The organism is Lysinibacillus sp. FW12, assembly GCF_050817245.1.
Lineage (GTDB): Bacteria > Bacillota > Bacilli > Bacillales_A > Planococcaceae > Lysinibacillus > Lysinibacillus irui.
The window spans coordinates 3,861,934-3,977,276 of sequence record NZ_CP139094.1 but is presented as its reverse complement, the minus strand read 5'-3'; the positions used below and the strand labels follow the sequence as shown (position 1 = coordinate 3,977,276).

At 36.4% G+C, this 115,343-nt stretch carries 131 protein-coding genes and 2 pseudogenes (2 of these 133 only partly in view); 109 read left to right on the top strand and 24 right to left on the bottom strand.

All coding sequences use genetic code 11. From position 1 onward, the window contains the following. The 4 genes from SJW71_RS20565 to SJW71_RS20550 form a co-directional block, all read right to left on the bottom strand. Positions 1 to 177: the 5' portion of a DsbA family protein gene (locus SJW71_RS20565; protein ID WP_312504833.1), read on the bottom strand. The gene continues 633 nt to the left of window position 1, outside the view; 177 of the gene's 810 nt are visible here — the first part of the coding sequence; it begins with the start codon at positions 175 to 177; its stop codon lies off the left edge, out of view. Next, the gene (locus SJW71_RS20560; protein ID WP_012292959.1) at positions 170 to 577 is read right to left on the bottom strand and encodes a hemoglobin; all 408 of its coding nucleotides are present in this window, start codon (positions 575 to 577) and stop codon (positions 170 to 172) included. The genes SJW71_RS20565 and SJW71_RS20560 overlap by 8 nt, the downstream gene beginning before the upstream one ends. A 308-nt stretch (positions 578 to 885) precedes the next feature. After that, positions 886 to 1,668, bottom strand: coding sequence for a lytic transglycosylase domain-containing protein (locus SJW71_RS20555; protein ID WP_312504830.1), 783 nt, complete (start codon positions 1,666 to 1,668; stop codon positions 886 to 888). 32 nt (positions 1,669 to 1,700) lie between these two features. After that, entirely contained in the window at positions 1,701 to 2,288 is a 588-nt protein-coding gene (locus tag SJW71_RS20550) for a CYTH domain-containing protein (protein ID WP_274795699.1), read from the bottom strand. Positions 2,289 to 2,414: 126 nt separating this feature from the next. On the opposite strand from SJW71_RS20550, the gene SJW71_RS20545 reads away from it, so the two are divergent. The 6 genes from SJW71_RS20545 to SJW71_RS20520 all read left to right on the top strand — a co-directional run bounded on the left by SJW71_RS20545 (position 2,415) and on the right by SJW71_RS20520 (position 7,356). Then, positions 2,415 to 2,798, top strand: a complete 384-nt coding sequence (locus SJW71_RS20545) for a hypothetical protein (RefSeq protein ID WP_274795700.1) — start codon at positions 2,415 to 2,417, stop codon at positions 2,796 to 2,798. 54 nt (positions 2,799 to 2,852) lie between these two features. Continuing rightward, positions 2,853 to 3,524: a GTP pyrophosphokinase gene (locus SJW71_RS20540; RefSeq protein ID WP_274795701.1), complete on the top strand. Its 672-nt coding sequence runs from the start codon at positions 2,853 to 2,855 to the stop codon at positions 3,522 to 3,524. Beyond that, positions 3,521 to 4,315, top strand: a complete 795-nt coding sequence (locus SJW71_RS20535; protein ID WP_274795702.1) for an NAD kinase — start codon at positions 3,521 to 3,523, stop codon at positions 4,313 to 4,315. The genes SJW71_RS20540 and SJW71_RS20535 overlap by 4 nt, the downstream gene beginning before the upstream one ends. A 1-nt stretch (position 4,316) precedes the next feature. After that, positions 4,317 to 5,225: an RluA family pseudouridine synthase gene (locus SJW71_RS20530; protein WP_431812225.1), complete on the top strand. Its 909-nt coding sequence runs from the start codon at positions 4,317 to 4,319 to the stop codon at positions 5,223 to 5,225. A gap of 299 nt (positions 5,226 to 5,524) precedes the next feature. Continuing rightward, positions 5,525 to 6,901 carry a magnesium transporter gene (gene mgtE, locus SJW71_RS20525; protein WP_312504826.1) on the top strand — a complete coding sequence of 459 codons (1,377 nt, stop codon included), beginning with the start codon at positions 5,525 to 5,527 and terminating at the stop codon, positions 6,899 to 6,901. A 53-nt stretch (positions 6,902 to 6,954) separates the two neighbouring features. After that, a complete protein-coding gene (locus SJW71_RS20520) occupies positions 6,955 to 7,356 on the top strand; it encodes a hypothetical protein (RefSeq protein ID WP_312504825.1) in 402 nt (133 codons plus the stop codon). Between the two features lie 63 nt (positions 7,357 to 7,419). Here the strand turns inward: SJW71_RS20520 and SJW71_RS20515 are convergent, their stop codons facing one another. Beyond that, the gene (locus SJW71_RS20515) at positions 7,420 to 7,944 is read right to left on the bottom strand and encodes a CotY/CotZ family spore coat protein (RefSeq protein ID WP_008174263.1); all 525 of its coding nucleotides are present in this window, start codon (positions 7,942 to 7,944) and stop codon (positions 7,420 to 7,422) included. Positions 7,945 to 8,077: 133 nt separating this feature from the next. On the opposite strand from SJW71_RS20515, the gene SJW71_RS20510 reads away from it, so the two are divergent. The 6 genes from SJW71_RS20510 to SJW71_RS20485 all read left to right on the top strand — a co-directional run bounded on the left by SJW71_RS20510 (position 8,078) and on the right by SJW71_RS20485 (position 10,932). Beyond that, a complete protein-coding gene (locus tag SJW71_RS20510) occupies positions 8,078 to 8,482 on the top strand; it encodes a YhcN/YlaJ family sporulation lipoprotein (protein WP_274795706.1) in 405 nt (134 codons plus the stop codon). Next, positions 8,483 to 8,938: a stage V sporulation protein AC gene (gene spoVAC, locus SJW71_RS20505; protein WP_274795707.1), complete on the top strand. Its 456-nt coding sequence runs from the start codon at positions 8,483 to 8,485 to the stop codon at positions 8,936 to 8,938. Then, entirely contained in the window at positions 8,932 to 9,927 is a 996-nt protein-coding gene (locus tag SJW71_RS20500; protein WP_274795708.1) for a stage V sporulation protein AD, read from the top strand. The genes spoVAC and SJW71_RS20500 overlap by 7 nt, the downstream gene beginning before the upstream one ends. Before the next feature lie 16 nt (positions 9,928 to 9,943). Next, complete coding sequence (gene spoVAE / locus SJW71_RS20495; protein ID WP_274797271.1) at positions 9,944 to 10,303, top strand: stage V sporulation protein AE; 360 nt, start codon at positions 9,944 to 9,946, stop codon at positions 10,301 to 10,303. A gap of 65 nt (positions 10,304 to 10,368) precedes the next feature. Beyond that, on the top strand, positions 10,369 to 10,545 hold the full coding sequence (locus tag SJW71_RS20490) for a YjcZ family sporulation protein (RefSeq protein WP_274795709.1): 177 nt from the start codon (positions 10,369 to 10,371) through the stop codon (positions 10,543 to 10,545). 138 nt (positions 10,546 to 10,683) lie between these two features. Continuing rightward, on the top strand, positions 10,684 to 10,932 hold the full coding sequence (locus SJW71_RS20485; protein WP_274795710.1) for a stage VI sporulation protein F: 249 nt from the start codon (positions 10,684 to 10,686) through the stop codon (positions 10,930 to 10,932). A gap of 190 nt (positions 10,933 to 11,122) precedes the next feature. Here the strand turns inward: SJW71_RS20485 and SJW71_RS20480 are convergent, their stop codons facing one another. From SJW71_RS20480 to SJW71_RS20470, 3 genes are all read right to left on the bottom strand, one after another. Next, the gene (locus SJW71_RS20480) at positions 11,123 to 11,551 is read right to left on the bottom strand and encodes a GNAT family N-acetyltransferase (protein WP_274795711.1); all 429 of its coding nucleotides are present in this window, start codon (positions 11,549 to 11,551) and stop codon (positions 11,123 to 11,125) included. Between the two features lie 3 nt (positions 11,552 to 11,554). Continuing rightward, positions 11,555 to 12,070 carry a YjcG family protein gene (locus SJW71_RS20475; RefSeq protein ID WP_274795712.1) on the bottom strand — a complete coding sequence of 172 codons (516 nt, stop codon included), beginning with the start codon at positions 12,068 to 12,070 and terminating at the stop codon, positions 11,555 to 11,557. 83 nt (positions 12,071 to 12,153) lie between these two features. Beyond that, positions 12,154 to 12,873: an alpha/beta hydrolase gene (locus SJW71_RS20470; RefSeq protein ID WP_431811437.1), complete on the bottom strand. Its 720-nt coding sequence runs from the start codon at positions 12,871 to 12,873 to the stop codon at positions 12,154 to 12,156. A gap of 112 nt (positions 12,874 to 12,985) precedes the next feature. Between SJW71_RS20470 and SJW71_RS20465 the strand changes: the two genes are divergently transcribed. Then, positions 12,986 to 13,567 carry a phosphatidylglycerophosphatase A family protein gene (locus SJW71_RS20465; RefSeq protein WP_274795714.1) on the top strand — a complete coding sequence of 194 codons (582 nt, stop codon included), beginning with the start codon at positions 12,986 to 12,988 and terminating at the stop codon, positions 13,565 to 13,567. A 70-nt stretch (positions 13,568 to 13,637) separates the two neighbouring features. On the opposite strand, the gene SJW71_RS20460 is transcribed toward SJW71_RS20465, so the two are convergent. The 3 genes from SJW71_RS20460 to SJW71_RS20450 are packed head-to-tail and all read right to left on the bottom strand — an operon-like array spanning position 13,638 to position 18,402. After that, complete coding sequence (locus tag SJW71_RS20460; RefSeq protein WP_322611329.1) at positions 13,638 to 15,449, bottom strand: ABC transporter substrate-binding protein; 1,812 nt, start codon at positions 15,447 to 15,449, stop codon at positions 13,638 to 13,640. A gap of 12 nt (positions 15,450 to 15,461) precedes the next feature. Continuing rightward, positions 15,462 to 16,958 carry an ABC transporter permease gene (locus SJW71_RS20455; protein WP_431811436.1) on the bottom strand — a complete coding sequence of 499 codons (1,497 nt, stop codon included), beginning with the start codon at positions 16,956 to 16,958 and terminating at the stop codon, positions 15,462 to 15,464. Positions 16,959 to 16,971: 13 nt separating this feature from the next. Next, positions 16,972 to 18,402 (bottom strand): ABC transporter permease, encoded by a 1,431-nt coding sequence (locus SJW71_RS20450; protein WP_274795717.1) that lies wholly within the window; start codon positions 18,400 to 18,402, stop codon positions 16,972 to 16,974. 121 nt (positions 18,403 to 18,523) lie between these two features. Here SJW71_RS20450 and SJW71_RS20445 point away from each other — a divergent pair, with 121 nt between their 5' ends. The 13 genes and pseudogenes from SJW71_RS20445 to SJW71_RS20385 all read left to right on the top strand — a co-directional run bounded on the left by SJW71_RS20445 (position 18,524) and on the right by SJW71_RS20385 (position 33,362). Continuing rightward, positions 18,524 to 20,263 (top strand): ABC transporter ATP-binding protein, encoded by a 1,740-nt coding sequence (locus SJW71_RS20445; protein WP_431811435.1) that lies wholly within the window; start codon positions 18,524 to 18,526, stop codon positions 20,261 to 20,263. A 363-nt stretch (positions 20,264 to 20,626) separates the two neighbouring features. Then, the gene (locus SJW71_RS20440) at positions 20,627 to 21,409 is read left to right on the top strand and encodes a thermonuclease family protein (RefSeq protein WP_341385631.1); all 783 of its coding nucleotides are present in this window, start codon (positions 20,627 to 20,629) and stop codon (positions 21,407 to 21,409) included. A 571-nt stretch (positions 21,410 to 21,980) separates the two neighbouring features. After that, complete coding sequence (locus SJW71_RS20435; protein ID WP_407132912.1) at positions 21,981 to 23,132, top strand: Gfo/Idh/MocA family protein; 1,152 nt, start codon at positions 21,981 to 21,983, stop codon at positions 23,130 to 23,132. 19 nt (positions 23,133 to 23,151) lie between these two features. Then, positions 23,152 to 24,144, top strand: a complete 993-nt coding sequence (locus SJW71_RS20430; RefSeq protein WP_431811434.1) for an ABC transporter permease — start codon at positions 23,152 to 23,154, stop codon at positions 24,142 to 24,144. Between the two features lie 13 nt (positions 24,145 to 24,157). Further along, positions 24,158 to 25,036, top strand: a complete 879-nt coding sequence (locus SJW71_RS20425) for a carbohydrate ABC transporter permease (RefSeq protein ID WP_313469372.1) — start codon at positions 24,158 to 24,160, stop codon at positions 25,034 to 25,036. 19 nt (positions 25,037 to 25,055) lie between these two features. Beyond that, on the top strand, positions 25,056 to 26,669 hold the full coding sequence (locus SJW71_RS20420) for an extracellular solute-binding protein (RefSeq protein ID WP_407132914.1): 1,614 nt from the start codon (positions 25,056 to 25,058) through the stop codon (positions 26,667 to 26,669). Positions 26,670 to 26,885: 216 nt separating this feature from the next. Further along, positions 26,886 to 27,551 (top strand): annotated as a pseudogene (locus tag SJW71_RS20415) (YesL family protein). Then, complete coding sequence (gene nagA, locus SJW71_RS20410; protein ID WP_431811433.1) at positions 27,548 to 28,726, top strand: N-acetylglucosamine-6-phosphate deacetylase; 1,179 nt, start codon at positions 27,548 to 27,550, stop codon at positions 28,724 to 28,726. Before SJW71_RS20415 ends, nagA begins: the two are co-directional and overlap by 4 nt. A 69-nt stretch (positions 28,727 to 28,795) precedes the next feature. Then, entirely contained in the window at positions 28,796 to 29,527 is a 732-nt protein-coding gene (locus SJW71_RS20405; RefSeq protein ID WP_313469364.1) for a GntR family transcriptional regulator, read from the top strand. Positions 29,528 to 29,593: 66 nt separating this feature from the next. After that, complete coding sequence (locus tag SJW71_RS20400) at positions 29,594 to 30,436, top strand: class II fructose-bisphosphate aldolase (RefSeq protein ID WP_313469362.1); 843 nt, start codon at positions 29,594 to 29,596, stop codon at positions 30,434 to 30,436. Next, on the top strand, positions 30,433 to 31,362 hold the full coding sequence (gene pfkB / locus SJW71_RS20395) for a 1-phosphofructokinase (RefSeq protein ID WP_431811432.1): 930 nt from the start codon (positions 30,433 to 30,435) through the stop codon (positions 31,360 to 31,362). Before SJW71_RS20400 ends, pfkB begins: the two co-directional genes overlap by 4 nt. A 40-nt stretch (positions 31,363 to 31,402) precedes the next feature. Beyond that, positions 31,403 to 32,398 (top strand): SIS domain-containing protein, encoded by a 996-nt coding sequence (locus SJW71_RS20390; RefSeq protein WP_431811431.1) that lies wholly within the window; start codon positions 31,403 to 31,405, stop codon positions 32,396 to 32,398. A gap of 88 nt (positions 32,399 to 32,486) precedes the next feature. After that, entirely contained in the window at positions 32,487 to 33,362 is an 876-nt protein-coding gene (locus tag SJW71_RS20385; protein WP_313469356.1) for an ROK family protein, read from the top strand. A 450-nt stretch (positions 33,363 to 33,812) separates the two neighbouring features. Here SJW71_RS20385 and SJW71_RS20380 read toward each other — a convergent pair whose 3' ends face one another. Both SJW71_RS20380 and SJW71_RS20375 read right to left on the bottom strand, forming a co-directional pair. Further along, complete coding sequence (locus SJW71_RS20380; RefSeq protein WP_431811430.1) at positions 33,813 to 34,910, bottom strand: ABC transporter ATP-binding protein; 1,098 nt, start codon at positions 34,908 to 34,910, stop codon at positions 33,813 to 33,815. An 83-nt stretch (positions 34,911 to 34,993) separates the two neighbouring features. Next, positions 34,994 to 35,899: a PucR family transcriptional regulator gene (locus SJW71_RS20375; protein WP_313469351.1), complete on the bottom strand. Its 906-nt coding sequence runs from the start codon at positions 35,897 to 35,899 to the stop codon at positions 34,994 to 34,996. Positions 35,900 to 36,204: 305 nt separating this feature from the next. Here SJW71_RS20375 and SJW71_RS20370 point away from each other — a divergent pair, with 305 nt between their 5' ends. Next, entirely contained in the window at positions 36,205 to 36,384 is a 180-nt protein-coding gene (locus tag SJW71_RS20370; RefSeq protein WP_322611332.1) for a thermonuclease family protein, read from the top strand. A gap of 111 nt (positions 36,385 to 36,495) precedes the next feature. Here SJW71_RS20370 and SJW71_RS20365 read toward each other — a convergent pair whose 3' ends face one another. Further along, the gene (locus tag SJW71_RS20365; protein WP_312504814.1) at positions 36,496 to 37,371 is read right to left on the bottom strand and encodes a glycine betaine ABC transporter substrate-binding protein; all 876 of its coding nucleotides are present in this window, start codon (positions 37,369 to 37,371) and stop codon (positions 36,496 to 36,498) included. 222 nt (positions 37,372 to 37,593) lie between these two features. Between SJW71_RS20365 and SJW71_RS20360 the strand changes: the two genes are divergently transcribed. The 6 genes from SJW71_RS20360 to SJW71_RS20335 all read left to right on the top strand — a co-directional run bounded on the left by SJW71_RS20360 (position 37,594) and on the right by SJW71_RS20335 (position 44,295). Further along, positions 37,594 to 38,166, top strand: a complete 573-nt coding sequence (locus SJW71_RS20360; RefSeq protein ID WP_274795721.1) for a manganese efflux pump — start codon at positions 37,594 to 37,596, stop codon at positions 38,164 to 38,166. Between the two features lie 313 nt (positions 38,167 to 38,479). Then, positions 38,480 to 39,007 (top strand): YceI family protein, encoded by a 528-nt coding sequence (locus SJW71_RS20355; protein ID WP_274795722.1) that lies wholly within the window; start codon positions 38,480 to 38,482, stop codon positions 39,005 to 39,007. Between the two features lie 185 nt (positions 39,008 to 39,192). Then, positions 39,193 to 40,134 carry an NAD-dependent epimerase/dehydratase family protein gene (locus SJW71_RS20350; protein WP_312504810.1) on the top strand — a complete coding sequence of 314 codons (942 nt, stop codon included), beginning with the start codon at positions 39,193 to 39,195 and terminating at the stop codon, positions 40,132 to 40,134. Between the two features lie 103 nt (positions 40,135 to 40,237). Continuing rightward, on the top strand, positions 40,238 to 41,515 hold the full coding sequence (locus SJW71_RS20345) for an AAA family ATPase (RefSeq protein ID WP_312504808.1): 1,278 nt from the start codon (positions 40,238 to 40,240) through the stop codon (positions 41,513 to 41,515). Then, positions 41,512 to 42,087: an RloB family protein gene (locus tag SJW71_RS20340; RefSeq protein WP_274795725.1), complete on the top strand. Its 576-nt coding sequence runs from the start codon at positions 41,512 to 41,514 to the stop codon at positions 42,085 to 42,087. The genes SJW71_RS20345 and SJW71_RS20340 overlap by 4 nt, the downstream gene beginning before the upstream one ends. A gap of 141 nt (positions 42,088 to 42,228) precedes the next feature. After that, positions 42,229 to 44,295 carry a catalase gene (locus tag SJW71_RS20335; protein ID WP_274795726.1) on the top strand — a complete coding sequence of 689 codons (2,067 nt, stop codon included), beginning with the start codon at positions 42,229 to 42,231 and terminating at the stop codon, positions 44,293 to 44,295. 208 nt (positions 44,296 to 44,503) lie between these two features. Here SJW71_RS20335 and SJW71_RS20330 read toward each other — a convergent pair whose 3' ends face one another. After that, positions 44,504 to 44,659 carry a hypothetical protein gene (locus SJW71_RS20330; RefSeq protein WP_274795727.1) on the bottom strand — a complete coding sequence of 52 codons (156 nt, stop codon included), beginning with the start codon at positions 44,657 to 44,659 and terminating at the stop codon, positions 44,504 to 44,506. Between the two features lie 209 nt (positions 44,660 to 44,868). On the opposite strand from SJW71_RS20330, the gene SJW71_RS20325 reads away from it, so the two are divergent. From SJW71_RS20325 to SJW71_RS20295, 7 genes and pseudogenes are all read left to right on the top strand, one after another. Beyond that, complete coding sequence (locus SJW71_RS20325) at positions 44,869 to 46,257, top strand: aldehyde dehydrogenase (protein ID WP_274795728.1); 1,389 nt, start codon at positions 44,869 to 44,871, stop codon at positions 46,255 to 46,257. A 313-nt stretch (positions 46,258 to 46,570) separates the two neighbouring features. After that, complete coding sequence (locus tag SJW71_RS20320; RefSeq protein WP_274795729.1) at positions 46,571 to 48,037, top strand: UDP-N-acetylmuramoyl-L-alanyl-D-glutamate--2,6-diaminopimelate ligase; 1,467 nt, start codon at positions 46,571 to 46,573, stop codon at positions 48,035 to 48,037. 135 nt (positions 48,038 to 48,172) lie between these two features. Then, positions 48,173 to 49,750, top strand: coding sequence for a peptide chain release factor 3 (locus tag SJW71_RS20315; RefSeq protein WP_312504803.1), 1,578 nt, complete (start codon positions 48,173 to 48,175; stop codon positions 49,748 to 49,750). A gap of 188 nt (positions 49,751 to 49,938) precedes the next feature. Next, positions 49,939 to 52,992: an efflux RND transporter permease subunit gene (locus SJW71_RS20310; RefSeq protein ID WP_322611362.1), complete on the top strand. Its 3,054-nt coding sequence runs from the start codon at positions 49,939 to 49,941 to the stop codon at positions 52,990 to 52,992. Positions 52,993 to 53,010: 18 nt separating this feature from the next. Further along, positions 53,011 to 54,161 (top strand): annotated as a pseudogene (locus SJW71_RS20305) (SDR family oxidoreductase). Between the two features lie 322 nt (positions 54,162 to 54,483). Next, positions 54,484 to 55,248, top strand: a complete 765-nt coding sequence (locus tag SJW71_RS20300; RefSeq protein ID WP_274795733.1) for a TerC family protein — start codon at positions 54,484 to 54,486, stop codon at positions 55,246 to 55,248. A 290-nt stretch (positions 55,249 to 55,538) separates the two neighbouring features. Next, positions 55,539 to 56,894, top strand: a complete 1,356-nt coding sequence (locus tag SJW71_RS20295) for a TrkH family potassium uptake protein (RefSeq protein ID WP_274795735.1) — start codon at positions 55,539 to 55,541, stop codon at positions 56,892 to 56,894. A gap of 75 nt (positions 56,895 to 56,969) precedes the next feature. Here the strand turns inward: SJW71_RS20295 and SJW71_RS20290 are convergent, their stop codons facing one another. The 3 genes from SJW71_RS20290 to SJW71_RS20280 form a co-directional block, all read right to left on the bottom strand. Beyond that, a complete protein-coding gene (locus SJW71_RS20290; protein ID WP_431811429.1) occupies positions 56,970 to 58,076 on the bottom strand; it encodes a tyrosine-type recombinase/integrase in 1,107 nt (368 codons plus the stop codon). A gap of 11 nt (positions 58,077 to 58,087) precedes the next feature. Continuing rightward, a complete protein-coding gene (locus tag SJW71_RS20285; RefSeq protein ID WP_431811428.1) occupies positions 58,088 to 58,585 on the bottom strand; it encodes an ImmA/IrrE family metallo-endopeptidase in 498 nt (165 codons plus the stop codon). Between the two features lie 106 nt (positions 58,586 to 58,691). Further along, positions 58,692 to 59,093 (bottom strand): helix-turn-helix domain-containing protein, encoded by a 402-nt coding sequence (locus tag SJW71_RS20280; protein ID WP_431811427.1) that lies wholly within the window; start codon positions 59,091 to 59,093, stop codon positions 58,692 to 58,694. A 144-nt stretch (positions 59,094 to 59,237) separates the two neighbouring features. On the opposite strand from SJW71_RS20280, the gene SJW71_RS20275 reads away from it, so the two are divergent. The 58 genes from SJW71_RS20275 to SJW71_RS19990 all read left to right on the top strand — a co-directional run bounded on the left by SJW71_RS20275 (position 59,238) and on the right by SJW71_RS19990 (position 97,583). Then, positions 59,238 to 59,459 carry a helix-turn-helix domain-containing protein gene (locus SJW71_RS20275; RefSeq protein WP_431811426.1) on the top strand — a complete coding sequence of 74 codons (222 nt, stop codon included), beginning with the start codon at positions 59,238 to 59,240 and terminating at the stop codon, positions 59,457 to 59,459. Between the two features lie 17 nt (positions 59,460 to 59,476). Further along, positions 59,477 to 60,142: a Rha family transcriptional regulator gene (locus tag SJW71_RS20270; protein ID WP_431811425.1), complete on the top strand. Its 666-nt coding sequence runs from the start codon at positions 59,477 to 59,479 to the stop codon at positions 60,140 to 60,142. Between the two features lie 41 nt (positions 60,143 to 60,183). Then, the gene (locus SJW71_RS20265) at positions 60,184 to 60,453 is read left to right on the top strand and encodes a group-specific protein (protein ID WP_431811424.1); all 270 of its coding nucleotides are present in this window, start codon (positions 60,184 to 60,186) and stop codon (positions 60,451 to 60,453) included. Positions 60,454 to 60,665: 212 nt separating this feature from the next. Next, positions 60,666 to 61,151: a helix-turn-helix domain-containing protein gene (locus tag SJW71_RS20260; protein ID WP_431811423.1), complete on the top strand. Its 486-nt coding sequence runs from the start codon at positions 60,666 to 60,668 to the stop codon at positions 61,149 to 61,151. Continuing rightward, positions 61,148 to 61,393, top strand: coding sequence for a hypothetical protein (locus SJW71_RS20255; RefSeq protein ID WP_431811422.1), 246 nt, complete (start codon positions 61,148 to 61,150; stop codon positions 61,391 to 61,393). Before SJW71_RS20260 ends, SJW71_RS20255 begins: the two co-directional genes overlap by 4 nt. Beyond that, positions 61,377 to 61,511: a hypothetical protein gene (locus SJW71_RS20250; RefSeq protein WP_322606074.1), complete on the top strand. Its 135-nt coding sequence runs from the start codon at positions 61,377 to 61,379 to the stop codon at positions 61,509 to 61,511. The genes SJW71_RS20255 and SJW71_RS20250 overlap by 17 nt, the downstream gene beginning before the upstream one ends. Before the next feature lie 307 nt (positions 61,512 to 61,818). Continuing rightward, positions 61,819 to 62,049 carry a YqaI family protein gene (locus SJW71_RS20245; RefSeq protein ID WP_431811421.1) on the top strand — a complete coding sequence of 77 codons (231 nt, stop codon included), beginning with the start codon at positions 61,819 to 61,821 and terminating at the stop codon, positions 62,047 to 62,049. A gap of 64 nt (positions 62,050 to 62,113) precedes the next feature. Then, positions 62,114 to 63,043, top strand: coding sequence for a YqaJ viral recombinase family protein (locus SJW71_RS20240; protein ID WP_431811420.1), 930 nt, complete (start codon positions 62,114 to 62,116; stop codon positions 63,041 to 63,043). 1 nt (position 63,044) lies between these two features. Then, a complete protein-coding gene (locus SJW71_RS20235; protein WP_431811419.1) occupies positions 63,045 to 63,242 on the top strand; it encodes a hypothetical protein in 198 nt (65 codons plus the stop codon). After that, positions 63,242 to 64,045, top strand: a complete 804-nt coding sequence (recT, locus tag SJW71_RS20230; RefSeq protein WP_431811418.1) for a recombination protein RecT — start codon at positions 63,242 to 63,244, stop codon at positions 64,043 to 64,045. Before SJW71_RS20235 ends, recT begins: the two co-directional genes overlap by 1 nt. 347 nt (positions 64,046 to 64,392) lie before the next feature. Then, the gene (locus tag SJW71_RS20225) at positions 64,393 to 65,175 is read left to right on the top strand and encodes a DnaD domain protein (protein ID WP_431811417.1); all 783 of its coding nucleotides are present in this window, start codon (positions 64,393 to 64,395) and stop codon (positions 65,173 to 65,175) included. Then, positions 65,099 to 65,920 carry an ATP-binding protein gene (locus SJW71_RS20220; protein WP_431811416.1) on the top strand — a complete coding sequence of 274 codons (822 nt, stop codon included), beginning with the start codon at positions 65,099 to 65,101 and terminating at the stop codon, positions 65,918 to 65,920. The genes SJW71_RS20225 and SJW71_RS20220 overlap by 77 nt, the downstream gene beginning before the upstream one ends. A gap of 33 nt (positions 65,921 to 65,953) precedes the next feature. Continuing rightward, the gene (locus tag SJW71_RS20215; RefSeq protein WP_431811415.1) at positions 65,954 to 66,463 is read left to right on the top strand and encodes a hypothetical protein; all 510 of its coding nucleotides are present in this window, start codon (positions 65,954 to 65,956) and stop codon (positions 66,461 to 66,463) included. Next, positions 66,435 to 66,905: a hypothetical protein gene (locus SJW71_RS20210; protein ID WP_431811414.1), complete on the top strand. Its 471-nt coding sequence runs from the start codon at positions 66,435 to 66,437 to the stop codon at positions 66,903 to 66,905. Before SJW71_RS20215 ends, SJW71_RS20210 begins: the two co-directional genes overlap by 29 nt. Then, positions 66,898 to 67,086 carry a hypothetical protein gene (locus SJW71_RS20205; protein WP_431811413.1) on the top strand — a complete coding sequence of 63 codons (189 nt, stop codon included), beginning with the start codon at positions 66,898 to 66,900 and terminating at the stop codon, positions 67,084 to 67,086. The genes SJW71_RS20210 and SJW71_RS20205 overlap by 8 nt, the downstream gene beginning before the upstream one ends. Further along, a complete protein-coding gene (locus tag SJW71_RS20200) occupies positions 67,083 to 67,349 on the top strand; it encodes a hypothetical protein (RefSeq protein WP_431811412.1) in 267 nt (88 codons plus the stop codon). Before SJW71_RS20205 ends, SJW71_RS20200 begins: the two co-directional genes overlap by 4 nt. Then, complete coding sequence (locus tag SJW71_RS20195; RefSeq protein ID WP_431811411.1) at positions 67,346 to 67,756, top strand: YopX family protein; 411 nt, start codon at positions 67,346 to 67,348, stop codon at positions 67,754 to 67,756. Before SJW71_RS20200 ends, SJW71_RS20195 begins: the two co-directional genes overlap by 4 nt. After that, on the top strand, positions 67,753 to 68,259 hold the full coding sequence (gene ssb, locus SJW71_RS20190) for a single-stranded DNA-binding protein (RefSeq protein ID WP_431811410.1): 507 nt from the start codon (positions 67,753 to 67,755) through the stop codon (positions 68,257 to 68,259). Before SJW71_RS20195 ends, ssb begins: the two co-directional genes overlap by 4 nt. 198 nt (positions 68,260 to 68,457) lie before the next feature. Beyond that, on the top strand, positions 68,458 to 68,718 hold the full coding sequence (locus SJW71_RS20185; protein ID WP_431811409.1) for a hypothetical protein: 261 nt from the start codon (positions 68,458 to 68,460) through the stop codon (positions 68,716 to 68,718). Further along, positions 68,715 to 69,437, top strand: coding sequence for a dUTP diphosphatase (locus SJW71_RS20180; RefSeq protein ID WP_431811408.1), 723 nt, complete (start codon positions 68,715 to 68,717; stop codon positions 69,435 to 69,437). Before SJW71_RS20185 ends, SJW71_RS20180 begins: the two co-directional genes overlap by 4 nt. A 16-nt stretch (positions 69,438 to 69,453) precedes the next feature. Then, the gene (locus SJW71_RS20175) at positions 69,454 to 69,714 is read left to right on the top strand and encodes a hypothetical protein (RefSeq protein WP_431811407.1); all 261 of its coding nucleotides are present in this window, start codon (positions 69,454 to 69,456) and stop codon (positions 69,712 to 69,714) included. Positions 69,715 to 69,792: 78 nt separating this feature from the next. Continuing rightward, complete coding sequence (locus SJW71_RS20170) at positions 69,793 to 70,224, top strand: DUF1064 domain-containing protein (RefSeq protein ID WP_431811406.1); 432 nt, start codon at positions 69,793 to 69,795, stop codon at positions 70,222 to 70,224. 6 nt (positions 70,225 to 70,230) lie between these two features. Further along, on the top strand, positions 70,231 to 70,485 hold the full coding sequence (locus SJW71_RS20165; protein WP_431811405.1) for a hypothetical protein: 255 nt from the start codon (positions 70,231 to 70,233) through the stop codon (positions 70,483 to 70,485). A gap of 232 nt (positions 70,486 to 70,717) precedes the next feature. After that, positions 70,718 to 71,215 carry a sigma-70 family RNA polymerase sigma factor gene (locus SJW71_RS20160; RefSeq protein WP_431811404.1) on the top strand — a complete coding sequence of 166 codons (498 nt, stop codon included), beginning with the start codon at positions 70,718 to 70,720 and terminating at the stop codon, positions 71,213 to 71,215. Positions 71,216 to 71,717: 502 nt separating this feature from the next. Next, on the top strand, positions 71,718 to 71,921 hold the full coding sequence (locus tag SJW71_RS20155) for a DUF7681 family protein (protein ID WP_066037345.1): 204 nt from the start codon (positions 71,718 to 71,720) through the stop codon (positions 71,919 to 71,921). A 225-nt stretch (positions 71,922 to 72,146) separates the two neighbouring features. Continuing rightward, positions 72,147 to 72,875, top strand: coding sequence for a hypothetical protein (locus SJW71_RS20150; protein ID WP_431811403.1), 729 nt, complete (start codon positions 72,147 to 72,149; stop codon positions 72,873 to 72,875). Positions 72,876 to 72,920: 45 nt separating this feature from the next. Further along, entirely contained in the window at positions 72,921 to 73,790 is an 870-nt protein-coding gene (locus SJW71_RS20145; RefSeq protein WP_431811402.1) for a terminase small subunit, read from the top strand. Further along, positions 73,783 to 75,051 carry a PBSX family phage terminase large subunit gene (locus SJW71_RS20140; RefSeq protein ID WP_431811401.1) on the top strand — a complete coding sequence of 423 codons (1,269 nt, stop codon included), beginning with the start codon at positions 73,783 to 73,785 and terminating at the stop codon, positions 75,049 to 75,051. The genes SJW71_RS20145 and SJW71_RS20140 overlap by 8 nt, the downstream gene beginning before the upstream one ends. Before the next feature lie 14 nt (positions 75,052 to 75,065). Then, positions 75,066 to 76,475 (top strand): phage portal protein, encoded by a 1,410-nt coding sequence (locus SJW71_RS20135; RefSeq protein WP_431811400.1) that lies wholly within the window; start codon positions 75,066 to 75,068, stop codon positions 76,473 to 76,475. Positions 76,476 to 76,489: 14 nt separating this feature from the next. After that, positions 76,490 to 77,551: a hypothetical protein gene (locus tag SJW71_RS20130; protein ID WP_431811399.1), complete on the top strand. Its 1,062-nt coding sequence runs from the start codon at positions 76,490 to 76,492 to the stop codon at positions 77,549 to 77,551. A gap of 122 nt (positions 77,552 to 77,673) precedes the next feature. Further along, on the top strand, positions 77,674 to 78,273 hold the full coding sequence (locus SJW71_RS20125; protein ID WP_431811398.1) for a phage scaffolding protein: 600 nt from the start codon (positions 77,674 to 77,676) through the stop codon (positions 78,271 to 78,273). A gap of 13 nt (positions 78,274 to 78,286) precedes the next feature. Continuing rightward, positions 78,287 to 79,252, top strand: a complete 966-nt coding sequence (locus tag SJW71_RS20120) for a major capsid protein (protein ID WP_431811397.1) — start codon at positions 78,287 to 78,289, stop codon at positions 79,250 to 79,252. Between the two features lie 46 nt (positions 79,253 to 79,298). Beyond that, positions 79,299 to 79,430, top strand: coding sequence for a hypothetical protein (locus SJW71_RS20115; RefSeq protein ID WP_431811396.1), 132 nt, complete (start codon positions 79,299 to 79,301; stop codon positions 79,428 to 79,430). Beyond that, positions 79,411 to 79,743 carry a hypothetical protein gene (locus tag SJW71_RS20110; RefSeq protein ID WP_431811395.1) on the top strand — a complete coding sequence of 111 codons (333 nt, stop codon included), beginning with the start codon at positions 79,411 to 79,413 and terminating at the stop codon, positions 79,741 to 79,743. The genes SJW71_RS20115 and SJW71_RS20110 overlap by 20 nt, the downstream gene beginning before the upstream one ends. A gap of 1 nt (position 79,744) precedes the next feature. Continuing rightward, the gene (locus SJW71_RS20105; protein WP_431811394.1) at positions 79,745 to 80,059 is read left to right on the top strand and encodes a phage head closure protein; all 315 of its coding nucleotides are present in this window, start codon (positions 79,745 to 79,747) and stop codon (positions 80,057 to 80,059) included. Between the two features lie 2 nt (positions 80,060 to 80,061). Further along, positions 80,062 to 80,490 (top strand): HK97-gp10 family putative phage morphogenesis protein, encoded by a 429-nt coding sequence (locus tag SJW71_RS20100; RefSeq protein ID WP_431811393.1) that lies wholly within the window; start codon positions 80,062 to 80,064, stop codon positions 80,488 to 80,490. Positions 80,491 to 80,494: 4 nt separating this feature from the next. Next, the gene (locus SJW71_RS20095) at positions 80,495 to 80,914 is read left to right on the top strand and encodes a DUF3168 domain-containing protein (protein WP_431811392.1); all 420 of its coding nucleotides are present in this window, start codon (positions 80,495 to 80,497) and stop codon (positions 80,912 to 80,914) included. 11 nt (positions 80,915 to 80,925) lie between these two features. After that, positions 80,926 to 81,678, top strand: coding sequence for a phage major tail protein, TP901-1 family (locus tag SJW71_RS20090; RefSeq protein WP_431811391.1), 753 nt, complete (start codon positions 80,926 to 80,928; stop codon positions 81,676 to 81,678). 64 nt (positions 81,679 to 81,742) lie between these two features. After that, on the top strand, positions 81,743 to 82,249 hold the full coding sequence (locus SJW71_RS20085) for a tail assembly chaperone (RefSeq protein WP_431811390.1): 507 nt from the start codon (positions 81,743 to 81,745) through the stop codon (positions 82,247 to 82,249). A gap of 95 nt (positions 82,250 to 82,344) precedes the next feature. Then, complete coding sequence (locus tag SJW71_RS20080; protein ID WP_431811389.1) at positions 82,345 to 82,605, top strand: hypothetical protein; 261 nt, start codon at positions 82,345 to 82,347, stop codon at positions 82,603 to 82,605. 13 nt (positions 82,606 to 82,618) lie between these two features. Further along, positions 82,619 to 86,755, top strand: coding sequence for a hypothetical protein (locus SJW71_RS20075; RefSeq protein ID WP_431811388.1), 4,137 nt, complete (start codon positions 82,619 to 82,621; stop codon positions 86,753 to 86,755). A gap of 7 nt (positions 86,756 to 86,762) precedes the next feature. Then, positions 86,763 to 87,659, top strand: coding sequence for a phage tail domain-containing protein (locus tag SJW71_RS20070; RefSeq protein ID WP_431811387.1), 897 nt, complete (start codon positions 86,763 to 86,765; stop codon positions 87,657 to 87,659). A 15-nt stretch (positions 87,660 to 87,674) separates the two neighbouring features. Beyond that, positions 87,675 to 89,960, top strand: coding sequence for a hypothetical protein (locus SJW71_RS20065; protein WP_431811386.1), 2,286 nt, complete (start codon positions 87,675 to 87,677; stop codon positions 89,958 to 89,960). 19 nt (positions 89,961 to 89,979) lie between these two features. Then, positions 89,980 to 90,270 carry a hypothetical protein gene (locus SJW71_RS20060; RefSeq protein WP_431811385.1) on the top strand — a complete coding sequence of 97 codons (291 nt, stop codon included), beginning with the start codon at positions 89,980 to 89,982 and terminating at the stop codon, positions 90,268 to 90,270. After that, positions 90,270 to 90,434, top strand: a complete 165-nt coding sequence (locus tag SJW71_RS20055) for a hypothetical protein (protein WP_431811384.1) — start codon at positions 90,270 to 90,272, stop codon at positions 90,432 to 90,434. Before SJW71_RS20060 ends, SJW71_RS20055 begins: the two co-directional genes overlap by 1 nt. A gap of 206 nt (positions 90,435 to 90,640) precedes the next feature. After that, the gene (locus SJW71_RS20050; protein ID WP_431811383.1) at positions 90,641 to 92,521 is read left to right on the top strand and encodes a phage tail protein; all 1,881 of its coding nucleotides are present in this window, start codon (positions 90,641 to 90,643) and stop codon (positions 92,519 to 92,521) included. Positions 92,522 to 92,642: 121 nt separating this feature from the next. Further along, complete coding sequence (locus tag SJW71_RS20045) at positions 92,643 to 93,029, top strand: hypothetical protein (protein ID WP_431811382.1); 387 nt, start codon at positions 92,643 to 92,645, stop codon at positions 93,027 to 93,029. An 80-nt stretch (positions 93,030 to 93,109) separates the two neighbouring features. Beyond that, positions 93,110 to 93,340 (top strand): hypothetical protein, encoded by a 231-nt coding sequence (locus SJW71_RS20040; protein ID WP_431811381.1) that lies wholly within the window; start codon positions 93,110 to 93,112, stop codon positions 93,338 to 93,340. A gap of 138 nt (positions 93,341 to 93,478) precedes the next feature. Beyond that, complete coding sequence (locus tag SJW71_RS20035; RefSeq protein WP_066036374.1) at positions 93,479 to 93,727, top strand: hypothetical protein; 249 nt, start codon at positions 93,479 to 93,481, stop codon at positions 93,725 to 93,727. Positions 93,728 to 93,739: 12 nt separating this feature from the next. After that, complete coding sequence (locus tag SJW71_RS20030) at positions 93,740 to 94,000, top strand: phage holin (protein WP_066037376.1); 261 nt, start codon at positions 93,740 to 93,742, stop codon at positions 93,998 to 94,000. Further along, positions 94,000 to 94,725: a peptidoglycan recognition protein family protein gene (locus SJW71_RS20025; protein WP_431811380.1), complete on the top strand. Its 726-nt coding sequence runs from the start codon at positions 94,000 to 94,002 to the stop codon at positions 94,723 to 94,725. The genes SJW71_RS20030 and SJW71_RS20025 overlap by 1 nt, the downstream gene beginning before the upstream one ends. A 151-nt stretch (positions 94,726 to 94,876) precedes the next feature. Further along, positions 94,877 to 95,245, top strand: a complete 369-nt coding sequence (locus SJW71_RS20020; RefSeq protein WP_431811379.1) for a helix-turn-helix domain-containing protein — start codon at positions 94,877 to 94,879, stop codon at positions 95,243 to 95,245. Further along, the gene (locus SJW71_RS20015) at positions 95,246 to 95,767 is read left to right on the top strand and encodes an ImmA/IrrE family metallo-endopeptidase (protein WP_431811378.1); all 522 of its coding nucleotides are present in this window, start codon (positions 95,246 to 95,248) and stop codon (positions 95,765 to 95,767) included. It abuts the gene before it with no gap. 172 nt (positions 95,768 to 95,939) lie between these two features. Next, positions 95,940 to 96,107, top strand: a complete 168-nt coding sequence (locus SJW71_RS20010) for a hypothetical protein (RefSeq protein ID WP_431811377.1) — start codon at positions 95,940 to 95,942, stop codon at positions 96,105 to 96,107. Between the two features lie 175 nt (positions 96,108 to 96,282). After that, positions 96,283 to 96,564 carry a YolD-like family protein gene (locus tag SJW71_RS20005; RefSeq protein WP_431811376.1) on the top strand — a complete coding sequence of 94 codons (282 nt, stop codon included), beginning with the start codon at positions 96,283 to 96,285 and terminating at the stop codon, positions 96,562 to 96,564. A 15-nt stretch (positions 96,565 to 96,579) separates the two neighbouring features. Beyond that, positions 96,580 to 96,918 carry a YolD-like family protein gene (locus SJW71_RS20000; RefSeq protein WP_431811375.1) on the top strand — a complete coding sequence of 113 codons (339 nt, stop codon included), beginning with the start codon at positions 96,580 to 96,582 and terminating at the stop codon, positions 96,916 to 96,918. Beyond that, positions 96,911 to 97,255: an aconitate hydratase gene (locus SJW71_RS19995; protein ID WP_431811374.1), complete on the top strand. Its 345-nt coding sequence runs from the start codon at positions 96,911 to 96,913 to the stop codon at positions 97,253 to 97,255. The genes SJW71_RS20000 and SJW71_RS19995 overlap by 8 nt, the downstream gene beginning before the upstream one ends. 1 nt (position 97,256) lies before the next feature. Continuing rightward, the gene (locus SJW71_RS19990) at positions 97,257 to 97,583 is read left to right on the top strand and encodes a DUF1827 family protein (RefSeq protein WP_431811373.1); all 327 of its coding nucleotides are present in this window, start codon (positions 97,257 to 97,259) and stop codon (positions 97,581 to 97,583) included. Between the two features lie 45 nt (positions 97,584 to 97,628). Here SJW71_RS19990 and SJW71_RS19985 read toward each other — a convergent pair whose 3' ends face one another. Continuing rightward, positions 97,629 to 98,192 (bottom strand): DUF5067 domain-containing protein, encoded by a 564-nt coding sequence (locus tag SJW71_RS19985; protein ID WP_431811372.1) that lies wholly within the window; start codon positions 98,190 to 98,192, stop codon positions 97,629 to 97,631. 608 nt (positions 98,193 to 98,800) lie between these two features. Beyond that, complete coding sequence (locus SJW71_RS19980) at positions 98,801 to 100,540, bottom strand: B12-binding domain-containing radical SAM protein (RefSeq protein WP_322604709.1); 1,740 nt, start codon at positions 100,538 to 100,540, stop codon at positions 98,801 to 98,803. A 310-nt stretch (positions 100,541 to 100,850) separates the two neighbouring features. On the opposite strand from SJW71_RS19980, the gene SJW71_RS19975 reads away from it, so the two are divergent. Continuing rightward, the gene (locus tag SJW71_RS19975; protein ID WP_341385644.1) at positions 100,851 to 102,218 is read left to right on the top strand and encodes an ATP-binding protein; all 1,368 of its coding nucleotides are present in this window, start codon (positions 100,851 to 100,853) and stop codon (positions 102,216 to 102,218) included. A 121-nt stretch (positions 102,219 to 102,339) separates the two neighbouring features. Further along, positions 102,340 to 102,786 carry a MarR family winged helix-turn-helix transcriptional regulator gene (locus SJW71_RS19970; protein WP_274795738.1) on the top strand — a complete coding sequence of 149 codons (447 nt, stop codon included), beginning with the start codon at positions 102,340 to 102,342 and terminating at the stop codon, positions 102,784 to 102,786. Positions 102,787 to 102,880: 94 nt separating this feature from the next. Here SJW71_RS19970 and SJW71_RS19965 read toward each other — a convergent pair whose 3' ends face one another. From SJW71_RS19965 to SJW71_RS19955, 3 genes are all read right to left on the bottom strand, one after another. Then, positions 102,881 to 103,570 carry a hypothetical protein gene (locus tag SJW71_RS19965; protein WP_431811371.1) on the bottom strand — a complete coding sequence of 230 codons (690 nt, stop codon included), beginning with the start codon at positions 103,568 to 103,570 and terminating at the stop codon, positions 102,881 to 102,883. A gap of 61 nt (positions 103,571 to 103,631) precedes the next feature. Next, complete coding sequence (locus SJW71_RS19960) at positions 103,632 to 104,249, bottom strand: CPBP family intramembrane glutamic endopeptidase (protein ID WP_274795740.1); 618 nt, start codon at positions 104,247 to 104,249, stop codon at positions 103,632 to 103,634. 79 nt (positions 104,250 to 104,328) lie between these two features. Further along, positions 104,329 to 104,517 carry a YkvS family protein gene (locus tag SJW71_RS19955; protein WP_004224583.1) on the bottom strand — a complete coding sequence of 63 codons (189 nt, stop codon included), beginning with the start codon at positions 104,515 to 104,517 and terminating at the stop codon, positions 104,329 to 104,331. A 124-nt stretch (positions 104,518 to 104,641) separates the two neighbouring features. Here SJW71_RS19955 and SJW71_RS19950 point away from each other — a divergent pair, with 124 nt between their 5' ends. The 3 genes from SJW71_RS19950 (at position 104,642) to SJW71_RS19940 (ending at position 106,259) form a co-directional block, all read left to right on the top strand. Beyond that, a complete protein-coding gene (locus SJW71_RS19950; protein ID WP_274795741.1) occupies positions 104,642 to 104,830 on the top strand; it encodes a hypothetical protein in 189 nt (62 codons plus the stop codon). 92 nt (positions 104,831 to 104,922) lie between these two features. Further along, positions 104,923 to 105,099 carry an aspartyl-phosphate phosphatase Spo0E family protein gene (locus SJW71_RS19945; RefSeq protein WP_274795742.1) on the top strand — a complete coding sequence of 59 codons (177 nt, stop codon included), beginning with the start codon at positions 104,923 to 104,925 and terminating at the stop codon, positions 105,097 to 105,099. Between the two features lie 293 nt (positions 105,100 to 105,392). Continuing rightward, positions 105,393 to 106,259 carry an NAD(P)-dependent oxidoreductase gene (locus tag SJW71_RS19940; RefSeq protein ID WP_431811370.1) on the top strand — a complete coding sequence of 289 codons (867 nt, stop codon included), beginning with the start codon at positions 105,393 to 105,395 and terminating at the stop codon, positions 106,257 to 106,259. A 65-nt stretch (positions 106,260 to 106,324) separates the two neighbouring features. Here SJW71_RS19940 and SJW71_RS19935 read toward each other — a convergent pair whose 3' ends face one another. After that, a complete protein-coding gene (locus SJW71_RS19935; RefSeq protein ID WP_431811369.1) occupies positions 106,325 to 106,717 on the bottom strand; it encodes a DoxX family protein in 393 nt (130 codons plus the stop codon). Between the two features lie 154 nt (positions 106,718 to 106,871). On the opposite strand from SJW71_RS19935, the gene SJW71_RS19930 reads away from it, so the two are divergent. The 6 genes from SJW71_RS19930 to SJW71_RS19905 form a co-directional block, all read left to right on the top strand. Continuing rightward, the gene (locus tag SJW71_RS19930) at positions 106,872 to 107,192 is read left to right on the top strand and encodes a winged helix-turn-helix transcriptional regulator (protein WP_274795745.1); all 321 of its coding nucleotides are present in this window, start codon (positions 106,872 to 106,874) and stop codon (positions 107,190 to 107,192) included. A 756-nt stretch (positions 107,193 to 107,948) separates the two neighbouring features. After that, positions 107,949 to 109,271: an MFS transporter gene (locus SJW71_RS19925; RefSeq protein ID WP_322604706.1), complete on the top strand. Its 1,323-nt coding sequence runs from the start codon at positions 107,949 to 107,951 to the stop codon at positions 109,269 to 109,271. 65 nt (positions 109,272 to 109,336) lie between these two features. Further along, the gene (locus SJW71_RS19920; protein WP_274795747.1) at positions 109,337 to 110,239 is read left to right on the top strand and encodes a chemotaxis protein; all 903 of its coding nucleotides are present in this window, start codon (positions 109,337 to 109,339) and stop codon (positions 110,237 to 110,239) included. A gap of 163 nt (positions 110,240 to 110,402) precedes the next feature. Further along, positions 110,403 to 111,950, top strand: a complete 1,548-nt coding sequence (locus SJW71_RS19915) for a Ppx/GppA family phosphatase (protein ID WP_274795748.1) — start codon at positions 110,403 to 110,405, stop codon at positions 111,948 to 111,950. Then, positions 111,947 to 114,103, top strand: a complete 2,157-nt coding sequence (locus SJW71_RS19910) for an RNA degradosome polyphosphate kinase (protein ID WP_274795749.1) — start codon at positions 111,947 to 111,949, stop codon at positions 114,101 to 114,103. The genes SJW71_RS19915 and SJW71_RS19910 overlap by 4 nt, the downstream gene beginning before the upstream one ends. A 29-nt stretch (positions 114,104 to 114,132) precedes the next feature. Further along, positions 114,133 to 115,343, top strand: partial view of a putative bifunctional diguanylate cyclase/phosphodiesterase gene (locus SJW71_RS19905; protein WP_274795750.1) — the 5' portion only. Its footprint extends 796 nt past the window's final position; only the first 1,211 of its 2,007 coding nucleotides appear in the window; it begins with the start codon at positions 114,133 to 114,135; the stop codon falls past the right edge of the window.

Genomic DNA, 115,343 nt, shown 5'->3' with positions numbered 1-115,343 from the left:
GCTTAAAACATAGCGCCATGTAAAATAATGGTTGTATTCAAGCTGTAATTTACGAAGAGTCGCTTGCATACTGAAAGCTTCAGGGCAAAGTGGATCTACGAAAATATACAATTCAATTGGCTTATTAGCAGTAGAAATCGTTGGCGTCGGATCTTGTAGCATTTGAATATTATTCACGTAACAATTCCCCCTCATCGTCATTAGGCGTATTAACCATGTGATGAGCTGTTAATACTAAACGTTGATAATAAGTTTCACGGAACTTCCCTTCCAAACCTACCTCATCCATTGCTTCTGACATACACTCTAGCCAAGCTTGAGCGCGGTCAGGTGTAATCGGAAAATTCATGTGACGTGCACGCATCATTGGATGTCCATGTTCTTCAGTAAAAAGATTGGGTCCACCTAAATACTGTGTTTGAAATTGAATTTGCTTACGGGCTGTCTCTGTCAAATCCTTTGGAAAGATTGGAATAAGATCAGGATGCTGAGCAACTCTTTTATAGAACGCATGAATAAGTTCTTCCAGTTTTTCAGCTCCCAGCTCCTCATAAGGAACAGTGTATTTTCGACTCATAAGTTATATGCTCCTTTAATTCTTTATATCGTAAAGTATCATTTTTTCTGATCCAACAAATGTTTTTGTACCTAATGCGAAGCGTCAGGCACAGAAGACTATGAATGCTTGTTTTATCAGCGAGGCAAATTGATATACTTCGTCATCAGTAAAATGTGAATTTCTTGTGACTACCTTCATTCTATCAACGTCTTTTCGTTAACACAAACAAAGAGCTCTTTCGAATTGTTGTTCGCTAAAAAAGCACAAATTTCACCACAGAGGGTGAAATTTGTTGGAAAAGGCATAGAGAACAGGGAATATGCGGTTTACACCGTAAAGTAATTCATCACTTTTTTGACATAATTCTGTGTTTCCTTGAAAGGAGGGATACCTCCATATTTTGTAACACGTGATGCGCCAGCATTGTAGGCAGCTAATGCAAGTGTAGGATCATTATTAAATTTATCTAGCATTTGACGCAAATATTTCGCTCCAGCCATAATATTTTGTTCTGGGTCAAAAGCGTTTGTCACGCCTAAATATTGAGCAGTTGTAGGCATTAATTGCATTAAGCCTTGTGCTCCCGCATGGCTTACTACGGTTGGATTAAAATTAGATTCTTGTTTTATAACAGCTGCAATAAGCTTTGCAGGTACTTGATAAGTAGCAGCTGCTTTTTCAATAATAGCGGCATACTGATTAGCTCCTGCTAGTGAATTGGCATAAGCGGTAGAGCCTATTACATCATCCGAAACATAGGAATCAAGCTTTTTACTAGTAGAGGTGTTAGCTAATGCATGTTTGACAGATTCAGGGATAAAAACAGCATTAGAGCCTTGGTAAAGCAATGATTCCAATGGACTTGATTCGGACGTATTTGCTAGCATTGCCAGCTGATTGACGAAATCTGAATTATTAGCTGTCCCTGTTGCAAGCAAGCTAGATAATTTGGCATTGCTTGCAGTCGAGGCATCTCCTAATAACTCATTGATCATGTCAGAAAAAATAGAATTATTGTCAGTCAGGTTGTTTGGTGATGAATTTTCAGCAGCGCCAAGTGTTTGCAATGCTTGAATTTCTAGTAAAGATTTTAGTGATTGAATATCCAAGGAGTTAGTCACCTTCCGTTATATTTATACTATTATGAATTTTGTGCTTGTAGGGCCTTCATAAAGCGCGCTATTTTTTTATCTGTAGCTTGTTTTTTAATTCCGTATTGTTGTAAAAATTCGTCGAAAATTGTATTTCCTTTTATTGCATCTTTTGCTTCATATTCTACCTCATAATCGTCACACTGCAAATAGTAAGAATGGTCAAAAACGAGAAGTCCCTCTTTATAAGGAATTTCGACACGATCCGTAGTGAGAGAACCAAAAACCTGTAATTGTTCCAAAGGAATTTGATAGAAGTCCAATCTTTTAGCTACCTCTATGGCGTAAAACCCTTTACCATCTAGCATTTGCTGTGCTTGTGCTGCTGTAAGTTCATCCGTCGTTTCAAGATGAGCGTGCTCGGCATTTTTCTCTTTGAGGGTACATTCATAATAATCCCCAATTTGTCTAATACGCAGTCCACTCTGTAGTTTGCGAATAGCCTGAGTAGGTGTGTCAAAATAATGATTTGTTTGTCGATGAATAGCATTTTGACTTATGTGGAAGTCTTCTAATAACTGCTCATATTGTTGTTTTGTTAATAGATTTTTAAATTCAATTTCAATCTCTTGTGTCATTTATATTCACCTATTTATTTTTTTATTTTTCATTCGTTGTTTCGCTTGAATTAATATTTACACACTGCAACTATTTACCCTGTGTGATAAAATAAGAGGAAGAGTACAACGAAAAGGGGAACCGCAGTGCGTAAAATTTATACAATAGAAACATCGAATTTTGAACAAGATCAACTTCATTTTAGTTTAAACGACAATGAAGTAAATTTACAGTTAAAACCTGCTGGACAACTCATTGCAGATTCAGATGACTTTGCATTTATTTATTTACTTGATGCAGGTGAAGACTATCATTACTTGCGTTTTCCGCCGAGTAGTTGGGAGAATCTTGTACATATTTTACAAAAAAAGAAAAATCCAATACTACGAATAGGGAAAGAAACGATTGAACTGACAAATTTTTACGAAGAATTGGAAATGCTCGTGTATAATATTGAAGGAAATTTCAATTACGGGGCAGAATTTGTCCAAGCGGTGGAACAACACTTCAAGACAATTCTCGCTGAATAGAAAGACAAAACGAACAGACGGTGATGTTCGACCGAATGTCGGGAGGTTTTTACAATGGGACAATGGGAAATATTTTTAAGTCCTTATAAACAAGCAGTAGACGAATTAAAAGTAAAATTAAAGGGCATGCGTTCTCAATTTGGAATTGTGAATGCCAATTCTCCAATTGAATTTGTAACTGGACGTGTAAAGCCCTTAGCAAGTATATATGATAAAACGTTAGAAAAAGGATTAGCTTTTGAACCTTCTAAACAACTTGGTGATGAACTTGGCGATATTGCTGGCCTTCGTATTATGTGTCAATTCGTTGATGATATTGCAACGGTAACAGAGCTTATTCGTCAGAGGAAAGATATGCGTGTAGTAGAAGAACGTGATTATATTACACATAATAAACCAAGTGGGTATCGCTCTTATCATATGATTGTTGAATACCCGGTTGAAACGATTCAAGGGAAAAAAGTAGTATTAGCTGAAATTCAAATACGAACATTGGCCATGAATTTCTGGGCATCTATTGAGCATTCTTTAAATTATAAATATAAGGGCATGTTCCCAGAGGAAATTAAAAACCGCCTGCAAAGTGCAGCAGAGGCAGCATTTCGATTGGATGAGGAAATGTCATCAATTCGTAGTGAAATTCAAGAGGCACAGGCTTACTTTAGTGAATACAAAGAGGCATCGAATCCTAATTTACTATCGGAGAAGGAGCGTGACGCACAATGAAGTTTTCGATACAATCACGTAGAGATGCACAATCCAATGAGCTAATGGAGCTAGCTAAAACCTATTTACAGGACTTTGGCTTAACATATGATGAGGAAACACCAGAAATCGTAGTTTCTATTGGAGGAGACGGTACGCTGTTGCATGCCTTTCATCGATATTCTCATTTATTAGATCAAGTAGCCTTTGTAGGTATTCATACGGGTCATTTAGGGTTTTATGCGGATTGGAAGCCATCAGAGTTAGAAAAGTTAGTTTTGTCCATTGCTAAAAAAGACTTTAATGTTGTAGAGTATCCACTGCTAGAAGTAAAGGTAGAGCATCATAATGCTGAATCCAACACGTATCTTGCTTTAAATGAAGCAACAGTCAAATCGCCAGATGTAACACTTGTTATGGATGTCGAACTCAACGGTAATCAGTTTGAGCGTTTCCGTGGAGATGGTCTTTGTGTGTCAACTCCTTCTGGTAGTACAGCTTATAATAAAGCGCTCGGTGGGGCGATTATCCATCCTACGTTAGCGGCACTGCAGATCACAGAAATTGCGTCGATTAATAATCGTGTGTTTCGGACTGTTGGTTCACCATTAATTTTACCAGCGCATCATCATTGTGTCTTACGTCCAGTAAATGATCAGAATTTTAATATGACCGTTGATCATTTACAAATTACACAAGGTGATGTGAAGGCCATTGTATTTAATGTAGCAAATGAAAGAGTACGCTTTGCTCGTTTCCGCCCCTTCCCATTTTGGGAACGTGTGCATGAGTCCTTCGTCGCGAATGAGTAAGATGGATACAAGATTTAAACTACGCTTTATAGCTAACAAAAAGGGCCAATTATTACGAGAAGCTCTTCAGGAATGGCGTATTTCTAAGCGAGCTTTAACCGCCATTAAATTTGATGGCGGCTTGTTGACTGTGAATGGTGTTGAACGTAATGTAAGACATGTTCTTGATATTGGTGATTGTGTGGAAGTGACCTTTCCCCCTGAGGAAAGAAGTGACGGGCTTGCTATTGAAAATGGTGATTTGACCATCGTATATGAGGATGACGCAATCCTCGTCCTTGATAAACCAGCTCATCAAAGTACGATACCCTCACGAGAGCATCCAACCAATAGCATTGCAAATGTAGTTTGTGGTTATTTTCAGCAACAAGGATTAGCTTCCACTGCTCATATTGTCACAAGGTTAGACCGAGATACATCAGGCTTACTCTGTATTACCAAGCATGCACATATTCATCATTTAACGGGGCTTGCTCAACGTCATGGTCAAATTTCAAGACAATATGAAGCCATTGTGCATGGACATGTTGTACAAGATGTCCAATCAATTGTGGCCCCTATTGGACGTAAAGAAACCAGCATTATTGAGCGAGAGGTACGTCAAGATGGGCAATATGCACATACTGATGTAACGGTGTTAAAAAGGTTTTATTTTAATAATGAACCAATGACACATATAAAGCTTCGACTCCATACAGGACGTACGCATCAAATTCGTGTTCATATGTCTTATTTAGGATATCCACTTATTGGAGATGAACTTTACGGAGGAAATCGCCAATATATTGGCCGCCAAGCATTGCATTGTGTGTCTTTAGATATGGAGCATCCTTTAACAAATCAAACATTAAAGTTCTCAAGTTTGCTCACTGAAGATATGCAAAGATTGCTAAATGAATCTTCCGCTTAAATTAATGACATAAGGAGATGTTCGCACAACGGGCATCTCCTTCATTTTTGCTATAGAATTAGGATGGAGAGATTTTCTTTACATCTTTTTCATAAATAAATGACAAATATAAGGTATAGTAATATAGAAATCTTCACTTTTTTGGGGCAATATCCAATTTCAAGGAAGTTCATGAAAATACGCATTGAAAAGATATAAAAAAGGGTTTGCAGAAAGGGTATAATACCCTCTATTATATAGAAGGTAGATTTACGGCATTGCCCGTAAAATGATTGAAAGCTCGGAAGGAGGGGACAAGCATGATAGAGGAAAGAAATGAAAAGGATGATGTGCAATTTGATGAGGCACATCTACGAGAAATGCTCGAAGCACATAATATTGACGCATTCCGTGATGAGTTTTTAGAACTTCATCCATATGATCAGGCAACGTTTTACGAAAAGGTGGAACCTGATATAAGGAAGATTATCTATTCGTTCTTGTCTCCGACGGAAATGGCTGATATTTTTGAGGCAATCGATATCGAAGATGATGAGTATAAAGCATATCTTGCTGAAATGGATCCTTCATATGGTGCAGAAATGCTTTCTCATATGTATGCTGATGATGCGGCTGATGTCTTGAATGAACTGGATATGGCCCAACGCGAAAGTTATTTAGAAATGATGGATGAGGAAACGGCTGAAGAAATTAATGAGCTACTAAGCTATGATGAATATACAGCTGGTTCTATCATGACCACTGAATATGTCGCTATACCAGAAAATTCAACCGTACGTTCAGCGATGGCCATTTTACGTAAAGAGGCACCAGATGCAGAAACTGTTTATTATATTTTTGTAGTAGATGAAGAACACCGTTTGACAGGTGTTATCTCATTACGTGATTTAATCATTGCTGATGAGGATACACTTATTCGTTCCATTATGAACGAACGTGTTGTCATGGTACATGTAGGTGATGACCAAGAAGAGGTTGCACAAATTATGAAGGATTATAATTTCTTAGCAACACCGGTTATTGACGATAAAGGTGAACTTCTTGGTATTATCACAGTTGATGATATTATTGATGTTATTGATGAAGAAGCGTCGGAGGATTACTCAAAATTAGCCGGTATTTCGGATATGGATAAGTTTGATGTAACTCCATTCCAAGCAGCTAGAAAACGTCTGCCTTGGTTAGTGGTACTACTGTTTTTAGGTATGCTTACGGCCAATTTAATGGGCCAATTTGAGGATACTTTAGATAAAGTAGCTTTATTAGCTGTCTTTATTCCGCTAATTTCAGGGACTTCCGGAAATAGTGGAACACAAGCATTAGCTGTAGCGATCCGAGGTATTGCCACAGGAGACGTGGAGGAACATAGTAAATTTAAGTTACTACTTCGTGAAGCGGGTACAGGCTTAATGTCTGGTATTGTTTGTGGATTAATTGTTATTGGTATCGTTTATTTTTGGAAACATGAACTCGTTCTAGGAATGCTAGTAGGAGCAGCCCTTTGTGGATCCATTTTAGTAGCGACATTAGCAGGCTCATTTATACCGTTGTTAATGCATCGTTTGAAAATAGATCCAGCGGTAGCATCAGGGCCGTTTATTACAACTTTAAATGATATTACAAGTATTTTGATTTACTTAGGGCTAGCGACAGTTTTCTTAAGTCAAATAGGCTAAGAACCAATTTGCTTACTTCCGCATATTGTATGGAAAAAAGGGAAGTGAGTAAAGTGGATCGAGAACCACGCTTGTTTATAAAATCACCATCATATTTTTTAAATATTTCTAAGGTGTTACATGAACTTGATTTGGATGAAAGTACATCTGTATATGTAAAGGATCACATTTTCGAAGAGGAAACAGTTGAAGAAAAAGAAGATGTAGTAGAAGATGTACAAATTGATCCGTATTTACTGAAACAACTCCAATTTTTAGAAAAGCCATTTCGTCAGAGAGCCTACCAGCCATTATTAGTTTGTTTAAAGGATGGTAGAAAATTAACTGGTACTGCTTCAGATGTACAGAGTGATTCTTTAATGCTGACGTCATTAGAATTAAAATCACAGGAAATCATTTATTTTGAAGATATACAACAAATACTTTGGCGTGGAAGAAAGTTGCCAACATTATAAAAAAAGTGTACAGCAGAGGATGCTGTACACTTTTTTTATGTGTGTGTGTCAAAGGTGAAAGAATTAGTCACAAATCCCTAAGTCAACATCAGCGATACATTGTACAGCGCAGAAGCAAGATAAATCTACAGTAATACAGCTATCTGTTGAGTTCCAGTCATCTACTTTACAGATTTTCTTCATGTTTACGCAACAGCCGTCACGACTTAATAAGTCTACTGTACTTTCACTAGAGTCAAATGTACATAATGGCTCTAAAACACGTAAAGTCGCACAGCACTCATCAAACATATCTTCTACGCGGAAGAATACGGATGTACAGATACAAGGATCTGCTGTTGGTGAATTAAAGAATGCTTTGAAAGGAGTACCATCTTTTGTAATTAACATGAATACACGTGTATCTGCTTGTGAGCGTGCAGGACTAACAATCCCGCCTAGTGGTTCTAAGAAACAGTTAGCTGTACATGGAGAACACTCATCTCGCACCGCTTGATTTTGAATATCTAAAATAGCGCGAACTACGTCACAAACGCAGCCTGCTGAATGGATTGGTCCAATAGGATTTGTTGGCTTACCACAACCCATATTGTCACCTCCTTTCCTCGTTACTACTTCTACAATATGTACTTTTGAAAATTGGACTCGGGCTTTCGTATATATCTTCGTATGAATAGTTTTTTTATGTGTGGAGAAACTGTAAAGAAAAGGAGGGTAAAACTTGAGGCTACTAAGAATGTCGTTACCTCTTTTAGTCGTTTTATCACTATTAAATGGTTGTGCTGAAAAAGAAAAATTTATTGTCTATGGATCACTACAAAATGAAAGTGAAGTCGAAGCCCTTATTAAAGAGGAAGACTATGTCGATCGTTCAACAGTTATCCAATATGACGATAGTATGCTTGTTGCAGTACAAATTAAACCATGGGAAAAGTGGAAAAAGACTAAGTTAGAGAAAAAGCTACAAAAGAAGTTTGATGAGAAATATCCAAACAAAGAAGTGTTTGTCTCAGCTGATTATAAAATTTTTTATGAAGCCAATAAAATAAAAAAGGATCAGATTGAAGATAATAAATTGAGCGATAAAATTACAGAACTTAAGGAGCTTGCAAAGGAGGAGACCTAAATGGAAAAAGAGCAATATCAACAGTTAGAGCAAAATGTTACGCCAAAGCCTCCCTATTTAAAGAATGTTGCAAAGGCATTCTTTGTTGGTGGTTTTATATGTGTAATTGGTCAAGCTGTGTCCCTTTTTTATATTATTTTCTTCAATTTTACAGAAGCGACAGCAGGAAATCCAACTGTTGCAACAATGGTGTTTTTTGCCATGATTTTAACAGGTCTTGGCCTTTATAAAAAAATTGGTCAATTTGCTGGGGCTGGAACGGCTGTACCTGTCACAGGCTTTGGTAATGCCGTTATCTCGGCAGCTATCGAACATCGATCAGAGGGGCTCGTCCTAGGAGTAGGCGGAAATTTATTTAAATTAGCAGGGTCAGTCGTATTATTTGGGGTAGTATCTGCTTTTTTCGTAGCCCTCATTAAATATATCCTTGTGACGATAGGAGTGGTTTCATGGTAATCGTTTTTCAATCGAAGCCATCTCTATTAGCTGGTGGTGTTGTAGCTGGTCCTTTAGAGAACCGGAGTATTTTTAGTCAGTATTTCGACTCCGTCTATGATGATGAACGCTGGGATATGAAAACCAATGAACAAGGTCATCGCAAAATGATCGAAGAGGCCTGTGAATTTGCTATGAAGAAGATTGGTGTACAAAAAGGAGAAATCGATTATTTCATGGGTGGAGATTTGGTCAATCAAATGACGCCAACCAATTTTGCAGCAAGAGATTTAGAAATCCCTTTTATTGGATTGTTTTCTGCCTGTGCCACATCCGTATCTTCAGTGATTATTGCGTGTCTGTTAACAGAGATGGGAGCTGCTAATTTTTCACTAGCGGGTGCCTCTAGTCAGCATAATTCAATTGAACGTCAATTCCGCTATCCTATCAATTATGGTGCACAAAAGCCAAAAACTGCTCAATGGACTGTAACAGCTGCTGGCTATGCGCTAATCGGTAAGCATCGTGAGGAGTATCCTACAATAGAAGCAGCAACGATTGGAAAATCAGTAGATTATGGTATGGATGATCCTTTTCATATGGGCGCAGCAATGGCACCAGCTGCCTTCCAAACTATTCAATCTCACCTACAGCAAAGAAACCAAAAAATTTATCATTATGATTTAATTTTAACCGGTGATTTGGGTCAGCTTGGTTTAAAACTATTGAAGGGAATGCTTGTTGAAAACGGTGTGAAGAATGAAGAGCTAACGTTATTACGTGATGCAGGTGCCGAATTTTATGGACAAGATGAGGCATTCCAATCTGGTGCAAGTGGGGCAGGCTGTTCAGCAGCTGTTTTTTTTAGTTATGTTATTCAACAACTGCGTGCAGGTAGCTATAAGCGAGTATTACTTGTCGCAACAGGAGCGTTATTATCTCCATTATCGTATCAGCAAGGTGAAACCATCCCCTGTACAGCACATGCGATAGAAATTACGATGAAATGAGGCAAAAACTATGGTAATGACATTTGTATTTGCATTTATTGTTGGAGGCATTATTTGCGTCATTGGCCAATTATTAATGGATGTTGGCAAATTAACCCCAGGGCATACACTCAGCACATTAGTTGTTGTTGGGGCCATATTAGATGGTATGGGCCTATATGAGCCATTGATCAATTTTGCTGGTGCAGGTGCGACAGTGCCTATTACTTCCTTTGGTAATTCTTTAACACATGGGGCATTAGCTGAGGCAGAAAAACATGGACTGGTGGGTGTATTAACAGGAATGTTTGAAGTAACAAGCTCGGGAATCAGCGCAGCTATTGTTTTTGGCTTTATTGGTGCATTAATTTTTAAACCAAAAGGAAATATTGACTAGACGAATACCCCTCCCATTTTTACAACCGAAACATATTATAGGTTGTAGAAGGGAGGGGTGCTTTTATGGGATATCAAGGCTGGTGCTCACAACCGTATGGAAATAATGTTGGTGGCTGGAATAATAGCTATTGTGGGGGTTACTCTGGAGGCGGAGGCAACAACTATGGCTATGGTTCTACATTCGTTCTAATTGTTGTCCTATTTATTCTATTAATTATTGTTGGCGCTACTTATATCTAATTTGATAAACATATAGTTAAGGCTTTAACTTTTATTTAGTGGGAGCTTAAAACTAAATAAAGTTAAGGCCTCCACCATTTGTGAAATGTTTCGTGCAAGATGCAAGGTCAATTTGAGTTTAATGATAGGAGGGAAAACATGCATCGCTCGTTTTTTAATTCGATTGAGCAAAAAACAGGTGTATCGATGGATGAAATCTTCGCATTAGCCAATGCCATTCAACATGCGGATTTTACCAATGAAAAGCAAGTAAGAAAAATTGTACGACGTGTTGCTAAAATATCTAATAGATCCATTACTCAAGAGTTAGAAGATAAATTAGTGCAATCTATTATTCAAGATGGTGGATCACTAGATTTCGATAAAATCACTAGAATGATGAAGTAGCGCATGGCATATCTACTTGGCAAAGCAGCTTGTTACGATAGAGTAGATAAATGGTGGCAAGCGAATTCGTCTCTTTATAAAAAATGGTGTTACGATAAATGCAAAAGTGCATATCGTAACACCATTTCAACTTGCTAGGTACTAAAAAAAGCAGGATGGCACCTCTGGCCGATTGTAACCGAGAGATTGATTAAATTAATTTCTCCATTGCACGATGTGGAATGCCTGCATCCATAAATTCAGGAGAGGTTACCGTATAGCCAAGCTTTTCGTAGAAGGGAATCGCATAGCTTTGGGCATGAAGCTTTAAAGTTTTTTTATTAATGGAAATGGCATGTTTCTCCATTTCATTCATAATTAATGCTCCTAATTTTTTGCCGCGCTGAGATTGTAAAATACAAACACGTTCAATTTTAGCTGTAGTATTGTCAATACTACGTAAACGTGCTGCTCCGACTGGTTCATCATGATTATACATAATGAAATGTGTTGCTGTTGCATCCTCTGCATCACATTCTAGATGAAGCGGAACACCCTGCTCCTCAACAAAAACTTTTTTACGAATAGCGAAGGCATCATCGTATTCGTGCTTTGTTTCAACAATTTTAACGTTATACAATCATCACTCAGCTCCAGACAAACGGAATGTTTCGTATGTTGTCCATGAACCATCTTCTAATTGGTATAAAAGATGAATGCGATCAATTGTATCCTTTTCATCAACGCCAGTCATGCGTAATTGTCCGAAGATGTCGTCATGCTCGGAGTCTGACATTTTTTGAGCGATTGTAATATGAGGAACAAATACATGTTTCGTTTCCCCATAAGGGATTTTCTCTTGCAGAGCATGTTGGAATGCTGCTAATTGTTCAGTTGGTTCAATGCGGAAGTAAATTGCATTGGTTGTAGGGAAAAACGAACTTATGCGAGATGCATGAATGTTTAATGGTGCATATTTAGCAGCAAGTTCATCTAATTGCTTGACGATGGTTTGAATCTCTTCTTCAGACGCATCGAAGCTATCCTTTAACGTTATATGCGGTGTAATCTTCGCATAGTGTGGATCATATCGTTTGCGATAAGTGTTCGCTAAATCTTGCAATTTTTTTGATGGAAATGCCACAATACCGTACTTCATAGTCCATTACCTCCCGAAAATAAACAATTTTTCTATTTAAGTATAACAGAAATTTCAGTTTTCGTAATTTTAATCACCCAATATTAATTGAAATTTTCAATTAATGCACGGCGAAGGTCTGGTTTCCAGTATTTCCATGTATGATTGCCATCGAACTCATCATAAAATGTAGTAAACCCTTTCCGAATCATTAGCTCATGCAATTGACGATTAGGTGTTAAAAAGTCTTTGATCGTTTTATCCATTGTTACAACCTGATCTTCACCTTTACCTACGATATGGTAGATAGAAATAGAGCCTGGATCTTTAAAATTTTCTACAGCCTTTAATACATCTTCGTCCACATATGGTGATTGTAGTATGACTTTGCCGAAGATACTTGGGTATTTTAGGGCAGCCATTAAGGAAGCCGTAGCGGCCATAGAATCACCAATTACACCACGACTCATACCCATCTGGTAAGTAGCATATTCACTGTCTAAATAGGGTACTAGCTCATGCGCTAAAAAGCGTAGATAGGCTTCGTGTTGCACACCGCTTGGAATATATTTATGACGTCGATCTTTAATATCTTTGTAAGGAACAAAAGCTATAATTAAATTTTCGATTTCATAGTCATCAATCAGTTCATCAGCTAGCTTTGTAATGCCGCCAAGTTGGAAATAATCTTTATCATCTGATGCGATTAAAATATTGTATTTATAAAGTGGAGAATAATTTGCAGGAACATAAATATAGAGCTGTAATTCTTCCTGTAATGCTTCACTATAAAATGTTAAATCCTGTACTGTTCCCTTATCCAATGATGACACTCCTTCTTATGTTTGTAACAAAATTGTACCATATTACGAAAGTAAAGGTATAATAGGTTGGGCTAGCGTTATACTAGCAATAAAATCGAAATGAGGGTTAATTATGCATAATAAAAGTATACGTGTGCACTCTGACGAAGTAGCGAAGGCAGCTCAAGCCGCGTTAATTCGTAGAGGTGTAGCGATAGAGGATATCGCACAAATTGTTTACGAAATGCAAAAAACCTATAATGAAGGTTTAACATTGGAGCATTGTGTTCATTCTGTTGAGCGTGTATTACGTAAACGAGAAGTGCAACATGCTTTACTAGTAGGAATTGAATTAGATGAACTAGCAGAAAAGAAATTATTATCTTCACCACTACAACAAATTATAGAATCAGATGAAGGGTTATTTGGTGTAGACGAAACAATTGCCCTAGGATCCGTTTTTACATATGGCAGCATTGCAGTTACCACTTTCGGCCATTTAGACAAGCAAAAAGTAGGGATTATCAAAAAACTCGATACAGAACCTGGGCATCACGTTAATACATTTTTAGATGATTTAGTTGGCAGTATAGCAGCATCAGCGGCTTCTCGAATTGCGCACCGTATGCGTGACTTAGAAGAAGAGGGCGAAACATTTGCTGATATCGAGCCGGAAGAGCTAGGTCCAAAACCAAAATCACATAACGAAATATAAAAGAGTTTCTTCTATAATAAAAGGAGCCTTCTCACATTTTGAGAAGGCTCCTTTAGTATGTGATATTGACTTACTTTTTATCGTTATACGCTTTTACAAATTCTTTTACTTTTTCACTATCCGCTTCAAGTTTCAAGCCAGTATCAATTAATGGAGAAACTGTAGATACAGCTGGTTTTTTATTGCCTTGGTAATAGCTAATGAATTCATCTTGGTTAATGGAGTATAGAATCGCTTTACGTAAATCTGCTGAATCAGAAACTGCACGTCCAGAAGTATTCATTTGTAAGTAAGCTACTGCATTACTATCTGCTGTATTTAATGTTAATTTAGCGTCTGATTTAACAATATCCAGTTTTGTTTCTGGTACTGTTTGAAGAACATGAATTTCACCATTGCGTAATGCAGATAGAGCACTATCAACATCAGAAATAAAACGGACATTGATTTTAGCAATTTTTGGCTCATATTCACTGCCAGCACGGTAAGCAGGGTTTTTCACAAATTGTGCTTCATAATCGTTTTTCTTTACTAAAATATATGGTCCACTTGCATATAGCTGGTTGTTGAATGTTGCTGAACCTTCCGTGACAGTAGCTTGATCACCATAGGCAATGTCTTTGTCAGGGTCGTAGCTAGCCACATCGTACGTATTAATACTTGTTACTTGTTTTTCAGATACAATACCACCAGATTGGTGTGCTAAATAATTTAACACTTGAGGGAATGGTGTTGGTGTTGTAATTTTGACAACTTGATATGCACCTGCCGCATTATTTACAGCCCCTTTATCCTTTGCTAACTGGGCAACAGAAGCAGGTAAGTTTTGAGATAATGCTTCTAAAACGGATTGCTCAGAGCCTGCTACCTTTTTATTTTGTAATTCAGTTAAATCAGAAACGATTTCAACTGTTTCAATGTTTTCGTGAATGCTATAAGTACGATGATCTGGTACTGAGTTTGCATCTTTTGCACGGTTTAATGAGAAGACCACATCTTCAGCCGACACTAATTCGCCCGTATCAACTGCTGCACCTTCCTTGACAGCTGCAAAATTAATATCATCGCGTAAAATAAAGTAATATTCTTGATTACCTTCAGCCATTACATGGTTATACGATAATGAACCATCTGAAACAACTTCATCAGTGTCTGTTAAGTTAACTAAACGAACATACATATTTGTATTTAATGTGTTGATGGAACCATCATTCCCTTTAATTGGATCAAGTGAAGTTAGAGAATTAATTGTTTGGTGTAAAATTAAAGGTTCTGTCGCATTTTTAGATGTATCATTAAATTCGATTTGTTCCCATACTTGTGCACGAGATTTTGGTAAATGAACCGTTTTAGGATTTACTAGTTCAGAGTAAATACCTTGATACTTATTGGAAATATATAAAGGTGCAATATAAGCTTGATCGAAAACTAATAATTGCTCTAAATCTTTATATTTAGCTGCTGCTTCCTCGCCTGTTAAAGTGCTCGCTTCATCGATTAAAGCATCTAATTTGGAGTCGGCTACAACACTGTAATCCCCACCAGTTTTAAATAAACCACGAACAGCATAGTCAGGGTTCCCAGTAACTGTCGTCCAGCTTGAGAGTGCCAGATCATAGTTCCCAGCTTCTTTTTGAGCTGAGAATGAGCCGTAGTCTGGTTGAATATTTAGTTTCACATCAAAGCCATTTTTAACTAATTGGTCGCGGACAATATTCATATCTTCTTCAGAGGCTGCCATTCCTAATACTTCAATAGCAACCTTGCCATTGCTCTTGTCACTATCTTTTGAATCTTTACTGCCTTCTACGTCAGTTTTTGTTTGTACGCAGCCAGCTAAAGCTAGTACTGCAACGAATAAAAATACAAGTAATTTCTTCATAGTTACCTCCAATTAATTTGTTTTTGGATCTAAAGCATCTCGTAAACCGTCTCCTAAGAAGTTAAAGGAGAGAACAAGAAGCATAATACAAAGACCTGGGAAAATTGCGACATATGAATGTGTCTCCAGGTACGTACTACCAACTTTTAAAATGTTGCCCCATTCAGGAATATGTGGCTCAATACCAAGTCCTAAGAAACTTAAGCTACTTGTTGAAATAACAGCTCCACCGATTGTTAATGTTGCTTTTACAATCATCGGGGCTAATGAATTGGGAACGATGTGCTTGAAAATAATCGCAGCATCAGATGCCCCTAAAGCTCTAGCGGATTCCACAAATTCAAAATTAGCGAGCTGCATCACATTGGCCCGCATTGTACGAGCATAGGTTGGAATGGCTCCAACACTAAGTGCGATAATAAGATTTACCGTATTAGCACCAAATGCAGCGATAATAGCAATAGCTAATAAAATACCAGGAATGGCATATAAAATATCAAGACTTCGCATGATGATATTGTCAGTTGATTTACCGTAATAGCCAGAAAATGCTCCTAATGCGCCTCCAACAATTGCTGGTATAATTGTTGAGAAAAATCCGACGATTAATGATATTTGGGCTCCAAATACAATACGTGAAAATAAATCTCGTCCGTAATTATCTGTGCCTAGCGGATAATCTAAAGATGGAGTTTGCAGTAATGCACCATAGTTATTTTCTGTTGCGAAGTCATAATCAAAAGTCCAAGAGCTTGTAATGGACAATGAAAATATAAAAATAATGAAGAATAAACCGAATACCGCCATCGTATTACGTAAGATTTTTTCCCAGATTTTTTGCCACTTTTCTATAGAAGATGGGTTTGCCTTTCTAGCCTTTTGAATAAGACTATAGCCTAGTAATGTTGCAAATAGATTGCCAGTAAAAGTAGCTAATAGCAGAATAATACCCGGGATGAGCATCCATTTTGGTGCCTCAGTCGGCGTGACATATTTTGTACATACAAGAGCCATCACGATATAAAAAAGTGCAAGTACTAAGAAAAGACCCATAGCAAGTAAAAAGGTATCTGTTACATAGGGTTTAAATAAATTCAACGCTGCAATACCAATGATGAATAATTGTGTAATAAAGGCATAGGCAGCAAAAGTATATTCTGCAGTCTTTCTTTTCGACACAAGCATAAATGCAAAAGATGTCGAAAAAATATTGCCTGACAGAATAGTTACTAACAGTGGATAGCCAAGTAGACGGGTGCTTTTTTGAATGTCTCCATGCTTTGCCAAATCCTTTTTAATTCGTAAATTGACGATGGCAACATATGCCGTTGTAATAGCGTAAATAATAAAAAAGAGCAGAACTACCTGTCGCCAGCTATTGGTTGAAAAATTATAGCTATAAGCTAGAAACAATAAAGAAAACAGTAAGGAAAAGACAAAAGTAAAATGAGAATTGACATATTCCTGTGTGATCTTCAAGAGTAGTTTGACATGTAAGATGTTTTTCACAGGTGATCCTCCTTTAAGACTTCTTCATTTTTGAGCGAATGCGTGGATCAAAAAAGGCATACATGATATCAATTACTAAATTGACAATTGAGATCGTGATGGCAATATAAACAACGCCTCCAAGAATGGCCGGAATATCGGGGATAAATTGTTTATCGACGATATAGCTCCCAATCCCACTAATGTTGAATACCTTTTCCGTTACAGATGCGCCTCCCAACATACCCCCAAAAAGAAGTCCAATCACCGTAATAATCGGAATCATGGCATTACGAATGGCATGTTTTGAAATCACTTTAAATTCATTTAAGCCTTTTGCTTTTGCAGTAATAATATAATCCTCGTGTATTACCTCAAGCATGCTCGATCTTGTCATTCTGGCAATGGATGCCGTAATGGATGTTCCCAAGACGATAATTGGCATGATGAGCGATAACCAATTATGAGGATTATAGGTTGCTGGAAACCACTGTAGCTTTAATGCAAAAGTCAAAATAAAAATTAAACCTTGCCAAAAGCTTGGGATAGATAATCCGATTAAAGCAATGAACATAAATGTATAATCCAAATAGGAATTTGGACGAACTGCTGAAATAATACCGACTGGAATGGCAATTGCAATAGCCATTAATAATGACAAAACGGCTATTTCCAATGTGACAGGAAATTTAGTAGCAATGCTGTGCGTAATATCTTCTTTACCTGCAAAGGATGTGCCTAAATCAAATGTAAATAGGCCTGATAATGCGTTCCATAGCTGAGATAAATAAGGTTGATCCAAACCGTGAATCCGATTAAAGTTTGCAATTTGCTCTGGTGTTGCTTCGACTCCAAGAAGATTTCTTGCTGGATCGAATGGTGATAAATACAAAATAGTAAATACTAAAGTAGCCACACCAACAATAACAATGAAGCTTTGCAAAATACGTTCAATGATAAATTGCAGGAATGGATTCGCAAATAAGATAAGTACTACATAAAATAAAACAGCTGGTAGAAAGGTAAGAGCAACAAATCGTTTGTTTGTTAGTAGATGAATAAAAAATTGGTCATAAGTTAATTGTTTTATGCCATCTTTAAGTAAATCTTGCTCTACTTGCTGTTGGAGCTTTCCTTGAGCTAATTGCTTAGCTGTTGCCTGAATTTGTGACGCTGCTACTGCCTCTTTAAAAAAATTGGCCTTTGCTATTTCTTGTTGTTCGAAATCTTTTTGCCAATGGGCAACCAATCCATTCTCCAGGTAGTGCTGACTACGCAATGCAAAAGCCTGATCAAAGGTATTAGAATGATTCCTTTTCCGATAAATAAAGTATGTAAAAGGGTGGACTAAAACACTAAAAAGAAAAAGAATGAATTGATAAGGCTTTTGATGCATTAGTTTTTGATAAACCATAGAAAAGAAAATAAATTCTTTTGGTTTTAGATGAATTTTTGAAGTAACCATGCATTTCCTCCAAACGTAAATAAAATATTCAACGGTATATTGTATAATTCCTATCAGTATTGTAAAGTATGGATTATACTTGAAAGTAAGTCAATCACTAATTTTAAAAAGGATGGGTCGAATGAGTGAAAAGCTTTTAGAAATCAATGATCTGCGCGTGTCCTTTATCACAGGAGAGACAGAATTTGAAGCGGTGAAGGACGTGAGCTTCCATCTAAATAAGGGTGAAACACTCGGAATTGTGGGAGAGTCAGGTAGTGGGAAAAGTGTAACGGCACGTTCCATTATGCGTTTATTGCCATCACCACCTTCATTTCTGAAATCTGGTACGATTGTGTTTAAAGGGCAAGAACTCACTGAATTAAGTGAAAAACAAATGGAGGGGATTCGTGGACAAGATATTAGTATGATTTTTCAGGATCCGATGACCTCTACAAACCCTACTATTCGAATAGGGGATCAAGTTGCTGAAAGTTTAATCAAACATCAGTCCATGTCAAAAACAGAAGCCTATCAGCAAACAATAGAATTATTAAAACTTGTTGGCATTCGAGATGCAGAAGAACGGTATCGACAATACCCTCATGAATTTTCAGGTGGTATGCGTCAGCGCGTGATGATTGCCATGGCCCTCGCATGTAACCCCTCACTACTTATTGCAGATGAGCCAACAACAGCACTCGATGTAACCATTCAAGCTCAAATTTTAAAATTGATGCGAGATATGCAAAAGAAAATGGGGACATCTATTATTTTAATTACGCATGATTTGGGCGTTGTTGCCGGTATGTGTGATCGAATCATTGTGATGAAAGAGGGGGAAATTGTTGAACAGGGTACAACAGAAGAGATTTTTGCAAATGCTCAACATCCGTATACCCAAAAATTATTGAATGCTTTGCCAAAGCAACATGAGAAAAAGCAGCCAAAAGAAATGGCCAATATTCAGGCGGGTATTGATAAACATAAGCCACTAATCGAGGTAACACATTTATCAAAGGAATTCTCATTAGGCCGAGGTCAAACGCTGAAAGCAGTTAATGATTTATCCTTTTATATATACCCTGGTGAAACACTAGGCCTGGTGGGTGAATCGGGTTCTGGTAAATCTACCACTGGTCGAACAATACTACAGCTTCATCAGCCTACAAACGGTGAAGTTTTGTATCAGGGGATACCCGTAACAAGGCTAACGAAAAAGCAATTAAAGGCCATGCGCCGACATATGCAAATTATTTTCCAAGATCCATATTCATCGTTAAATCCTCGCAAAAAAATTCTAGATATTATTGGGGAGGCTCTTGATATTCATGGCTTAGTAAAGAACCATGAAGAGAGACGACAACGAGTAGAGGAATTGCTAGAGCTTGTTGGTTTAAAGAAAGAACATTCTATGCGTTATCCTCATGAATTTTCAGGTGGTCAACGACAACGTATAGGTATTGCTAGAGCATTAGCAGTGGAACCAAATTTTATCGTTTGTGATGAGCCCTTATCAGCACTAGATGTTTCGATTCAAAAACAAATTGTTGATTTATTGAAGGAATTACAACATAAACTAGGTTTGACGTATTTATTTATTGCACATGATTTATCAATGGTGAAACATATCAGTGATCGTGTAGCAGTCATGTATGGTGGTAAAATTGTAGAATTAGCGGAAAGCGAGGAGCTGTATGCTAACCCTCAGCATCCCTATACACAAGCATTATTACGCTCTATTCCAATTCCAGATCCGAAAATTGAGAAACAGAAATATAATGACGCAGAACATACAGAAGATATGAAAGTTCGATACGAAGTAGAAAATAGTCAACTAGTAGAGGTCTCTCCGAATCATTGGGTAGCTGTATCAATGTGATAGCTTGGAAAGATAATGTCTCCAATTTTATTCAGAAATCTTCGTTTGTTTTATGTTTAAAATATCGTATATCTATACCTAAGAGATTATGTATTTACAGTACATAATCTTTTTATTTTGAAAAATTCCTGAATCTATCTAAAAGGAACTAAGGCATGTTATTATTAGTTTAAATAAATAACTGAGGGAGATAATAGTGAAGCAATCAGATATTAAGACACTAATAACTAGTGGAACAATAATTTTGGCTGTTGTTTTATATTTAATATTTAAATAAATATATGTATGAAAATCTTCAGTTGTTACAATGGCTGAAGATTTTTTATTACAGTAACATTTTTATATGGAAAGAGGAATAAATTTATGAAAAAAGTTTTCTTTTTATTATTGCTTTCAACACTACTAATAAGTGCTTGTACAGAAGAAACTACAATACGTAATGACAACCAGAATCAAATTGTATCAGAAGCCTCTAAAGAAGCAGGTTCAAAGCACAATATAAAATCCTTTGAAGAATTTCCACTTGAAGGGGTAATAGATGGAGATACATTGAAAATACAATATAATGGTTCAACTGAGAAGGTAAGGCTACTATTAGTTGATACACCTGAAACTAATCATCCTAGTTTAGGGGAACAACCTTTCGGCCAAGAAGCCAAAGAATTTACTAAGCAATTATTAAAAGATAAAAAAACAGTATACTTAGAATTTGATGTTTCATATAGAGATAAATATAAGAGACTTTTAGCTTACGTTTACACAGATGAAGGTATTAATATTCAAGAAGAACTTTTGAAAAATGGACTTGCCCGTGTAGCTTATATATACGAACCAAATACTAAACATGTTGATTGGTTTGAAACAGTACAAAGAACTGCTCAACAACAGGCAATAGGTATATGGTCAGTTGAGAATTATGTAACGGATAGAGGATTTAGAAAAGAAGTATTTAATAGTAAGGATGAAAATAAAAATAATAACTACAATAATAAATCACAATGTAATATAAAAGGGAATATCAATGCTAAAGGTGCTAAAATTTATCATTTACCTGGCCAACAGAATTACGAAGATGTAAAAGCAGAAGAGCTATTCTGTTCTGTAGTCGAGGCTGAAAATGTAGGTTTTAAGGCAGCAGAAAGATAATATGAAGTTCATCACTAATTCAATAGCAGAGTTTGGTATTTCACTAAACTCTGCTATTTTTATTTTTGTAAATTAGTAGATTTAAATACAAATAAAACGACATTTCAAGTTAACTATTTAGCACTCAAAACTTGCAAAAAGGAAGTAGATGCTATAAAAAATAACAATTGGAGAGGTTCTGTCTCTAAATTAAAAGCTTCCTAGATAGGATACTTTTATATGAAGGTAATTTAAAAGTCTTTATTTTCGGAATTTTTTTATTTATTTTAAAAGAAAAGTGTAATGGATTGAGCTATTGAAGAAGTGATATACTTTCTAATTTTTTGAATGAGTTAACTCATATTGATACCAAATAGTTTATACAGGCGGATAAAACCTGGGGTATTGACATATTAAGTGTTAGAATTATATATTTATTCCAGTTAAATTTTTAGAATATTCATTACATACTTATAATTTAACTTGTACCTACAACGTGTTGACGTGTAGTTGTGTTGTTATGGATAGTTAGTCTAATTTGTAAACGTTTTCGAAATACATGGGCAAAAGTAAGATAAAAGGGGGAATTATAATGAAAAAATTACGAATTGGTGTAATTGGAGCCGGTTTAAGAGGGGGTTTGGCACAATACTGGCATAAACCTGACGGGGAATCGGAAGTAGTGGCATTAGCTGATATCTCTCAAGAACGATTAGATAAGTTTCAGGAAAAATTCGATACTCCTTTATTTTTAACGAAGGATTATAAGGAATTATTATCAAGAGATGATATTGATGCAATAGCTGTTTTATCGCCAGATTATTTGCATGAAGAACATATTATTACTTGCTTAAAAGCAGGGAAGCACGTATATGCTGAAAAACCATTAGCCATAACAGTGGAAGGTTGCGATCGAATATTAGATGCATGGAAAAAATCAGGGAAGCATCTAATGATTGGCTTTAATATGCGCTATATGGCTATGTATCAAACGATGAAAGGCTTAATTGACTCAGGTGCCATTGGAGAACTAAAGGCTATATGGGTGCGTCATTTTGTTGGATTCGGAGGTTATTTCTACTATCACGATTGGCACGGAAATTCAAAAAATACAACATCTCTATTACTTCAAAAAGGCTCACATGATTTAGATGTAATTCATTGGATTTCTGGGAAATATGCAACGAAGGTATCTGCATTTGGGAGCTTGGATTATTATGGTGGAGATAATCCAAATACGTTAACGTGTCCAACATGTGATAAGAAAAAAACTTGCCCAGAATATGTTCCCCATACATTTACGGAATGTGCTTTCCGTGAAGAAATTGATGTAGAGGATAATAATATGCTCATTATGGAATTGGAAGGTGGCATAAAAGCTTCGTATCTACAATGTCACTTCACCCCCGACTATTCACGAAATTATACTTTCATTGGTACGAAAGGGCGTATCGAAAATGATGATGTAAATAATAAAATTTATTTAAAAACGAGAAAGTCGAATACTTGGGAAGAACTTAGTGATGTTGTTTACGAGATGAAGCCTGAGGAAGGAGGTCATGGGGGGGCTGATCCAAAAATTGCTCAAGATTTTGTAGAGCTCATCCTCTATAATAAAGAGCCTTTAACTACGCCATTTGCAGGACGGATGAGTGTTGCAGTAGGTTGCGCGGCAACAGAATCTATTCGTAATGGAGGTAAAGTTATTGAGATCTTACAGGAATCTACAATTCTGCAACATTGATAAATAGGGGGTGTAGTTTATGACGCTTTTAGATAAAACAACTGTTGAAGAAAAATCATCTAAAACAAAACGTTTTTTCAAAAAGCAATCAAAAGTAAAGAAAAATCACTTGGTAGAATGGAAAAGATCTATCAAAAAAAATTGGGAGCTTTATTTATTACTAGCCCCTGTCATACTTTACTTTTTGGTTTTCCATTACTATCCACTATATGGGTTGCAAATTGCCTTTAAAGACTTTATTGCTACAAAGGGAATTATGGGGAGTCCGTGGGTAGGGTTTAAGCATTTTGAACGTTTTTTTGATAGTTATTATTTTTGGCGTTTAATAAAAAATACAATAGGGATTGGTGTATTCACTTTAATCATATCTTTCCCAGTACCAATCATTATTGCGTTGCTTTTAAATGAAGTAAAAAGCCTTCGTTTTAAAAAATTTGTACAGACAGTTATTTATGCCCCTCATTTTCTATCTACAGTAGTAGTTGTTGGTATGCTGTTACTATTTTTAAAGTCAGATGGGATGATTAATCAAGTAATTATGTTGTTTGGCGGTACACCAATTGATTTTATATCAGAACCAGCATGGTTTAAATCAATATACGTACTATCTGATGTTTGGCAAACGATGGGATGGAGTTCTATCATATATATTGCAGCTCTAGCCGCCGTAGATCCAGCACAGCATGAAGCGGCAATGATAGACGGGGCATCAAAATTCCAAAGAATCATTCATATTAATATTCCTGCAATTATGCCGACGATTGTAATTTTATTTATCTTAAATGTAGGATCTGTAATGGCAATAGGATTTGAGAAGGTATTTTTAATGCAAAATGACTTAAATATGTCGGCGTCAGATGTTATATCAACATTTGTTTATCGTAGTGGGATTTTAGAAGCGCAGTATAGTTTTTCAGCAGCTGTAGGTCTATTCAACTCTATCATTAATTTTATCCTCCTTATTATGGTTAATAGGATAGCTAAAAAAGTGAGTGATACAAGTTTATGGTAAAGGAGAGATTAAAATGAAAGAATCAAAGGGCGATCGAGCGTTTACAATCTTTAATTATATTTTTTTAGCAATTGTAGCACTTGTTGTATTGTACCCACTTATTTTTGTTTTGAGTGCTTCCCTAAGTAATCCAGAGTACGTAATCTCGGGAGATATATGGTTATGGCCAAAGGAATTTACAGTGGAGGCGTACCAAAAAGTATTTCAAAATCCTGATATTACCAATGGATTTGTTAACACACTGAAGTACACATTTTTTGGAACATTGTTAAATATCTTCATGACAATTTGTGCAGCCTATCCACTTTCTCGTAGAAATTTAAAAGGAAAAGGCTTTATTATGGCATTTATGGTATTCACAATGTTCTTTAGTGGGGGACTTATTCCAACATATTTATTAATTCGTGATTTAGGCATGATTAATACTTTTTGGGTCATGATTATTCCGAATGCTGTAGCTGTATGGAACATCATTATTATGCGGACTTTTTTCCAGTCCATTCCTTATGAGTTAGAGGAATCTGCCATGATTGATGGAGCGGGGAATTTCCGTATTTTATGGAGTATTGTACTACCACTATCATTACCTGTTATGGCTGTCATGGTTTTATTTTATGCAGTGGGACATTGGAACTCTTATTTTCAAGCATTGATTTACTTACAAGATCAAGATAAGTTTCCACTTCAACTTATCCTAAGGCAAATTTTAATTCAAGGACAAGCTGACGATATGATTAAAGCCACGTCAGAAAGCTTTTTAGCTCAAAAACTTAGCGTTGAAGGGTTAAAGTACGCAGTTTTAATCGTTGCTAACCTACCAATGTTAATGCTTTATCCATTCTTACAACGATATTTTGTAAAAGGTGTAATGATTGGTTCATTAAAAGGTTAAAGAATAGGAGCGAATTAAAATGAAAATAAAGAAGAAGCATGTTTATGGTTTAGCTGCAAGCCTGCTGTTAGCTACGAGTTTACTAGGAGCATGTTCTGACACAAAAGAAACTGGAGAAAAAACCGGCAATATTGATAACTTGAATGCAACGGGTATGCCGATTACAAAAGAGAAAATAGAAGTAGACGGTTTTGCTGCAAAATTTTTCGCATCGCAAGATTGGAACAATCTAATGTTATGGGAAGAATACGAGAAAATGTCTAACATCCATATTAATTGGACAACGGTTCAAACAGAAGTATTAGCGGACAAAAAGAACTTGCTTTTAGCTGCGGGAAATTATCCAGAAATATTTTTTGCATCAGCATTTTCGAAAACTGATTTAATCAAGTATGGTCAACAAGGCGTATTTTTACCGTTAAATGATTATATTGAACAATATGCTCCAAATTTTAAAAAGCTATTAGATGAATACCCATCTGTAAAACAAGGTGTGACGATGGCAGATGGAAAAATTTATGGCTTCCCTACAATTTACGATCCGAAATTTACATCACTGCGTGTAGGGGCACCATGGATTAACCAGAAATGGCTTGATAATCTAGGTTTACAATCCCCAGAAACAACAGATGATTTGTATAAAGTATTGAAAGCATTTAAAGAAAATGACCCAAATAGAAATGGTTTACAGGATGAACAAGGCTGGGGGACTGGCTATGGTATCGAACAAATTATTTATTATTTAAGAGGTTCATTTGGTTTGAATAAACAAGGAACGATGAATGTGAACTTAGACTTTAAAGAAGGTACTGAGGAATTTCGTTTCGTGCCAACGACAGACGAATATAAACAATTACTTGAGTTCTTAAATAAACTTTACAAAGAAGGTTTAATTAATAAAGATGTATTTACGACAGAGCCTCAGAAATTTGCGGCAGAAGCAGCTAAAGGAACGTTTGGTATGCTTAGTGAAGTGGACCCAAAAGAGTTATTTAAATTAGATGGTTATACTGGTGCACATGTTTTAGAAGGACCGAATGGAGATAGACAATTTACTGCGATGACTAATGGTCTTGGGAATTTAGGAATGTTTGTCTTAACAGATAAAGCAAAAAATCCAGAAGCGATGGTACGCTGGATTGATCATTTATATGGTGATGAAGGGACTAAAATGTTCTTTATGGGCTTTGAGGGTGTCACTTATGAAGAAAATGCCGATGGTACTATTCAATACGTAAAGGATATTACGAACAATCCAGATGGCAAAAACTTAGATCAAGCGATCAGTGATTATTTAACATGGCCGGGCGGTTATTATCCTGGAATTGTAACACAAAAATATTTCCAAGGTGCAGAGGCGAAAGAAAATTCTATTAATAATGCTAATCAAGTAATGCCATATGCGTTGAAGGATGAGGAAATTATTCCAGGGTTGAACTATACAGTAGAAGAAAATGATCGAGTGTCGGCAGTTTTAACAGACATTCAAACGTATGTAAATGAAATGACGGCAAGCTTTATTACAGGTAAAGAAAGCTTTGATAAATGGAATGACTACAAGAAAACAATTGAGAAGATGGGATTACAAGAATATCTAGAAGTAGCACAGGGGGCATATAACCGTTCAAAATAACTAGGTACAGGTTTTCCTTCAAGCTCAAGATGTAGTAGGTCGCATAAGCCAAATGTTCACTTTTGTTAATAAGGCCTATGTGACCCTCATTTTCTAAACCTTCAATTATTGGTGTATCTAGTGGTTGATAAGCTATAGCTTTTCAGACTTAAAATATAATATGCATGATATAAAGTTGTGTTTGAATTGAATCTCTATCGTTAGGAGGTAAAGTACATGGTATTTGGAGGATGGAAAGGAAAATTGTACTGGGTAGTAGAGTGGATCACATTGTTAGCAGTGTTACAGTTATTATGGACAGGCCTCACTTTACTTGGACTTGTTTTATTTGGAATATCCCCAGCAACCGTCGCAATGTTTACCACTTTACGTAAAAGGTTACAAGGGGAAGATGTCTTAAAATGATTAGTTAAAATCTTTTGGAATACATATAAAGTAGAATTTATTCCATCCAATAAAATAGGTATTATCTTACTGGTTTTTGGATATTTTTTATCTATTAACTTCCAAATTATCACATCATTTCATGGCATACTTGGTTTATTGTTACTAACTTCGATTATTACAATTAGTATTCTTTTCGGTATTATTATAGTTAATATTTTCCAATTATACACCTATTATGATTTGCCAACATTACGGTACTTTACTGCTTCGATCATATTTAGTATAGCTTATCCATTACAAATGATTAGCACTATCGTAGGACTTGCTATATTATATAAAATTTATAGTTTGATTCCTGGCCTATTACCGTTTTTTGGTATTAGTTTAACTGCATTATTTTTATCTTGGATATCATCCCAGATGTTTAAGAAAGAATTAGAATTAGAGGAACAAACCCATCTATCAAACTGTTCTGGGGGAGGGGTAACCTCATGAATAGCACATTTATTATTAATGCTAATATTGTTTTGGAAAATCAAATTTTAAACAATGCATTCCTTGAATTATTAGATGGAAAAATCGCTGAAATTGATATAATGGAAAACTGTCCTCAACTAGCATTGATAGAGAATGTGATAGATTGTCGACTAGAAGGCTATATTATTCCAGGAATGATCGATATCCATGTACATGGTGCTTTAGGACATGATTTTATGGATGCTGACCATATTTGTTATTCTAAAATTGCAAAGCATTTAGCAAGTGAAGGTGTAACAGCTTTTTTAGCAACAACGATGACTGGCCCTTTGTCAGAAATTGAAGCGGCTATTGAGGCGCTTTCCTATTATTATAACAATCAACCTACAGCAGTAGCTGAAATGTTAGGAATTCACTTAGAAGGTCCATTTATTAATCGAGCTAAAAAAGGCGCTCAATCAGAAGAATTTATTTTAAAGCCAAATGTACAACAATTTAAATATTTGTACGATAAGTCCACTCAATTAATTTGTCTTGTTACATTTGCACCTGAGGAAGATAACAACTTTGCATTACTTCAAGAGTTAAACAGTAAAGGTGTTATTGCATCTATTGGTCACTCTGACGCCGATTATAATACAGCAATCCATGCATTAAAAGCTGGTATTACTCATGTAACACACCTATTTAATGGTATGAGTGGTCTTCATCATCGTGATCCGGGAGTTGTAGGAGCAGTACTTTTATCAGAAGATGTGTATATTGAAGTAATTCCAGATAATATCCACTTTCATAAAGATTTACTACGAATGGTTTACAAAATGACAGGCTTACACCGTTTGCTAGTTATTACAGATGGTATGCGTGCAAAGGGAATGCCAGATGGTATGTATGATTTAGGCGGCAATGAAGTAGAAGTAATCAATAATCAATGTATTCAACATAAAACGGGATCCTTAGCAGGGAGTGTATTGAATATGAATACGGCAAGGAAAAACATAGAAGAGTGTCTTTCACTTTCAATCGTTGAACAAATTCGTCTTGTTTCTTTGAACCAAGCAGTCCATTTAGGGTTGGACAATCGTAAAGGGTCTATTGCTGTTGGAAAAGATGCAGATGTTGTTTGGTTGAATGAAGAAGGAGAAGTGGAGAAAACTTTTTGCTTAGGGAAACTTGCCTTTGAAAAGGATTGATATATCAATAGGCATCTTTTTATATAGATGGTATATTGATTACAAAACCTAGAGAAGGAAGGAAAAAAGATGCATTTGTTAGATCAATCCAGTGTAATCCCACTTTATCACCAATTAAAACAAATTTTATTTGCGAAAATTCAATCAGGTGAATGGAAACCGGGTGATAAAATTGACTCAGAAAATCAGTTAATGGAAATGTTTCGAGTTAGCCGAAATACAGTAAAAAAAGCAATTGAGGAATTAGTAAAGGAAGAGAAATTATATCGTATACAAGGAAAAGGGACTTTCGTTTCGAAGCCAAGACTTGAACAATCTCTTGGTGGATTTTACAGTTTTAGTCGCATGATTCAGGAAAAAGGTTTAAATCCTAGAGATGAAGTGTTAGACATACAGAAGGTTTATCCCTCGACTAAGGTTAGAATCAATTTAGAATTAGAGGAAAACGAACAAGTGGTAGAAATGAAGCGTTTGCGATTTGCAGATAATGAACCCATTATTTTGGAATCATCATTTTTACCTTTAAGCATTATTAAGGATAGTGAAATATTACAAGAAGTAACTACTTCTTCTTTATACAGCTTATTAGCAGAACGGTTTAACGTTATTGTTGTAAGGGCTAGAGAAGCTTTTGAACCTGTACTTATTAATAAAGATGAAGCGCACTTATTGAAAACAGATGTTGGAAAACCTGCTTTATTATTGGAAAGGACTGCATTTGATACTTCAGGAAAACCAGTTGAATTCTGTATTTCGATTGTAAGAGGAGACCGTTGTCGATTTTATACGGAATTAAATTAATATAGCTTGCTTAATCTTTTTATATTTTCAATTATACCAACAACCCATTGAGGGAGGAATTCTATTATGCCATTAGTGACAACTAAAGAAATGTTAGAAGACGCTTATAAAAATAACTATGCAATAGGGGCTTTTGGGGCACATAATTTAGAAATTATAAAAGCAGTAATTGCTGGAGCAGAAAAAGTAGGTGCACCTGTAATTTTGCAAACAACTTCAAGTACCTATAAATATGTAGAGATGCCTTATATGATTGCACTTGCAAAAACAGCAGCTGAACAGGCAAAAGTACCCGTAGCATTACATCTGGATCATGGTGAGTCTTATAAGGTTGTTATGGAATGTTTACGAGCAGGTTATACCTCTGTGATGATTGATGGTTCTTCCTTACCTTATGAGGAAAATATTATATTGGTTAAAAAAATAGTAGAAGCTGCAAGTGCTTTAAATGTGCCTGTTGAAGCGGAGTTGGGGACAATCAGTGGTGTCGAAGATAGTTTGAGCGTAAATGAGGGGACTGCATTCTTTACTGATCCAAAGGAAGCAGAACATTTTGTGAAGGTTACAGGAATTCAATCATTTGCCCCAGCATTTGGTACAGCACACGGTAAGTATAAACAAAAGCCAAAATTGCAATTTGATCTTTTACAAAAAATTTATCGTTCTACAAATGTTCCTTTAGTCATGCACGGAGCATCTGGAGTGCCAGAAGAAGATGTGCGTAAATCCTTGAATTATGGCATTGCAAAAGTTAATTTTTCTACGGAACTAAAGGACTTGTTTGCTGAGCAATTAAGAGCTTTTTTTAATGATAATCCAACAGAAAATGATCCAAGAAAATATTTCCTTCCAGCACGTGAATCTTTAATTGAATTAGTAGAGCAAAAGATTGTGATGTTACAAAAATGATTACTACATTAACCTTAAACGCTGCTATTGACAAAGTGCATGAGGTAAATTCTTTAATGGTTGGTCAGACTAATCGTGTATTACAGAAGTCACAACAAGGTGGGGGGAAAGGTGTTAACGTAGCCCGTGTTATCGTAGCACTTGGTGGTGAAGTGACTATTGGCGGTTTTGTAGGCGGATTAAACGGGAGTAAAATAACTGAACTTTTACAGGACGAAAATTTACAAACAGAATTCATACAAATAGAGGAAGAAAATCGAATTTGTTTAACCATTATTAATCAGCAAACGAAGGAAATGACGGAGCTTTTAGAGGTAGGACCAACTATTCAAGAACATGAATGGCAGAAAATGCTTAATTGGGTTGTGAAACAAGCCGAACATGCCACTTATTTTGTGTTGTCAGGAAGCTTACCTAAAGGTGTACAAAAAAAAGCATATGCGACAATTATCCATTTATTAAAGGAAAAGGGTATTCGAGTCGCACTTGATACAAGTGGAGATGCTTTGAGACAAGGTGTTAAGGCATTACCATTCATTATTAAGCCTAATGAGGATGAAATTACTCAATTGATTGGTAAGTCAGTTCTGACTCAAGAAGACTTAGTTCAAGCTGGTATAAAACTACAAAAATTGGGAATTGAACATGTGTGTTTCTCATTGGGTGAGCAAGGTGCTTTATTTGTTAATTCGTTAGGGATTTACAAAGTTAATGCACCACAAATACATGTTGAAAATACAGTTGGAAGTGGCGATGCCTTTTTAGGAGGGCTTATTTATAAACTCTCTCTTGGTGCAGACCATACAGAGGCATATAAATGGGCTGTTGCATGTGGTTCTGCGAATGCAGAGAATAAAGAGATTGCTAGAGTACAACGAGAGGCTGTTGAAAGACTCTTAGACGAAATACAAATAACTAAAATATAAGAGAAGTAGGGATTTGTTTATGTACACTTACAATGAGATTATGACACAAGATCAAAAGTTAAAAAAAACAAAAGATATTATTCAATCAATTACATTTAATGAAAGTGCTGTAGATGTAGTTCTATTCACCGGATGTGGTACATCATTTTATTTAGCTATTGCAGCAGCACGTTATTATCAAGCTGTTACTGGAGAGTTTGCTATTGCAGTACCTGCATCTGAATTATTCTTACACACTGAAACGTATATTCTAAAGAATAAAAAGTATCTTATTATTGGAATTTCACGTTCCGGAACAACTTCGGAAATAATTATGTCATTAGAACATCTAAAAGGTGACGAAAAAATACGTACTATGGCAGTTACATGTAATGGTGACACTCCTATGGCTAAATTGACAGATGAATTAATCGCTTTAAATGATATATCAGAAAAAAGTGTTGTAATGACTCAATCATTTTCTAATATGTTATATGCTCTCCAATTATATGCAGCGAAAATTAGCCGACGAACGGATATGATGGAACAACTAGAAAAAATTCCTGCACTTGTTAAATCGGCATTAGGTAATGGAAAACAGCTATTACAGGTAACAGAGGATGCCACAAAAAAACGTTTTATATTTTTAGGATCAGGTGCATATAATGGGTTGGCTAAAGAAGCGACATTAAAGCTAAAGGAAATGACACAAACTGAATGCGAAAGCTACTCAAATTTAGAATTCCGACATGGTCCAATTTCTATTGTAGATCATGAAACAGTTGTGATTTTATTTACACAAAATGAAACTAAGGAATATGATCAGGCATTAATAAAAGATATTCAAAAGCTTGGAGGTTTTGTTGTTGTCATAGGTATAGTTTCAAAAGAATTACAAGCAGATTTAATTCTCAATTTATCAAATCAAGTAGATGATTTGAATAGACTAGTAGAAGCTGTTCCATACTTCCAACTAATAGCTTATCAAAGTGCTATATTTAAAGGTTGTAATCCAGATAAGCCACGTAATTTAACGCAAGTCGTAAATCTATCATAACAAACGCATAGTCATTGAATTTTAGGCATAAGGATAACTTTTACTTTCAGAAAATTGAAATTTCTAGCGAGGGACTGGCGGTGGAATAATGGGTAATATCTTAGTAGCAGATGTTGGTGGAACAAAATTAGCCACGGCTTTATTCAATCAAAACCAGCAGTTAGTAATTAAAAGAGATGTACCTAGTGACGTTTCAAATAGGGAAGCTTTATACCAGTGTTTAATTGATAGTTTTAAAATTCTCTGTTTAGAGAAGCAAATTTCATTTAATGAAGTCTCTAAAGTATGTATTGGTGTACCTGGGATTGTTGATATACAAAAAGGTCTAGCGGTTTATCAAAATAATATACCGTGGAGTAATTTCCCGATTTATGAGCGTTTGTTTGAAATTTTTGCACATGCGCAGATAATGATTGATAACGATGTTAACATGGCAACCTGGGGAGAATATAATGCTAGAGGATTTAGTAAAGAAACAATGATATATGTAACATTAAGTACTGGAATATCATGTTGTACTGTAGTAAATGGCGAATTTCTAAGAGGAACAGGATTATCTGGTGAAATAGGTTTTAATATCGTAGGTAAAAATGGAGAAACATTAGAAGAAAGTGTCGCAGGACCTGCTATAGAAAAGTTGGGAAGAACGTTACTGGGGAATTCGGAAATCCGATTAAAAGATATGATGGAACTCTATTACAAAGGAGACCCTATCATCGATAAGATTTTGCAACAATTAATTTATTGCATGGTTAAACAATTGCATCAAATGATTTTGATGCTTGACCCTCATAGCATAGTGTTAGGTGGAGGTTTTTTTAATCACCACCCGAAAATTATAGAGCAGATTAAAGAAAAGATTCAGCAACGATTATTAAACACACCTTTTGAGGGAAAAGAACAAATTATAGGTAGCAGTATTCATAAAAGTGATGCTGGACTATACGGTGCAGCCTTGAAATAAAAAAGCATAGTATAGATTTTACCTTAAAGATACTTAAGGAAAATAGAGATTTACACGAATAAGAAAATTTAACCCAACTTTTTCAAAAGTATTGAGAAAGTTGGTTTTTTATTTATTGCTGAAGCTAATAGGATTTATATCTTTTTTTATAATGTGTAGAAAATTGTATTTTATTTCACAAGAGGTAGCATTTGAATCTTTGTTAAAATAGTTAAAATTTTATTATCAAAGCTTTTGTTGATTAATTTCTGTCTTTTCTAATAAAAAGTACTAGCAAAGTTTCATCTAGAAAGGGAAAAATATTTGTTGTGAAAATAATTATTGGTTATTTTCTAAAATTGGACCAGCACAACTTGTAAACCAGTTTAAGTTGAAAAAGTCGAAGAAGGGGAACAGACAATTTGTCTGAATCCCTATCTTTGAAGATAATACTTGTGCAATTTATTGCTCCTAACGAATCCGTTTTTCTGTTTCTAAGTCAAAGAAATGCGCCCGAGACATATCAATTAGTAGATTTACGACTTGACCTTGTGTGATTTTTTTATCAGAATTAACACGTGCAATATAGGGTTGTCCATTTAACTGTGCATGTAACATCAGCTCAGCACCCGTTAATTCGGATACTTCAATAATAGCTTCGATAGACGATAGGGGCAGTTCAGAAATTACTGAAGAATTTTCATAAATATGCTCCGGACGAATGCCGAGAATCAGTTCTTTTTGTAAATAGCCTTGTTCTTTTAATAACTTAGATTTTTCTGCTGGAATAGTTAATAAAATATTACCTATTTGAAATCCCTTTTCATGGAAAAACCCTTTAAAGAAGTTCATTGATGGAGAGCCTATAAAACCGCCAACAAATTTATTTTCAGGTAAGCCGTATACTTCTTCAGGCGTACCGATTTGTTGAACAATACCATCCTTCATCACAACAAGGCGTGTTGCCATTGTCATTGCTTCTGTTTGATCATGTGTTACGTAAATTGTAGTTGTTTTTAAACGCTGATGAAGTTTGGTAATTTCTGCACGCATTTGTACGCGTAGTTTTGCATCTAAATTGGACAATGGCTCGTCCATTAAGAAAATATTAGCATCTCGGACGATTGCTCTACCTAGGGCGACTCTTTGCCTCTGACCTCCAGATAAAGCTTTTGGCTTGCGATCTAAATAATTTTCTAAATCAAGAATGGCTGCAGCATTGTGGACACGTTCCTTAATTTGTTGTTTTGAAAATTTTCGAAGCTTTAAGCCAAATGCCATGTTGTCGTATACCGTCATATGTGGGTAGAGTGCATAGTTTTGAAAAACCATTGCAATATCACGTTCCTTTGAAGGCACATCATTCATTTTCTTGTTATCAATTAAAAAATCTCCTTCTGAAATTTCTTCTAAGCCGGCTATCATACGCAATGTTGTTGATTTCCCACAACCCGAGGGACCAACAAGTACAATAAACTCTCTATCTTGAATAGTTAAATTAAAGTCGGATACAGCCGTTACACCACCGTCATATATTTTATAAATATTATTAAGTATAATCTTCTCCATGTTCAATCCCCTTTGTTCTTTTTTTACAGTTTAAAGAAAGTGAAGAAGAAAACCAATGTTTAAAATGCATAATTTTCAGTCAATTAATTTTGTGCATTTTGTAAAGATGACCAAAGATAACTAGCAAAGTAAACAAGTATAGCACCATCTAAATTTTTCGTGTTAATATTCGTAATTTCTTGGAATTTTGATAAACGATAAGTTAATGTATTGCGATGCATATGTAGTTCCTTGGATGTCAACGTAATATTTAAACCGCATTCATAAAAAGTTTTAACAGTATCAAGTAATTCTTTGTCAGACTTCAAAGGTATAATAATTTGTTCTTCTATAAATTTTAGTATAGAAACAGGCAATTGTTGTATTAAAAAAATAGGAAATATTGATTGAAATGAATAATAAGGTTCAGCGAATCTTAAATTTAAGCATTCCTTGAACCATTGAGCTTCTCTCTGGAATTTAATTGGGAACTCTTTGTTGATTTCATAATACTCACCCACATACAAATGGATTCTGATATAAAAATCTGTTTCAATGGTACGAATAAGTGCGATGAAATCTTCTTTCTCATTCATTGAACGACTCGCAGGTTCCATAAGTAAAAAATGATTAGTAGCAACTTGTATTAATATCGTATCTTCCTGAAAAAAATTATAAAGTGCTTCTTTTAATTCCTCTAAAGGAGGGTTTTCGTTTATAAAAGTTAGTTGAATAATTCGAGCTTTGTTAAAGGATAAATTAGATGGTATGTTACCATTTGAATAAATAAAGTTGTACCAAGTATCCGATGACTGAAATAGTGACGAGGTAACTTCAGTATAGAAAACGGTAAGCCATTGGTAATCTCGCTGTGTAACCTCATGCTTGGAGACAGAAAACCATTCTTTAGTTTGATGATGATAGAAAATGAAAGTGCTATTTGGTAGCTGAGTTGGTTTTGTTCGATAATACTGATATGAAGGAAACAATGCTTTGAGATTTAGGTTCATTAAATACACCTCTTCATTTTAAAATGTAGAAAAATATACAACAATTAAAATTCTTACCTTGAAAAATCATAAAGGGCATAGTCTAGGTAAAATATGTACAAATATAAAATATTTATTTAAAGAATTTCCTACTATAATAATAAGTGGTGGGTTAAAAAAAGTTAATAAGAAAGCCACTAATATTAATGGTGCCAAACGGAAAATTCAACTTCTCATGACTGTTTCCTCAAAAAAGCGATGCCCAGCTAAATGCTGTAAAAACAAATGAGGCGAATGTTGTTGGAACCGAAACAGAAAATTAGCTCTTGCAGGAGTCCTTATTAGATGAAGGTCTTGCTGTGGTACGGTATATTCTTAAACCAAATAAAACATTTGAAGATGATTTCAGAGCTATTCAACAAAAGGCACAAGAGGCAAAGTTAACTATTTGGTCACATGATGATTACTTCCAAAAAGATGGCTTCCATCCAGAAGTCATTGACTAAAGGCTGAACGAAAATTAACCTGTCTTGCCAAACGTTCTTTATTGCAGTGACACCATCCTTTTTAACAACATAAAATCCATTTACTAGTGATTAGTAAATGGATTTTTTCATTTATGCTTTTGCGTCTTGTGTCCAATCGGCTACTTTGTCCTGATTGTTGTCAATCCATTTTTTTGCAGCTTCCGTGGCACTCATTCCCTCCATAATATCAAACATCACACTTTCTATATCCTCGGGGGTCCAGTGGAAACGATCAAGGACATTGTAGGCTTCAGGGGAATCTTCTTTTAAGCCATTGCGAGCAAAGGTACCAATATACTCTTCCGTACCATATAAACCTTTTGGATCGTCTAAATATTTTAAATCGTATGCATTAAAGATCCAGTGTGGTGACCAGCCAGTAATGATAATTTCTTCATTATTAGTGATGGCTTGACTCAAGGCCGCCGTCATTGCCCCAGCTGAAGAGGTCAATACATTCCAGCCTTCCAGATTTTTATATTCTTTATAAGCATTTTCCGTTGTGGCCATCATATTAGCTCCTGGCTCAATACCAGTAATAGTTTGATTAGCTTGGTTTGTTAAATCCTCAATTGAATCTACATCCATATAGCTCGGAACAACTAAGCCAATCTTTGCACCCGTTAGATTTTCTCCTAGATTATCAATCTTAGTTTTGTATTTCTCTACTTGTGGGGCATGTGTCTGGGGCAACCAGGCAGATACCATACCATCGACTTCTCCGTTTGCAAGTGCTTCCCACATAATGCCATTATCGAGTGGTGTCAATGTCACCTCATATCCTAAATCCTCTAAAACTTGTCCTATTACATGGGTAGAAGCTACCTCAGTATCCCATTCAACATAGGCTAAGTTTATTGCATTTTTATTACTACTTTTTGAATCTGCACCTGCTGAACTACATGCAGTTAAAACTAGTAGACATGCTATAGCTAATCCTATTTTCCATAATTTCAAATATCTCATAAATATACCCTTACCATCCTTTCTTACTTTCTAGTGAAAATTAAATTAACAAGTAACAACTTAAGTTTATATACAAGTTGTTACTTTTGTCAAATTGCAATTTTCAAATAACTCAGCCTTTAAGATGAGATTCGACGAACGCTATATTGGGCTGCCCATAAATATTTCAAGCGTTAACATATGATAGGTGAAAATGGAGATTGGGCTTTGAGGAGGCTTAGTATGCATTGGGTTACCATTATTCTAATAGGAATTGCAGCAAATTTAGATAATTTGGGGATTGGCTTGGCTTATGGAGTTAAACAAGTTAAAATTCCGATTTTATCAAATGCTGTGATTGCTATCATGTCAATGATTATCACATATGTTGCAGTAACAGCTGGCAGCACGGTTGTTGAATATATTTCACCGCATACTGCCAATTTATTAGGAAGTTTACTATTGTGTGTAATTGGTATATGGACCTTGATGTCCAAAAATTTTTCTAATCAACGGATAGCTGGAAATCCTGAATTATTTGATGAAGATAAAAACTTAGTGATTTCAACTCGAGAGGCGATGGCACTAGGCTTCATTTTATCAGCGAATTGTTTAGCAGGAGGCATTGCTATTGGAGCTAATGGTATATCTGCCCTTTGGACTGTTATTTCGATTGGTGTGTTCTCGTTTATAACGGTGGGAGTGGGTAGTCGATGCGGCTCTTTACTTTCAAAAACGTTTATTGGTAAGCATTCAACAGCGATATCAGGATGGTTGCTTATTATGATAGGTATTTTTGAGATTTTTGCTAAGTAAATAATGTCTTATTTTAAATTTAAAGATGGAAAGTGAGAATCGTCTCATAATACAAGGCAATAAAATCTAAGATAAAGGATGTACCGAAAATTCGGACATCCTTTTTAAATAATTTTATTTAATTACTTGACGTAACTTAATTATTAATATATAGTAGGTTACAGAAAGTAATTAATTACATTCGTTTCTTACAATAAAGTAACTACAAATGTTTATCCTATTAAATTTTGGGTAACATAAATTATGTAGTTGCTTCATATTTTAAAATATATCTCGAAATCGAGATAAAATCAACTTATTGGAGGAATTTAAAATGGCAAAATGGAATATTGATTTAGGACACTCAGCAATTAACTTTCAAGTGAAGCACATGATGGTATCAAAAGTTAAAGGTGTATTTGACAGCTACTCAGCAGATATTGAAGCAACAGATCTTGCAGATTTAACAACGGCTAACATTAGCTTTACAATTGATCCAGCAAGCATTAATACGCGAAGTGAGGATCGCGATAATCATTTAAAAGCAGCAGATTTCTTTGATGCTGAACAATATCCAACAATTACGTTTAAATCTACAAACATTACTAAAAAATCAGGCGATAAATATGCAGTAACTGGTGATTTAACAATTAAAGACGTTACAAAATCAGTAACATTTGATACAGAGTTCAATGGAAAAGGTACAAATCCATGGGGTCAAGAAGTATATGGTTTCGAAGCTGAAACAACAATTAACCGTGAAGACTTTGGCTTAACTTGGAACGCAGCTTTAGAAACTGGTGGAGTTCTAGTTGGTAAAGATATTAAAGTATCTGTTGAATTAGAAATTAACCCAGCTTAATAATAGGGATTCGGGCATGCTTGAAATAATATTCAAGCATGCTTTTTTTATATAAAAACATAGAAGGTTATTAAATAAAATGTCTAGTAATACTATTGTGGGAAAAATTACTATCAAATAAGTTTCTTGCATATTTTTAGTAAATACTGCATATAAATCATCATATTGTTTTTGGGGGCGATAGGATGAATGTATTAGTGACAGGTGGCTATGGTTTTATTGGGAGTGCGGTAGGAAGGCGTTTTTTTGAAGAAGGTGCCACGGTTTATATTATTGATAATTTAAGTACGGGTCATTTGCGAAATGTTGACTTTGAGCATAAATCCTATCTCTTAAATGTAGAGGATGAGGTTTGTGAACACCTTTTTAAAGAAATTCACTTTGATGTGGTCGTCCATTGTGCAGCACAAACGAGCGTACAACAATCCATCCAAGAGCCAGTAAAAGATATTTTGACAAATATAGTTGGACTTAGCCAAATGCTTTTTTTATCATCCAAATATAAAATTCAGCACTTTGTCTTTGCCTCATCGGCAGCTGTTTATGGGGATAGTCATTATCCGCCATTAGAAGAATCAGATGTCTGTGAGCCAATATCTATGTATGGATTAAATAAAAGCATTGGCGAAACCTATTGTGAAAAATGGCAAAAAGATTATCGTTTACCTATTCTTATTTACAGATTCGCTAATGTTTTCGGGCCAAGACAACCAATGCAAGGCGACGCAGCAGTGATCCCAAGTATGTTAAAAAGCAGTATGGAGGGGAAACCCTTTACCATTTATGGTGATGGTGAACAAACGCGTGATTTCATTTATGTCGATGATATAGCAGATGCTATTTATGCTGGTGTATCCGCCCGTTTACAAGGTACGTATAATGTTTCCACAAATGAAGCTTGGTCTATTCACCAAGTTATTTTACTTCTCCAACATTTAAATCATCCACTTGAGATTCAATATGCCCCAGCACGAGAAGGAGATATTGAACATTCTTTCTTAAATAATGATAAATTGGCCAAGGCCATTGGTTGGAGACCTAAAACTTCTTTTGCAGAGGGAATTGAACGTACATTGCAAGCAATCGAAAATGAAAGACTAGCAGAAATTCAACAAAAAAGTGGCTAAAGGCGCTTCAAAATGGAGGCATATTACATTGCGTAATATGTCTTTTTCAATGTCTATAGTATAATAATTCATTAAAGAAATGGTTGTGGACGGAGGTTTACGGATGCTTGTAGATTTTAGAGTAAAAAATTGCTTAAGTTATAAAGATGATACATTATTTTCAATGGTAGCGGGCAGTCGTCTGCGAAAATGGAAGGATACCCACACAATGCAGTTTGAATCACTGCGCCTTGTGAAAAGTGCATTTATTTTTGGTCCAAATGGCAGTGGAAAATCTAATCTATTTACGGCTATAAAAGTGTTACGTACCTTACTATTTAATTTTGAAAATTTAAATAATGTAAAACAGTTACGTCTACCCTATCAACCATTTAAGCTAGGGCGGCAGCAAGGTAAACCAACAGAATTTATGATATCACTTTTTTTAGACGGGGCTTTATATGATTATGAAATCCAGTACAATGCATCACAAGTTCTCTATGAGCGTCTTGTGAAAACAAGCAAGTCATTAAAAGAGGAGTTGTTTAGTAGACAATGGGATGGTACACAGTATGCGTATACAACAGCCCAAACAACAGCACAGGAATTGACAAAATATACTCGCAACAATACCGCCTTTTTGTCAGTATTACATGTATTTAATGATCCAGATGCTTTAAAAATATTCGATTGGTTTTTACATAAAATTCTGTTTCTTGATGAAGCAAATCGGTTATCAAGTCATCCTCTGATTCGTAAACTTGAAGAAGAACCCTTTAAAAAGGAAGTAATCAAACTACTAAAAATTGCAGATCTGTCAATCCAAGACGTCACAGCTAGACGTGTGGAACGCAGAGAGAAAAATACGATCGGCTATGAATTTGATTCATCAGAAGTCATTCAAGAAGTAGATATTGATTTACATTATTTATCATTTGACGAAGTCGGTGCACCGATAGGGACAGAAACGATTAATTGGACAATGGATTCAAAAGGTACAGTGCGAATGCTACATTTAGCATGTGTAATGGTGGATGCTTACGATAAAGGAAAGACGATTCTGATAGACGAATTTGATACGGCATTCCATGTATCAATTTGTGAGTTTTTAATGGCTATTATGAACAGCCATCGTAATAGGAATAATCAATTTATTGTGACCAGTCATGAAATAGAACTGCTAGATCAGCCGCTGCGCTCAGACCAAATTTGGTTTGTGAATAAAAGTTTTAAAAATGAATCGGAGCTGTACTCTTTATTTGATTTTGCAGACTTACAAAAGAAACGTGGAGATCTTTCATATGCAAAACGTTATCTAAAAGGGGAATTTGGTGCAACGCCTATCATCAATGAGTATTTATCTGACCAATACTTAAAAGAAGCGGAGGTATCGGAGCCGTGAGAATACGTCAACAAGGGAGCCGAACATTACGTAAAACCGTTTTAATTTATTGTGAAGGTGAAACAGAAAGAATTTATTTTGAACAAATGCGTATATTAAAACGCTCTAAAATGGTAAGTGTCAAAATAAAAAACGTCAAACGTTCCGCAATTAAGCTTGCTCAACATGCTTATCGAGATTCTAGCTATCAATATTTTGATGAGGTTTGGATTGTATTTGATAAGGATGATTTAACCGAAAGGCAATTAGAGGAAGTCAATCAATTTTGCGCGGAAAAAAATATTCATATTGCCTATACAAATGAAGCATTTGAATTGTGGTTACTCTTGCACTTTGAGGAAGTTGACAGTACAGAAAAGTATCCTCGTGCGGTCTTAAATGACAAAATGGAACAGCATCTAGGCGTCAGTCGTTATTTTCGTCATAAGGCTGATGAGTCCGTCATTGCGCCCATAGCATTACGACATGAGGTAGCCATTAAAAATTGCACAGACATGATGGCTCTTCGAAAGACGGAGAGCCGTGATAACCCCTACTGTAACATACATGAAATGATACGATACATATTTTAAGGATGAGTAGGTTTTCTATTTTTGAATAGAAACCTACTCTTTTATTTTTGAAGGAGAGCTTTGTCGAATGAAGGCATGTTTATTTTTTAAAAACATATAGTGGATATGGAGCGATAGTAGTAATGACTGAAAGGGGATTGCGTGGATAACTCAAAGCCAAATCAACGTAAAAATATAGAGGGAAATGCCAAGGATCATCAATTAGAGCCGTTTCGTGTTGAGAACGATGGAACAAAAATGACAACGAATCAAGGGCTAAGGGTGTCCAATGATGAGGATTCCCTTAAAGCTGGAGTTCGTGGACCAACCATTATGGAGGATTTTCATCTTCGAGAGAAAATTACCCATTTTGACCATGAACGTATTCCAGAGCGTGTCGTGCATGCAAGGGGATTTGCGGCGCACGGTGAATTTGAATTGTATGAATCGATGAAAGAGTATACGAAGGCAAAGTTTTTACAGGATACCAAAAAGAAAACGCCTGTCTTTGTCAGATTCTCGACAGTAGTAGGGAGTTTGGGGTCAATGGATACAGCTCGTGATGTACGCGGGTTTGCTACGAAATTTTATACGGATGAAGGAAATTATGATTTAGTAGGGAATAATATTCCAGTCTTTTTTATTCAGGATGCCATGAAGTTTCCTGATTTAATTCATGCTGTCAAGCCAGAGCCACATAATGAAATGCCACAAGCAGCCTCAGCCCATGATACGTTTTGGGATTTTGTGGCGAACAATCAGGAAATTGCCCATATGATTATGTGGCATATGTCTGATCGAACAATTCCTAGAAGCTTCCGCATGATGGAAGGATTTGGTGTGCATACATTCCGCTTTGTTAATGATAAAGGAAGATCAAGATTTGTTAAATTCCATTGGAAGCCTGTGTTAGGTGTGCATTCTCTCGTGTGGGATGAAGCACAAATTATTGCTGGGAAGGACCCGGATTTTCAACGACGTGATTTATGGGAAGCCATTGAAATTGGAGATTACCCGGAGTTTGAGTTAGGTGTACAAATACTTGAACCAGAGGATGAATTTAAATTTGATTTTGATATTTTAGATGCGACAAAGCTTTGGCCAGAGGAACTTGTACCGGTGAAAAAAATTGGCAAGATGACATTAAATCGCAATGTGGATAATGTCTTTGCGGAAACAGAACAAGTTGCGTTTCATCCAGGGAATGTTGTTCCAGGCATTGACTTTACCAATGATCCACTGTTACAAGGTCGACTCTTCTCTTATTTAGACACTCAGTTGATTCGTTTAGGGGGACCTAACTTTACAGAAATTCCTATTAATCGCCCGATTTGTCCCGTTCACAATAATCAGCGAAATGGCTTTAGTCGACAGACGATTAACTTAGGAAGAGTTAGTTATCATAAAAATTCCCTAGCAAATAATACGCCTGCTACCTCTACTGCACGAGAAGGAGGGTACGTTCATTATGAGGAAAAAGTTGAGGGACGAATTACAAGAGCACGAAGTAAATCCTTTGATGATCATTTTTCACAAGCAAGACTATTTTGGAACAGTATGTCCCCACCCGAAAAACAACATATTATCGATGCCTTTAGCTTTGAAGTTGGAAAAGTAAAAAGCAAAGCAGTTCGACAGCAGGTAGTCGATATGTTTGTCCGTGTGGATAAAGAAATGGCTACAATTGTTGCGGACAATGTCGGTGTAAATCGCCCTACTGGAGAACAGTCTAAGGTTACTGCCTCCTCACCTGCACTTAGTCAAGCCAATACGATTAAATTACCATACACACTTAAAGTAGGGGTCTTAATTGGGGATGGCTTTGATGCCAATGAGGTCGGTGAAGTATTAAAATACTTAACAAGACAAGGTGTACGCTACAGTATTATCTCTGATCGTTTAGGTGTTGTCACAGGTAATAACGGTGTTCAATTAACGGCTAGTGACACCTTTATCACAACCGATGCAGTATTATTTGACTCGTTATATGTTGTTGGTGTTAAGGGAAGTAATCAAGCAAAATTCAATACGTATATCGTCAATTATATAAATGAAGCCTATCGTCATTATAAGCCAATAGGTTTCGCTACAACTGCCACAACATTTTTCAATATGTCGAATGCTAATGTAGGGCCAGGTATTGTGTTAGCTACTGGTAATAAAGATTTTGCAAAAAAGTTTGTAGATGCCATTGCTCAACAACGATTTTGGCAACGAAATATTTATTAAATATCTTTAGATGTTAGGATTGGATACTTGGGGAAGCGGAGCGAATACCGCGGAAGCGAAGCGAATACCCGCGAAAGCGAAGCGAATACCCGCGAAAGCGAGGCAAATACCCGCGGAAGTGAGGCGAATACCCGCACAATCGAATTAGCAGTATTTAAACATGATAAAAGCGCATTATAAGGATAGTCCTCCCTATAATGCGCTTTTTTTAATTAACTTCTGAATTTTCATCATTCTCTACAGGTGTTGTAGAGAGATATAAGAAAGCTTCATCTTGCAATAGCGCTATCTTTTCTTCACAAATTCCATGTGATAATGGTCCAGAAAAAATGGACTCCCACCATGTTCCAGTTGTTGTTGTCATTCATCTACGCCCCCGTTTCGGTTTTAATATGTAGTTGTATATTTCCCGAGATGAAAAAACTAAAACATTTATTTTGACATAAAGCCAGTTCACCCCCTGATGCAGAAAGAGGATTTTTGCCTCTCGATGTTGTATCGTATAGACAAAGATAGTTTGTTTCAAAACGAAAAAACTATGTATGCCATTTTTAAAAAAGGGGTGCTTTATTGATGAATTTTACGTCTCAAGATGTGGAAAATATGATAACAGAGCAACGTCAATTTTATTTTTCTCGCGCAACGAAAAGTGCGAAATTTCGAAAAGAGCAGTTAAAGAAATTAAAAGCTTCCATTTTAAAATATGAGAAGGACATATTGAACGCGTTGTATTTAGATTTGCGTAAAAGTGAATTCGAAGCCTATGCAACAGAAATTGGTATTGTATTAGATAGTATCTCATATATGGTGAAGCATGTGGAAGAATGGATGGAGCCAACAGCAGTTAAAACACCGATTCAATATCAGATGGGTAAAAGTTTTATCGTTCGTGAACCATATGGTGTTACTTTAATTATTGGACCTTTTAATTATCCTTTTCAACTCGTAATGGAGCCACTGATTGGTGCCATTGTTGGAGGAAATACAGCAATTGTGAAACCGTCAGAAACATCTGTACACACAGCTTCTATCGTCAAAAAAATAATTGAAGAAACATTCCATCCTTCCTTTGTACGTGTAGTTGAAGGTGAGAAAGAAGAAGTTACAGCTCTGATTCATGCTTCATTTGATTATATCTTTTTTACAGGCAGCGTAGCTGTAGGAAAAGTAGTAGCCAAGGCAGCGGCAGAACGTTTGACACCAGTTGCCTTAGAACTTGGTGGTAAAAGTCCAGCGATTGTCGATCAAACAGCTAACCTTGAAGTAGCAGCGAAGCGAATAGTATGGGGCAAATTCACAAATACTGGACAAACGTGTGTGGCACCCGATTATTTGCTTGTTCATAAAGATGTTTATGACCGCTTTATGAAAATATTAAAAGAAACTATCCGTTCGTTTTATGGCAAAAATCCTTTGAAAAGTCCTGATTACGGTCGGATTGTGAATTTAAGACAATTCGATCGACTACAGCAAATTATTAGGGAAGAACGCGATGCCATTACATTTGGTGGAAGAATTGATCGTGATGATTTATATGTTGAGCCAACAATCATCGAATATGTAAAATGGACAAGTCCATCTATGCAAGAAGAACTCTTTGGTCCTATCTTACCTGTGATGATGTATAATGATTTACCACTTGCAATTCATCAAATTCGTCAGTTACCAAAGCCTTTAGCGGCGTATTTCTTCTCGGAACATGAAAAAGCAATACAATATTTTTTAGAGGAATTACCATTTGGTGGGGGATGTATAAATGATACCATCACCCATGTTGGAAATTTACACTTACCATTCGGTGGCGTTGGACCATCTGGCGTGAAAGCTTACCATGGGAAAGCGAGCTTTGAAAACTTTACACACCCTAAATCTATCTTAAAGAAATCCTCCAAGCTCGAGACGAATGTATTGTTCCCACCGTATAAACAAAAAGTGAAAATTGTACGATCCATTATGAAATAGATTAATTTGGGAGATATCTTTGGATGTCTCCCTTTATAAGCCTCATGTGCATGTAAAATTGTTCTCTAATAAACCATCCTTCAAATGTCGAAAAATGCCGATTTGTGATTATAAATGAAAATTTCGAGGAAAATAGGATTTTTTCTTCAAATGAAAGCGTTTTCGTTAAAAAAACAGACCGGAGGCATTTTATTTATCGTGAAATAAGTAGTAAAATAAGTTCAATAGAACGTGGGGGGATTCATATTGTCGTTTTTTGTCGAATGTTCAAAAATGATGACATGAGTGTAGAGATTGATTGGAGGACTATGAAATGTATGCAGAGGAATTGTTAAGCGCATTACCTTTGAAAAAAATAATTGGCGTACTGCCAGATCAAGTTAGTGATATCGTAGTGGATTCTAGAAGTGTGCAACCAAATAGCATGTTTGTTTGTATCAAAGGCTACACAGTGGATGGGCATGATTATGCACAAAAAGCTGTTGATGGTGGCGCAACAATTGTGGTAACGGAACGAAAATTACCATTAGGAGAGTCGATTGCACAAGTAATTGTAAAAGATACAGATCGCGCAGTAGGCTTACTTGCAGCAAAGTTCTTTGATTATCCTTCTAAGGACATTACGATGATTGGGGTAACTGGAACGAATGGTAAAACATCCGTCACAGGGATTATACAAAATATCATGCATGGGATGGGTGAAAAATCCGCCCTATCTGGTACAATTGGCTTTAATTTAAATGGTATTTTATATGAATCAGCCAATACTACGAGTGATGCGCTATCGACACAGCAAATGATTTTTCGAGCAAAAATGGAAGGCTGTCGGTTAATGACAATGGAGGTTTCATCACATGGGTTAGCACTTGGACGTTTAGCAGGTGTTGATTATGATGTTGCTATTTTTACAAATCTAACGCATGATCATCTTGATTTCCATGGTACGATGGAGGAATACGGCCATGCAAAAGGCTTATTATTCTCCCAACTTGGACAAGATTTAGAAAAGAATAAATTTGTTGTGTTAAATGCAGATGATGCCTGGTCAGAGCGGTATGCAGCGATGACACCATTTCCAGTGTGGACATATGGTTTAAAAAACGAAACGGCAGATTTCCGTGCCATTAATTGTGAATATCACGATTATATGACATCATTTGATGTGGAAATGCCAGAGGGAATTTATCGTGTGAAAATGAATTTACTTGGTGAATTCAATATTTACAATGTGTTGGCGGCAATGGTTGCATTTTATGCACGAGGTTATTCTATGGAAACTATTATTGAGCAAATTGAACAACTACCACCTGTCAAAGGACGTATGGAAAAAGTATGTTCAGATCTTCCAGTGCAAATGTTTATTGACTATGCTCATACACCAGACGCGATTGAAAAAGCGATTGAAGCAGCGCAGCCTTATAAAAAGGGCAAATTAATATTCTTAGTTGGAACAGGTGGTAATCGGGATAAATCAAAACGTCCTGCGATGGCTGAGAAAGCGTCAGCTGCGGAGTATGTTATTTTGACGACAGATGATCCACGCTATGAAGACTATGATAGTATTACAAGTGATCTTGCTAAAGGGATGCTTCATGATAATTATGCATGTATTGGCGATCGTGCAGAGGCTGTTCGTCATGCCATAGAGGTTGCAGAACCTGGAGACATGATTATTTTTGCTGGAAAAGGCCATGAGGATTATCAAATCATTGAGAATACAAAATTCCCACATAGTGATGCAGAAATTGCAATAGAAGCTGGCCGATTAAAATTCGTTTAATGAAAGAGAAAATCCTTGGAAACCCTTTTAGTTGTAACTAAAGGGTTTTCTTTTTGGAGATTTCATGTAAAAAGGTTGTACGAAAGGCAAGTCTTCTTTTATTATTATTAAGTATGAAAAAAGGAGAATGACGAGATGAATTCAAATTTAGAAAAAGATATACTATCGCGTCGTACTTTTGCCATCATCAGTCACCCTGATGCTGGGAAAACGACGATTACAGAAAAGCTTTTACTATTTGGTGGCGCCATTCGTGACGCAGGGACAGTAAAAGGGAAAAAAACAGGTAAGTTTGCAACATCTGACTGGATGGAAATTGAAAAGCAACGTGGGATTTCAGTTACCTCTTCAGTTATGCAATTTGATTATAACGGTTCACGAGTAAACATCTTAGACACACCTGGTCACCAAGATTTCTCTGAGGACACATATCGTACATTAATGGCTGTTGATAGTGCTGTCATGGTAGTAGATGCTGCCAAAGGGATCGAGGCACAAACATTAAAGCTATTTAAAGTTTGTAAAATGCGTGGTATTCCTATTTTTACATTTATTAACAAGTTAGACCGTCAAGGGAAAGAGCCACTTGAGCTAATTGAAGAGCTTGAGGAAGTTCTTGGAATCCACGCCTATCCAATGAACTGGCCAATTGGTATGGGTAAAGAGTTCCTTGGTATTTATGATCGATACAATAAGCGCATAGAGCAATTCCGTACGGAAGAAGCTGAACGTTTCCTACCAATTGACGACAATGGAGAGCTTGCTGTGGAGCACCCGATGAAAGTAACTTCTTACTATTCGCAAGCAATGGACGATATTATGTTGCTTGATGAGGCTGGGAATCAATATTCAGAGGAAAAAATTCGTCGTGGGGAATTGACACCTGTTTTCTTTGGTTCAGCATTAACAAACTTTGGTGTGCAAACATTTTTAGAAACGTATTTACAATTTGCACCGACACCACAACCTAGAATTACGGAAGATGAGCAATTTATTGACCCTGTTGAACATGAAGAGTTTTCAGGTTTCATTTTCAAAATTCAAGCGAATATGAATCCTGCACACCGTGACCGTATTGCTTTTGTACGTATCGTTTCAGGGAAATTTGAACGTGGTATGAATATGACACTATCTCGTACAGGTAAATCATTTAAAGTAACACAATCTACACAATTCCTTGCAGATGACCGTGAGACTGTGGATGAAGCCGTTGCTGGAGATATTATCGGTTTATATGATACAGGAACATATCAAATTGGTGACACAGTTGTAGGTGGTAAGAAAACATTCCAATTTGAGAAATTACCACAATTTACACCAGAGTTATTTGTACGTGTCACAGCGAAAAACGTTATGAAGTCGAAGCAATTCCATAAAGGGATTTTACAACTGGTACAAGAGGGCGCCATTCAATATTATAAAACATTGCATACAGAGGAAGTTATTCTTGGAGCAGTTGGTCAATTACAATTCGAAGTATTTGAGCATCGCATGAAGAATGAATATAATGTTGAAGTGAAGATGGAGCCAATTGGTTCAAAAATTGCACGTTGGATTGAAAATGAAGAGGACGTGAAAGAGTCTATGTCTTCAGGTCGATCCATGCTAGTGAAAGATCGATTTGACAATCTTGTTTTCCTATTTGAAAATGAATTTGCCATGCGTTGGTTTGCAGATAAAAACGAAAACATTAAACTATATAGTCTTTTATAATATTGAAACACGAATCGACAATTTTGCGATTCGTGTTTTTTTGCAAGGGAAATTGACACTGTTTGTAGAATAAAACAGTATGAGGAAATATATTACACAAATTACTCGAAGGGAGCTTAGTCTATTTATAAAATAATCTCCTTTTCGGCTATCCTGAAAGGAAGAGGTAGAAAAAGGAGTTTGTTTATATGAATATTAGTCATTTTTCAATTAAAAGACCCGTCTTTACCATTGTTACAATGCTTCTTGTCATCTTACTAGGAGGCGTATCTTTATTAAAAATACCAATTACACTAATTCCAGAGTTAAATCCCCCTATTGGTGTTGTTGTCACTTCTTATCCTGGTGCAAGTCCAGCAGAGGTAAATGAGAAGATAACAAAGCCTTTAGAAGCTACACTTGCAACCTTACCAGGTATCAAAAAAATACAATCAACCTCTCAAGAAGGTTCTAATTTAATTGTACTTGAGTTCAATTGGTCTACGAACCTGGAAGATGTCCAACTTGATATTCTTCAAAGAATAGATATGACACCACTGCCAAATGATGCAGGGAAGCCTAGCTTCTTAAAATTTGATCCATCACAATTCCCTATTATTCAACTATCATTGCGTGCTGAAAATAAAAATGTAGATGTGCGTTTGTTAGCGGAGGACTTAGAGCAAGAGCTTCGACGGACAGAGGGTGTTGCTAGTGTAAATGTTTCTGGCAAATTGATAGAGGAAATCCAAATCATATTAGATGAAGCAAAGCTAGTAGAAAAAGGTCTAACACAAACAGACATTGTGCAAATAGTTCAAGCCAATAATGTTTCTCTTCCTGGTGATCCTGTCTCAACAGATGATGGCAAGATGTTAACAACACGTATTGTAAGTACATTATCTTCACCAGAAAGCATTGCTGATTTAATCGTTTCGGTAAACCCTTTAACAGGTGAAGCCATAACTGTTGGTGATCTTTCAACAGTGGAAAGAACAGAGCAACAATCTAGTACGACAACACGAGCAAATGAGTATCCAGCAGTCCTGATGTCTGTTTTGCAGGAATCTGGTGCAAATACCGCAGAAGTTTCGAAAGCGTTTCAGCAGACATTAGATGATTTATTAAAAAAAGAACAGTATGAGGGTATTACAGCAGATATATTAGTCGATCAAGGTAACTATGTAGATTTAGCTATTAGTAACATTGGTACTTCCTTAATTCTAGGTGGACTATTTGCGATGTTTATCCTATTTGTTTTTTTACGTAGTGTAAAAAGCCCGATTATTATTGGTATTGCCATCCCTTATTCGGTTATTGTGACATTTGTGTTGATGTTTTTTGCAGATTTTTCGCTCAATATTATGACGCTAGGTGCCCTGGCATTGGGAATTGGTATGCTTGTAGATAATGCCATAGTCGTGATTGAAAATATAGAAAGACATTTAGGCTTAGAAAAGGATCCGATTACTGCAGCTAAAGAAGGGACGAAGGAGGTAGCTCTTGCTATTACAGCTTCGACGTTAACAACAATAGCTGTATTTATTCCTGTTATGTTTATCGAAGGCTTGATAGGTCAAATTTTTACAGAATTTGCCTTAACCATTTCGTTCAGTTTAATAGCTTCGTTAGTCGTGGCCCTTACAGTTGTGCCAATGTTAGCAAGTCGACTTTTGAAAACGAAAAGTAGCAATTTTGATGTACAGCGCAGTAACTCGTTATTTTATAAGCGTTTCAAATCTTCGATTGTATGGGTATTACAGCACCGAATGTTAATCCTTGTTTTCACAGTAGTCTGTTTTGGTCTATCCTTTTTTGGGCTTACAAAAATAGGAACTGAATTTTTACCACCTACCGATGAAGGATTCACATCTATAAATATTAACCTTGAGAAGGGTGTCGCTGTCTCTGAAACAGAAAAAGTTGTTAAGCAAATTGAGGAACGTTTAAAGCAGGAAAAAGATGTGGAAGTTTATGTTAGTTTAATTGGCGGTACACAACAATCACAGGCACGTGGACAAGCCAGTCCTAATCAGGCCGAAATGTATGTGAAACTAGTGCCGTTAGAAGAAAGGCAACGTTCCATTTTTGAATTTGTTGAAGAGCTGGAGCAAGATTTACAGGGAGAGCTTGGGGAGCAAGCAGAGGTTACCTTTAATGTATCGACGGCAACAGGCTCTTCACCACATACGTTAACGTTCCGATTAACCGACTCGGACGAGCAAAGACTTCAGCAATCTGTTGATAAAGTGCTGCCAGCGCTACAAGCAATTCAAGAAGTAACAAATGTCACAACAGACTTAGATAATACTGTGGAAGAAATTCAAATTGAGGTTGATCGCGAAAGGGCAAAAGACTATGGTTTTGTACCCGCACAAATTGCTCAAAACGTCAATCAAATGACAAAAGGACAATTAACATCCCAACTAATTACAGAGGACGGTGCTGTGTTACCGGTTTATACAAGTTTTGGACAGACATTTAATAATAGTATAGATGCGCTCAAAACGATGCAACTTCGTTCCCCAGCAGGACTGTTTGTGAAATTAGAGGATGTAGCTACTATATCTATTCAGGAAGGTCCAGTATCCATTCGCCGTTCTGACCAGGCAGCAGCAGTAGCCTTTTTTGTTGACTATGAAACAAAGGAATCATTAGGGGGAATATCGGCAAAAGTAGATAAAGCATTAGAAGAAGTTAATTTACCACCTACTACGGAGATTGTTTTTAGTGGGGATCGTGAGCTTTATGATAGTGCAATTGATGACATGCTACTAGCAGTTATGTTAGCAATTGTCCTTGTATATATTGTTATGGCTGCTCAATTTGAGTCTTTTAAATATCCATTTGTTATTATGTTTTCAGTCCCATTAATGATTATAGGTGTCGCTATAGCTATGTTTTTAACACGAACTTTAATTGGTGTGACGTCTGTCATAGGCATCCTAGTGCTTGTAGGAATTGTCGTGAATAATGGTATTGTGCTGGTTGATTATATTAATCAACAAAAAGCGAAGGGTATATCAACTTATGAGGCTATTTTACAGGCTACTCAAGATCGTCTTCGTCCAATTTTAATGACAGCGTTAACGACTATTTTAGGGTTGTTACCACTTGCATTAGGTATAGGTGAAGGGACAGAAATGAACCAACCGATGGGGATAGCTGTAATTGGAGGACTTGTAACCTCTACTTTACTTACTTTGTATATTGTACCCATTATTTATAGTTTAGTGGATAAAGAAACAAGAAAGATGCGCTAGATATAGGGGGAATGAGATATGAAAGTTCACTTTTTTACTGGTTTTCCAGGTTTCATTTCGAGTCAGCTCATTCGAACATTATTCCAAGAGAAACAAACGCAGCAGGTGATTGCCATTGTGCTGGCTGGTGAAACCATTAAAGCACAGAAGGAAAAAAACAAAATAGTAGAAGCGTTTCCTGACTGTTCGATTCGTATTATAGAGGGCGATATTACGTTGCCGAATTTAGGTTTAGACGATCAAATAATCAAAGAGATTGTCCCACAAATCGAGGTATTTTGGCATTTAGCCGCTATTTATGATTTAGCGGTGCCGCGAGATATTGCATGGAAAGTGAATGTCCATGGAACAACAATGGTCAATGACTTTGTGCGCACCTTACCTAATTTAAAACGCTATATGTATTTTAGCACGGCCTATGTAGCAGGTACTCGAGAAGGAGTCTTACGTGAAAATGAACTTATTCGACCACAAGCATTTAAAAACTATTATGAGGAAACAAAATATGAGGCTGAGCTTCGAGTGGAAGATTTAAAATCAGAAATACCTCTGACGATTATTAGACCTGGGATTGTAAGAGGGCATTCTAAAACTGGTGAAACCATTAAATTTGATGGACCTTACTTCTTTTTGAATTTGGTGGAACGCTTGAAGGGTCTACCGTTGATTCCGTATATTGGTCAATCTACATCGACGATTAACGTTGTGCCAATCGATTATATTTTAAATGCCTCTATTTTTTTGGCAAACGAACAAGGTGCAGAAGGTAAGACTCTTCATTTAACAGATCCCAAACCTCATCTTTTTTGGCAAACGAACAAGGTGCAGAAGGTAAGACTCTTCATTTAACAGATCCCAAACCTCATCCTGTGCAGGAAGTATACCGTACAATGGTGAAACTGATGACAAATTCTTATCCAAAAGGGCGTATACCATTTACTCTGGCAAAGCTATCATTACAGATTCCTTTTATTCGAAAAAAACTAGGTGTCGAACAAGAAACATTAGATTATCTAACATGGAATGCCACATTTGACACCTCTGAAGCACAGTATATTTTACAAAAAGGTGATATTACATGCCCGGATTTTATACAGACAATGCCAAGAATGATTGATTTTTATTTAGCCCATAATAAGGATGAGAGCTATCACATTCAAATTAAGTAAAAAATAATATAGATATTTTTGTCAGTAGTAAATGATAGTGCTATAATGATTGAAAGAAGATACCTTCGACATTTGTCAAAGGGGAGTAGCTAACAGGAAATTAATTTACCTGGTTTCACATTCGTCAAGACATGGTTTTTGCCATCGGGTGTGATAGTGAATGGCTCTATACGTAATGACGTGTAGATTGATGTACCAAAAAGAAATAAGGTACGAATTTACTTAGCGAGACCTTTGCCTGAATAAAGGCAGGGGTTTTTTTCTTTTGTACTTTAGATGAAATGGTCGTTTTTGGTATATAGAGCTTAGAGGAGGCACTAGAATGGAAACAATTTTATTACAATATGGCTGGGTATTGATTGTCCTTGTTGTATTAGAAGGATTACTCGCGGCTGATAACGCGGTAGTGATGGCTGTTATGGTCAAGCATTTACCACAAGAACAGCAAAAAAAGGCACTATTTTATGGATTATTTGGAGCACTGATTTTCCGATTTTCAGCGCTTTTTGTAATAACAGTGTTGGTAAACTATTGGCAAATCCAAGCGGTAGGAGCTGCCTATTTACTATTTATGTCTGCGAAAAACATCTATGATTTGCGTAAACATAAAGACGATGATGATGAAGAATCTACTGAAAAATCTGGGAAAAAGGGTTCTGGATTCTGGTTAACTGTTCTGAAGGTTGAAGCGGCAGATATTGCATTTGCTATTGATTCAATGCTGGCAGCAGTTGCTATTGCCGTAACTTTACCGCATTTAGGAGAATTTGATATAGGTGGTATCAATGGAGGGCAGTTTATTGTTATGCTCCTTGGTGGATTTATCGGCGTCATTATGATGCGTTTTGCAGCACAATGGTTTGTTAAAGTATTAAATGACTATCCTTCACTTGAAACAGCTGCATTTTTAATCGTGGGATGGGTAGGTGTGAAGCTGGTTGTTTTAACATTAGCCCATGAAAAAGTTGGAATACTACCTGAAGAGTTTCCACATTCCACTGCGTGGGAGTTAACATTCTGGGTTGTCTTGCTAGCCATTGCATTTGTTGGCTATTTAGTAGGAGTTCGTAATAAAAAGAATAATTAGGGTTTTAAATATAATAAAGACAAGCATGAGAAAAAGAATTCTCATGCTTGTTTTTATTATTAAAATTTATTAACCTCGATACTATTCCTCCCCCATTTGACCACTTACTCATTATTTTTTCTCCTCTGATTTGGTTATTCAACAAATGAATAAAGGCTTTAGTATACAAATTAAACCTTTGTCGACAAACTAGGATGTTTAGGTGTAACTATTCCTCTTTCTTTTTTTATGTATTTTTTCTATACTATTATCTATCTAGTTGGGCATCATATGTGGAAGGGGTTGTTAAAGTGCCTTGGAAAAAATCATCAAATAAACTTGTCACACCATTTCAGGTACTTGTTTCTTATTACTTTATAGCCATAGCGATTTCCTTCCTGTTATTACGGCTTCCAGGCGTTCAGCAAGAAGGTGTGAAAGTTTCGTTTTTAGATAGTTTGTTTACCGCAGTGAGTGCAGTAAGTGTCACAGGTTTAACAACTATTAATATTTCAGAAACCTATACAACCTTTGGACTTGTGATGATTCTTGTTATTTTACAGTTAGGTGCCATCGGTATTATGTCACTCGGTACCTTTGTATGGCTGCTAGTAGGGAAAAAAATTGGAATGCGTGAACGTCAATTAATTATGATTGATCATAATCAGTACAGTGTGTCAGGTGTTGTTAAATTAATTCGTGAAATTTTGAAAATTTTATTTGGTATTGAAGTGGTAGGTACGGTTATTTTAACACTACACTTCACCAATTACTTTGATACATTGGAAGAAGCGTTCTTGCATGGTGTGTTTGCTTCAATTTCGGCAACAACTAATGGTGGGTTTGATATTACAGGAATGAGCTTATTGCCTTTCCATGATGATTATTTTGTTCAAATGGTTACGATGGTGCTTATTGTGTTAGGTGCTATCGGTTTCCCGGTATTAATCGAATTGAAGACGTTTTTGCTTAATCGACGTGCGAATTTTCGCTTCAGTCTGTTTACCAAAATTACGACATCAACATACGCGGTATTATTTGTTGTTGGTGCTCTTGTCATTTTACTCCTTGAATCATTCCATTCCTTTAAAGAAATGTCTTGGCACGAGGCTCTTTTTTCAGCGATGTTTCATTCAGTATCAACGCGCTCCGCTGGATTAACAACTTACGATGTCACGACATTCAGTGAGGCAACAGATATTTTTATGAGTTTTCTCATGTTCATTGGTTCTTCGCCAAGTTCTGTTGGTGGGGGTATTCGAACAACGACATTTGCCTTGGCCATTTTATTTTTAATAACCTTTGCAAGGGGAAGAGAAGATATTCAAGTATTTGGGCGGGAAATTCATTTAATAGACGTCTTTCGTTCATTCGTGGTAATCCTATTAGCATTTTTTATGGTGTTAATTGCAACGATCATTTTGCTCATTACAGAACCACAAGCGTCACTTATTCAAATTATTTTTGAAATTACTTCTGCATTCGGAACATGTGGTATGTCGTTAGGAATCACTTCCGATTTATCTGTGATTGGAAAAATCATTATCATTATTTTAATGTTTATAGGCCGAGTAGGTTTAATTTCATTCCTTTATACACTTGGTGGTGGGGGACGAGGTAAAAAATCAAGCTTCCATTATCCAAAAGAACGAGTTATTATTGGGTAGGTTCTACAAAACATTGGTATATAAGGGTTTGTTGAGGGGTAATCACTTGATTGCCCCTTTTTTGCCCCCAAAAGGTCATTTTTTTAGATATTCTTCGAATTTTTTAAGGGCATTTCTTTCATGTTCAGGAGTCACATGTAAATATGTGTTAGCAGTTATGTCTATATTTTTATGACCAAGTCTTGTACTAACTGTTTTAATATCAACCCCAGATTCTAACATCATAACTGCGTGAGTATGCCTTAATAAATGAGTAGATTTTCTAGGTTGCAACTTGGCATACCTAAGTAAATTTTTCATCATATCTTGTGGTTTTGTTTGATAAAACAATTTGCCATTTTCGTCAACGAAAACAAATTCCGATTTTTCATAATTGGGATTGGTCAGTTCATTTTCTTCTTGCCAAGTTTTATAAGCGAGTAATTCATTCACCAATTTATCATCAATACTGATTGTTCTATAACTTGATTTGGATTTAGGAGGACCTAATCCTGTAATAGCACGTTGGCGATTAATGGTAAGTGTTTTATTTTCAAAATCAATATCTGACCAAAATAAACCTAACAATTCGCCACTACGTATGCCTGTATGAAGCAACGTTATAACCATTACACGTTTAAAAATATCTTCATTTTCGATTGCAGATAATAATTGTTTCACTTCTTGTTTATTTAAGAATACTATTTTTTCTTCATCTTCATCTTTGGTAATTTGTATACCTCTTAATATATTCTTCTCTAATTCATCATGCTCAACAGCACTATTAATTATAGACATCATTTCACCATGTATACGATCAACGGTGTTTTTTGCATAATTAAATTGAAATAATAAATCGTTAATGAACAATTGATACTCTGCTCTTTTAATTCTATTTAGTTTATATCCTTTGAATTTATTAAGTAATTTTTTTTGCCCATTCATGGCTGCTATATTACTAGATTCTCTCCTGTGATGGTTATGCATTTTGTTGTGTATTTCTAACCAATCCTCAAAAAGAATTTCTCCTTTTCTTAATTTTTCTACGCCACCTTTAACTAATTTTTCTTCTATCAAAATAGCAGCTGCTCGAGCTTCGGTTTTAGTTTTAAATCCACCTTTTGATATTTCTTTCTGTTTACCAGCATCATTGTATTTTATTCGGTACTCCCAATGGTTCCCACGTTTACGGAAGTAAGCCATAATATCACTCCTTAACAGAAATCTATAGTACTTATGATAGGTTCATAATTTTCCGGGAAATGGTTATTTAAATAATTATCTAATCTTTTTTCCGCAAATTCGTACTCTACATTAAAAAGTAAACAAATCTTGATAATAGCTAGCTCCTTATTTTTAGGTAGCTTAATCTGATTTAACATAAAAGTTGGAATACAAAAGTGCAGCGCAAAACTATTTGCCTTCCATTCCTGATACTCTCTAAAGAGAGGATTAGATTTCGCTTGATTACCAGAATGTAAAGTTGCATGACATGATTCATGACCAAAATCTTGCCATTGTTCTTCTTTTGATAATCGGGAGTCTAAAAAAATTACATTACCTATATTTGTAGAATCGCATGGTAGATAAATTAAGTTTATCCCAAGTAATGATGCAATGATTTTAGGATCTAATTGTTTTGGGCTTGTAATACCAATACTTGTATAAAGGTTATATATGTAATCTTCTAAATGTGAATAAACGAAATTCATAACATCCCTCTTTTTGCAAACATATGTTCTTTTGATATTAACAAAAAAATTCACCACTGAAAAGGCGAATTTTTAAATGTCTGGAAAACATACATAAGAATGTAAATTACTTTTTGTTTTCTTGTTGTCTTTTTAACACTTCGTAGAAAATCTCGAATTGCTCTAGTGCGTCTAACAGATTTTCTGGTTGGTTTTTAAAGAACAAATCCTCTCTAGTTAAAAAGAAATCAATAACTTCTTTCTGATATGCACTTAGGTTATTGTAATCTTCATTAGAGATACCAGCTTGTGTATGTAAAGCGTCTCTGTTATTGGTTCTGCCGAGTAGATAATCAACAGATACATTATAAAAGTCGGCTAATTTACTTAGAGTTTCAAAATCAGGTTGAGTAGAAGATGTTTCATAACGAGCATATGTTGATCTATTTATTGTAAGGCGGTCAGTTAATTCCTTTTGGGATAAACCCTTTTCAGTGCGTAGTTTCTTTAATATCTCGCCATATTTCATACATTACGCTCCTTTCTATTCTATATATTATAAGTGAATTTTTTGCACAATAAATATTTTGTGAAAAAACTACACAAAAACTATTGACTGTGCAAAAAATGCACGATATACTATGTGTAAGAAATGCACAAAGGAGGTAATCACATGTTTCCGGAAATCTTAAAGAGACAAAGAAAAGCTCTAAAGTTATCCCATGAGCAAGTGTCAAATATGGTTGGGATTGAACGTTCTTATTATACAAAAATTGAGAACGGTCTAAGACCGAGTGTAAAAGTTGCACAAGCAATTGGAAGAGCATTAGATATAGATTGGACCATTTTTTTTATTGAAATTTGTGCAAAAAATGCACAAGTTAAAACTGCATAAAACAAGGAGGATTTATTATGAATCAGTTACCAAGAAATATCTCAAGTTTAGAAGTTGCCGAAATGGTTGGACGTGAACATCGTAACGTGCTCCAGGATATTAGGAAAATTATTGACCAATTAGGTGAGCTGAAAAATCAGCAGTCCTATTTCGTTGAATCAACTTATATAAACAACCAAAACAAAGAGCTACCTTGCTTCTTATTAACAAAAAAAGGTTGCGAACTTTATGGCACTCGTATGACAGGTGAAAAGGGAACACAGTTTGCTGTTAAATACATTGACCGATTTAACGAGATGGAACAACAATCGCAAAATGTAGTTCCACTTTCCAAAGACCAAGCATTAGTTACCGTTTTACGTACAACTGCAGATCTAGTGGAAGATACTCAAACAATTAAAAATGAGCAACTTGAAATTCGAAAAGAACTTTCACTAATCAACGAAAAAGTAGAAGAACAAATTACATTAACATCTGGTGAACAACGTGCAGTTCAAAAAGAAGTTGCTATCAAAGTATATGAAATCGAAGCTGATGCAACTATTAGACCTAAACTTTTCCGTGAATTACATCGTGAAATTAAAGATCGTTTTGCTGTTGCTAGTTACAAGGATGTTCGTAGACAAGAATTACAATCAGTAATCAATTATATAAGATCTTGGGTACCAAGAAAGGTTTCATAATTGATTGATTAAGAACAACTAGAAAACTGGAGGTGCCAATTATGATTCAAGTCCAAGTAGATGAACAATTAGTGCTCAATATAGCTCGAGATGAAATCAAAGCAAAATTGCAGTCAGTTGAATCCGAATTTGTCTTTTGGGATTTGAAAACATTATGTGAAAAGACATGTATGTCACGAAGTTTTGTATTAGAAACATTCTTCTTTTTGCCAGACTTTCCCCGACATAAAGTCGGTACAAAATGGTTGATTCCAGCAAAAGAAGCAAGTGAATTTTTACTTAAATGGCTGAAACAACAGCCAAGAGCATAGGAGAGGCCAGGGCAAATGGTCTCAAGATAAATCAAACTACCAATCTAGTAGAAATCTAAGAGGTAGGGGCAAATCTACCTCTTAACCTTTATTATACAGACAATTAATCAAAATGACGGTCTCTTACAAGTTAACTTTTCAATGAAATGTGACTTTATTTAAAAGAAAGGAATGGAAATATGACTGTTACTGGAAATTTAGTGGGCGAGGTAATGAAAGAAATTAGGGGTGAAGAAACACAGTTAAAATTCGGTTTTGATTTTGGAGTAGGGAGGGAAGCTATTTCGAAATACGAGAACGGTCGCAGTAAGGTCCCTGCAGATATAAGTAAAAGCATCGTTGAAAAATTTGATGATCCAAAGTTTGCACTTGCTGTTCAACATCAATATACAGGTACAGGGCCAATATGGTTAAACGGTCCAAATGTAGATTTGCACAGATGTAGTGTTCGAGAGAAGACAATAGAAGAATTACAAGAAGCTTTGGATTCCATAACAAGTACCAGCTTAGCCAAACCAAGCGATGCCATTGAGCATTATGAGCGAAAAAACATTATGGACATGATTGAGGAGGCAGTCGAGGCTGCTACAGCACTGGCAAACTTCATAGCAGTGACGACTGAACATTTAGGTATCAGTTACACAGGTGTATGGATGGACCATTATAAGTACTTACAGAAAGCAGGATTCATTAAATGATTGAAATAGATGAAGAAATTAAACGGCAACAAGCATGTATCGAGGATTTAATGACAGAAATCAAGATACATGTACAAAAAGGACAAATTAACACAGCGATACAACGAGAACGAGATTTACATAATTCGTTGAAACAACTAGAAAAACTACATGAACGTAAACGGTTATGGATAACAGTTGAAGTTTTAAACAAGCGAGGAATATTAGCTGAGGTGGTGAACAAGGTTGTGGAAATGGCTTGATAACTATTTTTACTTACCAGATGACGATGTACCAGAATCACACAGGAAGTTTTGTATTGGTGCAGTTATTACGATGCTTATTATCGGAGTGCCAATCATCATCACATGTTGGCAATAAAAAAAGCTGCTTAATCGTTGGGATCGATTAAACAGCCAAAGACTATAGAATATCCAAATATATTATATCACAAATATTGACGCTTGCGAGAGTTATCTCGCTCTCGTCAAGCAGCTTACAGCACCGTCTCCCTACGGTTTAGCTTTGTCACTGTGAATTGCTTGATGGGACTAGCAATCTATTTATAAAACCGAGCACAGTACGCCATGACCATTTGCGAGCGACAGCCAATAGGCTCCAGTTGCGACGACAGTTTTGTAAGTAGATTGGTGGTTATCCATCAATACATAGGAAAGAAGGTGAATACATGCGACAACTTATGGAAGTTGAAAATCCAATGGTGTTGGGAACCATTGAAGCTGTAAATAGCGTACCTACATTTCGGTATATCGAAAGAGAGTTTCGTGATCTTTATGGTAGTTTAATTGTTTTCAATGATGACTATATGGAGTTTCCGAATGGAGATATCGTTCATTTAGACAACATCCATACGTATTTAGAGGATAACTATAATGCTAAGTTTTACACAAAAAAATAAACCACTTTGCAGAGTGGCTTAAAAAACAATTATTAATCAGATTTTAGCATAGGAGGGCAAGAGAATGGAAGCAGTTTCTACTTTAGAAATGGATCGCATTGAATGGCTACAACTCCGTAAGAGTGGTATTGGCGGTTCGGATGCATCAGCAATATTAGGTTTCAACAGATACAAATCAGCATTTCAACTATATATAGAAAAAACATCTGAATTGGTTGACGAATCAGATAGTGAGGCTGCCTACTGGGGCAACGTTCTTGAAGATGTAGTAGCTAGAGAGTTCGCAAAACGAACAGGTAAGAAAATTCGAAAGATTAATAGGATGCTACGTCATCCAAAACATTACTTCATGACTGCTAATTTAGACAGGGATGTAGTTGGAGAGAAAGCATTTTTAGAATGTAAAACAGCGAGCGAGTACCTAAAAGATAGCTGGAATGGTGAGGATGTTCCTGCAGCATATCTTTGTCAGTTACAACATTACCTAGCAGTCACTGGTTACGAAAAAGCTTATATCGCTGTATTGATCGGTGGTAACAAGTTTGTTTGGAAAGAGGTCGCTAGGGATGATGAATTTATCGAGCTGATGATCCAACATGAGAAATCATTTTGGGAGAATCACGTACTAGCTAATGTTCCACCAGCTATTGATGGAAGTTCATCGGCATCAGAACTACTAGCTAAAATGTATCCGCAGGATGATGGTTCAGCCATTATGTTGGACGAGCAATCTAACACTTTAATTGAAGCTATTGAATCTTTAAAAGCTGAAGAAAAGCAACTCGAACTACAGCGTAAAGAGTATGAAAATCAGCTCAAAATGATGCTTGGTGAGTCTGCAGAAGGGCATTCGGATCGCTTTAAAGTTACGTATAAAACTATTGCTTCAAGTCGTTTGGATAGCAAGCGATTGAAAGAAGAACAGCCAGCAATATATGAAAAATATATCAAAGAATCGTTATCAAGACGCTTATCAATTAAGGAGGCTAACTAAGTTGATTAAACCTATGGAAGAACCAAAGGAATATCTAGTAACAGAAACAATTTTAACTACTATTACTACGGTTGTTATGGCAAATGACGCGAGCCAGGCGAGATTGAGATACAAACAAGATAGACAAAGAATTGGTATTTCGACTCAAAAAATAGAATCGGACACTAATTTAGTTATAACTCAAAAGGAGGATAAATAATGGCAACTACAACTGATTTAAAAGCACAAATGCAACAGGCACCAGCTGCTCAACAAAAACCTAAAACAATTGATGATTACTTGAAACAAATGGCACCAGCAATGGCGCAGGCATTACCAAAACACATGGATGTAGATCGTTTAATGCGCTTGGCAATGACGACTATTCGTACAACACCAGCACTTAAAGATGCGGATGTTTCTAGTTTACTAGGTGCTGTTATGCAAGCTGCTCAACTAGGATTAGAGCCTGGTTTAATGGGTCACTGTTACTTACTACCATTCAAAAACAGCAAAAAGGGCATTACAGAGGTTCAATTTATCATTGGCTACAAAGGGATGATTGATCTTGCAAGACGAAGTGGTCATATCCAATCGATTTACGCTCATGCTGTGTACGAAAAGGACGAGTTTGAGTACGAGCTAGGGTTAGACCCAAAATTAAAGCACAAACCTTGTATGGATGTAGATAAAGGCAATTTTGTAGGTGCCTATGCGGTCGCTCATTTTAAGGATGGGGGTTATCAATTTGAGTTCATGTCAAAAGCCGAAATTGAGAAGCGTAAAGGTCGTTCAAAGGCTGCTAATTCATCGTATTCACCGTGGGCTACAGACTACGAGGAAATGGCGAAAAAGACCGTTGTACGACACATGTGGAAGTACCTACCGATTAGTGTGGAAATGCAACAGCAAGTAGCTTATGACGAGGGTACAGCGCCAAAACGTGAGATGAAAGACATCACACCAGAAACAGAATTTTTCGTTGATGTACCAGAAATTGAAGTAGAAGTAGTAAATGAATAACGTACCCCACAAAGTCCTTCTGCCTGCTTGGATATTTGAGCAGGCGAAGGATAAAGATGAAATCAGGCGCTTAGTGCTAGATTACATGCGAAGATACCCGAATTATAGGGTGCTCAAAGTGAGTGGTAGTTTCGCAGTATGTGAAAGGCTGGATGGTCTTATTTGAATAAATGTGTGATTAAAAATTTGAATATTGAAAATATGGAGGGTTGTATATGTACGACGAATTACGGCGTGGTTTTAAATCTTGGGCAAAGGAACTACCACCAGCACCAAAATGGACAGCGTGGCATCATAAAACATTTAATCGACCACGTAGAAAGCGTAAGTAGGAGAGGTGAGGGCAAATGGGCATCATCCGAGTAGCTAAGAACAACAACTATGTAGTGATGAATCGAACGGCATTGAACGATAACCGGCTATCTTGGAAAGCTAAAGGCATAATGGCATATATGCTTTCAATGCCAGATGATTGGGTGTTTTATATGGACGAGCTAATGACTCACTCAACTGATGGCAAGGCATCGTTCAGAGCTGGTTTCAATGAGTTAAAGACTTGTGGCTACATCGAACGAAAACCTATTCGTGAAGGGCAAAGAATTAAAGAATGGGAAACGATCGTTCATGAAGTACCTATAAATTCTCTACTTACCGATTTTCAAGAAGTAGAAAAGCAAGAAGTTGAAAACCAAGAAGTAGGTTTTCAAGAAGTAGAAAATCGAACACTACTAAGTACTGATAATAACAAAGTATTGAATAAACCAAATACTGATAATAACCAAGTACTGACTACAGACGCGCAGCATGCTCAAAAGCTATATGAGTTCTTTGTCAGTCGTCTGCAAAAGTTTCCTAGTGATAAGTTACGAGAAGATATCGAGTACTATCTAGCAACCTATCATGATGCAGATCTTATTATTGAAGCGTTTGAACGAGCACTTATAAATAGTCGAGTTACAAATAAAGAAAAATACGCCACAGGCACTTTACGCAACTGGAAACATGAAGGCGTAACATCTATCCAACTATTAGCTAAAAGGGAGGCGCAGCAACTTGCAGGCAATCAACACAGCACTACAAAAGGACAGCGTACTACACAAAGTGAACTCGGGGTTGATGTGGGCTTCTAGTAAATGTGAGAAACATGATATTCAACTAATGATTGTAGATGGTAAAGAATCTTGTCCTAGATGCTTTTGCGAGAAAGAAAATGCTGTATTCGAAGCTGAATTCAAGGCTGAACTCCAGCAACAGCAAGCAAAGGTTAAGTTTAATACACTCGCAAATAAAAGTCTGATACAGGACAAAACGTTACTAGATGCAACATTTGATAGCTATATTGCACAGACATCCGAAGAACATACGAATAAACAAAAAGCATTGCAATATTTAGAACGCTATCAACAAGGACACCGTTTCAATCTATGGTTTAATGGCAAACCGGGTGTAGGGAAAAGTCACTTGTCTATGAGTATCTTAAAAGCTCTTAATAGCTTGCATGTATCGTGCTTGTATATCGACATCGACGAAATGTTGAGAAAGATTAGAGCTACTTTTAATGACAAGGAATCTCCGTTTACTGAACAGTATTTCATCGATTTACTAACGAACGTTGATTACTTGGTACTGGATGATCTAGGAGCAGAAACAGGAAACATTGATACGAACAAACAAGCAACAGATTTCACCAGCAAAGTATTACGAGCTGTTGTTAACGGACGGCAGGATAAGTCAACGATTGTTACTACGAATCTATCAAGTAAAGCGCTAATGAATATGTATGATCCAAAGTTAATTAGTCGCATGATGAAGAATTTAGAAACGATTATTTTTACAGAAACAACGGACAAGCGTATTAAAAATATTGGATTTTAGAGGGGCAACAGCCCCTTGATGGAGGCTGAAGGGATGAGTGTAGAAGCACATAAATGTAACGTCAAAGGATGTAAAGGATTCATAGTTTTTGATAATGCAGATTTTGATTATAACAATCCACCAACTGTAAATGGGATGTATGAATTTGATGATCCATCTTGTACGGAATGCGGAAAGGAATACAAAGTTGTACCTTATCACGCAGTCATTGCCATTGACGAAAATGAAGATATTGAGTTTGTTGAATCAGCTTGTATAACAGAGTATGAAAGACGCGAAAAAGAACGTAAGTACGAAAATGAAGCAGATCCATATACAAAAATATTGATGTTTTTAGAGCAACGAAGATATTCGTACACAGTACAAGCAGTTGTATGTGGTTATTTAGATAAACAAAAAGGTGTTTATATTAGTCATTCGATGAAGGATTGCGTAACCAACTTAGCAGACGAAATAAAAGTATTGCTAGACGAAGGAAATGAGGTTTTTGAAAAAACGGTGGGGAGTGAATTTGATGAATCAAGAACAGTTGAATGCCATTAAAGAACGTGTGGCGAAGGCTACTCCAGGACCATGGGAAAGTGAAGAAACAGTAGAAGGACATATCGATATATTCAATCCTAATGAGGATTACGCAGTTTGCCAAACAGGTAACGAAACTTACGATTGTTTGAATGATGGTGATACAGAGTTTATTAAACATGCGATTACTGATGTACCAATACTTATTGCAGAAGTTGAGAGACTACAAACAGAACTAGCAAAAACCAACGAATGCTATGAAATTATGGAAAAAGCAACGTTTAAAGCTAGTGAAATGTTAAAGGAAACTAAAAATGAAAATGAACGGCTTCGCGAAACACTTTGTTTTTATGGTGATTTAAGTAAATACGTAATTATAGCTCACATGAATAAAGAAACTGATTTAGCAGTTGATTTGGGCGAAAAGGCACGTCAAGCACTTGGTGGTGTAGCTCATGAATGAACAATTCCTAATCGACCAGATGATCATACATGTTGGCCTTTACAAGAAACATAGGGATACGGAAAATGCGATGGGGTTTTATCAAAAGCTTGAAGAAATACGAAAATTTAAAGGTTTTAATACACAAGATGATGCTTTGGATTATGTGATAGAAAAAATGAAAGAGGCGAAGGCTGCATGAATCGACGTCAGAGAAAAAAGAACAACATTAAAAAAGCTCAAGCTTATAAAGATGTGTTGATTAATAAAGGTTTTACAAAGTCCAATGGCTATAATGTTGCGCCATTCAGGTCGTTAAATGGAGTGGATTATGGGGTCTATATTTCGAATCCAAAAGGGATGAAAACATTCATTTTCCCAAGTTTGTTGGAGGATAAGAATTACAGCCTTAAAGCTTTCGGTACAACATTTAATAAAAGGTATTTCAAGGAGGTTTCGGCATGAGTAGAGAGATTAAGTTTCGTGCATGGAATGATCTAGCGAAAGTGATGTACCCGTCAAACATACCAGGTCTGTTAATTCATTTTGATGGTGAATTAAATGGTCTCGATGAAAACGGAATGTTGGAAGGTACAGATAATACTAGACAGCACCATTTAATGCAATACACAGGCTTAAAGGACAAGAATGGCAAGGAAATTTACGAGGGAGATATTGTAAAAGTTGTTGATAGTGAAGGCAGTATGGAAATGCCTGATACAGGAATCGGAGTAGTTGAGTGGTTTAATGATTGGGCTTTCTATAACGTAACCGAAATCGAAAATGGATTAGGGGAACTAGTACATGGCATGCATGTAGAAGTTATCGGAAATATCTATGAACACAGTCATCTATTGGAGGAGTCAGCATGATCAACCGAGTCATATTAGTTGGCCGACTTACAAAAGATCCTGAATTACGCTACACACCGAATGGGATTGCATCATGTCGGTTTCAAGTGGCAGTCAACAGGACATTCCAAAATCAACAGGGTGAACGTGAGGCAGACTTTATATCGTGTGTGGCTTGGCGTAAACAGGCCGAGAATCTAGCAAACTTTCAGCGAAAAGGTAACTTAATAGGTTTGGAAGGGCGAATCCAAACAGGCAGCTATGAAGGGCAAGATGGCAAGCGTGTCTACACTACTGATGTTGTTGCCGACAGCATCCAATTCTTAGAGTCGAGAAACGCATCAGGAGGCTCACAGGGCACATCAAACTACGAATCTAGTACAAATACAGGCGGAACCTATCAAGGGGCTCCACAAGGGCAGAATTACGGCAATAATCAGCCGAGTTATACAAGGGTCGATGAAGATCCTTTTGCAAATAGTAAGGGGCCAATGGAAGTAAATCAGGATGATCTCCCCTTCTAAATAATTAATCGAGGTGATACCCATGCCAATATTAAGAAAAATCACCAAGGCTAGGACATCAAGAGAATTAGAACGTTTGGTTACGGATGATACGGAGAGAAGTTGGATGGTAGCTAGTCGAATGAATTACATTTCTGCAGATCCAAGACCTTATCAAATACTATTGGAATTTAACACTGAAAGGGAACAGGTGAGTTTATGAGCGTAGCAAAAACACTACAAGCTTTTGATATAGATGGTAACGAACTAGAGCGTGGCGACATTGTAGAAATAATTAAAGGTGGTATTGACCACGGCTGGTTAACGAAGGGTAATAAGATGCGCGTTAGTCATTGGGATAATAGATCATTCGGAATTGGTAAATATATAGTTGTATTTTTAGAAACTAAAACTGGTGGGCGTTTATGCCAAAGGGGAGTACATGAAAAAGATTTGAGAAAGGTTGTGGCTAAACAATGAACTTAACTAAACTTTTTGAAACACAAGCATCGTTGGACGAGCGCATCATACAGGAGCATCCAGAGCTACGAGGGCAGAACAATCTTGATTGGAAGTTACTTGCGCTACAGGTTGAGCTAGGTGAGTGTGCAAATGAATGGCGAGGGTTTAAGAAGTGGAGTAAAAATCAGAAACCTCTAACTAGAATCTTAACAACTGAAGGTGCAACAAACCAAAATGCAGTTGAATATAAATGCGGTGATGATGAGTGTAGCTTCACATTTGATGCAAAGGATGGAAGATTGAAAGATCTATGGGGGGATATCTCGGATGATTGTCCAATCTGTGAAAATGGTCAACTATACGCTATGCGTTTGAAAAATCCACTCCTTGAAGAATACGTTGACTGCTTGCATTTCATTTTGAGTATTGGGTTAGAAATTGAGTGTACACCAGGTATTTGCGGTGAAGCATTGACAGTACCTAATTCAGATATTACGAATCAGTTTCTGCGGCTAATGGAAGAAGCGTTTAAAATCCAACACAATTTACGATTCAAGGATATGCATAAAGATAAAAGTGCTTTGGCATTGAACACAGCATTTTCTAATTACCTTAGAATGCTAGGTATTTTTAGGGGTCTTGGTGAAATGCTTGGCTTCACATGGGAGCAAGTCGAAGAAGCTTACTACGCAAGAATAAGGTCAATCACGCTAGACAAGAAAACGGATATTAAATAAAAGGAGGAACAATAGTATGAAATTCTTTGATTTTTACAATCCATATATCGCATTAATTAAGGCTGAAAACGAGGAACAAGCGAAAGAAAAGTATGTTGAGTGGGTAGCTGAAGATAAAGGTGATTTAGAGTTTGATGAAATTGATAGAGATTATGCAATCGTTAAGTTTAGCCAAGCAAAAAGTGAGGATGGAGAGTTGGTTCCTGTAAACGAAATCCTAGAACAATTACAGAGCGACCAACCAGAATTGTTAGTGATTGATGGTAGCTTAATTTAATCAAATACACGCTGCTGGTAGAACGGCATTAGGTTGTTTTATCAGCAGACTTTCAAAAGTGCTGACAGGAGGGCAAACATGAGCAAAGCAAAATACGGCAACAAGAAAGTTGTACATGACGGAATTACATTCGATTCAGCGATGGAAGCTAAATATTATGATCACTTGAAGCACCTACAAGCACAAGGTATTGTGACCTCCTTTGAATTACAGCCAAGGTTTGTGCTGCTACCGAAGTTCGAAAAGAATGGCAAGAAATATCGTGAGATTGGTTACAACGCTGATTTTACAGTTCATTATGCAGATGGTCATACAGAAGTGGTGGATATTAAGGGAATGGTTACACAGCAATTCGAATTGAGGAAGAAGTTGTTCGAATACCGTTTTCCCCACGAATTAAAGCTTCTAACGTATTCAAAGATTGATGGTGGTTGGATAACTCATGATGAACTTAAAAAGGCTAGGAAAGCACGTAAGGACCTGAAAGAGAAGCAATTAATGGGTAGGTGATATTGAATGGCAAGGAAAGTAGAGAGTCGATACATTTTATTCACTGGTGAGGTTCATGAATCGGTTAAGTTTGATTTTACAATTCAACAAATAGGAACCTTCATAGCTATGTGGAATCAAGGTTATCCAATCAATAAAATAGCTGACAGGCTTAATACAAGTAAGGTGAGTGTGGCTTTGATTGCTATGGACCTTGAAATGGCTGAACGGATTGAGCCAAGAGCTGGTGGGTTGTTAGGTAAGAGGATAGTGGTTAGTTGAAAGAAATTGTGCATTACAACGAGGTGAGAAGTTGTTTGTAATATTTTCAGCAGTATTAGCGATTATCACAGTAGCAATTTGCTTGTGGATTGATAAAGATTATTTGAAAGAAAAATATAGAAATAGGTAAAAGAAAAAGCCGCAGCGTCATCACACGCTACAGCTCGAATTGGTTTATGCCCTTTGATGGTGTTCACAACACTAGTATATCACACCGTAGGAGGGCAAACCTATGACAAACTATCAATCTACAGCAAGTAAGGCAACTGAACATAATGATATGTTCTACATCATCACTCAAATGATTAAGGACTTCAAATGGATGCGTAACGAGGTCCAAAGGCTTCAAAAGCTTTTATATGGACATAGCTTACCTATTCAAAATTGGGGAGTAGCACAATACGGAGTAGAGGCAGCAATGCCGAAGGGTTCCAAGGGCAAAAGTATGTCGGAGATTAAACGTATTGAATCGTTAGAAGAGAAGCGAAACAACCGATTAAGACGCTATGAGACCGAGGTTTATCTACTAGAAACACTAGGAGATACGCTTCAAAATGAAACTCAAAAGGTTATTTACGATTGCTTACTGGAGGGCATGACGTATAGAGAGATTGCATTGCATCTTATGATCTCTAAAGATAATGTACAGAGACAGAGAAAAGAAATCATCCAGCAGCTACTAGAAAATGAACAGATGGAAACATTTTTACTATATGGCGATCTAGATTAATGCTAAGACAAACGAGACAAATGCGACAGATGAGACAAATGAGACAAAAACGTGCATATTTGTTTTCGTTAAAATTTGCAGTGTAAAATGGAGGGGAGGTCGGACAGGTAAATGTTTCTTCCTTTGGTATTTATAAAAACCTAAATATTAGGGAAAGACAGACCGACGACCGACATGCGCTTGTCAGAGTAGTTCGGAGCGCGACATACATGGCCGGCCCATATTTTTTAAGAGATTAGGTATCTTAATTAATATAAAGGCTAATAAAACTGAAGGAGTGGTTTATATGTGAACTTCGTCCACTTTCCATAATTTCAGTCAAACTTACTACATCAACAAAGTGCACGGAAATGCACTCTAAATTTAGAACACAATTCGTTACAAAATAACGTGGTGTCGCTCTACCACGAGTCGGAAAAGAGCACTCGACAATTTACCACAATATCAAAGCTTTCATCTTCGGATGGAGGCTTTTTATTATGCATGCGAAAGGAGAAAACAAATGAAACCACAAATTGAAAACAACTTTATGTACCACGCACCAAAAGAGGGACAGCCAGCAAAGTATGAGGCTATTCGTGAGAAGGCGAAAGAGCTTGCTTACCTTATCGATGAAGAATGTCCTAACAGCCGTGAGAAGTCAGTTGCTATGACTAACCTTGAAACTGCTGTAATGTGGGCTAATGCTTCAATTGCACGTAATTAAGAGCCCTTCACAGGGCTTTTTCTTTTGCTTTGAAAACTGCATCAAACAGCCAAAACGCTATGAGTTGAGAGGGTAGAGTTTGGTGTGGTTTTGAGAGTGGAAAAGATATTTAGTAATAGCCATAATGGGTTTCCCTTTAATTCTAACTATAGTGTCTGTTACTGATGAAAAAAGCTCGATGACAAACCACACCTTCCTGATCTATTATTTAGGAGGAGGGATTTAATGGTGAATAAAGTTTTTATTAGTATTTTATTAGTGTTCATAGCAATATTTTTAGGAGGTTTATATTCATTAATAAGCCATTTTTTTATCATCGATAGCACAATTGTTGCCACTATTTTTGGTGGAGTCCTTAGTATGTTTGGAGGTGCTTTCGGAGCTTTCGGAGCTTATAGTGTAGCGAAATATCAAATGGATAAAGAAAAGGAACTCTATGAGGAGAGAGAAATAATAAACGCTAGGCCGATAATCAGTTGCATGGAATTTAAAGGACCAGCAAAACTTAGAAATATAGCTATGAATAAAAATGCAAGAATACTAGCCACACATTTTTATGATAGTAATGTCACAACACCAGTATTTAATTTTTACGAAATTAAAGCTTTAGGAAATAACAAAGGTATATATGACTGTAAAGTAAAAGTATTATTAGATAACATACATAAGGAACATGCCGTAATTGAAGGTTATTTAGGTATTATTGAAAACGATACCGAAGTCTTTATTCCGTTGCCGCATGTTCAAGAGGGAAATGTTTTAGTCTCTAGTACTATATCAGTAGAATTAGAGTTTGAAACCGAAAAAAATGAGAAGATGAGATACCACTATAATGTAGACAATAAAAGTGAGAAGTATTTTTTGTTAAAAGGAGAAAAAGAAATACTAATTAAAGAAATAAAATTAAAAAATTCGGAATGGATACTACCAGGAAGAACAAAGTCACCAAATTAGGTGGCTTTTTTTAATATGGAAATATGGAGGTGGTGTTTATGAGTTATGGCTAATTGGGATGAAATTAAATTAGAGTGGGAAACCACAAAGATTACACTGGCTGATCTTGCTGAAAAGCATGACATAAAGCTCGGTACATTAAAGAGCCGCAAGAGCCGCGAAAAGTGGTCAAGGGATGCAACTGAAAAGGATGCAACCAAAACTAAGAAGGTTGCAACCGTAAAAGAGGATGCACCCAAGGATGGAGTTATTTATTTTGAAGCTGAAGGTAATGATGGCTTAACTGATAAACAACGGCTTTTCTGCATGTATTATGTGAAATGTTTTAATCAAACAGTAGCAGCAATAAAAGCAGGATATGCGAGAGACAGTGCTCATGTAGAAGGAAGTCGTCTGCTAAGGAATGCTAAGGTCGTGACAGAAGTTAAACGACTTAAAGGGGAATTACGTAAAGGCCTTTTCATTGATGCTATGGATGTACTTGAAAAGTATGTACAGATTGCGTTTGCTGACATTACAGACTATGTAGAATTCGGCAGAGAACGTGTGGAACTTATTGGCGCATTCGGACCTGTTTACGATAAAAATGATAAGCCAGTTATGGTAGACCAAGACTTCGTTCGATTTAAAGAACATGATGAAGTGGATGGAACTATTGTTACTGAAATTAAAATGGGCAAAGACGGTGCTTCAATTAAGTTAGCTGATAAGATGCGAGCACTGGATTTCCTAGCTAAACATTTTGATTTACTCAATGAGCGAGAACGCAAGCAACTCGAAATCGAAAAAGCTAAGGCATCGCTTGAACTATCGAAAATCGCTATTCGCAAAGAGAATGGTGATGATGAAGATCAGTATGAGGATGATGGCTTCTTAGAGGCGTTAGAAGGCAAGGAAGTGAATTGGGATGAGTAAACGAAAGAAACCTGCTCTATTCACATTCAAACCTTTTAGCCAGAAACAACTTAAAGTACTTAAGTGGTGGCAATCTAATTCCCCTCACAAGGACAAGGATGGGCTTATTTGCGACGGTTCTGTTCGTGCAGGTAAAACGGTCGTCATGTCTTTATCGTTCGTTATGTGGGCAATGGAGACGTTCGAGGACGAGAACCTTGGCATGGCTGGTAAAACAATCGGCTCGTTCCGTCGTAACGTATTCAAGCCGTTAAAACGAATGCTGATGTCTCGAGGTTACAAAGTAAAAGAATATCGTTCCGAAAACATGTTCACTGTCACTAGAAATGGCAAGGTGAACTATTTTTATATTTTCGGAGGAAAAGACGAGGCTTCGCAAGACCTTATCCAAGGGATTACACTAGCTGGAATGTTCTTTGATGAAGTAGCACTTATGCCTCAATCATTCGTTAACCAAGCAACGGCTCGATGTTCAGTTGATGGTGCTAAGTTTTGGTTTAACTGTAACCCTGCTGGACCTTATCATTGGTTCAAATTAGAGTATCTGGATCAATTAGAAGATAAGAACATGTTGCACTTACACTTTACTATGGATGACAACTTATCACTGTCACAACGCATCAAAGAGCGTTATAAGCGCATGTATAAGGGCGTGTTCTATAAACGATTTATTCTTGGTTTATGGGTGCTGGCAGAGGGCGTCATCTACGATATGTTTGATAAGGACTTACATGTTGTTAAAACAGTGCAACGCAACTATGAAAAATACTATGTCAGTGTCGATTACGGCACCCAGAACCCTACGACATTCGGTCTGTGGGGCTTTTTTGATGGTGTTTGGTACAAGGTGAAGGAATATCACTATGATGGTCGGAAATCTAGCAGACAAAAAACTGACGAACAATACTGCCAAGACATGAAGGAGTTTGTTGGTGACCTGAAGATATCTAGGATTATTGTTGACCCTTCTGCAAAATCATTCATTACGGCATTAAAACAACATGGCTTTGTAGTTAAAGAAGCAAAGAATGATGTACTTGATGGCATACGTAACTTAGCAAATGCCCTCGTTAATAACATGATCAAATATAATGACTGTTGCACAGAGACGTTTCGCGAGTTCAGTTCTTACATGTGGGATGCTAAAGCTGCTGATAGAGGCGAGGATAAGCCTGTTAAACAAAACGACCATCAACTAGATGCAGATCGTTATTTTGTAAATACAGTAATCATGCGTAAAGGCATGACAATCTTGAAATAGAAGAAGGTGAAACGATGTTCGGTAAAACCCATACAGAGGAGTTAATTGAATATATACTAGCTAATACGCCTGCACCAACGGAGATTATTAAAGAAATTTATGCTTCGTTTGACAGTAGTAAAATGCTTGAAGGTGTGAAGTATTACGAGGTTGATAACGATATCAACAAAAGAAAGATTTACACGTACCAGGATGAAAAGAAGGTTGTGGATGAAGATGCTATAAATTCGAAAATCCCTTCTGGATTCCACAAGATATTAGTTGATCAAAAGGTGGCTTATCTTGTAGGTGAACCAATGGTGTTTGGCAGTAAGAGCGATAACAAGCAACAGCTACAGTTATTGGAAGAGTTGATAGGAGAACAGTGGGAAGATACCATCACAGAGATTATCAAAGGTGCAAGTAATAAAGGCATAGAGTGGTTACATGTATTTGTAAACGAGGATAAAGAGTTTGACTACATGATTGTAAATGCTGAAAATTTCATCCCTATATATGACTACAGCAAACGCAAAAGGTTAATTGCTGGCATACGGTTCTATTCACTGCGAGACAACGTCATTAAATTCGAAGTATACGATGACGAAACGATTACGTATTACGAAATGATAGATGGCGAGATGCACTTGGATGCAAATGTAGAGGTGAACCCTAAACCACATTTTACTGATGCAGAAGGTATTACAGGTATGGGATGGGGCAAGGTTCCGTTTATTCCTTTTTTGAATAACAACGAAGAGTTGAGTGACCTGCATTTCGTTAAAGAGAATATTGATAACTACGACTTGCTAGTTTCAGATGCACAAAACACATTGCTAGATATGCAGGCCCTTATTTTCGCATTACGTGGCTATCAAGGTGAGTCTTTATCTGAATTCATGGCGAACTTAAAACGATATAAAGTGGTCAATCTGGATGAAGATGGTGGAATTGATACAATCCGCGCTGAAGTGCCAGTCGAAGCTTATAAGACACAAAGCGATACACTGAAAGAGAATGTATTTATGTTTGGGCAAGGTGTGAATCCCTCACCAGATATCATTGGTGATGCTCCTTCAGGTGTGGCACTAGAAAATCTATACTCATTATTGGATATGAAGGCGAGTATGTTTGAACGTAAAGCTACATTGGCTTTGCGTGAATTTATGTGGTTCATTCAAACATTTTGTGAACTTGCAAATAGAGGCAAATTTGATTACCGAGATGTAACATTCACGTTTAATAAACTGTTGCTTACAAATGAAACGGAAATTATACAAATGGCACGAGACAGTGAAGGTATCATTTCAAAGGCAACTATTCGTGAAAACCACCCTTGGGTGAAAGATGCCGCACAGGAAGAAGAACGTGTTAAACGAGAAAAAGAAGATTTCCAAAGTGAGTTAATCGATTTAAAACGTAAAAATAACACGGATGACGAATAAGTGGTGATAATCGTATGGATCAATTAGAAATCTTAGAACGATTACAAAAGATACTTGAAGAATACAAGAAATCATTCGAGAAACATTACGCTCGTATGCAAAATAAATTGATTGGTAGCTTACAAGAGGCTTATGAGAAGTACGGAAACAACCTTTCGGAATACCGTAAATACAATCGATTACAGGCGTTGATAAAGCAAATTGACAGTATATCTTCGACAGAGTATAAAAAGCTGTTAGAAGAAGCTGTAGCAATGCAAGAAGAGGCGTTTAATATTACGTATTTACTGTACACCTACCTTGTCTATATGTATCTTAGTGGCGAAGAAGGTAAGTTGCTGAATATAACAAGTGCAACAGCTGGTACAAGTGCAGCAATAGCTATAATCTATTGGTTGTTAATGAATCGTAAGCGACTACTTACAGATTTTTTGAAGGAAGAGAGCTACGAAATATCGTTACGATTTAACAAGCATAAGGACGATTTTGTGTACAGTGTCTTCATGGATACACAAGACAAGCTGAAAGCAGAAGCTGACTTCACAGCAACCTCTAAGCAAGTAAAGAAGCGAACACAATCAGCTAAGAATAATGGCCTTAAACGACTGCAAGAGATGTTCAACAACACGGTCAACTACGTACAGGATAAAATGTACGATGCTTTAAAAGGCAAAGTTGATGGTGTTGAAAAGATGTGGATATCCATGAGGGATATGCAGGTCCGGCATGCTCACCGAATACTTGATAGTAAATTTGCTGATGAAGAAGGGTATTTTCATTACTTAGGTGAAAAAGCCAAACGACCTAAGTTGTGGTTAGACCCTTCAATGAATTACGGTTGTCGTTGTAAGATAATCCTTTTGTTTGGTGGTCGAATTCCGATGTTTAGTCGTATCTACGATTACCAGGATCCGCAGTATCAAATAAAGCTAGCAGATCGTATCGATGAACTGTTGCCAAATAAAACATATCTTCAGGCATTGAAACAGGCCCAAGATGAAATAAGACCACCAAAACGAACAGTGCCTTACATTACGTTTGAGGATTGGTTAGAACAATATGGAGAGAAAAGTTAAGTCGTCATTGAACGGCTTTTTATTATGCTTTTTCGTCTTTTTCGAACTTGTAGACGTTAAAGAATAAGTTTCTAAACCTATCGTGCCGTTGCACGTTAAACACGAAATAGGAGGAGCTAGACATGAAAAAAGAAGATTTAATTGCATTAGGTTTAAGTGAAGAACAAGCAGATAAAGTAATTGAAGGTTATGGTCAGATGGTCCCGAAATCACGTCTTGATGACAAGATTGAGGAGGTTAATGACTATAAGCAACAATTAGCAGATCGTGATACTCAATTAAAGGAACTTCAAACAAAAGCAACTGGCAATGAAGAGTTGCAGGCGGAAATCACTCGTTTACGACAAGAAAACGAGCAAGCAAAAGCCGATTACGAAAGTCAACTTAGTCAAAAGGATTACGATTTTGCATTAACGGAAGCGCTACGTACTGCGAAAGCGAAAAATCCAACAGCTGTAAAAGCTTTATTAAACCTTGAAACTATCAAGTTAGTAAATGGTCAACTAGTCGGGTTTGATGAACAAATTACAGCATTAAAAGAATCAGATGAATACCAATTTTATGCTGATGGGTTGAGAGGTAATACTCCGCCAAATCCACCAGGCACACCAACTGTAAAGAATCCATTCAGTAAAGATCATTGGAATCTTACAGAGCAAGGTCGACTGTTCCGTGAAGAACCAGAAAAAGCTAAACAATTACAAGCCTTAGCAGGGCAATAGGAGGAATTAATTTATGACAACACGTATTGCAGATGTTATCGTACCAGAGGTATTTAACCCTTATACGGTACTACGTACAAATGAATTATCAGCACTATATCAGTCAGGTATTGTTGCACCTGTAGCAGAATTGAAGAATGGTTTAAATAAAGGGAATCGCTACTTTAACATGCCATTCTGGAATGATTTAGGTGGTGATGACGAGTCACTAGAAGATACATCAGGTTGGGCTTTAACACCTGATAAGATTACAGCAGATCAAGATATGGCTACTCAATTGTTCCGTGGTAAAGCATGGTCAGCAACGGATTTATCTCGTACATTATCGGGCGATGATCCAATGAAAGCTATCGGTGATTTAGTAGCTGGTTACTGGAATCGTCGTATGCAAGCTGCTTTAATTTCAACTTTGAAAGGGTCATTCACTGCTATTGCTTCTACTCACGTGAACGATATTACTGGTAGCGCAGGAGATGCAGCGAAGATTTCTGGAGCATCTATTGTTGATACGATGTCTAAGTTAGGCGATGCACATGAAGTCTTAACAGGCGTAGTTATGCATAGCGTTCCTTACTTCAACCTTGTAAAACAAGGTTTACTTGAGGATGTACGCGATGCTAATGGTAATGTGCTTTATAAAGCTTACTTAGGCAAGCGAATCATTATTGATGATGGAGTACCAACAGAAACAAAAGATGGTGTCACGAAATACACTACTTATTTATTTGGTTCTGGCGCTATTGGTTATGCAGAAGGTTCGCCTGAAGTACCAACAGAAACAGATCGTGACAAATTAGCTGGTGAAGATATCTTAATTAACCGTAAACATTTCGTACTACACCCACGTGGCATTAAATTTACTAACGCTTCAGTTGCTAAAACAGCACCAACAAACGCTGAATTAGAGTTAGCAGCTAACTGGTCGAAGGTCTATGAAGATAAAGACATTCGAATGGTTGCTTTAATTACATTAGGTTAACTCAAGAGGGATATTCCCTCTTACTTTTATTTAAAGGGGTGATGATATGAGTGCTACAGCATATCAAAGACGTAGACGAGAGCTTGCAAAAGCCAAAGAGTTAGAGGAAGAAAAGGCTAAGAATCAAGCAAAACGAGCACCTAAGAAGGTGAAAGAAGATGTGGAAGCCGACAAGTGATGAAATCAACGGAATCATTGCACTTAATGGTGATAAACCTACAGCAAAACGAATAGATCATTACACCGCCTTAGCACCTGTTCTCTACGATGTTGGATGCTCATGGACCAATAATGTATTTGATATGTCGGAAGAAGCAGACAGGCAGAAACAAAGCGCTATGAAGTTGTTCATTGCGAAGGGTTGTCAGTACTTCGAAATTAAGATGGGTCTTGTTAGTAGGTCAATGGGTTCTGTTGCGTATTCATTTACTGATGAGATTCCAGCAACAGTTTATAAGCCATTGAAGCCTTATAGGAAGTTGAGGTGGTAGCGTGTACGATGAATTTCCTCATACTGTGAATATAAAAGAAGAAAAGTCAGTTCCGAACGGCTCTGGCGGATCTACAAAAAAATGGGTTAAAACAAGTGAATTAGACTGTTTCATGGATACACCTTCGACATCGAGAAAAGTAGAAATGAAACAACTTGTGGAGTCTTTTCATCGAGACATTTACTTTTCCTACGAGGATTCAATTTCACTAACAGCTAGAATTGAGTATGAAGGTGTCGAATATACAGCTGCAGGTGATGCAGAGGACCAGGGTGGCATGCATGAAGTCATGCGTTTGCCATTAAAGAAGGTGTAACTATGGGCATTACCAAAAGAGGGAACAAACGTGTAGAGCGTGCTCTTAAAAAGTGGCAAGACGATATCATCAATGAAATAAAGCGTATTATCAGGAATACAACACTGTTATTAGAAAAAGAGTTGAAAGCTAGAATGCCTCATGAAACAGGCGAGATGGCTGATTCTATAAGTGTTACATTCGATGCCGATGGGTATGGTGCAAAACTAGAAATCGGAGCCTTTTACGCAATCTACGTAAACTATGGAACAGGAATCTACGCACAGGGACCAGGAGGAAGTAGAGCAAAGAAAATCCCTTGGGTGTACTTCAATACACGCTGGGGACGATTCGTACTGACTCATGGACAACGAGCACAGTTCTTCTGGGAACAGGCTGTAGATGAAGCAGCAGATTATTTCATTAAAGAATTTAGAAAGCTAGGGAAGTGACAAAATGGCTCTACCATTTTTAGAATTGCAAACGGCGGTGTATCAAAGGTTATCCAATGATACATCGCTTTTAAATCTGGTCACAGGTGTTTATGACCATGTAACGGAGCAAACACCTTTTCCTTATGTCTATCTTGGTGAACCCTTGCTGAATATCGACCAGGAAGTGAAGATTGAAGATATTGCTGAAGAAACGATAGCTATACACGTATATCACAATCAAGAAACAAGTGGCGAGTATGGCAATGCAAAAGTTTATGAAATCTTAGATGCTGTTCATGAGGCACTTAAGTACAAGATTGAATTGCCATCTTATGAAATTATGCAAGTGACACCAAGGGAGCCCCGTGTCTTTGATGACATCGACAATGTACAAAAGCACGGTGTAATCACTTATAAATACAAACTATTAAAAACAATATAGGAGGACTTGTAATGGTCAAAATTATTTTGGTACAACCTACCGACAATGTTTTAGGTGCTGATGGCTTAGTACCAGGCTTCCAGACAGATTATACGCACAGCTTAGAGCGTGATAATTCAACTGAAGCTACAAAGATGGGCTCTATTTCAGCTATCGGTGCATTAACAGAAAATATGGAACTATCCATGTATGGCCGTAAGGGTGATGCAGGACAAAAAGCCATCTACCGTGCTATTAAGGATGGTAAAGAGTTAAAGGTTTGGGAAGTAGACACAGAGAAAAATGATGAGGGTACACATGATGCAAAATTTGCTTATGCTGTAGTTGATTCATTTGAAACTACTAGTCCAGTGGAAGGATTAGAAGAGTTATCTGCATCTATGACGATACAAATTGAATCGGCAGAAGGTGCCTTTATGGATTTACCACCAGGGCTTATTAACTTTGCGAAATATGGATTCCAGAAGCCAGGTGACACTACAGGCGATTCCAAAAACATCGTCAACAGTACAAAGGTGACAGGCATTACGGTAACACCTGAAACACTTAGTTTAACACCAACAGATAAGCAGCAATTAAGTGTAGAGGTTACTCCTACAAATGCTTCAAATCAATATGTCACATACACATCTTCTAATGCAACCGTTGCCACTGTATCACCTAATGGTTTAGTTACGGCTTTAGCAGCTGGTACATCAACAATTACAGTAACATCTAAAGATGATCCTACGATTACTGACACGGTAACTGTAGAAGTTAATTAAGACGGACTTAGGTTCGTCTTTTTCTTATGTTCAAAATTCAAACTAAACGAAAGAAGGAATAAAAATGCCTACATTAACAATTAAAGACACAAATTACGATTTAAAATGTTCAATTATGTTGGATAAAGTCCTTAACAAGGTAATCCCAGCAGAAAAATCAAAAGATAACGATGTATCTCAAAAAGAAAAAGTGTCAGGTGGTTTCTCAAAATTACTACCATTACTAATTGAACAAGATTTTGAAGGACTTCTGTATCTTTGGGAATCGGCAATTAAATTAACAACAAAAAAGCCACCAACCCAAGATGAAATCTTAACAGCCATTGACCAACGAATGGATGAAGAAAACGATGCAACAGCTCTGTTTTCAGAAGTATTTGATGCTATTGATGAATCAGCTTTTTCTCGAAACGAGTTTGCGAAATTCAAGAAGAATATGCTGCTCGTAAAAGAGATGAAACAAAAAGACGAGGAAGAGGCTCAGAAAACAGCATTGATGTTGAAACGTCTAGCGGAGGGGTACAAGGAGATCACTGGACTAGAACTATTCGAGGAAAAAGCGAAGGCTTAACCTACGATGATTTTGAACGAAATTGCGCAAGATTCTTAGGTGTCTATGATTTAGTTTTAATTTATTCATGGACACCAAGGGAGTATCGCAATTTCTTGCAAGGATCACAGTTGGCCAAAATCGATGATTTCGAACGTCAAGTACAGAGTGCTTGGATAGCTGGCATTGTTTCTAAGCAAAAAAGATCTCGAAAAGAGCCACCTCCTAAGAAATACTTTGATGCAGAAAAGGCACGTAAAGAAATACTTTCAGGTACTAATAACACGAAACAAATTGAATTAGACTTCACGCTATACGACCAAATGCGCGAGGAGCTAAAAACATTCGACTGGGAGCCAGTAGAGAAGAAATCATGAAGGTGGTGAAAATATGCCAGTTGAGCGCTTTAAAGCAGAAGTTGATGCAGATATTCAAAGGTTTAAACGCAAAATGGCCGAAGTAGACAGGCAAATGCATGAACTTGCAACAGGTGTGTCTGTAGAAATCAATGCATCGATCAATGAATTTATGCAAAAGGTGCAGCAAGTACAAGCACAATTGCAAAAATTAGATGCAACAGAAGCTACTGTTGAAATTGAAGCAATGCTCAATGACTTTATGCGTGATCTCTTGCAAGTCAGAGCACTAGCACAAGATTTAGACGGTGAGTCTATTAAAATTAAAGTATCACTTGATATGGATGTGTTTTATACACAAATCCTAATGATTCAAGCAGAACTTGCCGCACTAGGTAATCGATCGGTTGATGTGGATATAAGTACACATAGTGGAGGGGCATTAACAGATTTAGCGAGAGTTGAGGCTTTACTTACTTCTATTCGGGATGTAACCGTTGATATTAGAGCTGATATTGGTAATTTTATGGCTGGTGCAGCTGTAGTCAACCAACAAGCAAATGCTTTAGATCGTAGAAATATCATCATAAAAATTTGGGCCGACTATACAAATGCTATGGAATCATACGCAACTACGGTCAGAGCGTTTGCTGAAGCTGGGCAACAGATGATAGGTGGCGCTTTATTATCATTAGTGCCTGTCTTATCACAATTTTTATCAGTGATTGTTGGCTTAATTGGTTCATTAGGTGTCATGATTGGTGTTTTAGCAGGTCAATTGCTGATTTTAGCAAGTGCATTAGGTGTAGCTGCATTGGGCTTTGGCGGACTTGCCGCTGTTGCTATACCAACTATTAAAAATTTGTTTGACGAAACTGCTAAGTTAAGTGCTGAACAACAACGTGCCAAAGCGTCTTGGGATGCTTTTAAAGATACTTATAATGATTTAGTTAAGGCAACAGAACAACCAGTTCTAAAAGCATTTACAAGTGCTATGCAAGGTGCTCAAAAGATACTCAAATCTTTATCACCACTCATTGAAAGCGTCGCTGTAAGCGCAGCTAGAATGATGGAAGCTCTTGATAAATCAATCAATAGCCAGCCAATCCAGAAGATCTTTGCAACATTTAATAAATATGGTCCTTCAATTTTCGAAAACATAGCTGAAGGTATAGGTCATCTGATAGTTGGGCTTGGTAGTTTAATAGCTGCTTTTACACCTGCAGCTGAAACATGGTCTACAAGCTTTAATTCCATGATGAAGTCATTTGCTAAATGGAGTGATGGATTAAGTGAATCCGAAAGCTTTAAAGCGTTCATAGATTACGTTCAGAAATACATGCCTGTAATCTCCGATATATTTGGAGATTTAACTATGGGGCTAGTCGCTTTCTTTTCAGCTTTTGCTGATATGGGTGGTAGCTTCATGACAGGTCTTGCAGAGATGGTGGAAAGTTTTAGGGCTTGGGCAGAATCACTTGGTGAAAATCAGCAATTCCAACAATTCCTTAGCTTTATTCAGGAATCAACACCAGCTGTATTAGGTTTGTTGGGAAATCTATGGGAATTAATTATAAATTTAGGCGTTGCATTTGCTCCGATTGGTGCCGCAGTTTTAAATGTGGCTAATGCATTTTTAGAATGGTTTAATAACTTATTACAAACAAATGAAACAGCAGCAATGTTGATTGCAGCGTTATCTGTGGTGCTAGGAGTCATTTCTGCTTTAGTGCCAGTAGTCATTTCTATTGTATCGATTTTTGGTAACTTAGCTGGAGCAGTGCTTCGAATTCTTCCAAATATCAAAGATTTTTCAGATGTGATTGGTAAAGTCAAAGGTGTAGTGGAACCTGTTTGGGATGTTCTTACAAAATTGTGGAGAGTAATTCAATGGCTAGTTACTCCTGTTGGATTGGTAGTAGTGGCTATTGCAGCATTTATTGCTATTTTAGTAGTTGCCTATAATAAAGTCGAATGGTTCCGTAATTTTGTTAACGAGGCTTGGAGTAAAATTGCCACCCGAACAAAAGAAATATTTGGAAATATAGTTAAAGATATTTCAGAAGCACTATCAACTGTGATTGAGTTTGGAAAAAAACAACTTGATAAATTCCAAAAATTATGGGATGAACACGGGAAAGGCATCATGGAAATAGTGTCGATATTCGGAGTACTTGTTGTCACGCACTTTTCTTTAATGATGAATGGCATACTTACTGCAGTAGAAGTTGGGTGGGCTGTAGTTAAAGGTGTCTTTAAAGTTGCCTGGGCTATAATTTCAGGCATTATAGAGGCAGGAATCGATTTAATTATCGGGATTCAAGAGGCTGGAATGGCTTTACTTCAAGGTGATTGGGAAAAGGCTTGGGATATCATACTTGAAACAGTCGCATCAATTGGTTCAACAATTGTTGATACATTCACTTCAATCATTGATAGTGTATGGCAAGCTGGAGTTGATATCGTAAATGGCTTGATAAAAGGTATCACCTCAATGTTCGGATCAGTGGCAAGTGCATTAGGTAAACTGACAGATAAAATTCCTCAATGGGTAAAAGACGCCTTAGGCATCCATTCACCTTCAAGAGTCATGGCTGCGATTGCTAAGTGGATTCCAGCAGGTATTGCTAAAGGGATTTTAGACAACATCAACATTGCAAAATCAGCATCTCAAGAAATGGCCGATGCGATTGTTCCTGACTTCAGTAAAACTTTAAAGGCGTCAGAAGGGTTATTGAAACAAATAAATGACATTAGTAAGAAGTACGCTAAAGAGCATGCGGCGACTCGTTATGATGAGTTTGAGAAACTACTTAGTGATCAAAAGAAATGGTACAACATTAGTGCCACTTATGAAAAAGCTTACTGGGAAGATGTTGCAAAGCATCTGAAGGATGGCACTGCTGCTAAACGAAGAGCGTTAGAAAATGCCCAAGGTGCTTACCAACAAGTATTGAAAGAGCAATATGACCGTGAAATTAAGTTCATTGATGAAGCTACTAAATACAATGCACTTTCTTTAACAGATAGAATCCAAGCTTATGAACAATATATGAAACAATACGCCTTAGGTAGCGAGCAACAAATAGCTTATGAAGAAAAGATTTATGATGCGAAGAAAGAGTTGTATGATCGTATGAAGTCTTTATCTGATGATTACTTATCCAAAGTGCAAACTGTCTACGATAATCTAGCAAATGAAGAAAAGCGATTACGCGACGAGTGGCAACAAACGTATGATGCAAGGGTAGAGACACTAAAAAATACTTGGGGCCTTTTCGATAAAGTATCGCTTACGGACATGACTGATGTTGACCTACTGGGTAATTTACGTGGTCAAGTTGATACGATGCGTGGATGGATGAATGATTTGTTTGAGCTAGAGGCACGAGGCCTTGATTCAGCACTGATTAGCGAACTACAGCAGATGGGTGCGAAATCTGCAGGTGAAATAGCTGCTTTAACAAGAATGACGGCTAGTGAATTAAATGAGTACCAGATGCTGTGGCAAACTAAAACCGAACTGGCTAAAAAGCAAGCAACGAAAGAATTGGAATCCGCACGTCTTTCAATGGAAGAAGAAGTAGAGAAGTTAAACACAAATGCTGAAGAAGAACTGAAAAAGCTTCAAAAGACATTTGAGTCAGAAGTTAGAAAGTTACGGTATGGCGCAGAAGATGAATTCAACATCATGTCTGCATCTCTGCCGAAAATTGGTGTACAAGCTATCCAAGGGCTTATCAATGGATTAACGTCTATGAAGGGTAAATTGCAATCAACAGCTAAAACAATGGCAAATAGCCTGAAAAATACACTTCAAACAGAGTTAGATATCCATAGTCCCAGTCGCTGGGCAGATCGATTTATCGGAGTCAATTTTGCACAAGGAGCTATCGATGGAATAGCCCGGATGCAAAGTGCTACAGAAAGCGCAGGGGCATCTTTAGCTTCATGGTTACAAAGTGGTTCATTGCAAACAGCATTTTCAGGCAACAGCTTTACAAGCGATACATCACAATACATTAATCAGGATCTTGTACAGGACATCGATTATGAGCAACAACCAATCAATGTAAACATTCATCAGGAATGGAACGGTGAAGAGGTTGAATATTGGTTAGATGATCGCAGTGCTACTAATCTCCAACTAAAAACATTCAAGAAAGGGTGATGCCATAATGGCTATTTTAGAGACTATGGATGGTATACGTCATAATTTAACTGATTATGGCGTACCTATCTTGAAGGTTGCGCCAATCGATATCGTCTACAATTCAGAGAACATTAAAGGTCGACCAGGTAGAAATAGAACAGAGCGCTATCATGGTGTACGAAAGTTACAATTAACTTTAATTGTTCAAGCTAAAGATATTACTGATACAGAACTTTTAACGGATCAACTGGCCGATATTCTTGATGGTGATGAGGAGTTTTATATTTATCAGCAACTAATGACGAACAGCTATGGATTTGAAATGCCAGGGCAATCATCGTTTACTGGTGCCTTAGACGCTGTTGAGTGGACACCACACATGTACAAACGTTGGAAAGTTGAACGTATTAACAACGATGCTATTGAATGGAAGGGGCTTAAGGGTAAACGAGTTATTGAGTTTGAGACAAGTGATTTACCTTATGGTGAAACGCCTTTTACATCGATGCAGCTACTTAATAAAGAGTGGGATTTAGATCAAATTGCTTGGGGATTAGGCTTTGATTGGGATGAAGATTCACCGCAGTTCACATTTTCTAGTAGCGATTTTAAGGTGAAGAATTATGGTCAAGTTATCATCAATCCACGATATATGCCGTTTAGAATCGTACTAAAAGGTTCGTTTGATAGTTATGTACAAATTGAAAACCTTACAACAGGAGATGTATTCCGATACAATGGAGCTCTTTCTACAAACGATACACTTGTACTTAATGGTGTGAGCTATTTGAAAAACGGTCAACAAGTTACAGGTCAAACTAATAAAAAACTAATATCGCTAAAAAGAGGGGATAATCAATTCTCGATTAGTGGTGGCACTGTCACCTCAATCAGTTTTGATTTTCCTTTTTATTTTAAGTAAAGGAGGTAGTCAAAGGTGTCAGAAAAATACCCTTTACAAGAAACGCTCTCACCTATTGATAAAAAAGGTCGCGACAGATTAAATGAGAACTGGACACGTATCATGGCTTATTTTGATCACGTACAGCTGCAAATTAAAGCCCTAGCTGGCGGTCATGAAGTTGATGAACTGATTGCACGGCTTGAACAAGCGATAGAGAATGCCGAATCAGATCTACAGAAATATATCGCTCAAGTTGACACAACAGTACAAGAGGCAATTGATGCAAACAACACAGCTACACAGGATGCAATAAACGCAAATAACACTGCTCTACAAACAGCTCTGCAAACTGTATCAAATAAATTAACAGAGTTAAATACTGCTATCAGCAATGCTGAAACAGCTACATCGGATGCAAATGTAGCTAAAAATGCTGCTATTCAAGCTACTCAAGATGCGCAAAATGCAATTAACACCATGAAATCGCTTATTGACAATTTTGGTTCGAAAGGTACTTGGTCATCAACTACTCAATTTTATAAAAATAATCTAGCAGAGGTTGATGGGCGTACCTATATCGCTTTAAAAGATAATATCAATACACCTGTTACAGATAAAAGTACATGGGCTTTGTTTGCTGACAAGGGGGCTACAGGAGCAACAGGGCCTCAAGGATTACCAGGGAAAGACGGCAAGGATGGCACAGGGGTAAATATCATCGGTGAGTTGAGCAGTGAAGACGAACTGCCAACAGTGGGAGCTCCTGGTGATGCTTATATGATTCATGGTGATCTTTATGTATGGCAAGAAAATACAAACACTTGGAAAAACGTAGGGCCGATTAGAGGTCCAGAGGGAAAATCAGCTTACACTATAGCTGTGGAGAATGGATTTGTTGGAACTATGGAAGAATGGCTTAAATCTTTGAAAGGTGAGACAGGACCACCTGGACCGGATGGACCACAGGGACCACCAGGGAAAGACGCTGATCTAACAGAAGTTAATCAACAAATTGCTGAAATCAAAAAAACTGCTGACAACTCATGGCAAAGAAACAAAGAAAACAACGTTACTGTTAGCAATATGGGTAACTTCACGGCAGAAAAGATACTGATGATTAATCAGGCTGATTGGAAGAATACAGGCAACGTTGAACAGTTGGATATCGGAATACCTGTAGAAGGTGGTTTTTCAGGATTAATAAGAGTTACTTACACATCGTTCTGGGGTGGTTCAGACTCTCATGGTGGAGCTACCGTGCTGTACAGAATAGGTAACTACCTAGCACCAACATCTGCTACAAGATTAAATGACTGTGTAGTAGAAACAATAACGCCTGATTTTGCTAAGGACTTTTACATTCATAAGGCTGTAGCAAATACTGAAAACGGTAATATTGCCTTATTAATTAGTAGGTCTCCTGTTGCAAATAATCCTTTAGTTGTAAAGATTGAACTACAAGGATACAATTCGGGTTCTAAAAGAGCATTTCAAATATTGAATAGTATAGTGGTAAACACTATAGATATGGGTAGCCCTACGGCTAACGGATATCCATGGACACCGCAGACAAGTAGAATACCCACTGGTGCAGACTTCTCTAACTGGAATAGTACAGCACACAGATTGCAACCTAAATGTGCAGTAGTTTCTGACTGGAATATGGTAAAAGATAATGGATTTTATATGGGGGAACCTGTAGCACAAAATGCACCTACAAAGGAATGGTGGATGGGCTTCGTTGTAGCTCATAATGACTCATACGTTGTACAAAAATTAATCAATGTTACAGGTGGTAGTGAATTCGAAAGACAGTGCTATAACGGTGTCTGGGAAAATTGGATTGAAACATCCCCTAGAAAACTTTTTCAATCTGTCAGTAATGGGAAGGCAACAGTCAATCAGGCGGTTACTGACATGGGAGTATACACTCCGCCTGACGCAACATTTGCGACGACTGCTGCCAATATCCGCCTTATTCCTAAAGGTCGTAAAGAAGCTAAAGGAGTTGCCTATGCTTCGAATGTTTCAGGAAGGGCACGTATTATTGTTACAGGTTTATCGTTCCACCCAACGGCTATTCTCATAACTAAGGAAAACAATAACAATAATGAGTTTAAGTCTATATATGCACCGTCGGATGTATTCTTCGACAATAATTCTAACGCTTATATGAACTTTTTCACATATAACGAAAATGGTAGCATATTAATTGCCAGTCCAGCTCTAGTTTCCAACTATCAAGGCTTTGAAATGAATGTATCTATGACATACAACAGTAGGTCGGAGGGAATCTATCGTTGGTTCGCATTTGGATAATAAGGGAGTGATAAGCGCCATGAAAGTAGGTACAAGGATTATATACGAGGAAAACAGTAAAAATGTTATTACTGTCCTTCACCGTATGGAAGGTGATGTGTCAGAAAGGTCAAATGAAACATTAGTGTACGTTGACATTCCTTTTGACGATTTTGATCCACTAACCCATCTAATTAAAGGCATTGATAGTGATGGAAAAGCTATTATTGAGGCAATACCATTACAGGAAACGGAAGAACAACGTAAAATCAGGGAGCTTGAAGATACTTTATTGATTCAAACAGACAACGAAATTGGAGGGATTTTATAATGAATACAGTTAATCAAGTAGTGGTAAGAATTGCGGCAGAACGTATTTTAAGTGGTGGTCTTAATCCAAAAACTGAAAAAGTTTATGTTATTGATGACATTACAAATCAAGATTACCGAGTTGCTGTAGAAGATTACATTTTAACTGCAACTGAAGGTATCTAATCGTTCCATATTGTTCAATAAGACCATAAAAAGCTAAATATCAAATACTTATTAAAGTGTTCTCTTTTTTGAGGATGCTTTTTCTTTTGCTTGAAAGGAAGTGAGAGCATGAAAATAACTACGCAGCTGGGTAAAACAAAAATTGAACATTATGTTCATTGCACTAAAATTACAGCGCCAAAAATTATGTTAGTTGGTGATAAGGCATGCCGTTAGTAAAACATAAAGGGATTGAATATCCAATCAACCATATCCAATCTGGACGTATTGATATGGAAATCAGTAATGCACATGAATTGAATATGGTTGTCGTAAACAGAGCTAACAATCCTGCTTACCCACATCTTCTTGAAGAAGCGATTGTAGTTGTAAATGACCATGAGTACCGTATTAAAAAGTTAAGTAATAAAACAAATTACAAAAACTTTAGCGCTTTGCACATCGTAATGGATCTTGCTGGAACACCATTCAATCAGAGATTAACAGGTTCTTATACGCCGAATGAAGTATTTACCGAATTATTAGCAGGTACAGGATGGACTTTTAACTTTGATGCAACAAGCGTTGAATCGAGCATTGAGTTAAAGGATTTTGGACGTAGTAACGTCTGGAAGCTGTTAAGAGACTTCTGCAACAGATTACAGGTTGAATTCGGTTTATTACCAGGCAGGGTTTTTGATATTCGGAAAACATTGAGTGGAGATTATGGCCAACAGTATCGATACGCTTATAACTTGAGAAATCTAACAAAGGATTCCATCTCTACAAACCTAGCAACTCATATCATCGTCAATTATGGTGAAGATCTGCAGCAAACAGCAACCTTTGAATCGCCAACGGCCAGTAATTATGATCGAGCCATTTATGGTGACATCATAAATGATGAGCGTATTAAAACGCAAGAAGAAGCGTATGAGCGCGCGAAAGCTAAGTTTCAAGATATTGATATTTCTTATGAGTTAGATATTGCCCAATTAGGTGAGACGCATGAGTTAGGGGAAACCATTCACACAATCTATGAACCGATGGATGACCTTTCTATTGTTACTCGTATCCTGAAAGTTCGCGAAGAGTGGAATGGTGAGGAATTTGTTGCTACAAGCGTAAACGTAGGAAACTATGTATTTAAGACAGCTGAAGAAATTTTGCAGGATCAGATTAAGGATACTGAAGATAATGTCAACGAGAATATTGATCAGACCAAAGAAATTATCCAGCGTGAGTACCGCTGGGAGTTATCCGAAACAGTCACTGAATTAGAAAAAAATATTACAACTGAATACACAGCTATGGTAAGTCTTACAGCACGTGAATTACGAACCGAAATGACGCAACATGTTACGACTATCAATAATGATATGGGTAGTATGGAAACGCGTCTTAGTTCGTCTATTTCTCAAACAGCAGCACAGATTCGGGCTGAAGTGAGTTCTGAAGTAACAACAATCAATAGTGGCATCAATACAGTTAAAGAGGATGTTTCACGTTTAGAAATTACGGCAAGTGGTATCCAATCCACGGTCACATCTCATACCTCTCAAATCGGTGGACTCAATACGCAAATGAGTAGTGCTCAGTCAAGCATTACACAGTTGAGCAATCAAATTACATCGAAGGTCTCTTACACAGATTACAACGGCTCGACAATTATTAGTAAAATTAATCAGGATCCGTATTCTGTAACGATAGATGCTCAGAAAATCAATATGAATGGTGCTGTAATAGTTAATGGTAGTATTACTGGTTACACAGATATTCGAGTAAATAGAGATGCTTATATAGGTAATAATTTAATTCTTGGTGCAAATGGTGATTGGGGTACTAAATCTGTAAACTTTGGTTCGGGTTCTAATATAACTTACAACGGCAGTTATTTAGAGCTCTCTTCACTTAATGTCCGATTAAATGGTACTAACAATGAAATGAATGGCTACAATACTATTTTTGGCACTTTAAACGTTCCGTACTCCACAAACGTTACAGGATTGGTTCGTGCTGAGTCTTCAGGTATTGGTATTTCATATTCGAACGGTAATCTGATTGTGAAGGAAAACGGAAGAACAGTAGGGTCAGTAAAATTATCATAAAAGGAGAGTTATTGGTATGGGAGAACGTGTAATTTTAATGCTGAAAGATAGTATTTTATATGTAAAAGTAAATGGAAATACTGTTGGGTCAATTAAACTATCGTAAAAGGAGATTTATAAAATGGAGCAATATGTAATTATAATGAACGATAACAGACAGGTTGTAACAACAGGAGTTGATTTGAAGAATGTAGCTGCTGTATATAATCAACGACATTCAATTGCAGCTGTAATTGGAAGGAAGAGTATGACAAAAGGTTTGATAGCAGCAGTTGCTAAACTAAATGCTCTAGATAAAACGAGTGAATCTAATGTGATGGTTCAAGTCGGTCAAACTATTCTATACACTACGGCAGAACCTGAAAAATTCTTAGATACGTTAACTAATGAAGTTAATAATAAAGAATTTGCAATGGCTAATGATGATATTTTAGTCAGTCGAAACTTTTATAGTCATGCAGAAGTGATTGAAAATACAAATACTGAAGAAGCAGAAACGCAAGCATAGGCTTAGCGTTATTTTTTTGTCTTTTTTAGAAGGTAATCCTTTCCTTTTGTCGAAATATTTATAAAAGGGAGGTTTTTTTCATGAACTATGCAGAAAAAATAAGAGCACATATCGAAGACCTTAGAGAAGAAGATGCTAAACGTTATTTAGGTGATATTGTAGTAAAGTATGTCTTAAAAGACCAGCCTTTAACTGCTGACGATGAGTATATTGAATCGATACAAACTATATTAAAGTTGGTTGGAACAGAGGAGATAAGAAAAAAGGCTTCGAAAGAAGTTAAATTAGATATTCCTGAATTGAAACTATAAACGATAAAAAACCTTCCAAATTGGAGGTTTTTTTATGCTATGAGAGCAATCGAGATGGGCAACGGTACAATGTACTGAATCTCGATGCTTCTCATGGCTTTTTATTTACACAAAAAAGGGCAAAGGTTAGGTGATCGAATGGATATTGTATCCGCAGTAACGGCAGCAAGTCATATAGCAAACTCACAGGTGGTGTGGTCAATCTTGTGTATTTGTTTGGTCGTTTATGTATTTTGGAATTCCAATAAGCGTGAAGAACGACTACTAAAAAATTTAGAAACGTTGACAGAAGCACAAGGTGAACAAGCCAATGCAATGCGTGAAATAAGCAAAAGCTTAACGTCACTTGAAGGCCGTATGGATCGCATGGAAAAACACATCTTTTAGGAGGAAGTACAAATGAAAATCAACTGGAAAGTACGTTTAAAACATAAACCATTCTTAGTATCACTTTTTGCATTTTTGTTATTACTTGTTCAACAAGTAACAGCAGCATTTGGATACAGTTTACCTGAAGCAGTTGGCGAACAAGCCACTGCTATTTTTAATACCATTTTAAGTATTTTAATTTTGCTAGGGATTGTCGTTGATCCTACAACAAGTGATGTCAGCGATAGTGTTCAAGCATTAAAATATGAAAAACCAAAGGATGATGAATAATGGCTTATACGTTCAAACAAACCTTTCTGCCAGCAAGTAAATATGCTATCAAGGCACCATACATCATGGTGCCTCAATATATCACAGTTCACAACACAGCCAATGATGCACCAGCTGCTAACGAAATTTCGTACATGATTGGTAATAACAATAAGGTTTCCTATCACGTAGCTGTAGATGATAAAGAGGTTATTCAAGCAATTCCTTTTAACCGTAATGCCTGGCATTGTGGAGATGGCGGAGGTAGCAACGACCCTATTGCACATAAAAAAGGCAACCGTATTTCTATTGGAATAGAAATCTGCTACAGCAAAAGTGGTGGTGTTCGTTATGAAGTGGCTGAAAAAAATGCTGTTCAATACATTGCAAAATTATTGAAGCAATATGGCTGGGGCATTGAGCGAGTGAAGAAGCACCAGGATTGGTCAGGGAAATATTGTCCTCACCGTATATTAGCAGAAGACCGTTGGAATAGTTTTTTGAAACGAATTAAAGAAGCAATGAAGCCAATGGAAATACAAAATCCAGCCGAAAAGGATGATGATATTATGAAGTTCACTAACTCAACAACAAAAGCAGCAGTACGTGATTACATTAAACAGTCTGTAGATAAAGGCAAGATTGATAAGTCTTGGCTTGATAAATTCGATGCTGGTACGTTGACTACAGGAGATTTTGAAGGTTTGAAGATCATTATTGAGCAACGTAGAAACATAGTTAAATAAGTACAAAAGTCCACTCACCTTTACGTTGGAGAGTGGACTTTAATATTTTCAATAAGTTGTTAATTAAATCAACAAAATGTGTTGATTTGTTGTTCATCTCATGTTAATCTTAGATTGTAGCAAACTTTTAATTAGAAAGGAGGAACCATCTATGTTGAATTCATTTGGTAAATTTTGTAGAAAATTACGAATTGACAAAGGTGAGCTATTAAAGGATATGGCAACAAAGCTAGGAGTTACTTCTTCCTATTTGTCTGCTGTTGAAAATGGCAAAAGAAATGTTCCTCATAACTGGATTGAAAAAATTTCTGAAATATATTTGTTGAATTCTTCAGAAATCAACGAATTAGAACGCTCATTTGATGAGTCGAAAAAGGTAGTGCAAATTGATTTTAGCGGCTACAGCAGCGAGGAGAAAAACGACTTATTAGCTTTGGCACGAGAGTTTAAAGGTTTGGATGAAGACGACCGTGAAAAGATTAAGGACATCCTCCTAAAAAGCAAAAAAAGGAGAGATTAAATGCCCCAGTATATCGCAAATCCTACTTCTAGAAAGCAAATAAGAGATTTTACTAATATGTTAAGAAGGTTAACGGGCTTGTATGATGAACCTTATTTTCCTATTGTGGAATTTTTAGAGTTAGCAATGCCTAAAATTTTCACTTCATTTGAATACGAAATAGTATCCACATCTGAAATGCCTAACGAGTATGGAGTTACTTATCCAGAAAAAAACAAAATTTGCATTCGAGAAGATGTTTACGATAGGGCGATAGCAGGTGTGGAAAGAGATAGATTTACTATAGCGCATGAAATTGGTCACTTTATTTTACACAAACCTGGAAATATTGCTCTTGCAAGGTCAGATTTGCATCAAGAGATACCAGCTTATAGACAGCCAGAATGGCAAGCGAATACTTTTGCTGGGGAATTACTAGCTCCACCCCAGATTATTAGTGGGTTAAACAAAAATGAAATATCATCAAAATGTGGGGTTTCCTTACAAGTAAGTGAAATTCAATTAAAAAATATTAATAAATAAGGAGTGGAATTTTATGAGGAAAAATAAAAAAAGCCCTTGTAAAGGGCCAACATAGTATTGTGTAGTAACAAGTGTTTGTCGCTACGATATAAAACTCGCCAAAGTTTATACATATCGTAACACTGTCAACGGTCCTTTGCAAGAAATTAAATTGCGAAGGGAAATGATAAAAATGTTAATTTGTACTCCATATATTACTCTAAGAAACGGTAAACGATTATTTGCACATGAGAAAGGCTTAGAGGCATTTTGCTTTGAAGTAACTCCAGAGAAACACAAAGAGTACCTAGAGAAAAAGCAAAAAAAACAGAATAAAAAGAAAGACAAAAAAGAAGAATAATACATTTTAGGACTCTTGCGACAGAGTCCTTATTTTATTCTCTGAATAAAGAAACGTTTTAATAAAAGCCCAGGTTCTCAATTAATTTTGAGCCTGGGCATTTTTTTATTGCTTAAAACAGAACATTAGTTCTATAATGTATACAAACAAATGTTCTATAATAGGAGTGGTTTAAATGGCAGCTAAATCAAAAACTAAAACACCAACTAAAAAGAAAGAACCAAAACACTTAGATCGTGATGAATTTGATTTAGAGGAAATTGCATACGCATTGACAGAGGCAATGGAGGAGAATAAATCAAAGACATTCACCATTTACAAACGAGATGAACCCTTAGAAGGTACAGTCACAAAAATGGATGCAAACACAAAACTAATCCATATTAAAGATAAGTACATGAATATTCATAAGGTACATTTCTTAGATATCCTAAAAATTTCAGATATCGATTATTAATGGAGAGTGATTTGTATGTTGCATGATCGCGGGAACATGAAATGGACAGCAATGATGCTGCCGGAGCATTTGGTGGAGATTAAGAGGTGGAAAAAGGAACAGTATTATGATAAAAAGCGTGAATTAACGGAGTGGGAGCTCGAAGAAATCGAGCAAACAATCCAGCGCTCTTTTAAGATGCGAAAGTTAATTAAATTAACTTTGTGGGACCATAACAAGCTACATGATGAAATAGGGAAAATAACAGGAACAGACTTGTATAAGAAAGAACTACTTTTAGATGCTGATTTATCAATAAAGCGTATTCAATTCGAGCAGATACAAAAAGCATCATTGGTAGATTCTGATGATTAAGCCTGAACAACGTCAACAAATACACAAATACTTATTAATTGAACTGGCAATAAAGTCGTTACAGATTGATTATCCAAAGGTCGAACAATTCAAAATGAAAAAAGTATTTCTGCCGTTAATGGACTCTCTTTTAAAAGAATTGCGGCAAGAATATTTTGAGCTCAAAAGACAATTATCACAACAACGCATACGAGTAGTAGGATGGACAACAGTAGATGAGTATTTCAGTGATGTACAGATTGCTACAGCAGGTGAAGATGTAATATTGCGTTATGCGAATCAAGCTTTAAAAACTAAAGTGGAAGAATTGATAAATAGATATCTAAGGAGAGAATAATATGGCTATTAAATCAAAGTTTTTTGACAGGACTTTTCGTAATACTACAGATGAAAGGGAAGATATCGTTAAAGTTGTAAGTAGAGGTGAATCAGAGGATACAGTAGTTACAATATATGAACGAAAAAACACCTTAGTAATTCATAGTAAAAGTGTTTCTGTAAACCACGCTAGTATATCTAAAGCAAAAGGCCATATTAAAGAGTGGGAAATCGCTTATATAATAGATAACATCATAAAAGAAGATAAAAAAAACGTTGTGATGTATTCTAAAGGAACTAAAGTTATTCATATACGAGCTAAAGAGGAAAATTTTGTTTTCTACTAAAAAATAGTCACTCATTTAATTACAGATGAGTGACTTTAATTTATTCTATTTTACATCGTAATCCTGCTTACCTAACTCTTTACCTCCAAGTCCTTGGTTAGCAACGAGTGTAACAGGAGTTTCTAAATCATCTAAAATGTATCCCACAGCATTTTCAACAGTGCCATCTTTTTTAATAGTTTCAATTTGCGTATCTAAAAATCTTTCGTCTGGTAATGGAGCAACTTCTAGTTCATTAACAGAGTTTGGATTGTTGTCTTGGATAGCTGTAAACACAACCATCCATGCTGAAATCGGATCTAGTTCTTTATCACTTAGATTTGTTGTGTTGTACCAGATTGCAAAAACAGGTTTATCACCATACTCATTCCCTTTTTCACCAGGTTGAATAACTTTTGTTTCTGTGATATTCATTTTTAAATCGACTAGTTTAGCCTCATTATCTTTAAAATACACATCTTCGCTTTTCTCTTCCTTATCTGTTTTATCAGCAGATACAGGCGTTTGAGTTTCTTCTTTTTGTGGTTCTTCCTTTGTTTTTTCCTCACCACAAGCAGCTAGTCCGAGTGAAAGAACAAGTGCTGCACTAAATATTAGTTTTTTCTTCATATAAGTTGTCTCCTTTTATGTATATATTTGTAACATATAAATTGTATCAATAATGGAAGTGGTTGTCAGTATGATAGAGTGACTTTCTTCTATTATATATAGCGCAAAAATGAATATAATGTCGAAGAATGTAATTAACCAATTATTGACGCCCCCTAATTTGCCCCCTATACTAAACCTACGTCTATTTTTTTAAGAATGATAAATCGATAGATTGTTTAAAATTAAAACCTCAAATACACATAAAAATATGTAAAAACTACACGCTAAAATACGAGTTATTATTGGCTAATTTTTTAGAAGTATACGATGCTAATGTGTCATCATTTCATCGTATACTTCATATAAAAAAGTAAATTCCTTAAATTGTCATATAATTTTCAAAAAATTTAAAATTATAATTCCCGAAAGTAAAATTTCCTTGTGGGTATTATTTACAAAGCTTTTAGAGTATGTCTTTAAGGCATTTGCCCTAAAGTTTTGAAGCTTAGCTATGAATACTTGACTAATTATCTATTGATTCAGGAAGTCCATAAATAAAGGTTTTAGAAAAGTTTAAGACAGAAAAAAAGCTAGTCCTGATCGTTAGTAAGGACTAGCATTTCGTATTATATAGAATGAATTGTTGCAAAATAAGGTGCTTGGCCGTGACGGAAATAGGTTAACAAATAGCCATTTTTTTGTACAATTTTGCCATTCATAAAATCTTGGTAATCAAGAGCATGAGGGATAATTAGTGTATGCTTAAATAATTCCTTCTCAGACAGCTTAAAGCTTGCAAATTCCTCACCTGCGATAGTTGGATCTTCACGTAAGGCATGATAAAGGGCCTTTTGTTGTTCTTCAGTTGGGCGTTCATTCCACCATAGTTTACGTGGCTGGAACTGCTGAGCCATTAAATAATCAAGCTGCATTAAGCTTTTGACAATGTTTAAATTTACACCATCCACCGTTTCTAAAAACATTAATAAGCGTTGGAATAAATCCTCCAACTGATGACCAATACGGGACCAACCTTTTGTTTCCCAATAAGTTCCGAAGTTTTGGAAAAAGTCAAAAGGTGTGTCAAAGACCTCTGTAACTAAATATTCGATGGTATGATCCATACGGTGATCATTCCAGTATTTCTCAAGAACATCCTCTGCATGTTTAATGCGAACGATATCATCAAATGTTAGAACATTATTAGAGAAAATTTCATATGGAGATATATCTACATAGGTATAGCCAAACTTTTCAGCCTCTAATCGAAGTCCAGTACCACGTAGAAGCTTTAAAAATCCAAGCTGTAATTCCTCTGGACGCATAGCAAAAACGTCATTAAACGTCTGACGGAAGCTTGCATAATCTTCCTCTGGTAAACCAGCAATTAAATCTAAATGCTGATCTATTTTTCCGCCCTCTTTTACCATTGTCACCGTTCTTTTTAGTTTTTCAAAATTTTGGCGGCGTTTAACGAGTGTATTTGTTAAATCATTTGTAGATTGAACACCTATCTCAAAACGGAACAACCCTCTTGGTGCATTGTCATTTAAAAATTGGATAACTTCAGGTCGCATGATATCGGCAGTAATCTCAAACTGGAATACAACACCAGGTTGATGTTCATCAATTAAAAATTGGAACATTTCCATTGCATAGCTACGGCTTATATTGAAGGTACGATCTACGAATTTAATTGTACGAGCACCATTATCCATTAAGAAACGAATATCTTCTTTAATTTTTTCCCGGTTAAAATAGCGAACGCCTACTTCAATAGAAGATAAACAAAATTGGCAACTAAACGGACATCCTCGACTTGTTTCGATGTACTGTATTCGTTTGCTAAGATGGGGAAGGTCCTCCTCGAAACGAAATGGGCTTGGCAATTCACGTAGATCAATTTTTGGCGGCTGTGCGTGAATCTTTACTTTTCCATCCTCTAAATAACAAATCCCAGGAACATCCTCCAACAGTATCTCCCCGTGGAAATAGCGCAATAATTGTTTAAATGAAGTTTCGCCTTCACCCATAACAATAAAGTCTACTTCAGGTATACGGCGTAGCCAATGGTGAGAATCATAAGAAACTTCAGGTCCACCGAGCAAAATTTTAACATTTGGACAGACCGTTTTTAACATTTTAATCACGTGAATGGTTTCTTCGATATTCCAGATATAACAGCTAAATCCAACAATATCAGGTTTTTTTTGGAACAAATCTGATACAATATTAAAAGCAGGGTCTTTAATTGTATACTCTGCTATAATTGGATTAAACTCTGGTAAAGCTGCGCCTTTTAAATAGCGCAATGCTAAATTTGTGTGAATATACTTTGCGTTTAAAGTAGTTAAAATAGTATTCATTTAATAATCTTCCTTTCAACATCTTATTGTATCAGTCAAGTATCTGACATACAATATAATTCTTTTTACCTATTTATTTTGTGAACGGTTCGTGAAATAATTTAAAATACTTAAATTTACTAAATTTTGTAATAATAGAATCGTGCTGTCATAAAGTATAGTAAAGGCTCAAAATTCGATTTAGAGGTTTTTTACTCTTGTGAAAGGTTCGGTGAGAAAGTTGAAGCAAAATGATATTAATCAATGTTTTGGAAATCTTATGAAAAGTACTTCGTCACCAACACTTATACTGAATAAAGCAGGGAAAATTTTGAACGTCAATGAAGCTGCTATTAAGCTTTTTAATCTTAATTTAACGTATATTGGCTATTTAGCTATGGACGAGCAATCTAATTTTAAATGGACTAAATTCGTCAAACAATTACAAAATGATTTGCGCTCGGAAGAAATTTTCAATATCCGCACAGCTGGTAACGACTACGAAATGCTATCTTTTAAATGTTTTTATGATCCGAATACAGAGGAGATTGTTGCGCAAATTTCAACACTAAATGATGATGTTGCCCATAAATTATACGTTAGCCATGCGCATGAAAGATCAAATTCCTTCAATGCGTACGATTACTTACCTTATGCTGTTATTGTAAGTGATGCTAGCGGTATTATTCTTGGGCTTAATAAGTATGCGGAAATGTTTTTAAAAGTAGAGAGCACGCAGCTACTTCATAAAGCGCATCAACATATATTTGATTCATTTACCTTAAAAAAGGGACAAATCACTACGTACCTTTCAAAGCTGATGGGTGAAAAGCATGCAAGTATACATGTAGTAGATGAAACTCAAGTAAGTAGAACATGCTATTATGAAATTTCCAGTATTTTTGACGAATACAATAATATTATTGTCACAGTAATTAATGATGAAACAGAGAAAAAGCAACTTCAGCATAAAGTCGAGCATCAGCAAGCTTTAAATGTTGTCGGACAGATGGCAGCAAGTATTGCGCATGAAATCCGTAACCCATTAACATCTTTAAAGGGGTTTACAGAATTATTAAAGTTAAATGCGGATGATGAATCACGTATGTATCTCTCTGTCATTGACAGTGAGCTTCAACGGATGGAACAAATTCTTTCTGAGCTTTTAGTATTGTCCAAGCCAACGACTATGAAAGTTGAATTATTAGAGCTGGATCATATTGTAAAGCAAGTCATTGAGTTTATGCTACCAGATGCACTCATGAAAAATATTATGATCCGATATATTTCAACTTCTAATCAAGTATATATTGGTGGCAATGAGAATCGCTTAAAGCAAGTACTTATGAATCTCATTAAAAATGCTATGGAATCCATGAATAATGGTGGCACGATTACTGTTGAAATGGCTACAAATGACGGAGCGATAGTCGATCTAATGATTAAAGATGAAGGTGTTGGCATGGACAGCACGACACTTCAAAACCTATTCCAGCCTTTTTACACGACTAAATCAACAGGGACAGGACTAGGCCTTGCTTTCGTGAAAAAGGTAATTGAAGAGCATGATGGCGTTATAGGCGTAAATAGCGAATTACAGAAGGGGACATGCTTCCATCTGCAGTTTCCGATTTATACGTTTAATCAAATGGATACAATGGAAGTATCCACAAAAGATTCTGCTTATTTAGTAACATAAAGAGAGTAAAAAAGGTTGCATGGTTCCTAACAAAACCTTCAAATCGGTTAATGCTTTTGACAAGGCTTTTCTAATATCGCTATAATGTCATGTATAAAGAGCGAAGTGAGAGGAAAAGAATATGACGTCAGAAGATGTAAAACAATCTTTAAAATTATATATTGTGTTATCACGTGCATTGAAAGCGGTCAACGAGACGACCCATCAATTATTTCAGGAAAATGGTTTAAACCCAACAGAATTTGCTGTTCTAGAGCTTCTATACCATAAAGGGAGACAGCCATTACAGCAAATTGGCAATAAAATTTTACTTGCCAGTGGGTCTATTACGTATGTCATTGATAAGCTTGAAAAGAGAGGCTATTTATTACGTGTTTCTTGTCCTTCAGATCGTCGTGTTACCTATGCTGAAATCACTGAGGAAGGTGAAGCATTTATGGGGGAGTTATTCCCGAAACACGAGCAGCATTTGCATGAAATAATGAGTGTTCTATCACCACAAGAAAAAGAACAAGCTATAACATTATTAAAGAAAATTGGCCTTTCTATTAAGGATTTATCTTATTAAAAAAGTTGTCTCATTCATTTGAGACAACTTTTTTGGAATTAAAACAAGGACTTTCGACATTGGCATGTCGAAAGTCCTTGTGTTTTTATTATTATTATTTTTTAGAGATAGTTGCTGCCATGTTAAGCATAGCATCTGTTAAATCTTGTTCATCATTATCATGAATTGTTAATTTTGTAATAAGGCCATCTTTTTCAAAAACAACCCCAATAACTTTTTCTGTGTCAAAGTCCACAACATAACCTTCGATATTTTGAACATCTTTAAATGCTGTTAATTCATCAGCAGGTAAAGCTACTGTTTCGCCGACAGCATTCATATAATCTTGCATAGTCGTTTTAACTTCATCAAAGCTTGATTGTGAAGCTTCGATTGTTTCAATACGCATAAACACTTCGTCATCAGCGTTGGACACTAACATGTCTTTACCTGGCTCTTCTTGTGTTAGTGTGAATCCTGGAAGCTGTTGTAGTTTATAGCTTTGATCTACACTTTCAGACGCAGTTGCCTTTTCAGTTTTCTCTTCACCTTTTTGTACGTATTTTACATCTTGTTGAGGCTGTTTAGTTGCATCCTCTGTATTTGTATCATTTGATGCAGGTGTATCTTCTTCCTCTTTTGATTCGCCTGCTGTTTCATCTCCAGATGGTTTTTGATCGGCAGCAGTATTTGATGGCTCATTTTGTTGAGCATCTGAATCCTCTGTTTTATCAGAGGTGTTGCACCCTACAACTAATACGGCTGTTAGTAATAATGCAAGAATTGAAAATAATTTTTTTTGCATAAAAAACCCTCCTTTTCTAAATTAAACGTTAGTAAAGATAAAATGTTTCCAAATTTTAATGTTATGATGTTAAAGGCAACACTAAAAATAATAATAGTACAAAAACGACATGAGCTACAATAACAAGTGGCATGCTTTTACGCCATTCATATAAAAAGCCCCAAATAATACTTGTTACAAGTGCAGCAATAACGCCGAGAATAAAACCACTTAGCGCAATTGAAATCGCACATAATAGAGAGGTCACTATAATAGCCAATGTTGGACGCATAAAGCGTTTTAACTGCTGTTGGATATAACCACGCCAAAATAGCTCTTCACCGATGGCAATGATAAATACTAGTAAAACATAGTGCCAAATATTCTGTGGTCCATAGTTTGTTAAGAATTTTTGAACGGATTGTACTAAACTATTATTAATATATGGAGCAAGCCAGTAACCGAAGCGAATAACACCATATGTGATGGTACCATATCCAATACCAAAGAGTAAAAATTGCCATGTTGGTAATTGATCTTCAATTGAGCCAGCTAAAATGGCAATGGCAATACATACTAATAAAGTAAATGCGTACATGTACCAAAATACTGCTTGGTTAGCAAAGGTAAAAGCAAGCATACCATAAACGAATAATAAAGAAAGGAGAAATAGTATTGTTTGTTTCGAATTAGTTAGCATATTCGACCTCCATACTTTAATTTTATCAAAAAAAAAGCCCCATATCATCTATAAAGACAAATAGGGACTATTCAGACTATTAAGCTTCATTAGTATATAAAATTTTATAGCGTTTATGATTGACGACCGTTTTCTCTTCGATTTCAAGGGAATCAAAATTCTCCATATATGTTAAGTTAACGATTACCGAATTTTCATTTACTTTTTCGACAATTCCTTGGAGACCATTTTTAAACTCGATAATATTTCCAACTTCAGCTATTTTCACAGACAGTCAGCTCCTTCATCGACTAATAATATACAGTTTGCACGAAAAATTGGTAAACGTAAAGCTTTTTTTAAATAATTCATAATTTATTACACAAAATATGATAATGAAAGGAATAAAACAAATGGAAAAATACGAAAATATGCTTAAACAATTACAAAACGGGGAAATAAAAAGTATTGAAATTCAAAAGGAAGAATTTTACGAATTTCGGGAAATACTAGTAAAGCATCCTTTATTTAAACACTATAGGGGTGAGGCCAAACAAAATGGACGAATTATATATACTTATACTGAAATCCCAAGAAGTTAATTTGTCGAACATTGTCGTAAGTTAATGCTGTAAGAAATGAAATATAAATGTATAATAATGGTATGATTATTTGTGTGTGGAGGGTTGTATGAATGGTCAATCTACTCTTGAAACAAATGGAACAAACTCGTGAGATGATGATTCGCTCAGGTGTAGAAAACGGGTTACAAAATGCAAAAACCATTCAACTGAGTCGCAGATTAGATCAGTTAATGAATACTTATTATAGACAGATGGCATTTGATGAAGAAAAAGACCAAGAAGACTAAAAGATTGTTCCAGTATTCAGAGTAAAAACATTTTAAAATATATGTTTAAAATGCATTTCAATGGGGAATAACTTACTATGAACACAGCAACATTCTCATTTCCCCCTTTAGAGCAGTGATCCCCCAATCACTTGCTCTTTTTTTTGCTTATTCGGTATATATGCCATACATATAAAATTTAGTACAAATAGTAGGAAGAGTTTGAATTATTTTATTCATTCACCTAAACTTAAAATATAGGTTAGGACTCTTAAAGAGTGCTTAGACAATTTATAACAAAGGAGCACGTACATATGACAAAAAAACGTATTGCATTTATTGGAACAGGTGTAATGGGCACTAGTATAGTTAAACATTTATTAAAAAATGGTCATGATGTAACAGTGTATACCCGTACAAGAGAAAAAGCAGAGCCATTGGTGTCATTGGGGGCGTCATGGGCAAGTTCGCCAGCAGAGGCATTTAGAAATCAGGAGATTGCTTTTACGATGGTTGGATATCCTTCAGATGTGGAGGAAGTATACTTTGGGCGAAATGGCCTTTTCCAAACAGCACATCAAGGCAATATAATCATAGATATGACGACTTCAGAGCCATCCTTGGCTAAGAAAATTTATGAGCATTCCAAATCAATCGGTGTCGAAGCTTTAGATGCCCCTGTTTCAGGCGGAGATATTGGTGCACAAAATGGCACGTTGTCCATCATGGTTGGTGGTGATCGAGATGCATTTGATAAGGTATTGCCAATAATGAAGCATTTCGGGGAAAACATTGTTTATCAAGGTGAAGCGGGCGCTGGACAGCATACAAAAATGTGCAATCAAATTGTCATTGCTTCTGGGATGATTGGAGTTTGTGAATCGCTAGCGTATGGTTTAAAGGCAGGATTAGATTTACCGACTGTATTACAATCAATATCGTCAGGTGCAGCTGGCTCATGGTCTTTAAGTAACCTAGCACCTCGTATGATGAAAGAAGATTTTGCTCCAGGCTTTTATATTAAACATTTTGTAAAAGATATGAAGATTGCCTTGGATGAATCGAAGAAAATGGGTATCACTTTACCAGGGTTAGCACTAGCCTATGAGATGTATGAGAAATTGGTTGAAGAAGGCTATGGTGATAATGGTACACAGACCCTTTTAAAGTTTTATAAATAGATAGCAACAGGATAATTGTAAGCCTGAAGTCTCTTCATGTAGAAAAAGACTTCAGGTTTTTTGCTTTACTCTTTTCCAAAAAGTAAAGCATCTAAGGAGAGGCTAGACGCCCCTGCAAAAGCAAAGAATAATGCCATAGCACCTAATGCAAGGTCTAACTCATAACCAGCCAATCCATTAGCTCCGATAAAGCCGATGCTAAGTTTGGCAGTAAAGATAGCTACAATCATAGTAATTGTTAGTAAAGCCCCAAAAATTCTTGTTGCTAATCCTAAGATAATGGAAATTCCCCCAACTAATACAATAATTGCAACGATGTATGCCATAAATCCTGGTATACCTAAACTGTCAAAGAAGTCAGCAGTATAGCTGATTCCACCCTGGAACTTTTGAAAACCGTGTACTGCAAAAATAATGCCGAGAACGACACGTAAAATAGTTGAACCAATATTTTGCATAATTAGTAACTCCTTTTCTATAACTTACATTTCGTAACTTAGTTTATTTTTAAAAACAAGTTTTGTCAAGTAACCTAATGTATTTTTAGAACTGAAAATTTTTAAAAAGTGATATACTGTTAAATAGGAACTAATGACAATGGAGGCTAGTAAATTGGATCAAAAAAATATTTGTCCACGATTTGAAAAAGCACTCATGATCTTAAATCATCGTTGGAATACCTTGCTGATTTATCAGCTATTAGATGGTCCACAACGATACTCAACCATTAAAAATCAGTTAAATATTAGTAGTCGTGTATTGACAGAGCGATTAAAGGAATTAGAAATGGAGCAAATCGTATTACGTACGGTCATACCCTCTACACCAGTAGTCATTGAGTATGAGCTTACGGAAAAAGGATATGCCATTGCACCAGTGCTAAAAGCAATTGAACAATGGTCCTCTGAATGGGTAACAGTTAACGAAGAGTGATAAAAAAGATATTCAAGCGAGGGGGCTTGAATATCTTTTCATGTTGTTAAAGAAAGAGAATGTCAATAGTAGAATAAAACGTTTGGCAAGGTGTGAGATTGATTTCCTTTCCGCCAGCGTCCTTTCCAGGGGGCGTCCGATGAGCCGCTTCACTCACTACGTTCGCTCCAGGGTCTTATCTGTGACGCTAATCCCCTAGGAGTGACACGGGCTCCTCTCCAATCAACCATGCTGCAAATAATGTCTTTTCTTTGTATTACACACAAGCAATAGTAAACAAAGAGCCCATTCTTTCCATCTTTTGTGAAAGAATAGGCTCTTATTTTATATGTAGAGAATGGATTAGTCACAACATTCATTAACAAAATGAAAAGTGAACATTTATTAGTGAAACCTTTGCTAAAAGATAAAAGTTTTGAGGATTAAAGTAGAAGAATACTTAATCTCATAGGATAGCAGATAGGCGTGACCCTGTTTGAAATGTTAGCGTAACTGTTTTAGCTACTAAAGCGTAGCGACAATAGGAAACAAGTAGTAAGGAACGGAAAGCTTTTTTCACCTTTCTCAAAAATTCGATTACTTGTTTCGTTTTTCTTGACATGAATGGTGTTGGGTATTCATTTATCGTTTATTTAATAGTTATGTTTCAGTAAAATTACTGATATATTGTAAATAATATTAATTTTCTTTAAAGAAAGATATTTTTTATTACAGAGGAAAATTAATGGATTATTATAAGAGTGAGAGGAGGGTTTTATGAAGAAGGGTTCAGCAATAGACATACAACATCGAAGTCAGTTAGCCATTTATTTATCATTGCCGATACTTTCATGGGCATTTTATGATTTTGCGAATACTATCTTTTCTTCAAATATAAATACAATATTTTTCCCATTTTACATGGATGAGGTTTTAGGGACGAACGAAGTCATGCAACAGGTGGCAAGTACCTTTATATCCTATGCAAATGCTATTGCAAGTTTGTTACTTGTGATTTTTTCACCGCTTTTTGGTGTATGGATTGATAACACAGGTTATAAAAAGAAGTTTATTGTATGGTTTGCATCCATTTCTATTCTTTTTACATTTATGATGGGGATATTTGCGAATGTGCAGACAACAACGAATTACTCTGGTGTACCTCTTAGTTTATTTTTAGTTGTGGCAAGCTTTGTTATTGCTAAATTTTTCTTTAATTCAAGTCTGGTATTCTATGATTCCATGATGGGAGATCTAGGAACAAAAGAAGAAATGCCACTAATTTCAGGTTTTGGTGTTGCCATTGGCTATTTGGGTACACTTTTTGGATTACTCGTTTATTTATATGTTGGTAATAGCGATTTCCATCGAGCATTTATTCCAACGGCTATTTTGTATTTATTATTTTCATTGCCATTATTTTTTATTAATAAAGATACACCGATTCCGAAATCACAGCGAAAATCTTTAAAATTTTTAGATGGTTATAAAGAAATCCTTCAAACATTTAAGGATATGAAACAATATAAAGCGATCTTTACTTTTATGATTGCTTATTTCTTTTTAAATGATGCCATTGCTACGACGATTGCTATGATGGCGGTTTATGCTACAGCGATTGTCGGCTTTAGCTCTGGTCAATTTATCGTTCTTTATTTGGTCTCTACTGTATCAACAATCATTGGCTCACTTGCATTTGGCTATATCACAAAGTCCATAGGGGCAAAGCGTGCCATAACGATCGTTGCGCTTATTATGATTATCGCTTTGGTGTTCGCAGTTTTTGCCACAGCACAATGGATGTTCTGGCTTGCAGGTAGTCTATTTGGTATATCCCTTGGATCAATGTGGGTGACATCTAGGACCTATATTATTGAATTATCACCAAACGAAAAACGTGGGCAGTTTTTTGGCTTGTTTGCATTTTCGGGTAAAGTATCCTCCATTATTGGACCGGCAGTATACGGAACGGTTACATTATGGATGAAGGATTATGGTACGCTTGCTAGTCGTGTCGCATTATCGACATTGATTGTTATGACAGTCATTGGCTTATTGGTACATCTAAAAGTTAATGATAAAAATGGAAATAGCAAGTAGGAGAAATGTATTGCCTATGATACAATTGAATTATAAATAGATGTAGAGAAAGGAGCGGGGTTGCATTGGAACATAAAGGAATATTATTAGAAAGTGGCACAAATGAGCTAGAGATCGTTGAATTTGAAGTAGCGAACAATAAATTTGGTATTAATGTTATTAAAGTAAAAGAAATTATTCAACCGATACCAGTAACATTTATTCCACACGCGCACCCGCATGTAGAAGGAATCATTCAATTACGAGGTGAAGTATTACCAGTTGTAGATATGCTGCGAGTATTAGGAATTCAAGGTGCAGAGCGTAATCCACAACAAAAATATATAGTGGCAGAATTTAATAAACAACGTGTCGTTTTCCATGTGGATAATGTGACACAAATCCATCGTATATCGTGGGACCAAATTGAAAAGCCTTCAGATATGTATCAAGGTGGAACATCACAAGTAATTGGTGTGATTAAACAAAATGAACAAATGATTCTATTACTGGATTTCGAACGAATTATGGTGGATATCAATCCTGAATCGGGAATCAGTGTGGAATCTGTTAAAAAGCTTGGTAAACGTGAACGTTCTGAAAAACGTATTTTAATTGCAGAAGATTCACCATTATTACGCAAATTATTATTTGACACGATGAGTGAAGCTGGTTATGACAATGTTGAATTCTTTGAAAATGGCCGAGATGCATATGATTACTTAGAGGGAATTGCTAAGAGTGGTAGTGATATTGCAGAGCATATTCAATTAGTGGTAACTGATATTGAGATGCCGCAAATGGATGGACATCATTTGACACGAAAAATCAAAGAGCATCCGGATCTTCAAAAGCTTCCTGTCATTATTTTCTCCAGTCTCATTACAGACGATCTTCGTCATAAAGGGGATCAGGTAGGAGCAGAGGATCAAATTAGTAAGCCAGAAATTGCAGAGCTCATTTTACGTGTTGACCAGCTTATTCTGTAGTAATTGTGGCTTACATGATACTTCACAATTTTAATAATGGGTATCCTGAAAGTATAAATAAATGAAAGAAAAAGTCGGATGCCTTAAGAGGTACCGACTTTTTTGTATATGTCCACATAGGTATGAACAAAATAAATAAAAGATACTTGAAGGATGTGATGATTTGAATGAGCTAAAAACAGCCATTATTGATATCGGCTCCAATACCATTCGATTAGTATTATATCAGTATGATAATGAAGAAGGGCTACGTGAGCTTGGGAATATTAAAACGGTAGCTCGTTTGCGTACATATATTCAGCCCTCAGGAGAGATGTCTGTAGAAGGTATTCAAGTGTTATCAGAAACTTTATTAACATTTAAAGCAATGCTTGAGGATTTTGAGGTGACAGATGTTAAAGCAGCTGCGACTGCCGCTATCCGACAGGCTACTAACCGAGACCAGATTATTAAGGAAATGAAGGAACGAACTGGTATTCAAATAGAGCTTTTATCAGAAGAGGAAGAAGCTTATTTTGGATATGTTGCTGTTGCCTATTCTATGGGAACGCAATCCGCAGTGACGATAGATATTGGTGGTGGTAGTACTGAAATTACGCTGTTTGAAAATAAAGAGATTCAGCAATCACATAGTTTCCCTTTTGGGACGGTATCTTTAAAGCAACGATTTGTAAAGGGCGATATTATGAATAGTAGCGAAAAGGGGGAGCTCATTGCTTATATAAAAGAGCAATTTCAATCGCTTCCTTGGATAAAAAATGTGGCTTTACCTATTATCGCTATAGGTGGTAGTGCGAGAAATATTGCTCAAATGCATCAACAAAAGCATGATTATCCTATTGCCAGTGTCCATGGTTACGAAATGACAAAGGAAAATTTAGATGATTTAAGCTTGTTTTTAGGGCGACTAAGTTTCCAAGAGTTGAAGCAGCTGGATGGGCTATCATCTGATCGGGCAGATATCATTGTTCCTGCATTAGAGGTTTTTAGAGTGTTAATGGAGGTAGTCGATAGTAAGGCATTCCAACTGACCAAAAGAGGCTTGCGTGAAGGACTTATTTATGACCGAATTTTGCAAACAGATGCACTTGCCTTTGATAAATACAATGTATTTGAAGGAAATGCTAGAAGATTAGCACGTCAGTATGGACGGACTGAAATGGAAGTTGATTATTTGATGCATTTAGCAGATCAATTATACCGAGAATGTTGCCATTTAGGGTATTTGCAGTATAATCCCGAAGATTTACATTTGTTAACAAAGGCTGCGAAGGTTTTCAATATAGGAGAATACATTGAATTAAGCTCATCAAGCCAACACACCTTTTATTTAATTGCGAATCAATCAATTGATGGTTTAAATCATTTAGAACGAGTAAAACTAGCACTTCTTGCATCCTACAAAAATAAGGATTATTTCGAACGATTTGCTGCTCCATTTGCAACATGGATGGACCGTGAAGAATATCGCAAAATCAGAGACTTTGGAGCGTTATTAAAATTTGTCTATGCGTTAAATGTTTCAAAGCGCAATGTTGTACATGCTATTGAGATGCATACAGAAGAGGATCATGTCCAACTCGATATTTATGTAAAAAAGAATGCTGCTGCTGAAAAGTATCAAGCTAATCGACATAGGAAACATTTAGAGCGGGCATTAAAAATCCCCATGAAGATCAATTTTATTGAAGAAGGGTGGAACAATGGATGACGACTGAAGTAACAAAAAATGAGCTTAATGAAGAAGAGTTTTCAGAAAATCATAATCGATTGTTAGAAGAAATTGCTAAGCCACAGTATTATAATAATCGTGAATTGAGCTGGCTTGCCTTTAATGAGCGAGTTTTAGAGGAAGCAGAGGATGTAAATAATCCTCTGCTAGAGCGTTTGAAATTTTTGGCTATATTTAGCTCGAATTTAGATGAATTTTTTATGGTTCGTGTCGCAGGACTACAAGATCAAGTCCGTGCGGGTTTCCATAAGCCTGAAAATAAATCCGGATTAACACCAAAGGAGCAGTTGGCGAAAATTGCAGAACGAACACAAGCATTAGTTCGTCGTCAAACGGAAGTTTATCGACATTTAATCTATGATTTACTCCCACAACATAATGTACATATTGCAGATATGAAAGATTTAAATAGCGCTCAAAAAGCGTTTATTAATGAAATGTTTGCAGAAACAATCTTCCCAGTTTTAACACCCGTTGCGGTTGATGCATATCGTCCTTTTCCAACATTGCTTGGGAAAACTTTAAATTTACTAGTCCTATTAGAGCAGGACGAAACAGATGTCGAGAGTCGTGAAAAAGTGGCAATCGTACAAGTTCCATCTGTTTTAGATCGCTATATAAAAGTTCCATCTGAAGAAGGGAAAACGGTTGTTGTTTTATTGGAGGATGTGATTGTTGCGCATATTGAAAAATTATTTTATGGCTACAGTGTAAAATCAGCACAAGCTTTCCGTTTAACGAGAAACGCAGATTTAACTATCCATGAAGAGGGCGCTCGTGATCTTCTAGTTGAAATTGAAAAAGAACTGAAAAAACGAAAATGGGGAGTAGGAAGCCGTTTAGAAGTTCGAGTTGGAGAAATGAATGATGAGGTGCTTCAATACTTACTAGATGAATTTGAAATTGAAGAAACAGATGTGTTCCATATTGATGGTCCTTTGGATTTAACCTTTATGTTCTCTTTTGTCAAAGGCATATCTGTAGGTCGAGAGCATCTAGAATATGAAAGCTTTATTCCACAGCCACCTTTAGACTTACAATCAGATGAAAATATTTTTGAAAAAGCTTTACAACAAGATATTTTTTTCCACCATCCTTATGAGTCGTTTGCCCCTATTGTTGATTTTATTTCAGAGGCTGCCGTTAATCCGAATGTATTAGCTATAAAACAAACATTATATCGGGTGAGTGGGAATTCACCGATTATTCAAGCGTTAAAACTTGCAGCTGAGAATGGCAAACAAGTAACCGTATTAGTGGAGCTAAAGGCCCGATTCGATGAAGAAAATAATGTGCACTGGGCAAAACAACTAGAACAAGCAGGTTGTCTTGTGATTTATGGCATGAATAATTTAAAAACACACTCCAAAATTACACTAGTAGTTAGTCGTCGTAATGGCAAAATCGAACGTTTTGTTCACCTTGGTACTGGAAATTATAATGATGCAACTGCAAAAATCTATACGGATATGGGCATAATAACTACAGATAAAGAGTTTGGCATTGATGCGACAAATTTCTTTAACTACTTAAGTGGTTATACAGAAAAACCTACCTTTAATCATTTAGTAGTTGCACCATTTGATATTCGAGATGAGTTTATTCGTTTAATGGATGAAGAAATTGCCTGTCATAAAAAATATGGCAATGGTTTTATTCGTGCAAAAATGAATTCATTGACGGACAAAGACTTAATGATGAAGCTTTATGAGGCATCTATTGCAGGTGTAAAGGTAGAGCTCATTATACGGGGGATCTGTTGTATTAGACCAGGTATTCCTGGTATTAGTGAAAACATCACCGTGACAAGTATTGTTGGTCGTTTCCTTGAACATTCTCGTATCTATTGGTTCCATCATAATGGAGAGAATAAAGTCTATCTATCTTCTGCTGATATGATGACACGCAATATGATTAAACGTGTAGAAATTTTATTCCCTGTATATGCAAGTGAGGCAAAAACCCGTATTATTGACATAATGAATGCACAATTAATGGATACTGCCAAAGCACGTATTCAAGACTCTAATGGTAAATATCATTACAAAGAGTTTGACCGTAGTGAAGATCCATTGAATAGCCAAGAAATTTTCTTAAAGGATGCATTAAAGCCTACGCTAGACGAAGAATAGAGCAAAAACGCTACTTAGTGAGGGATAGGATGAAAAAATATAGAGAGAGTGTAGCGCCATTTGCAGATTATCAACAACTCATCCAGCTGAATCCATTTGATGCAGTCGTATGTTTGAGAAAAGTTGATACGACAGCGTTTGAGGTCGTTGAATTTAACGATAAGCTATTATCATTGATTGAGCTGCAGGATCGTACAGCCAAAAAAGCAGAGAACTTTTTTTCAAAACAATGTTGGCTACAATTGTCGAAATTTCTAAATCAAGAATTCAATAAACAGCATGTCCTAAAATTAGGTATAGGTCCACAAGAAAAAACATTTGCAATTCATGTACAGCACTTTGCTAAATCAATGGTTGCCATTATTCTTCGGGCAACACAATTTGACATCAATCCATATTTACAATTCATAGAACAACATGTGAGCCCAGTGTTAACAACAGATTTACAAGGTCGAATTATTCACCAAAACGTTGCTGCTACCCAAGCACTGTCAATGGAACACAACAGTCTATTAGGTTTAGATATTTTTTCATTATTAGAAAATAAATATGTCAATGAGTTTAAATTGCTATTTGACAAAACAATTGAAGGCTCAGCATTTGGCATGCCAAAATGTTTATTGAAGGGTCAATTGTTAAGTAAAGAACCCTTTTACTTAAGAACGCATCCAACGTATTATAACGGTGAAGTGATAGGTGTACATTTATTTGTTAAAGATGCCAATTCATTTATGAATGATCATGAGGCATTTTATTACCTAGCATTAATGGATGAATTAACAGGTATTTGGAATCGAAAAGCCTTTAAAGAACACTGGCTCCATCATTTAAATGACAAGAAGCAGGAGCACAAGCAAGCTGCCCTGATTTTAGTTGATATTGATCGCTTTAAAAAATTCAATGAATCTCTTGGTGAGAGCAGAGGAGACGAACTCATGCGCATGTTTAGTCACAGACTTCGTGAGCTCTGTTACTCAAAATGCTCGCTCTACCGCTATAACAGTGATGAGTTTATCTTTGTGTTAAAAGATGCAACGATACAAAAAATTGAGCGGACAGCTAATGCTATTCTGGATATTTTAAAACAGCCTTTTATGATAGATGGGCAGGAATATTTTATTAGTGTATCGATTGGTATTTCTCTTAGTCCTGCAGATGGGAAAGATTTAGAAACCCTTGTACGAAAAGCGGATAAGGCTTTATTTTCTGTTAAAGAACATGGTCGATCACATTATCGTTA

Coding starts and splice junctions, on each gene's coding strand:
- SJW71_RS20390 (WP_431811431.1), top strand. CDS start 31,403: ATGACACAAGATCAAAAGTTAAAAAAAACAAAAGATATTATTCAATCA.
- SJW71_RS20385 (WP_313469356.1), top strand. CDS start 32,487: ATGGGTAATATCTTAGTAGCAGATGTTGGTGGAACAAAATTAGCCACG.
- SJW71_RS20035 (WP_066036374.1), top strand. CDS start 93,479: ATGGATATTGTATCCGCAGTAACGGCAGCAAGTCATATAGCAAACTCA.
- SJW71_RS20475 (WP_274795712.1), bottom strand. CDS start 12,070: ATGAAGTACGGTATTGTGGCATTTCCATCAAAAAAATTGCAAGATTTA.
- SJW71_RS20140 (WP_431811401.1), top strand. CDS start 73,783: ATGAGTAAACGAAAGAAACCTGCTCTATTCACATTCAAACCTTTTAGC.
- SJW71_RS20465 (WP_274795714.1), top strand. CDS start 12,986: ATGCATAATAAAAGTATACGTGTGCACTCTGACGAAGTAGCGAAGGCA.
- SJW71_RS20130 (WP_431811399.1), top strand. CDS start 76,490: ATGGATCAATTAGAAATCTTAGAACGATTACAAAAGATACTTGAAGAA.
- SJW71_RS20430 (WP_431811434.1), top strand. CDS start 23,152: ATGACGCTTTTAGATAAAACAACTGTTGAAGAAAAATCATCTAAAACA.
- SJW71_RS20040 (WP_431811381.1), top strand. CDS start 93,110: ATGAACTATGCAGAAAAAATAAGAGCACATATCGAAGACCTTAGAGAA.
- SJW71_RS20000 (WP_431811375.1), top strand. CDS start 96,580: ATGTTGCATGATCGCGGGAACATGAAATGGACAGCAATGATGCTGCCG.
- SJW71_RS20070 (WP_431811387.1), top strand. CDS start 86,763: ATGGCTATTTTAGAGACTATGGATGGTATACGTCATAATTTAACTGAT.
- spoVAE (WP_274797271.1), top strand. CDS start 9,944: ATGACATTTGTATTTGCATTTATTGTTGGAGGCATTATTTGCGTCATT.
- SJW71_RS20010 (WP_431811377.1), top strand. CDS start 95,940: ATGTTAATTTGTACTCCATATATTACTCTAAGAAACGGTAAACGATTA.
- SJW71_RS20350 (WP_312504810.1), top strand. CDS start 39,193: ATGAATGTATTAGTGACAGGTGGCTATGGTTTTATTGGGAGTGCGGTA.
- SJW71_RS20095 (WP_431811392.1), top strand. CDS start 80,495: ATGGCTCTACCATTTTTAGAATTGCAAACGGCGGTGTATCAAAGGTTA.
- SJW71_RS19945 (WP_274795742.1), top strand. CDS start 104,923: ATGGTCAATCTACTCTTGAAACAAATGGAACAAACTCGTGAGATGATG.
- SJW71_RS20265 (WP_431811424.1), top strand. CDS start 60,184: ATGATTCAAGTCCAAGTAGATGAACAATTAGTGCTCAATATAGCTCGA.
- SJW71_RS20485 (WP_274795710.1), top strand. CDS start 10,684: ATGCATCGCTCGTTTTTTAATTCGATTGAGCAAAAAACAGGTGTATCG.
- SJW71_RS20125 (WP_431811398.1), top strand. CDS start 77,674: ATGAAAAAAGAAGATTTAATTGCATTAGGTTTAAGTGAAGAACAAGCA.
- SJW71_RS20180 (WP_431811408.1), top strand. CDS start 68,715: ATGAACTTAACTAAACTTTTTGAAACACAAGCATCGTTGGACGAGCGC.
- SJW71_RS20270 (WP_431811425.1), top strand. CDS start 59,477: ATGAATCAGTTACCAAGAAATATCTCAAGTTTAGAAGTTGCCGAAATG.
- SJW71_RS20445 (WP_431811435.1), top strand. CDS start 18,524: ATGAGTGAAAAGCTTTTAGAAATCAATGATCTGCGCGTGTCCTTTATC.
- SJW71_RS19985 (WP_431811372.1), bottom strand. CDS start 98,192: ATGAAGAAAAAACTAATATTTAGTGCAGCACTTGTTCTTTCACTCGGA.
- SJW71_RS19965 (WP_431811371.1), bottom strand. CDS start 103,570: ATGCAAAAAAAATTATTTTCAATTCTTGCATTATTACTAACAGCCGTA.
- SJW71_RS19980 (WP_322604709.1), bottom strand. CDS start 100,540: ATGAATACTATTTTAACTACTTTAAACGCAAAGTATATTCACACAAAT.
- SJW71_RS20060 (WP_431811385.1), top strand. CDS start 89,980: ATGAAAGTAGGTACAAGGATTATATACGAGGAAAACAGTAAAAATGTT.
- SJW71_RS20215 (WP_431811415.1), top strand. CDS start 65,954: ATGAGTGTAGAAGCACATAAATGTAACGTCAAAGGATGTAAAGGATTC.
- SJW71_RS20550 (WP_274795699.1), bottom strand. CDS start 2,288: ATGACACAAGAGATTGAAATTGAATTTAAAAATCTATTAACAAAACAA.
- nagA (WP_431811433.1), top strand. CDS start 27,548: ATGAATAGCACATTTATTATTAATGCTAATATTGTTTTGGAAAATCAA.
- SJW71_RS20255 (WP_431811422.1), top strand. CDS start 61,148: ATGATTGAAATAGATGAAGAAATTAAACGGCAACAAGCATGTATCGAG.
- SJW71_RS20330 (WP_274795727.1), bottom strand. CDS start 44,659: ATGACAACAACAACTGGAACATGGTGGGAGTCCATTTTTTCTGGACCA.
- SJW71_RS20320 (WP_274795729.1), top strand. CDS start 46,571: ATGTATGCAGAGGAATTGTTAAGCGCATTACCTTTGAAAAAAATAATT.
- SJW71_RS20355 (WP_274795722.1), top strand. CDS start 38,480: ATGGCAAAATGGAATATTGATTTAGGACACTCAGCAATTAACTTTCAA.
- SJW71_RS20360 (WP_274795721.1), top strand. CDS start 37,594: ATGCATTGGGTTACCATTATTCTAATAGGAATTGCAGCAAATTTAGAT.
- SJW71_RS20405 (WP_313469364.1), top strand. CDS start 28,796: ATGCATTTGTTAGATCAATCCAGTGTAATCCCACTTTATCACCAATTA.
- SJW71_RS20345 (WP_312504808.1), top strand. CDS start 40,238: ATGCTTGTAGATTTTAGAGTAAAAAATTGCTTAAGTTATAAAGATGAT.
- SJW71_RS19925 (WP_322604706.1), top strand. CDS start 107,949: ATGAAGAAGGGTTCAGCAATAGACATACAACATCGAAGTCAGTTAGCC.
- SJW71_RS20530 (WP_431812225.1), top strand. CDS start 4,317: ATGGATACAAGATTTAAACTACGCTTTATAGCTAACAAAAAGGGCCAA.
- SJW71_RS20075 (WP_431811388.1), top strand. CDS start 82,619: ATGCCAGTTGAGCGCTTTAAAGCAGAAGTTGATGCAGATATTCAAAGG.
- SJW71_RS20090 (WP_431811391.1), top strand. CDS start 80,926: ATGGTCAAAATTATTTTGGTACAACCTACCGACAATGTTTTAGGTGCT.
- SJW71_RS20375 (WP_313469351.1), bottom strand. CDS start 35,899: ATGAACCTAAATCTCAAAGCATTGTTTCCTTCATATCAGTATTATCGA.
- ssb (WP_431811410.1), top strand. CDS start 67,753: ATGATCAACCGAGTCATATTAGTTGGCCGACTTACAAAAGATCCTGAA.
- SJW71_RS19960 (WP_274795740.1), bottom strand. CDS start 104,249: ATGCTAACTAATTCGAAACAAACAATACTATTTCTCCTTTCTTTATTA.
- SJW71_RS20285 (WP_431811428.1), bottom strand. CDS start 58,585: ATGAATTTCGTTTATTCACATTTAGAAGATTACATATATAACCTTTAT.
- recT (WP_431811418.1), top strand. CDS start 63,242: ATGGCAACTACAACTGATTTAAAAGCACAAATGCAACAGGCACCAGCT.
- SJW71_RS20560 (WP_012292959.1), bottom strand. CDS start 577: ATGAGTCGAAAATACACTGTTCCTTATGAGGAGCTGGGAGCTGAAAAA.
- SJW71_RS20020 (WP_431811379.1), top strand. CDS start 94,877: ATGTTGAATTCATTTGGTAAATTTTGTAGAAAATTACGAATTGACAAA.
- SJW71_RS20200 (WP_431811412.1), top strand. CDS start 67,083: ATGAATCGACGTCAGAGAAAAAAGAACAACATTAAAAAAGCTCAAGCT.
- SJW71_RS19970 (WP_274795738.1), top strand. CDS start 102,340: ATGACGTCAGAAGATGTAAAACAATCTTTAAAATTATATATTGTGTTA.
- SJW71_RS20515 (WP_008174263.1), bottom strand. CDS start 7,944: ATGGGTTGTGGTAAGCCAACAAATCCTATTGGACCAATCCATTCAGCA.
- SJW71_RS20170 (WP_431811406.1), top strand. CDS start 69,793: ATGAGCAAAGCAAAATACGGCAACAAGAAAGTTGTACATGACGGAATT.
- SJW71_RS20045 (WP_431811382.1), top strand. CDS start 92,643: ATGGAGCAATATGTAATTATAATGAACGATAACAGACAGGTTGTAACA.
- SJW71_RS20055 (WP_431811384.1), top strand. CDS start 90,270: ATGAATACAGTTAATCAAGTAGTGGTAAGAATTGCGGCAGAACGTATT.
- SJW71_RS20120 (WP_431811397.1), top strand. CDS start 78,287: ATGACAACACGTATTGCAGATGTTATCGTACCAGAGGTATTTAACCCT.
- SJW71_RS20145 (WP_431811402.1), top strand. CDS start 72,921: ATGGCTAATTGGGATGAAATTAAATTAGAGTGGGAAACCACAAAGATT.
- SJW71_RS20280 (WP_431811427.1), bottom strand. CDS start 59,093: ATGAAATATGGCGAGATATTAAAGAAACTACGCACTGAAAAGGGTTTA.
- SJW71_RS20460 (WP_322611329.1), bottom strand. CDS start 15,449: ATGAAGAAATTACTTGTATTTTTATTCGTTGCAGTACTAGCTTTAGCT.
- SJW71_RS20260 (WP_431811423.1), top strand. CDS start 60,666: ATGAAAGAAATTAGGGGTGAAGAAACACAGTTAAAATTCGGTTTTGAT.
- SJW71_RS20160 (WP_431811404.1), top strand. CDS start 70,718: ATGACAAACTATCAATCTACAGCAAGTAAGGCAACTGAACATAATGAT.
- SJW71_RS20225 (WP_431811417.1), top strand. CDS start 64,393: ATGGGCATCATCCGAGTAGCTAAGAACAACAACTATGTAGTGATGAAT.
- SJW71_RS20275 (WP_431811426.1), top strand. CDS start 59,238: ATGTTTCCGGAAATCTTAAAGAGACAAAGAAAAGCTCTAAAGTTATCC.
- SJW71_RS20050 (WP_431811383.1), top strand. CDS start 90,641: ATGCCGTTAGTAAAACATAAAGGGATTGAATATCCAATCAACCATATC.
- SJW71_RS20325 (WP_274795728.1), top strand. CDS start 44,869: ATGAATTTTACGTCTCAAGATGTGGAAAATATGATAACAGAGCAACGT.
- SJW71_RS20175 (WP_431811407.1), top strand. CDS start 69,454: ATGAAATTCTTTGATTTTTACAATCCATATATCGCATTAATTAAGGCT.
- SJW71_RS20240 (WP_431811420.1), top strand. CDS start 62,114: ATGGAAGCAGTTTCTACTTTAGAAATGGATCGCATTGAATGGCTACAA.
- SJW71_RS20205 (WP_431811413.1), top strand. CDS start 66,898: ATGAATGAACAATTCCTAATCGACCAGATGATCATACATGTTGGCCTT.
- SJW71_RS20490 (WP_274795709.1), top strand. CDS start 10,369: ATGGGATATCAAGGCTGGTGCTCACAACCGTATGGAAATAATGTTGGT.
- SJW71_RS20500 (WP_274795708.1), top strand. CDS start 8,932: ATGGTAATCGTTTTTCAATCGAAGCCATCTCTATTAGCTGGTGGTGTT.
- SJW71_RS20135 (WP_431811400.1), top strand. CDS start 75,066: ATGTTCGGTAAAACCCATACAGAGGAGTTAATTGAATATATACTAGCT.
- SJW71_RS19940 (WP_431811370.1), top strand. CDS start 105,393: ATGACAAAAAAACGTATTGCATTTATTGGAACAGGTGTAATGGGCACT.
- SJW71_RS19910 (WP_274795749.1), top strand. CDS start 111,947: ATGACGACTGAAGTAACAAAAAATGAGCTTAATGAAGAAGAGTTTTCA.
- SJW71_RS20005 (WP_431811376.1), top strand. CDS start 96,283: ATGGCAGCTAAATCAAAAACTAAAACACCAACTAAAAAGAAAGAACCA.
- SJW71_RS20450 (WP_274795717.1), bottom strand. CDS start 18,402: ATGGTTACTTCAAAAATTCATCTAAAACCAAAAGAATTTATTTTCTTT.
- SJW71_RS19990 (WP_431811373.1), top strand. CDS start 97,257: ATGGCTATTAAATCAAAGTTTTTTGACAGGACTTTTCGTAATACTACA.
- SJW71_RS20185 (WP_431811409.1), top strand. CDS start 68,458: ATGAGCGTAGCAAAAACACTACAAGCTTTTGATATAGATGGTAACGAA.
- pfkB (WP_431811432.1), top strand. CDS start 30,433: ATGATTACTACATTAACCTTAAACGCTGCTATTGACAAAGTGCATGAG.
- SJW71_RS20165 (WP_431811405.1), top strand. CDS start 70,231: ATGGCAAGGAAAGTAGAGAGTCGATACATTTTATTCACTGGTGAGGTT.
- SJW71_RS20420 (WP_407132914.1), top strand. CDS start 25,056: ATGAAAATAAAGAAGAAGCATGTTTATGGTTTAGCTGCAAGCCTGCTG.
- SJW71_RS20435 (WP_407132912.1), top strand. CDS start 21,981: ATGAAAAAATTACGAATTGGTGTAATTGGAGCCGGTTTAAGAGGGGGT.
- SJW71_RS20425 (WP_313469372.1), top strand. CDS start 24,158: ATGAAAGAATCAAAGGGCGATCGAGCGTTTACAATCTTTAATTATATT.
- SJW71_RS20025 (WP_431811380.1), top strand. CDS start 94,000: ATGGCTTATACGTTCAAACAAACCTTTCTGCCAGCAAGTAAATATGCT.
- SJW71_RS20540 (WP_274795701.1), top strand. CDS start 2,853: ATGGGACAATGGGAAATATTTTTAAGTCCTTATAAACAAGCAGTAGAC.
- SJW71_RS20300 (WP_274795733.1), top strand. CDS start 54,484: ATGGAAACAATTTTATTACAATATGGCTGGGTATTGATTGTCCTTGTT.
- SJW71_RS20155 (WP_066037345.1), top strand. CDS start 71,718: ATGAAACCACAAATTGAAAACAACTTTATGTACCACGCACCAAAAGAG.
- SJW71_RS20085 (WP_431811390.1), top strand. CDS start 81,743: ATGCCTACATTAACAATTAAAGACACAAATTACGATTTAAAATGTTCA.
- SJW71_RS20290 (WP_431811429.1), bottom strand. CDS start 58,076: ATGGCTTACTTCCGTAAACGTGGGAACCATTGGGAGTACCGAATAAAA.
- SJW71_RS20365 (WP_312504814.1), bottom strand. CDS start 37,371: ATGAGATATTTGAAATTATGGAAAATAGGATTAGCTATAGCATGTCTA.
- SJW71_RS20210 (WP_431811414.1), top strand. CDS start 66,435: ATGAATCAAGAACAGTTGAATGCCATTAAAGAACGTGTGGCGAAGGCT.
- SJW71_RS20440 (WP_341385631.1), top strand. CDS start 20,627: ATGAAAAAAGTTTTCTTTTTATTATTGCTTTCAACACTACTAATAAGT.
- SJW71_RS20115 (WP_431811396.1), top strand. CDS start 79,299: ATGAGTGCTACAGCATATCAAAGACGTAGACGAGAGCTTGCAAAAGCC.
- spoVAC (WP_274795707.1), top strand. CDS start 8,483: ATGGAAAAAGAGCAATATCAACAGTTAGAGCAAAATGTTACGCCAAAG.
- SJW71_RS20195 (WP_431811411.1), top strand. CDS start 67,346: ATGAGTAGAGAGATTAAGTTTCGTGCATGGAATGATCTAGCGAAAGTG.
- SJW71_RS20030 (WP_066037376.1), top strand. CDS start 93,740: ATGAAAATCAACTGGAAAGTACGTTTAAAACATAAACCATTCTTAGTA.
- SJW71_RS19995 (WP_431811374.1), top strand. CDS start 96,911: ATGATTAAGCCTGAACAACGTCAACAAATACACAAATACTTATTAATT.
- SJW71_RS20315 (WP_312504803.1), top strand. CDS start 48,173: ATGAATTCAAATTTAGAAAAAGATATACTATCGCGTCGTACTTTTGCC.
- SJW71_RS20110 (WP_431811395.1), top strand. CDS start 79,411: ATGTGGAAGCCGACAAGTGATGAAATCAACGGAATCATTGCACTTAAT.
- mgtE (WP_312504826.1), top strand. CDS start 5,525: ATGATAGAGGAAAGAAATGAAAAGGATGATGTGCAATTTGATGAGGCA.
- SJW71_RS20245 (WP_431811421.1), top strand. CDS start 61,819: ATGCGACAACTTATGGAAGTTGAAAATCCAATGGTGTTGGGAACCATT.
- SJW71_RS20150 (WP_431811403.1), top strand. CDS start 72,147: ATGGTGAATAAAGTTTTTATTAGTATTTTATTAGTGTTCATAGCAATA.
- SJW71_RS20400 (WP_313469362.1), top strand. CDS start 29,594: ATGCCATTAGTGACAACTAAAGAAATGTTAGAAGACGCTTATAAAAAT.
- SJW71_RS20310 (WP_322611362.1), top strand. CDS start 49,939: ATGAATATTAGTCATTTTTCAATTAAAAGACCCGTCTTTACCATTGTT.
- SJW71_RS20015 (WP_431811378.1), top strand. CDS start 95,246: ATGCCCCAGTATATCGCAAATCCTACTTCTAGAAAGCAAATAAGAGAT.
- SJW71_RS20100 (WP_431811393.1), top strand. CDS start 80,062: ATGGGCATTACCAAAAGAGGGAACAAACGTGTAGAGCGTGCTCTTAAA.
- SJW71_RS20535 (WP_274795702.1), top strand. CDS start 3,521: ATGAAGTTTTCGATACAATCACGTAGAGATGCACAATCCAATGAGCTA.
- SJW71_RS19950 (WP_274795741.1), top strand. CDS start 104,642: ATGGAAAAATACGAAAATATGCTTAAACAATTACAAAACGGGGAAATA.
- SJW71_RS20380 (WP_431811430.1), bottom strand. CDS start 34,910: ATGGAGAAGATTATACTTAATAATATTTATAAAATATATGACGGTGGT.
- SJW71_RS19935 (WP_431811369.1), bottom strand. CDS start 106,717: ATGCAAAATATTGGTTCAACTATTTTACGTGTCGTTCTCGGCATTATT.